Raw genomic sequence first — 115,343 nt, forward strand, 5'->3', positions numbered from 1 at the left:
GCGCTACCGACCTTTGTCGAAGCACGCAACCAGTTTGAGCTTAACTATCTGCGCAAACTGCTGCAGATGACCAAGGGTAATGTTACGCATGCGGCGCGTCTGGCTGGACGCAACCGTACCGAGTTTTATAAGCTGCTGTCGCGCCACGAACTGGACGCCAGCGAATTTAAAGAGTAGCTTGCTGCGGCAGCGTCAGGAACACTTATACTCATAGTTACCCGTCCATCATGGAGGGAGCGAAAAAAGGATCTGTGATGAAAAAGATCGATGCAATTATCAAACCATTCAAACTCGATGATGTGCGTGAAGCCTTAGCGGAAGTGGGCATCACCGGGATGACGGTCAGCGAAGTGAAAGGCTTCGGACGTCAGAAAGGCCACACCGAGCTGTATCGCGGTGCCGAATACATGGTCGATTTTCTGCCAAAAGTGAAAATCGAGATGGTGGTGGGCGATGATATCGTCGATACCTGCGTAGAAACCATCATGAAAACCGCGCAGACCGGTAAAATCGGCGACGGCAAAATCTTTGTCTTTGACGTGGCGCGCGTCGTGCGTATTCGTACCGGCGAGGAAGACGAAGAGGCCATCTGAGCCCTTCGCTCCTCACCAGACACAAAGCCTGCCGCGTGCAGGCTTTTTCATTTACAGCACTTTGTGCGGACCGAACACCTCGTAGTGAATGCGCTCGGCGCTGATGCCGGCGTCGGTCAGCTGGCGCGCAACAAACTGCATGAATGCCAGCGGGCCGCAAATCCAAAACTCACCCTCGGGCTGGGTCAGTGCGGTTGAGACGGTGGCTAAATCCATCAGACCCTGCGCGTCGTAACGTCCCGCGTCATCAGCTTGCGGCTGGCGATACCAGACGTGGCGGCTAAAGCGCGGCAGTTGCGCACCCAGCGCCGCGACCTCATCAGCAAACGCGTGCTGCGCGCCGTTTTCGGCAGCGTGCAGCCAGCATACCGCGGCCGGATGCTGCTGCTCCGCCAGGCTGGCCAGCATGGCTAACAGCGGCGTTTGCCCGACGCCGGCTGAGATCAGCGTCACCGGCGTCTGCGCTGCTGCCTGCAGGAAGAAATCCCCGGCCGGCGCGGCGCACTGCACGATATCGCCAACCTTCGCATGCTGATGCAGCCAGCCGGAGACGCTGCCCTGCGCTTCGTGCTTCACTGCAATGCGATAGGCTTTGCCATCCGGCAGATGCGTCAGCGAATACTGGCGGTGCTGACTGTAGTCGCTGTCCGCCGGGCGCAGACTGAGGGTCAGATACTGGCCGGGCAGGAAGTCCGCCACCGGCTCTCCATCATTCGGCACCAGCTCAATGCTTTTGATCACCGAGCTCTGCGCGGTAATCGCACGGATACGAAAATCGCGCGCGCCGCGCCAGCCGCCGACCTTTTCTTCCGACGCACGGTAAATCGCTGCTTCACGCTGGATAAACACCTCAGCCAGCACGCCATAGGCTTTGCCCCACGCCGCCAGTACTTCATCGCCTGGATTGAGCAGCTCTTTAATCGTCGCCAGCAGGTTTTCCCCGACAATCTCGTACTGCGCCGGCTGAATATTCAGGCTGGCATGCTTCTGCGCAATTTTCTCCACCGCCGGCAGCAGCACCGCAAGATTTTCCAGGTTGCTGCCGTACGCGCAGATCGCGTTAAACAGCGCTTCACGCTGATTGCCGCTGCGCTGGTTGTTCATATTAAACACGTTCTTCAGCTCGGGATGCTGCGTCAGCATCCGCTGATAAAAGTGACCGGTCAGCTGCGGGCCGAGTTGAGCAATCGCGGGCAGGGTAGATTTCACGGTGGCGATGGTTTGCGCGTCAAGCATGGGCTGATCCTCAGAGTAATTTTAAACATGTATTTTAAATGCATGTTATGCCTGTTGCCGCGCACTGTAAATCCCCCGTTTTGTCTGGGGTGACGAGTGACAATCTGCTGGCGGGCGCGCAAAGCTGAAAAATTTTCCCGCTGCTGATGAACAAATATCCGGTTTTCTTCCCCGGCTAAAAAGCGTAAAAATCCCGTGCCAGAGCCTTGCCAATCGTTTGCGTAAAAAGAGGGGATTGGCGCTACCGTCCCCTGGCAAAACCGTTTACACTGTTGGCCTTCGCCCCTTAGCCGGGGCTTAAACTGCCGTTAAAAAGTTGCTGAGTCAGGAGATGCGGATGTTAAAGCGTGATATGAACATTGCCGATTATGATGCCGAGTTGTGGCAGGCTATGGAGCAGGAGAAGGTGCGTCAGGAAGAGCACATTGAACTGATTGCTTCGGAAAACTACACCAGCCCACGCGTTATGCAGGCGCAAGGTTCACAGCTCACCAACAAATATGCCGAAGGCTATCCGGGCAAACGCTACTACGGCGGATGTGAATATGTGGATATCGTTGAGCAGCTGGCGATCGATCGCGCCAAAGCGCTGTTCGGCGCGGATTACGCTAACGTGCAGCCGCACTCCGGCTCCCAGGCTAACTTCGCGGTGTACACCGCGCTGCTGCAGCCGGGCGACACCATTCTGGGCATGAACCTGGCACACGGTGGTCACCTGACCCACGGTTCGCCGGTCAACCTGTCCGGTAAGCTGTACAACGTTATCCCTTACGGCATCGATGAAACCGGCAAAATCAATTACGAAGAGCTGGCCGAACTGGCGCAGACCCACAAGCCAAAAATGATCGTGGGCGGCTTCTCTGCTTACTCTGGTGTGTGCGACTGGGCAAAAATGCGTGAAATCGCCGACAGCATCGGCGCCTGGCTGTTTGTTGATATGGCCCACGTTGCCGGTCTGATCGCTGCTGATGTGTATCCGAACCCGGTACCGCACGCGCACATCGTGACCTCGACCACGCACAAAACGCTGGCCGGCCCGCGCGGTGGCCTGATCCTGGCGAAAAACGGCGACGAAGAGCTGTACAAGAAACTGAACTCCGCGGTGTTCCCGGGTGGTCAGGGCGGCCCGCTGATGCACGTTATCGCCGGTAAAGCCGTCGCGTTCAAAGAAGCCATGGAGCCTGAGTTCAAGGCTTATCAGCAGCAGGTCGCGAAGAACGCCAAAGCGATGGTGGAAGTGCTGCTGGAGCGCGGTTACAACATCGTCTCAGGCGGTACTTACAACCACCTGTTCCTGATCGATCTGGTGAGCAAAGGTCTGACCGGTAAAGAGGCGGATGCCGCTCTGGGCCGCGCTAACATCACCGTGAACAAAAACAGCGTACCTAACGATCCGAAGAGCCCATTTGTGACCTCCGGTGTGCGTATCGGTACGCCAGCAGTAACCCGTCGCGGCTTCAAAGAAGCGGAAGTGCGCGAACTGGCGGGCTGGATCGCTGACGTTCTCGACAACATCAACGACGAAGCCACTATCGAGCGCACCAAACAGAAAGTGCTGGATATCTGTGCCCGTCTGCCGGTTTATGCCTGATAAGCGCTAAACCCGCAGTGTGAAGAAGGATGGCGCAAGCCATCCTTTTTTTATTCCCTTTCGCAGGCGGCTTTGAGAAAGTAACGGCCATTCCGCGCACGGCGGAGCGTCAACAGGAGGAAACATGACCATCGGATCGGCCAGGTGGCTGGGACTGAGCTACTTCACCTACTTTTTCTGCTATGGCATCTATCTGCCGTTCTGGAGCGTGTGGCTGAAGGGCAACGGGCTGGATGCGGAAAAAATTGGCCTGCTGCTCGGCTGTGGCATGGTGGCGCGCTTTGCCGGCAGCCTGTTGATTGCTTCGCAGGTGAAAAATCCAGCGCAGCTGATTGTTGCGCTGCGCCTGCTGGCGCTGGCGACCTGTCTGTTCGCGCTCGGTTTCTGGCTGGGCGGTCAGTGGCTATGGCTGCTGCTGGTGATGATTGGTTTTAACCTGTTCTTCTCGCCGCTGGTGCCGCTGAGTGATGCGCTGGCGGCCACCTGGACGCAGCAAATCGGGCTGGCCTATGGTCCGGTACGGCTGTGGGGCTCGCTGGCGTTTGTTATCAGTTCGGCGCTTACCGGTATGCTGGTCAGCGCCTGGTCATCGCAGGTGATTCTGCTGCTGTTGAGCGTCGGTGCGCTGGCGATGCTGTCCGGCATGCTGCTGCCGCCACAAACCCGACCGCAGGGTGAGCTACGCCAGGGCGCGAGCGGTGGCTGGGCGGCGTGGCGTGACCTGCTGCGCGAGAACAGTGTCTGGCGTTTCATGCTGTGCGTAACGCTGATGCAGGGCGCGCACGCCGCGTATTACAGCTTCAGCGCCATCTGGTGGCAGGAAGCGGGGTATTCCGCGTCGGTCGTGGGCTACCTGTGGTCGCTGGGCGTGGTGGCCGAAATCGTGATTTTTGCCCTGAGTAACCGGCTGTTTCGCCGCTGGAGCGCGCGCGATCTGCTACTGCTGTCCGGCGTGTGCGCGCTGGTGCGCTGGACGCTGCTGGGTGCCAGCACAGCGCTACCGCTGTTGATTGTGGCGCAGATTCTGCACTGCGGCAGCTTTACCGTCTGCCATCTGGCGGCGATGCGCTTTATTGCCGCGCGCAAAGGCGCAGAGGTGATTCGTCTGCAGTCGCTCTATTCGGCGCTGGCAATGGGCGGCGGCATCGCGGTGATGACGATGGTGTGCGGCGTGCTGTTTACCCACCTGCACGGCCAGCTGTTCTGGGTCATGGCGCTGGTGGCGCTGCCGGCGCTGTTCCTGCGGCCACGCGCGGCTTAAGACTCCAGCAGCTGACGAATGCGCTGCTGCTGGTGATCGCTCAGCGGCAGCTCAGCGTGGATCAGCGGCGGCGAATAGAGCGGCAGGGCGGTGGCGTAGGGCGTCACCACCAGCGCCACATCGCGCGGTGCGCCTTCACGCTGAAAGTGCAGCATATCCTGATAGGTAATATTGATCGGCAACAGCATCATTTCCCGCAGCTGCTGCTCCAGCAGCTGTTCCAGCGCCGCGTCAGCGCCGGTCAGTAACAGCACCTGTTTCTCCTGTAGCGCGCTCTCCTGCATCAGCCAGCCACCAAACTGCACCGCCACCAGGCTCACTTCTTCTGCGCTAAACTGCGTGCCGAAATCGCTGCTGAAGTGCTGCAGCGCGCGCGCCGTGGTGCGCAGCAGGCGCGGATAGAGACGCGCCACGTCCAGCGCCACGCTGTTATCAATGCCGATGGCAAAGTGGCTACGATCCAGCGCCTGCGCCAGATGAGTATAGAGCTGCAGCTTAAGCTGCTGCTGATTTTTGATGCGCGTCTGCGCCAGTTGCTCAAAGCGGGCGATCAGCGCTTCCACCGCAGCCATCAGCTTGTGTGCCTGACTGCCCGCCAGCTGGTTGCCGTCTGGCGCGTGAATCAGGCTGAACAGCAGCGTCCAGAAATCGGTTTCGCTGACGTCCGGTGCCAGATGGCAACGTTTTTGCCAGTGATGGATCACGTCATCTGCTGCGCTACGTTCAATCTTTGCCGCCAGCCAGGCGCGCTGGCGCTCACTGAACAGCGCCGTCTGACGCTGACACAGCGCATATTTCATGAAGATTTGCAGAAACAGCCGGTCGCGCGGCGTGAAATCGCGCGCCAGCCGCAGGCTGCAGTGCTGGATCAGCGCCTGCAGATTGGTTTCATCCCACAGCGCTTTCTCGATTTTCAGCACCTTCAGCCGCTGGCGCAGTGCCGGCGCAAAATGCGTGCAGACGAAATCCTGCGACAGACGCAGCGCGCGGCGCAGCCAGTGCAGCAGGCACAAGCGCCGGTCCAGTTCCGTGCCATGAATGCGAAAGCTGCCATCCACCATCTGGTGTAATTCCAGCTGGTGAAAGCGCTGTATCTCATCTCCGACATCCGCGATATCCTGTCGGGCGACAACAGGGTCCACGCCATTCAACTGGCAGAGCTTTTCAAGCGTTAACGCGGGAGCAGGCAGAAACAGCAGCAACAGCAGATGGCAACGACGCTGGGCGCGGCTGAAGAGGGGAGCAGTAGAATGCGCTGAACTCATCAATCGTGTTATCCGCAGGTCATTTTTCAGCTAAGAATAGCCAACTCCACGCGCTGACCCTGGCCTTTGTCATGACTTTTGTTCAGAGCTTCAGGGCGGGTCACAGTTTTTTCTGGCCCGGTATCCTTCTGACTTTAAAATTTGTTACTTTATAACATATGAAAATTGCGTTCGTTAGCTTTACGCTGTTGTTCAGCGGCGCCGTGTGGGCGCATCCACACAGCTTTATTGATATGCAGACCGAACTGATCGGTAAAGACGATCATCTCAGCGCGATGAAGATGGTATGGACCATGGATGAAATCACCTCCGCCGATCTGCTGTACGATGCCGGCAACGCCAAACCCGGCGAGGTGGTGTGGAAAAAGCTGGCGGCACAGGTAATGGCCAATGTGCTGGGCCAGCACTATTTTACCGAAGTGTGGCAGGATAAAAATCGGGTGAAATTTCTCAACCTGCCGCAGGAGTATCAGCTGTCGCGCAAGGGCAATAAAGCGGTGCTGGAGTTCATTGTGCCGTTCGGCGAACCGCAGTCGTTAAGCGCCAGGCAATACCGCATCCAGACCTTCGATCCCAGTTACTTTGTTGATATGTATTATGACAATCCGCAAGCCATCACCATGGATGAGACCGTGAAAGCCCATTGCCAGTTTGACTTACACACGCCCAAACCGGATGACTCGCTAAAACAGTACGCGCTGTCGCTGGATAAAGCTGACGCACCGCCCGAAGATATGGATCTCGGCCAGCAGTTTGCCCAGACGGTAACCCTGACATGTCGTTAATTTCACTGCCTGGCGCTTCCCGTCGCTGGTGGCCGCTGTGGCTGCTGGCTGCGCTGCTGATTACCGCAGGCGCGTTGCTGTGGCTGCACTGGCCGCAGATTCTGCTGCAAAGCGTACTGTGGCAGAAGGTTCTGCACCGTGAGATGACGCAGCTCCTGCAGCAGGTGGCGCAGCAGCCGCAGCAGGCCGGTGTCACGCTGATGTTGTTCAGCCTTGCCTATGGCGTGCTGCATGCGCTGGGGCCGGGCCACGGCAAAGTGGTGATCAGCACCTTTCTCGCTACCCACCCGGCGCAGCTGAAAACCAGCATGAAGCTGACGCTGCTGGCGGCGCTGTTGCAGGGCGCGGTGGCGATTGCTCTGGTGACGCTGATGCTGGTGGTGCTGCAAACCTCGTCGCGCCAGCTGCATCTCACCAGTTACTGGCTGGAGAAAGGTAGCTATTTGCTGGTGATGGCGCTCGGCGTCTGGGTGGGCTGGCGCGCGCTGCAGGGGTTACGCCGCGCGTTCCGTCCGGCGACCGGGCTCCAGATTCGCGCGGTACGGCCACATCATCAGCATCATGCTGACTGCGGCTGCGGTCATGCCCACCTGCCGAGCGCGCAACAGCTGGCCGGTGCGGTGAGCGGCAGAACCCAGGCGCTGGTGGTGCTGTCGATGGGGCTGCGGCCCTGTTCCGGTGCCATCATGATGCTGTTGTTTGCCAAAGTGATTGGCGTATATGGCTGGGGCGTGGCCTCGGCGCTGACCATGGCGCTGGGCACCGCGCTCACCGTGTCGCTGCTGGGTTTGCTGGTGCAGCGCTCGCGCGTGCTGGCGGTGCGTCTCGGCAGGGTCAGCAGCAGAGGGGCTGCGCAATGGTTGTTGCCGGCCGTGATGCTGGCTGGCAGCCTGCTGTTGCTGCTGGCCGGCTTTATTTTATGGCACAGTGCTACGCCCGGCTTCGGTGGCGGTCTGCGTCCTTTTTAATTAATACGCTTTAAAAAATAAGCGCAGCATATTCCCTGAATATGCTGCGTTTTTTTTTGCCCGCGACGCAGAGTTTAATTTCTCTTGCCCGACGATCTGGTGAAAAGAGTTTTCTCTGTCTACGCTAGATAATATCAAAAAGGACAGGGTGTGCTCTTATATGCGTTACTCTTTATCGTCAATGTTTGTGAGGAAATAAATATGCCTGAAACCTGGACTAATAATGGCAGCACGGAAACGGTGGTGGAAACGCACGGCGGTTTACCGTTGAAACGCATTTCCTGGAGTGCCGTATTTGCAGGGGTGATTGCGGCATTAATCATTCATATTTTACTGGGGCTGCTGGGAACCGCGATCGGCGCCACGACCATCGATCCCCAGCAGGAACAAAATCCGCTGGAACATCTGGGGACCGGGGCGCTGATTTGGACCGGGGCCAGCATGCTGATTGCGCTAGCGGTCGGTAGCTACGTTGCCGGACGGCTGGCTCAGCGCGAAGGTGCGCTGCACGGTCTGCTGATGTTTGGTGTCAGTACCCTGATTACGCTGTGGCTGGCGATTTCACTTGCCAGCGGTATTATCGGCGGCGCCTTTAATATTTTAGGCTCCGGTTTTAATGCCCTGGGTAACGGTATTTCTGCGGTAGCGCCATCGGTGACCAATATGGCGAAAGAGAAGCTGCAGGAAAATAATATCAACCTGGATGATTTGCAAAATGAATTGCAAACCACGCTGCGTCAGACCGGCAAACCGGAACTGCAGCCGGAAAATTTACAGCAGGATGTAAATAGCGAAGCGAATAATGCGCAAAACCAGGCGAAACAGACGGCACAGAATCCACAGAATGCCGACAATGATATTGCCAATTGGATCCGTGGTGTACTGAGTCGTCATGCCGATACGCTGCAGGCGGCAGACCGCGATGCGCTGAAAAACATTATTAAAGCGCGGACCGGAAAAAGCGATCAGGAAGCGGAGCAGATCGTTAATCAGACTGAGCAGAGCTATCAACAGGCGATGCAGAAATATCAGCAGCTGAAGCAGGAAGCGGAGCAGAAAGCGCGTGAAGCCGCAGAGAAAGCCGCGGCGGCAACGGCGAAAGCCAGCTGGTTTGCCTTCTTCATGATGCTGATCGAGGCGGTGCTGGCGGCGGTCCTCGGTGGTGTCGGTCGGCGTACCCAGCCGCGCACCGTGTTAACCCACGAGCGTCGCTAACAAAGTCAGTAATAAAAAAGGCGGCTGATTTAGCCGCCTTTTTTGCTTAGCGCTTCAGCGCTTCGCTCAGTTCTTCGCGCATGCTGGCCAGCATCGCCTTCACCACTCGCGGGTTACCGGCCACCAGGTTGCCAGACAGCATATAGCCGTGGTTACCGGTGAAATCGGTCACCAGACCGCCCGCTTCACGCACCAGCAGTTCACCGGCAGCGAAATCCCATGGCTTCAGGCCAATCTCAAAGAAACCGTCAACGCGACCTGCGGCCACATAGGCCAAATCCAGCGCAGCAGAGCCAGTACGGCGGAAATCAGCGCACTGGGTAAACAGTTTTGCCACGATGTTGATGAACGGCGTAGCGTGCTGCTTCAGCTTGAACGGGAAGCCGGTAGCCAGAATGGTGCCGTCGAGGTCACGCGCCGTGCTGCCGCGCAGGCGATAGCCGTTAAGCTGCGCGCCCTGACCGCGTACCGCGGTGAACAGTTCGTTACGCATTGGATCGTAAACCACCGCCACTTCGGTGCGGCCTTTGATGCGCACGGCGATAGAAACAGCAAAGTGGGGCAGACGTTTGATGAAGTTGGTGGTGCCATCCAGTGGATCGATTACCCATTGAACATCCTGATCGTCGCCCGCCAGCTCACCGCTTTCTTCGGTGATGATGGTGTGTTGCGGGTAGGATTTGCGAATCACTTCGACAATCAGACGTTCTGCGTCGCGGTCAACATTGGTAACGAAGTCGTTGCTGCCTTTCTGGCTGGCTTCGACGGCGTCCGGGGTTTCATAATTCTTGGCAATTAAATTTCCGGCCTTGCGCGCTGCGCGCACGGCGATGTTGAGCATCGGATGCATCGGTATCTCTCACTGGATGTTAAAGAACGGGGTGAAAACGGCGCGGAGTATATCAGGGTGTTCAGCAAATGTCCTGCTTTTATGTTAGGATGCGCGCCATCATTTCCTTATCGCTATCTATTATGCTGCAAAATATCCGAATCGTACTGGTAGAAACCTCGCACACCGGCAACATGGGTTCCGTTGCCCGCGCCATGAAAACCATGGGCTTAAGCAACCTGTATCTGGTCAATCCGCTGGTGAAACCGGATTCGCAGGCCATATCACTGGCTGCCGGTGCCAGCGATGTGATCGGTGAGGCGAAGATCGTCGATACGCTGGATGAGGCGATTGCCGGCTGTAGCCTGGTGGTGGGGACCAGCGCACGCTCGCGCTCGCTGCCGTGGCCGATGCTTGACTCGCGTGAATGCGGCATCAAAAGCGTGGAAGAGGGCCAGCAGGCGCCGGTGGCGCTGGTGTTTGGTCGCGAGCGCGTGGGCCTGACCAACGAAGAGCTGCAGAAGTGCCACTATCATGTCGCCATTCAGGCCAACCCGGAGTACAGCTCGCTCAACCTGGCGATGGCGGTGCAGATTATCGCCTATGAAGTGCGCATGGCGTGGCTGGACGCGCAGGAGAAAGCCAGTCTGCAGCCGCAGTACGAAGCCTCACCGTATCCGCTGGTTGACGATCTGGAGCGCTTCTATCAGCACATCGAGCAGATGATGCTGAACAGCGGCTTTATCCGCCAGGGCACACCGAGCCAGGTGATGAGCAAACTGCGTCGCCTCTATACCCGTGCGCGTCCGGAGCGCGATGAACTCAACATTCTGCGCGGCATGCTGTCGTCGTTTGAAAAACCCAAAAACGACAAGGGTAATAGTTGAGTAAAACACTAGGTTAAATAGTTGAGCGAAATACTCGGTTAAATAGTTGACCAAAATACTCGGGAATGTCAGACTGGCCTCCATTCTTCAGATAACCCGCCGACTCGCTGGCGGACGCTTACGAGGTTGTATGCTATGAGACTGACATCCAAAGGACGTTATGCCGTAACCGCTATGCTGGACGTTGCCCTGCACTCGCACGAGGGCCCGGTACCGCTGGCCGATATTTCAGAGCGTCAGGGCATTTCGCTCTCCTATCTGGAGCAGTTATTCTCGCGTCTGCGTAAGCACGGTCTGGTGGCCAGCGTGCGGGGTCCGGGCGGCGGTTATCTGTTAGGCAAAGACGCCGGGGCGATTGCAGTTGGCGCGGTAATCACCGCGGTGGACGAATCCGTTGACGCCACCAAATGCCAGGGTAAAGAGGGTTGCCAGGGCGGCGAGCGCTGCCTGACCCACGTTCTGTGGCGCGACCTGAGCGAGCGCATCAGCGATTTCCTCAACAACATCACGCTGGCGGAACTGGTGAATAACCAGGAGATCCTCGACGTGGCCGATCGCCAGAACAGCGTTGATAACCGTCGCTTCCAGCAGCATCGCGTGCAGGAAACCATCAACGTCAATCTGCGCGCCTGATCCTCTCCCGTTCAGCCTCTGCTGTTAACCCAGGAGAGGCTGAATCGTGCTATAAAGACGTATGATTTTTTATACGGAGTTTTAGCGCAATGAAATTACCGATCTACCTGGATTACGCAGCGACAACGCCTGCGGATCCGCGTGTCGCCAGCAAAATGATGCAGTTCCTCACTTTGGATGGCACCTTCGGTAACCCCGCTTCCCGTTCCCACCGTTTTGGCTGGCAGGCTGAAGAGGCCGTTGACGTGGCACGCAACCAGGTTGCCGAACTGATCAACGCCGATCCACGCGAAATCGTGTTTACCTCCGGTGCCACCGAGGCCGATAACCTGGCGCTCAAAGGCGCGGCGCAGCAGCATCAGGCGCGTGGTAAACACATCATCACCAGTCAGACCGAACACAAAGCGGTGCTCGACAGCTGTGCTCAGCTGGCGCGCGAAGGCTTTGACGTCACCTTTCTGCAGCCCGGCGCGGACGGCATCGTCACGCCTGCGATGCTGGAGGCGGCACTGCGCGACGACACCGTGCTGGTGTCGCTGATGCACGTCAATAATGAAACCGGCGTGATTCAGGACATCGCCGCGCTGGGCGCGCTGTGTCACGCGCGCGACATCCTGTTCCACGTGGACGCCACGCAAAGCGTGGGCAAACTGCCGCTCGATGTCAGCGCGCTGCCGGTGGATTTGATGTCGTTCTCAGCGCATAAGCTGTACGGGCCGAAAGGCATCGGCGCGCTGTGGGTGCGGCGTAAACCAAAACTGCAGATCGACGCGCAGATGCATGGCGGCGGTCACGAGCGCGGCATGCGTTCGGGGACCTTGCCGGTGCACCAGATTGTCGGCATGGGCGAAGCCTATCGCATCGCGCGCGAAGAGATGGCGGACGAGAGCGCGCGCCTGGCTACGCTGCGCCATCGTCTGTGGCAGGGCATCAGCACGCTAAGCGACGTACAGCTCAACGGTTCACTCGAACAGGGCGCGCCGAATATCCTCAATATCAGTTTTGCCCACGTCGATGGCGAATCGCTGATCATGGCGCTGAAAGATCTGGCGCTGTCGTCGGGATCCGCCTGTACTTCTGCCAGCCTTGAACCTTCCTACGTTCTTCGCGCCATGGGCGTGGATCAGCAGCTGGCTTACAGCTCGCTGCGCTTTTCGCTGGGTCGCTTTACCACGCAGGAAGAGATCGATTATGCCATCGGGGTGGTACATAAGGCAGTAACGCGCTTACGGGCGCTGACGCCGGCCACTTCCCGCTAAATTTTCGCCCTGCGCCGGTCAGTGCGCAGGGATAACAAACGCAAACGGAGCCACGCGATGACAACACAACCCATGACGATTACGCTCAGCTCCCAGGCCGCCGACGCGCGCTGGGGCGAGAAAGCCTTGCTGAGCAGCAATGAAAGTGGCATGACCGTTCACCTGACCGGTGCCGATGCGCTGATGAGCATTCAACGTGCCGGACGCAAGCTGGACGGTCAGGGCATTCGCCACGTCGCGCTGAGCGGCGAAGGCTGGGATCTGGAGAAATGCTGGGCGTTCTGGCAGGGTTTCCGCAGCCCGAAAGGCGAGCGTCAGGTCGAATGGCCGACGCTGAGTGAGGCCGATCAGGCCGAATTCGATCGGCGCCTGAAGATCGTTGACTGGGTGCGCGACACCATCAACCTGCCTGCGGAAGATCTCAGTCCGGAGCAGCTGGCGCACAGCGCCATCGATATGATCAGCGAAGTAGGCGGTGACGCGGTGAGCTATCGCATCATCAAAGGTGAGGATCTGCGTGAGCAGGGCTATGCCGGGATTCATACCGTAGGCCGCGGCTCGACGCGTCCGCCGGTGCTGCTGACGCTGGACTTTAACCCTGGCGGCGACGACAGCACGCCGGTGTACGCCTGCCTGGTGGGCAAAGGCATCACCTTTGATACCGGCGGTTATAGCCTGAAGCAGAGCGCGTTCATGGATTCGATGAAATCCGATATGGGCGGCGCGGCAACGGTAACCGGTGCGCTGGCGCTGGCGATCGCGCGCGGCCTGGATAAGCGCGTAAAGCTGTTCCTGTGCTGCGCCGATAACATGGTCAGCGGCAACGCGTTCCGCCTCGGCGACATCATCCGCTATCGCAACGGGAAATCCGTTGAAGTGATGAACACCGACGCCGAAGGGCGTCTGGTGCTGGCCGACGGGCTGATTGACGCCAGCGAACAGCGCCCGCAGCTGCTGATTGACGCGGCCACGCTGACCGGTGCCGCCAAAACCGCGCTGGGCAACGATTATCATGCGCTGTTTACCTTTGACGACGTGCTGGCGGAGTCGCTGCTGGGCAGCGCCACCAGCGAAAACGAAGCCTTCTGGCGTCTGCCGCTGGCCGAGTTCCACCGCAACCACCTGCCGTCCAATTTTGCCGATCTGAATAACATCGCCAGCGCAGCCCACGCGGCGGGCGCCAGCAGCGCGGCAGCGTTTCTCTCGTGGTTCGTCAGCAACTATCAGCAGGGCTGGCTGCACATTGACTGCTCCGCGACCTATCGCAAAAGCGCGGTGGATCAGTGGTCCGCCGGTGCGACAGGCCTTGGCGTGCGGACCATTGCCAATCTGTTACTGAAATAATCCCGACAACGGCAGGCTGCAACCTGCCGTCTTTTTTGGAAGCCTATCCCTTATGAGTAACCGTCTTGAAGAGGTGCTGAAGCTGGCGGCCACCGAGCCTGCGCACCGTCCGGAATTTTTTCAGCTATTGCTGGAGGCCGATGTCTGGGTGCCGGGCGAAAGTCCCGCGGAGCAGTTTGATGCCACCTCGCCGGTAGAATTACAGCACTGGGAGAAAGAGGGCGGCGGCAGCGTGATCCCTTTCTTTACCTCAGAAGCAGCGATGAGCGAAGCCATCCAGGGTGAGCAGCCGTACCTGCGTTTACCGACGCGCACGCTGTTTGAAATGACGCTGGGCGAAACGCTGTTCCTCAATCCGAAACTGCCGGCCGGCAAAGAGTTTTCACCCGGCGAGATCGCGCATCTGCTGGGCGAAGAGGGCAGTGCGCTGAGCCAGCAAACGGTGCTGGAGGGCGGTCATGCATTGCTGCTGTCCGAAGTGGCCGAGCCGCCAGCGCAGATGATCGATTCGCTGACCCAGCTGTTTGCGAAATACAAACAGGTGCGTCGCGCCTACGTTGCCAGCATTCGTGAGCGTGCCGATGAACAGGCGAATCTGTTGATTGGGATTGAAGCCGACAGCGATATTGATGCGATTATTCAGGCGGCCGGCAGCGTGGCGACTGATACGCTGCCCGATGACGCGCCAATTGATATCTGTGAAGTGGTCAGTAATGAGCAGGGTGTCAGCCATTTCTTCACCGCGCACATTACGCCGTTTTATGAGCGCCGCTGGGGCAGTTTCCTGCGCGATTTCAAAGGCAGCCAGCGGATTATTTAGTGCCGGTGCGCATCAGTGCGCCGGTAAATCGCACCGATTTCACCCAGGTGCGCATAAATGCGTCATCAACATTGTACCGATTTCACCCAGGTGCGCATTAATGCGTCATCAACATTGCACCGATTCACCCAGGTGCGCATAAATGCGTCATCAAAATCGCACCGATTTCACCCAGGTGCGCATAAATGCGCACCCTACGTGTAGGGTCGCCGTTCACGGCGACCGGATACACTTATTTCTCAATCGGTAAATCGTCGCGGCTGCCCCATTCTCCCCACGAACCGTCGTACAGCGTCACGTCACGTACGCCCAGCGCGGTCAGCGCCAGAATCACCACCACCGCCGTCACGCCGGAGCCGCAGCTGGCGACAATCGGCTGATCCAGCTTAATCCCTGCCTTTGCAAACAGATCGCGCAGCTCGGCGGCCGGTTTCAGCTCACCGTTGGCCACCAGATTGTTCCACGGCATATTCAGACTGTGCGGGATATGGCCGCGCAGCAGGCCGGGACGCGGCTCATCCACTTCGGCATTGAAACGGTTGGCCGCGCGCGCATCGACAATCTGCGCGCCGCCCTCGTGGCTGATCAGCAGGACATCGGTCAGGCGCTTCACCTGGCTGCTGTCGTACTGCGCGTCGAACTCGCCCTCAGGCAAATCAACCGGACCGGTAGCCAGGCTGAAGCCAGCGGCTTTCCAGCCCTGCAGGCCGCCCGCCAGAATCGACACCTGCTCACAGCCAAAGGCGCGCAGCATCCACCAGGCGCGCGGCGCGGAAAACAGATTGCCTTCGTCGTACACCACCAGATGCTTATCCTGGCTGATGCCCAGCTCGCGCATCGCCACGGCAAAGGTCTCTGCGCGCGGCATCATATGCGGATACGGGCTGGTGTGATCGGACAGCGCTTCGATGTTGAAAAAAGGCGCATCCGGCAGATGCCCGGCCAGATACTCCGCCGTGATATCGCGCACCGCTTCCTGACCTGGCGGCAGCATGCGGGCATCCAGCACCTGCAAACGCTCTTCGTGGTAATGTTCATTCAACCAATCAGCGGACACAAACATGGCTGTCATAGCAACCTCTTCTCCATCAGCGGCAAAGGCCCAGTGTCCGGGAATGTGAAGGCTATCTCAAGGGTAACATTGCTAAAGTTGGCGGCTTGATGTGAAATTGCGCAGCACAACACGTTTAACCTTTTGGGGCTGGTGAGGGAATTACCATGGCAAGATGTGTAAAACGACTGCTGTTCAGCGTGCTGATCGGCGGCGCATTACTGGGCGGCGCGCAGCCGTCGCTGCAGGCGGCTGATACGCCTGCGCCGCAGGCCGCGACACGCGCTCTTGCGGTGATCGACCTGTCCGAGCTGCAGCTGGACGGCGCGGCGGCGCTGGTACTGACCTTTAACCGCGCGCTCGACGGTCAGCAGGATTTTAACCACTGGATCAGCCTCACCGATGACAGCAGCGGCAAGGTCGACGGAGGCTGGGAGCTGGCGCAGAACGGCAAAGTGCTGCGCTTCCGTCATCCGCAGCCGGCGCGCAAGCTCACCGTCACCGTCAATGCCGGCCTGAAGGCCGCGGATGGCAGTACCTTAGCCAGCCCATTCAGCCAGACACTCACCACGCGCGACATCCAGCCGATGGTCGGTTTCGCCAGTCGTGGCTCGCTGCTGCCGCTGCGCCTGGCGCAGGGACTGCCGGTGCTGGCGCTCAACGTTAACCAGATCGATGTTGATTTCTTCCGGGTGAAAAATGCCTCGCTGGCGGATTTTCTCGCCCAGTGGAATTACGGCAACAATTTGTCGTACTGGGAATCGCGCGATCTGCTGAAAAACGCCGATCTGGTTTACAGCGGCCGCTTCGATCTCAACCCGGCACGCAATACGCGGGAAAAAATGCAGCTGCCGCTCGGCGACGTCGCGGCGCTGAAACAGCCGGGTGTCTATCTGGCGGTGATGAAACAGGCCGGCACCTACAACTACACGCAACCGGCGACACTGTTCACCCTGAGCGACATTGGTCTGTCGCTGCACCGTTTTCCCACCCAGCTGGAACTGTTTACACAAAGCCTCGCCAGTGGCGATCCGCTGGCGGATGTCAGCGTGCAGCTACTGGATGAAAAAGGCCAACAGCTGGCGAGCGGCAGCAGCGACAGCGAGGGTCATCTGCGTTTAGCGGCTAACGCCAAAGGCAAGCTGCTGCTGGCGACCAGTAAAGGCCAGACTTCGCTCATCGACCTTAATCGCCCGGCGCTGGATCTGGCCGAATTCCCGATTGATGGCCCGCAAGGCTACGACAAACAGTTCTTCATTTTTGGCCCGCGCGATCTCTATCGCCCTGGCGAAACGGTCATCGTTAATGCGCTGCTGCGCGATGCCGATGGCAAACCACTGCCGCCGCAGCCGGTGAAAGCTGAAGTGGTGCAGCCGAATGGTGAAGTGGCACAAACCTTCGTCTGGCAGCCAGAGAACGGCGTTTATCAACAACGTTTTGCCTTACCGGCCTCGGCGATGACCGGTAAATGGACGCTGCGTATTAACAGCGGCGACAACCAGCCGCGCAGCTGGCCGTTCAATGTAGAAGATTTCCTGCCAGAACGGATGGCGCTGTCGCTTAAAAGCAACACTCAGCCCCTGTCGCCAGATGCCAACGTCACCTTTGATATCGAAGGTCGTTATTTGTATGGCGCGCCAGCGGCAGGCAACGAACTGCAAGGCCAGCTGTTCCTGCGCCCGGCGCGTGAAGCGGTCGCTGCGTTGCCAGGTTATCAGTTTGGCGACATCACGGAGGAACTGAAACGAAGCCTTGATGATGTGGATGAAAAGCTGGACGACAGCGGCAGGCTGCAGCTTAAGGTCGAAAGCAGCTGGGCGGAGAGCCACTCTCCGCTCAACCTGATTTTGCAGGCCAGCCTGCTGGAGACCGGCGGTCGTCCGGTAACGCGCCGCACCACGCAAGCGATCTGGCCTGCGGCCGCGCTGCCGGGCATTCGTCCGTTGTTTAACAGCGAATCGGTGTACGACTATCGCACCGATCGTTATAACGATGAGCCAACCGTGCCGGAAAATAGCCTCGCCGAATTTGACGTGGTGTACGCCAATGCGCAGGGCGAAAAGCTGGCGGCGCAGGATCTTGATGTGCGTTTGATCCACGAACGTCGCGACTACTTCTGGAGCTTCTCTGATAGCGAAGGCTGGCAGTCACGCTTTGACCAGAAAGATCTGCAGGAAGAGCAGCAGCGCATCAGCATTGCGGCGGGCGGCAGTCAGAAAGTCAGCTTCCCGGTGGAGTGGGGCACCTATCGTCTTGAAGTGCATGCCGGTGACAACATCGTCAGCAGCGTGCGTTTCCAGGCAGGTTACTGGTGGCAGGACAACACCAACGGCACCGGCGCGCTGCGTCCAGATCAGGTCAAACTGAAGATCGACAAAGCCGCCTATCAACCCGGCGACACCGCGCGTGTCACGGTGGAATCCCCGGCGGCCGGCAAAGGCTATCTGCTGGTGGAGTCGAGCAGCGGCACCTTGTGGTGGCAACCGCTGGATGTGCCGGCGGGCGGCGCAACCATTAATGTGCCAGTCAGTGCGGAGTGGAAACGCCACGATCTATATCTCAGCGCGATTGTGGTGCGCGACGGCGACAAAGCGAACGGCACCACGCCAAAACGCGCGGTCGGCTTGTTGCATCTGCCGATGGCAACCGCCGCGCGCCGCCTGACGCTGGCGCTTGAGGCACCGGACAGGATTCGGCCGGAACAAACCGTGCAAGTCAAGGTTAAAGCACGCCGCGAAGGCGGTGCGCTGCCGCAGCAGGTGCAGGTGTTGCTGTCGGCGGTGGACAGCGGCGTGCTGAGCATTACCGACTATGCCACCCCCGATCCGTGGAACGGCTTCTTTGGCCGCAAGCGCTACAACGCCGATCAGTATGACGTGTTCGGGCAATTGATTGAGGGCGGAGGCAAACTGGCGGCGCTGCGTTTTGGCGGTGACGGGGATGATGCCGATGCGCTGTCGCGCGGCGGTAAAAAGCCGGTCACCGAAGCGCAGATTGTGGCGCAGCAGCTGCAGCTGGTGACGCTGGATGCCAGCGGCGAGGGCACGCTGGAACTGCCGGTACCGGCCTTTAACGGCGAGCTGCGGCTGATGGCGCAGGTGTGGAGCGAAGACAGTTTCGGCGCGGCAGATCGTAAAATGGTGGTCGCCGCACCGCTGGTAAGCGAACTGGCGACGCCGCGCTTTCTTGCCAGCGGCGATCAATCAACACTGGCGCTGGATTTGACCAACCTTACCGATCAACCTCAAACGTTGAACGTCGCGGTTAACGCAAGTGGTTTGATTGCACTCAACGGCCAAATCCCGGCCAGGGTGCAGCTGGCGAAAGGGGCGCGCACCACGCTGGCGATTCCGGTTAAAGCGCAGGACGGTTTTGGTGAGGGCGACGTGCAGGTGACCGTTTCGGGGCTGAGCCTGCCGAACGAGACGCTGGCACCGAGCGTGCGCCACTGGAAGATTGGCGTGCGTCCGGCTTATCCGGCGCAAACCCTGAGTTTCGATAACGTAATGAACAGCGGGCAGCGCTGGCAGGTGATGGCAAGCGCGTTCAACGGCCTGCAGGCTGGCACGCTGAGCGGCCAGCTGTCGCTGAGTTCTCAGCCGCCGCTGAATATCGCCAGCTACATCAGCCAGCTTTACGCTTATCCCTATGGCTGTCTGGAGCAGACCGCCAGCGGTATCTGGCCTTCACTTTTCACCAATCACGCCCAGCTCAGCGCGATGGGCATCAAAACCAGCAGCGATGAGGCGCGCCGCGTGGCAATCGACACCGGCATTGCGCGCCTGGCCGGCATGCAGCGCGGTAACGGCAGCTTTGGCCTGTGGAGCAAAGAGAGCAGCGAGGAGTTCTGGCTCACCGCTTACGTCACTGACTTCCTGCTGCGCGCCAGCGAAGCGGGCTACAGCGTGCCGGAGGGCGTGATTAATCGCGCCGACCAGCGCCTGCTGCGTTATTTGCAGGATCCGGCACAAATCGAAACCAGCTGGAGCAGCGATGCCGATGCGCTGCGTTTTAGCGTGCAGGCCTACGCGGGGCTGGTGCTGGCGCGTCAGCAGCAGGCGCCGCTCGGCGCGCTGCGGGCGCTGTATGACCAACGCGCCCAGGCGAAGTCCGGACTGGCGCTGGTGCAGCTTGGCGTGGCGCTGCAGCAGATGGGCGATACGCAGCGCGCGCAGCTGGCGCTGATGCAGGGCATCGCGCTGCAACGCCAGCCTGACATGTGGCTGGGCGATTACGGCAGTCCGTTGCGTGACCGCGCGCTAACGCTGGCGCTGCTGACGGAAAATCAGCTGCTGCCGGAGCAGCAGGGGCCATTGCTGATTGAACTGGCGCAAACGCTGCACGGGCAGCGCTGGTTCTCTACGCAGGAGAACAATGCGCTGTTCCTTGCCGCGCGGACGCTGCAGCAGCATCCGGGTGAAGCCTGGCAGGCCACACTGCAGGACCAGTCGCTGCGCAGCGATCGACCGCTGAGTCTCGGGCTGAGCGCGCAGCAGTTGCAGCAGGGCCTGACGGTGACCAGCGACACACCGTCGCCGCTGTACGGTACGCTCAATGTGGTCGGCTATCCGCGCACCGCGCCGTCACCGGTCAGCAATGTGCTCAGCATCAGTCGCGAATACTTCACGCTGGACGGCAAACCGGCTGATCTCAATAACCTTAAGAGCGGTGAGCTGCTGGTGGTGCGGCTGAAGGTGGGTGCCAGTCAGCGCGTCAGCGATGCGCTGGTGGTGGATCTGCTGCCGGCCGGGCTGGAGCTGGAAAATCAAAACCTGAGCGACAGCAGCGCCAGCCTGGGCGACAGTGCCGATGCGCTGAAAGAGAGCATGATGGACATGCAGCAGGCAAACATTAAACATCTTGAGTTCCGCGACGACCGCTTTGTCGCCGCTCTTGCGCTGGATGGCTACACGCCCGGCACGCTGCTGTATCTGGCGCGCGCAGTGACGCCGGGCAGTTATCGTCTGCCGCCACCGCAGGTGGAGTCGATGTATGTGCCCGCGTGGCGCGCCATCGGCACCACGCCGGAAAAACTTCATGTGCGTTAAGCGCCCGTGACGCAGCGCCACCGACGCCTGTGCGGGCTGGCGCTGCTGCTACTGCTGCTGATGGGCGCAGTATGGCTGCTGGACCGGCTCGATCCGCTGCCGTTGCGCCAGTTACAGCCGGCGCGGGTGGTGGTAGCGGAAGATGGCACGCCGCTGTGGCGCTTTGCCGATCGACAGGGTGTGTGGCGCTATCCGGTGACGCTGGACGAGGTGTCACCGGCCTATATCGAGGCGCTGCTGGCCTACGAAGACCGCTGGTTCTGGCACCATCCCGGCATTAACCCGCTGGCGATAGTGCGCGCCGTCGGGCAAAACCTGCTGCAGCACGGCATTGTCTCCGGCGGCAGCACGCTGACCATGCAGGTGGCGCGGCTGATTGATCCGCAGCCGCGTACCCTGAGTGGCAAAGTGGTGCAGGCGTGGCGCGCGCTGCAGCTGGAGTGGCATCTGTCGAAGCGCGAGATCCTCACGCTGTATCTCAACCGCGCCCCGTTTGGCGGCACGGTTGAGGGCGTCGGTGCCGCCAGCTGGATGTGGCTGGGCAAACCGGCGTCGCAGCTTACCCGCGGCGAGGCGGCGCTGCTGGCGGTGCTGCCGCAGGCACCCAGCCGTTTGCGCCCGGACCGCTGGCCGCAGCGCGCTGAGGCTGCCCGCAATAAAGTGCTGGATCGCCTGGCGCAGTATCAGGTGTGGCCGGCGCAGACCGTCGCCGAAATCAAACAGGAGCCGGTATGGCTGCCGCCGCGTCAGCTGCCGCAGCTGGCACCGCTGCTGGCGCGCCGGCTGCTGTCGCTGTCGCCCGACAGCAAAATTACCTCCACGCTGGATGTGCCGCTGCAGCGCGAACTGGAGAACCTCGCTGCGTCGCTGCAAACCCGGCTGCCGCCGCGCACCTCGCTGGCACTGCTGGTTGTCGACCACAGCACCATGAAGGTGCGCGGCTACGTCGGCTCGGTGTCTTTCAATGACGACAGCCGCTTTGGCCATGTGGATATGATTGCCAGCGTGCGTTCGCCGGGATCGCTGCTCAAGCCGTTTGTCTACGGCATGGCGCTGGATGAAGGCCTGATTCATGGCGAATCGCTGCTGCAGGATGTGCCACGCCGCTTTGGTGACTATCGTCCCGGCAATTTCGACAGCGGCTTTCACGGCCCGGTCAGCGCCAGCGAAGCGCTGCAGCGTTCGCTCAATCTGCCGGCGGTGCAGCTGCTGGAGGCGCTTGGACCGAAAAACGTCGCCGCGCGGCTGCGCAACGTCGGCCTGAATCTGCGTTTTCCGGCGGGCGGTGAACCGAATCTGTCGCTGGTGCTGGGCGGCACCGGCGCGCGGCTGGACGACATTGTCGCCGCCTACAGCGCCTTTGCCCGTCACGGTAATGCTGCGCAGCTGCGCTGGCTGCCGCAGCAGCCGCTGCTGCAGCGCCCGTTACTGTCGCCCGGCGCGGCGTGGATTGTACGCCGCATCCTCGCCGGTGAGGCGCAGCCTGCCGCCAGCGGGGCGGTCGCCGATATCGTGCCGCTGGCGTGGAAAACCGGCACCAGCTACGGCTATCGCGACGCCTGGAGCGTTGGTATCACGCCACGCTATCTGATTGGCGTCTGGGTGGGCAGGCCGGATGCCACACCGGTTGCCGGCCAGTTCGGTTACGCGTCGGCGGTGCCGGTGATGCAGCAGGTTAATCACCTGCTGGCGGGACACCTGCCGGCGCGCGGCGTGCCCGGCGATCCTCGCCCGGCGACGGTCAGCGCCGTCAGTATCTGCTGGCCCGGCGGCCAGCCGTTGCCCGCCGGCGACGAGAACTGCCGGCAGCGGCGTTACAGCTGGGTGCTGAATCAGACCGTGCCGCCAACGCTGCTGGCGCCGGGGCAGGAGGGCGTCAATGGCTTACGCCAGCGCTTCTGGCAAAACAGCAAAGGGCTGCGCGTGGCGGCGGATTGTCCGGATGCGCAAAGCCGGGAACGCGTGATGTGGCCGCTGCCGCTCGAGCCATGGCTGCCACCGGGCGAACGGCGGGCGCAGCGCCTGCCACCAGTGGATGCGACCTGTCCGCCGCTGAATCAGGGGGACAGCGCGCCGCTGCTGGTGACCGGCGTGATCAATGGCCAGCGCGTGCAGCCGCTGCCCGGTAAGGTCGTATTGCTGCTGCCGGTGGCGGTGCAGGGCGGGCAGGGTACGCAGCGCTGGTGGTTTTTAAACGGGCAGCCGGTGGAACTGGCGGCGGGAAAAAACAGCGCCTCGCTGGTGCTGCGCGAGCCCGGTCGTTATCAGCTGGTGGTGATGGATGAGGCCGGGCAGCTGGCTTCGGTGTCCTTCACGCGTGGCTAAACGCAGCGCTATGGCATATTTTTTGCGTGTTTGCCCCGACAGAAATCAATTATTTTCAATAATTCCTCTCTTCACTCATAGGCAAGGCGCGCCGATCTCCCTATAATCGGCGCGTTTTCTTACCGGGAGCGGGTTCCCGGTTTCTTCAGGATGCTAATCAGAGGTAATCATGGCAATCGAACGCACTTTCTCCATCATCAAACCAAACGCCGTCGCTAAGAACGTGATTGGTGCTATCTACAACCGTTTCGAAAGCGCTGGCTTTAAAATCGTTGGTGCGAAAATGCTGCACCTGACCAAAGAGCAGGCTGAAGGCTTCTACGCGGAGCACAAAGGTCGTCCGTTCTTTGATGGTCTGGTTGAGTTCATGACTTCTGGCCCGGTTGTGGTATCTGTTCTGGAAGGCGAAAACGCTATCCAGCGTCACCGCGATCTGATGGGTGCAACTAACCCGGACAACGCGCTGGCCGGTACGCTGCGTGCTGACTACGCAGACAGCTTCACCGAAAACGCCACCCACGGTTCTGACTCTGCAGAATCTGCGGCACGCGAAATCGCTTACTTCTTCGCAGAAAACGAAGTCTGCCCACGTACCCGCTAAGTGCGCGGTAGCGGATGCGGACAGGCGTCTTTACACCTTGTAACCGGTGGCTAAGACGTTCCCCTGGCATCACGCAGCAGATGTAGTACAATTATGCGCCCTTGTTGAGCCTGGCTCAGCGAGGGCGCTGTTTTTTTCCTATTCTTAACCAGAGCCGTAACGTGTAACAACGAGGCCAGAGAACATTATGTCCGAACAGATTGTGACGCCGTCGTCCGCTTCCCCCGTGGTTGTTTCCCCGAAAAACGAAAAAATTAACCTGCTGGATCTTAACCGTCAGCAGATGCGCGAATTCTTTGTTGAGATGGGCGAAAAACCGTTCCGTGCCGATCAGGTCATGAAGTGGATGTACCACTACTGCTGCGATGATTTCGAGCAGATGACAGACATCAATAAAGTGCTGCGTGGCAAGCTGATGCAGCGCGCTGAAATTCGTGCGCCGGAAGTGGCGGAAGAGATGCGCTCCAGCGATGGCACCATCAAGTGGGCGATTCGCGTCGGCGATCAGCTGGTGGAAACCGTGTATATCCCGGAAGCCGACCGCGCCACGCTGTGCGTCTCCTCGCAGGTAGGCTGTGCGCTGGAGTGTAAATTCTGTTCGACCGCGCAGCAGGGCTTTAACCGTAACCTGCGCGTGTCTGAAATCATCGGTCAGGTATGGCGCGCGGCAAAAATTATCGGTGCCGCTAAAGTGACCGGCCAGCGTCCGATCACCAACGTGGTCATGATGGGCATGGGCGAGCCGCTGCTCAACCTTACCAACGTGGTACCGGCGATGGAGATCATGCTGGATGACTTCGGTTTCGGCCTCTCCAAACGTCGCGTGACGCTGTCGACCTCGGGCGTAGTGCCGGCGCTGGATAAGCTCGGCGATATGATCGACGTGGCGCTGGCGATTTCGCTGCACGCACCGAATGACACCATCCGCGATGACATCGTGCCAATCAACAAAAAGTACAACATCGAAGCCTTCCTGGCGGCGGTGAAGCGCTACATTGGCAAATCCAACGCCAATCAGGGCCGCGTGACGATTGAGTACGTGATGCTGGATCACGTCAACGACAGCACCGAACATGCGCATGAGCTGGCGGCGCTGCTAAAAGAGACGCCGTGCAAGATCAACCTGATTCCGTGGAACCCCTTCCCGGGCGCGCCGTATGGCCGCAGCTCGAACAGCCGTATCGACCGCTTCTCCAAAGTGCTGATGGAGTACGGTTTCACCACCATCGTGCGTAAAACGCGCGGCGACGACATTGATGCCGCCTGTGGTCAGCTGGCGGGCGATGTTATCGACCGCACCAAGCGTACGCTGCGTAAAAAAATGGCCGGTGAAGCCATCTCTGTGAAGGCGCTCTGAAAGATCGCGCCCGCTGCTACGCATCGGGCGTCAGGCATGGCAGTCTCTGCGCTGAACTGACAGGGAGAGACTGAGATGCGTAAAGGATTACCCGCCGCGCTGCTGGCCGGCTTTGTTGTAACCGGGTGTGTCGAAGCACCGGCGCGGCACGGCGCGGCCGATATCCGGCTGCAGCTGGGATTGCACTATCTGGCGGTGAAGGATTATGCCGCGGCGCAGCGCAATTTGCTGCGCGCGCAGCAGGCCGCGCCGCGCGATTACCGGGTGCCGCTGGCGCTTGCGCGCGTCGCGCAGGCACAGCAGAATAACGCCCGGACGCGCCATTACTACCAGCGCGCGCAGCAGTTAGCGCCGCTGAATGGTTATGTGGCTAACAATTACGGTGCGTTTCTCTGCGGTTTGAGGCAGTATGACGAAGCGCATCAACAGTTTAAGCTGGCAACTGAAGCGCAGCACAGCGATGCCGCTCAGGATGCCCTGCTGTTTTCGGGCTATTGTTACCTGCAGGCGGGAGAGGATCGCGCCGCGCGCCAGCAGTTCGATCTCGCGCTGGATGCCGCACCGGAGCAGGGCAGTATGCTGCTGACGGAAGTGGAACGACGGCTTGAACAGCAGCAGTGGGCTTCAGTGCCGCTGCTTTTAGAAGTTTACCATCAGCATTTGCCGGCAACGGCAGAGAGTCTGGGGTTACAGATACGTTTCGCCGCGCAACAGGGAAACGCTGCTGACGTTACACGTTATGGCGACCGGTTGGCGCGAAGTTTTCCACAATCGATACAGTACCAGCGTTATTTAGCTAATGAATACTGAAGCCACTCAAGAGAATTCTGCAGTACATTCCACAGGTGAACGCCTGCGTCTGGCCCGTGAGCAGATGGGGCTGACCCAGCAAAACGTCGCTGAGCGCCTGTGCCTGAAACTTTCTACCGTGCGTGATATTGAAGAGGATAAATCCCCGGCGGATTTGGCCTCGACCTTCCTGCGCGGCTACATTCGCTCTTATGCGCGTCTGGTGCATGTACCTGAAGATGACCTGCTGCCGATGATGGCGAAGCAGGCTCCGGTGCGTGCGGCGAAAATTGAGCCGATGCAGAGCTTCTCACTGGGTAAGCGTCGTAAAAAGCGTGACGGCTGGTTGATGATCTTCACCTGGCTGGTGATTTTCGTGGTGGTCGGCCTGACCGGCGCCTGGTGGTGGCAGAACCATAAAGCCTCGCAGGCGGATCTGGTGTCGATGGCTGACCAGAACGGCAGCAGCAGCGACAACAGCCAGTCGATTCCGCTGGGTGACAACAGCACGGACAGCACTACCGACAGCGACACTAACGCGGCCGGTACCCCGATTGACACCGGTGCCGGTGCGGTCAGCACGCCAGACAACGCTGGCAGTACCAGCAGTGCGCCAGCAGCGACCAGCAGCAACACGGCAACCAGCAGCGACAACGCGGTGGTGTCCCCGAGCCAGGCGCCGATTGATAACGCACCGCCAGCGGCCACCTCACCGGCACCGGCTAACAGCGTGCCGGCAGGCTCAATGCCAACCGGTACCGCTGCCGTCAGCCAGCCTGCGGGCGACCCTAACGCCGTGGTGATGAACTTCAAAGCTGACTGCTGGCTGGAAGTCACCGATGCGACCGGTAAGAAGCTGTTCAGCGGATTGCAACGTAGCGGCGGTAAACTCAGCCTGTCCGGCACCGCTCCGTATCGTCTGAAAATTGGCGCTCCGGGTGCGGTTGACGTGCAATATCAGAATCAGCCCGTTGATTTAAGTCGTTTTATCCGTAATAACCAGGTTGCCCGTCTGACGCTGGGTGCGCAATAACGCGCAGCGCGCTTTCCGGGTAATTGTGGAGAGAGAATATGCATAACGAAGCACCCATTATCCGTCGCAAATCTACACGTATTTACGTCGGCAAGGTGCCGGTTGGTGATGGCGCGCCTATCGCCGTTCAGTCAATGACCAACACCCGTACCACGGACGTCGAAGCCACGGTGAATCAGATCCGTCAGCTGGAGCGCGTCGGCGTGGATATCGTGCGTGTGTCCGTGCCCACCATGGATGCGGCGGAAGCCTTCAAACTGATTAAGCAGCAGGTCAACGTGCCGCTGGTAGCGGACATTCACTTTGACTACCGCATCGCTCTGAAAGTGGCCGAGTACGGCGTCGATTGCCTGCGCATTAACCCGGGCAACATCGGTAACAACGAGCGTATTCGCCAGGTAGTGGATTGCGCCCGTGACCACAATATTCCGATCCGTATCGGCGTTAACGCCGGTTCGCTGGAAAAAGATCTGCAGGAAAAATACGGTGAGCCAACGCCGCAGGCGCTGCTCGAATCCGCGATGCGTCATGTTGATCACCTCGATCGCCTCAACTTTGACCAGTTCAAAGTGAGCGTCAAAGCCTCCGATGTGTTCCTGGCGGTGGAATCTTACCGTCTGCTGGCAAAAGCCATCGATCAGCCGTTGCACCTTGGCATCACCGAAGCCGGTGGCGCGCGTGCGGGAGCGGTGAAATCAGCGATCGGCCTTGGTCTGCTGCTGGCGGAAGGGATTGGCGATACGCTGCGCATTTCGCTGGCCGCTGACCCGGTTGAAGAGGTTAAAGTCGGCTACGACATCCTGAAATCACTGCGCATCCGCTCACGCGGCATCAACTTCATCGCCTGCCCGACCTGTTCGCGCCAGGAGTTTGACGTCATTGGCACGGTGAACGCGCTGGAAGAGCGGCTGGAAGACATCATCACGCCGATGGACGTCTCGATCATTGGCTGCGTGGTGAACGGCCCCGGCGAAGCCACGGTCTCGACGCTCGGCGTCACCGGCGGCAACAAGAAGAGCGGCTTCTACGAAGATGGCGTGCGCCAGCGCGATCGCCTCGACAACAATGACATGATCGATCAGCTGGAAGCGCGCATCCGTGCGAAAGCCACCATGCTGGACAAGAGCCGCCGCATCAACGTGCAGCAGCTGGAAAAATAAAGGACGGTGTGCGCCCGGCGCACGCCAGTTGTGATTGAACCTGTGCGGTTTCATCCTCATAAGGTATGATGCCGGACAGGTTTTTTTGTATTAAGAGATTCTAACGTGGCGAAGAATATTCAAGCGATTCGCGGGATGAACGATTACCTGCCGGCAGATACCGCCATCTGGCAGCGTATTGAGGGCACTCTGAAGCAGGTGCTGGCCAGCTACGGCTACAGTGAAATCCGTCTGCCAATCGTCGAGCAAACCCCACTGTTCAGCCGCGCGATCGGTGAAGTCACCGACGTGGTTGAAAAAGAGATGTACACCTTTGAAGACCGCAACGGCGAGAGCCTGACGCTGCGTCCGGAAGGCACCGCAGGCTGCGTGCGCGCCGGTATCGAACATGGTCTGCTGTACAATCAGGAGCAGCGCCTGTGGTACATCGGTCCGATGTTCCGCTACGAGCGTCCGCAGAAGGGGCGCTATCGCCAGTTCCACCAGATGGGTGTGGAAGTGTTTGGCCTGCAGGGGCCGGACGTGGACGCCGAGCTGATCATGCTGACCCATCGCTGGTGGAAAGCGCTGGGTATTGCTGACCACGTTGAGCTGGAACTGAACTCCATCGGTTCACTGGAAGCACGCGCCAACTACCGCAGCGCGCTGGTGGCCTTCCTCGAACAGCATAAAGAGGTGCTGGACGAAGATTGCAAACGCCGCATGTATACCAATCCGCTGCGCGTGCTGGACAGCAAAAATCCGGATATTCAGACGCTGCTGAACGACGCGCCGACGCTGGGTGAATTCCTCGACGAGGAGTCACGTGAACACTTCAGCGGCCTGTGCGCGCTGCTCGACGATGCCGGCATCAAATATCGCATCAATCAGCGCCTGGTGCGCGGCCTCGACTACTACAACCGCACCGTGTTCGAATGGGTGACCAGCAGCCTCGGCTCGCAGGGCACCGTGTGCGGCGGCGGTCGCTATGATGGTCTGGTGGAGCAACTGGGCGGCCGCGCGACACCGGCGGTCGGTTTTGCCATGGGGCTCGAGCGTCTGGTGCTGCTGGTGCAGGCGGTGAATCCGGAATTTGAACCGACGCGCATTGTTGATGTCTATGTTATCGCTTCGGGGCAGGGCGTGCAGTCCGCCGCGATGCAACTGGCGGAAAAACTGCGTGATGCCGACCCGGCGCTGAAGCTGATGACCAACTTCGGCGGCGGTAACTTCAAGAAGCAGTTTGCCCGTGCAGACAAGTGGGGCGCACGCATTGCGCTGGTGCTGGGCGAAGACGAAGTGAAAGCGGGCCAGGTGGTGATTAAAGACCTGCGCACCGGCGATCAGCAGACGCTGGCGCAGAGCGACGCCGCCGCGACGCTGCACACGCTGCTGCAGTAAGCGCAGCACTGCAACAGGCATTTTAAGGAGAGGGATTGCGTGGAAGTTTACAGCAACGAAAACGAACAGGTTGATGCGCTGCGTCGCTTCTTTGCCAATAATGGCAAAGCGCTGGCGGTCGGGGTCATCGTCGGTATCGCTGCGCTGGGTGGCTGGCGTTTCTGGAGCAGCCATCAGGAAGGAGCGGACAAAGCCGCGTCGGCGCAGTATCAGCAGCTGACCAGTGCCATGCAGGCAGACAAGCCGCAGACGCTGGAAGCGGTTGCCAGCTTCGCCAGCGAGAACAACAACACCTACGGTGCGCTGGCCGCGCTGGATCTGGCTAAACAGTACGTTGCCGCCAACCAGTTAGACAAAGCCATCACGCTGTTACAGAGCGGGCTGAAAGACACCAAAGATGCCAATCTGCAGGCGGTGATCAACCTGCGTCTGGCACGCATTCAACTGCAGCAAAATCAGGCCGATGCCGCCCTTACTACCCTGAACAATGTGAAGGGTGATGGCTGGACAGCCATTGTGGCGGACATTCGTGGCGAAGCACTGCTGAGCAAAGGCGATAAGCAGGGCGCCCGCGATGCCTGGAGCAAAGGTGCGGAATCGCAGGCTTCTCCTGCGCTGAAGCAGATGCTGCAGATGAAGATGAATAACTTAAGTTAAGCCAGTCAAGAGAGCGCATATGGAATTACGTAAATACCTGCTGCCAGGGCTGATGTCAGTCACTCTGCTCAGCGGTTGCTCGCTGTTCAGCGGCGAAGAAGATGTAGTGAAAATGGCCCCGCTGCCGAAGGTTGAAAACCAGTTCACGCCGGAAACCGCGTGGAGCACCTCGGTCGGTGACGGCGTGGGTGATTTCTACTCCAATCTGCATCCCGCCTGGCAGGACGGCACCGTGTATGCCGCCGACCGCTTCGGTATCGTGAAAGCGCTCGACGCCAGCAACGGCAAAGAGAAGTGGAAAGTGAACCTCTCTGAGAAGACCGGCTTCTTCTCGAAAAATATTTCGGCACTGCTGTCTGGCGGTATCACGGCCAATGGCGATCGCCTCTACATCGGTAGCGAGCGGGGACAGGTATTTGCCCTGAACAGCAGCGACGGCAGCATTGCCTGGCAGACCAAAGTGGCTGGCGAAGCGCTGTCGCGTCCGGTGGTCAGCGATGGTCTGGTATTGATTCACACCAGCAACGGTATGCTGCAGGGGCTCGATCAGAGCAGCGGCGCGGTGAAATGGAGCGTGAACCTGGATATGCCAGCGCTGTCGCTGCGCGGTGAATCGGCGCCTGCGGTGGCGTTCGGTGGCGCGATTGTTGGCGGTGATAACGGTCGCGTCAGCGCGGTGATCATGAACCAGGGCCAGCTGATCTGGCAGCAGCGTATCTCCCAGCCAAGCGGTGCGACCGAGATCGATCGTCTTAACGATGTCGACACCACGCCGGTGATCGTCAATGGCGTGGTCTATGCGCTGGCCTACAACGGTAACCTGACGGCGCTGGATCTGCGTTCCGGTCAGATTCTGTGGAAGCGTGAAATCGGCGGCGTCAAAGATCTGATCGTCGATGCCGGTCGCATCTATCTGGTGGATCAGGATGACCGCGTGATTGCGCTCAACGCCGATGGCGGCGTGGCGATCTGGCGTCAGAGCGATCTGCTGCACCGTAACCTGACGTCTCCGGTGCTGTTCAACGGTTACCTGGTGGTCGCCGATAGCGAAGGCTACGTGCACTGGATCAACACCCTGGACGGCCGCTTCGTGGCGCAGCAGAAACTGGACAGCGACGGCTTCCAGACCGAGCCGGTCGTGGCCGGTGACAAGCTGCTGATCCAGGCGAAAGGCGGTGAGGTCTACGCCATCACCCGTTAAGGCGATGGCCCGACGGGCAGCGTTTCGCACGCATTGATACGGCTCCTGATTCGTCAGGGGCCGTTCTGTTTTTAGTCAGGCATGATATTCTTGGCGCCTGCGGCCTGAACCTGACGGCAAATGCCGTTATAATCACGCCATTCGGGCGATTTATTTTTAAAACTGAGGCAAGTGTTATGGTACCTGTGGTCGCGCTGGTTGGGCGTCCCAATGTGGGGAAATCCACGCTGTTTAACCGCTTAACGCGCACACGTGATGCGTTAGTGGCCGATTTCCCTGGACTGACTCGCGATCGCAAATATGGTCGCGCCGAAGTGGAAGGGCGCGAATTTATTGTTATCGATACCGGCGGTATTGATGGCACCGAGGAAGGCGTGGAAAACCGCATGGCGGAACAGTCGCTGCTGGCGATTGAAGAGGCCGATGTGGTGCTGTTTTTAGTTGATGCGCGTGCTGGCGTCATGCCGGCGGATCAGCAGATCGCCAATCATCTGCGTTCGCGCGATAAAGCGACGTTCCTCGTTGCCAACAAAACTGACGGTCTCGATCCGGATGCTGCGGTGCTGGACTTCTACGCGCTCGGCCTGGGTGAGATTCACCCGATTGCCGCGTCGCACGGTCGTGGCGTCACCAGCCTGCTGGAAACCGCGCTGCTGCCGTGGATGGATGACATCGCGCCGCGGGAAGTCAGCGAAGAGGACGAAAACGAAGCCTACTGGGCCGCGTTAGCCGCCGAAGAGAACGGTGAAGCGCTGGAGGAAGAAGAGGAAGAAGCCTTCGATCCGACCGGTCTGCCGATCAAACTGGCGATTGTCGGGCGTCCGAACGTAGGTAAGTCAACGCTCACCAACCGTATCCTCGGTGAAGACCGTGTGGTGGTGTACGACATGCCGGGCACCACGCGCGACAGCATCTACATTCCGATGGAGCGTGATGACCGCGAGTACATTCTGATTGATACCGCGGGCGTGCGTAAGCGCGGCAAAATCACTGATACGGTGGAAAAATTCTCCGTCATCAAAACGCTGCAGGCGATTGAAGATGCCAACGTGGTGATGCTCGTGATTGACGCGCGCGCGGGCATTTCCGATCAGGACCTGTCGCTGCTCGGCTTTATCCTGAATAGTGGGCGCTCACTGGTGATTGTGGTCAACAAGTGGGATGGCCTGTCGCAGGAGATTAAAGATGAAGTGAAAGAGACGCTGGACTTCCGTCTCGGCTTTATCGACTTCGCGCGCGTGCACTTTATCTCGGCACTGCACGGCAGCGGCGTGGGCAACCTGTTCGAATCCGTGACCGAAGCGTACGACTGCTCGACCAAACGCGTAAATACCTCCATGCTGACACGTATCATGAACATGGCTGCTGATGACCATCAGCCGCCGCTGGTGCGTGGCCGCCGCGTGAAACTCAAATATGCGCATGCCGGTGGTTATAACCCGCCGATTGTGGTGATTCACGGTAATCAGGTGAAGGATCTGCCGGATTCCTACAAGCGTTACCTGATGAACTACTTCCGCCGCTCGCTGAACGTGATGGGAACGCCGATTCGCATCCAGTTTAAAGAGGGTGATAACCCGTATGCGGGCAAACGCAACCTGCTGACGCCAACCCAGCAGCGTAAGCGTAAGCGTCTGATATCGCATCTGAAGAAAAACAAACGCTAAACATGATGAGGGCCCGGATGGGCCCTCTTTTTTTGGCGTAACATCCGGTTTATCACGATCCTCAGCCACGATTCCGGAGTCATCATGCTCACCCCGTGCCCTCACTGTCAGCAACTGCTCACTTACAGCGAACAACGCTTCGACTGCCCGCACTGCCAGCGTCATTTCACCGCGCTGGCCTGCTGTCCCGACTGCCAGCAGCCGCTGCAGGTGCTAAAAGCGTGCGGTGCCATAGATTATTTCTGTACCCACGGTCACGGCCTGATCTCCAGCAGGCGCGTGCATTATCGCCCGGAAGACGTCATGGAATGAGGGTTTGCGATAGCGCGAAGTGGTGCTGGCTGCTCGCTTCGCGCTGCGTTTGTAGCAAAAATGCTATTGCCCAGTAACTACCGCGTTATGGATGTTCACTTTTAATTGTACCGGATGGTACAATCCTGCCCGCCTTGTCGCGAATGCCAGCGGATGTTGATCCTGCGGCCTCGCTCACAAGCGCTGCATAACGGGCGTAGCTCCCGTACCAACAGATATAAAATAAAGCGTAACGGATAACTTCCTGTTCCTGCTCAGTCAGGAAGACATTGACCGGCTGCTCCCGCATTCCGGCCGCCACGCGTTATTTTTTCAGGAGAGTTTGTGTTATGGCAGAAAATTCCGCTCGTCCCGGTAAAGGGTTGAGTCTCTGGTCCGTGTTATTCGGACTGGTCCTGCTGGCGATCGGCCTGTTCTTCGCGATCGGTGGCGGTAAACTGGTGGCCCTGGGCGGCAGCTGGTACTTCCTCATTGCCGGTATCGTCATGTTACTGTCGGCGATTCAGTTCTTTCGCCGTAAATCCTCGGCGGTTACGCTGTTCATTCTGGTCTTCGCCGGTACGCTGATTTGGGCGCTGTACGATGCTGGCTGGCAGTTCTGGCCGCTGGTGTCGCGCCTGATGGTGCCGGCTGGCCTGATGGTGCTGGCGTTTATTACCTGGCCGGCGCTGCGTAAGCGTGAAGGCAAGGCCTCGCTGGCGAAGCTTTCGTATGCGCTGTCGGCGGTGATTGCCGTTGGTATGGTGGTCACCTTTGTCCAGATGTTCCAGCCGCATCCGACTGTGGCTTTCACCGGCAAGCAGCTGCCGCTGATCCCGGTAGATAAAAGCAAACCGCAGCAGGACTGGAGCAGCTACGGCCGTACGCCGCAGGGTGACCGTTTTGCCGCTATCGACCAGATTACCCGCGACAACGTGAAAGACTTGCAGGTTGCCTGGACGTTCCATACCGGCGACACGCCGATCAGCCCGACCGGTAACGGTGCAGAAGATCAGGAAACGCCACTGCAGGTGGGTAACACCCTGTATCTGTGTACGCCGCACAACAACGTAATTGCGGTGGAAGCCGATAGCGGTAAGCAGATCTGGAAGCGCGAAATCAATGCGCAGGCGCAGGTGTGGAACCGCTGCCGTGGTCTGGCGTACTTTGATGCCACCAAACCGGTACAGCAGCCAACGCAGCCGGGCTCCACGCCGGTGCCAGCGGTAACGCTGGCGGCGGGCGATAGCTGCCAGCGTCGCATCCTGATGAACACTATCGATGCGCGTCTGATTGCCATCAACGCCGATAACGGCGAGCTGTGTGAAAACTTCGGTAACCACGGTGTGGTCGATCTGAAGCAAGGTCTCGGCAGCGCGCCGGACCCGCAGTATCAGCTGACCTCGCCGCCGCAGGTAGCGGGCACCACGGTCGTGGTGGGCGGTCGCGTCGCGGATAACGTACAGACAGACATGCCTGGCGGCGTTCTGCGTGGCTTCGACGTCATCACCGGTCAGATGCGCTGGGCGTTTGACCCGGGCAATGAAGATCCAAATGCCGTACTGATGCCAGGTCAGGATTACACCCGCAGCACGCCAAACTCATGGGCGCCAATCTCTTACGATCCGGCGATGAACACCGTGTTCCTGCCGATGGGCAGTTCGTCGGTGGACCTGTGGGGTGCCAACCGTACCGCGCTGGATCACAAATATGGCGCGTCGGTGCTGGCGCTGGATGCCACCACCGGTAAAGAGAAGTGGGTGTATCAGACGGTCCACAATGACCTGTGGGACTTCGACCTGCCAATGCAGCCGAGCCTGGTGGACTTCCCGATGAAGGACGGCACCACCAAACCTGCGGTGGTGATCGGCGGGAAAACCGGCATGATCTGGGTGCTGGATCGCCTGACCGGCAAGCCTTTGACCAAAGTTGAAGAGCTGCCGATGCCGCAGGGCCATATCCCGAACGAGCAGTACACCAAAACTCAGCCGCACTCGGTAGAAATGCCAAACATTGGCAATCAGAAACTGACCGAGTCAGACATGTGGGGCGCCACGCCGTTTGACCAGCTGGCTTGCCGTATTGCTTTTAAAGGCATGCGTTATGACGGCCTGTTCACCGTGCCGGACACCGATGTTTCGCTCAGCTTCCCGGGCTCGCTCGGTGGCATGAACTGGGGCAGCATCTCGTTCGATCCGAACAACCAGTACATGTTCGTTAACGATATGCGTCTCGGCCTGTGGGTGCAGATGATTCCGCAGGACACCACCAAATCAGCTGCCAGCAACGGCGGTGAAGCCATCAACACCGGTATGGGTGCGGTACCGCTGAAAGGCACGCCGTATGCAGTAAACAAAAACCGCTTCATGTCGCCGCTGGGCATTCCATGCCAGGCACCGCCGTTCGGTACGCTGTCGGCCATCGACATGAAGACCCGTCAGATTGTGTGGCAGGTGCCGGTGGGTACGGTGCAGGATACCGGTCCGTTTGGTATTAAAATGCATGCGCAGATGCCGGTCGGTATGCCGACGCTGGGCGGTACGCTGGCAACGCAGGGCGGTCTGGTATTTATTGCCGGCACCCAGGATTACTACCTGCGCGCCTTTGATAGCTCAACCGGTAAAGAAGTGTGGAAAGCACGTCTGCCGGTGGGTAGCCAGGGCGGACCAATCAGCTATGTTTCGCCGAAAACCGGCAAACAGTACATCCTGATCTCCGCAGGCGGTGCGCGTCAGTCGCCGGATCGCGGTGATTACGTGATTGCTTACGCGCTGCCCGACAGCAAGTAAGCCGCAGTAAAAGAAAGGCCGACATCATGATGTCGGCCTTTTTTATTAACCGTCCGTGGCGTACTCCTTCCTGTAAGGATCCTTACTTACTTCTGCTTAGAGGGGCGACGGCTTTTTTGACCTCCTTTTCTTCCAGCTTCCCTGGCTCTCTCAGGATCGTTCCTGAAATTGCCCCCACTGACTTTGCCGCCCGCGCTACCGGCTTCCCTGGCGCGCTCCGGGTCCTCTGCAAAGTTCCCGGCACCGCCTCGTTGCTTGGTTTGTGTCATAGCAGAGACCTCATCTAAGGGTATTTTCTTTGATGTGGACTAGCTAGCCACGTTATCCAGTATAGTCAGTTAGTTACGGCGATGCTGTGGGAACTGTCTAAGTTATTCTTCGCCATCGCGCCACAGCGCCTGCAGTTCAGGAGGCGCAACGTTTTCCGGAATCAGAATCACAATCGTTCCGGCTTCGCGGTGAGTTGCGTAGCTAATCTGGATGCGGAAATAGCGCTGGTCGCCGCGCCCGATGCTGGCGGCCTGTTCCTCCGGCTCGCCGAGTGGCAGCGCCTGCTCCAGCACGTTGCACACGCGCTGTTTTTGCGGTTCCGGCAACTGCGCCAGCGCAAATCGCCGCTCGCTGCGCAGGCCGGGGATAAATGCAATGCCGCCTTCACGCGCCAGCTCAATGATGGCGTCATCGGTCAGCTGAATATTCACCTTACACCTACCTCGTGCCACGCGGACTGGATCGCCTGTGCCACCGTATTATCAAAACGTTTTGCGGCATGCTGTACGGTAAAGCGCGCAAAGGTGCTGAAGTCGGCATCCTGCGGTAGTTCCTTGTCGCACAGCGTGTCGTACCATGCCTGACCGGCCCGTTCCCAGGCAAAGCCGCCCAGCGCGGTCGCCGCCAGATAGAAGGCGCGATTGGGAATGCCGGAGTTAAGATGCACGCCGCCGTTGTCTTCGCGCGTGTCGATATAGTGATCCATATCGGCAGGCTGCGGATCTTTGCCGAGCAGCGGATCGTCATAGGCGGTACCGGGCGCGGACATCGAGCGCAGGCCGCTGCCCTTAATACCCGCCGCCAGCAGCCCTTCGCCGATGATCCAGTCGGCCTGGTCGGCGCTTTGCTTAAGGTGATACTGCTTCACCAGCGAGCCGAACACATCGGACATCGATTCGTTGAGCGCACCTGCCTGCTGGAAGTAAATCAGCCCGGCTTCGGTTTCGGTCACGCCGTGCGTCAGCTCGTGCGCGACCACATCGATGGCAATGGTAAAGCGATTGAAGATCTCACCGTCGCCGTCGCCAAATACCATCTGCTGGCCATTCCAGAAGGCGTTCTGGTACTCCTTGCCGTAATGCACGGTGCCATCCAGTTTCAGGCCTTTGTTGTCCAGCGAGTTGCGCTGGTAGATCTGCCAGTAGAAATCATAGGTGATGCCGAGATAGTTCCACGCTTCGTCGGCGGCGACGTCACCGTTACCGGGCTGGCCTTCTTCACGGATCAAGGTGCCGGGCAGATTTTGCGTATTACCCGCGTCGTAGATAGCACGCAAAACACTGCCGGGCTGCGCGGTGCTGGCTGCGCTGGCGGTGTGAGGATGTTCCGCCATCAGCTGTTGCACGTGGGTGAGGGTGCGCCGCGCGTAATCCTGCTGTGCGCCGGAACAGTTATCGATGATGTTTCGCAGAATATACGGAGGAATAACGCTGTAAGGCATGTCGGACTCCCTGACGGATGGGTATGTCAGAAAGTATAGACCCGCTTATCAATCGCGCGCCGCTGCGTCTGCAGCACGCGCGATTTACGGGGGGTTATCAACCATTTATGCGGCTGAAAAGATTATCACGCCTTACGGCTGCGCGTCTTCTGTGGTTGTAACGCCGTCACCTGACTCTCCACCCAGCCATCATCCAGCCGGGTACGCAGCAGATCGCCGGTATGCAGCTGACGGGTCTTTTTCACCACCTGGCCCTGAGCATCGGTGGTGACGCTAAAGCCGCGCGCCAGCGTCGCCAGCGGACTCACGCCTTCCAGCTGTGCTGCCAGCGTACCAAAACGCTGCCGGCTGTGATTGAGCTGTTTTTCCATGCCCTGCTGCAGCCGGTAGTGCCACTGCTGTAACTGCTGCTGAGCGCGCAGAATACGTCCCTGCGGCTGCTGGGATTGCAGGCGCTGCAGCAGGCGATCCTGCTGGCGATGCGCCAGGCGCAGCCGCTGATCGGCCGCTTCCTGCAGACGACGCTGCAGCTGGATCAGCGTGGTTTGCTGGCGTGCCAGGCGCAGCTGCGGATGCTGCTGTTGCAGACGATGCTGCAGCCGGGTGAAGCGGCGCTGCTGCTGCGCCACGTAATAGTCCATCGCCATCTCCATGCGCTGCTGCTGAGACTGCAAACGGCGCAGCAGCTCGATCTGGTTGCGGCTCACCAGTTCGGCAGCGGCAGAAGGCGTCGGCGCGCGCAGATCGGCAACAAAGTCGGCGATGGTGACATCGGTTTCATGCCCAACGGCGCTGACGATTGGCAGGCGGCTGGCAAAGATGGCCCGCGCCACGCGCTCGTCGTTGAAGCTCCACAGATCTTCCAGTGAACCGCCGCCGCGACCGACGATCAGCACGTCGCACTCGTCACGCTGGTTGGCCAGCTCGATGGCGCGCACGATGGCGGCGGGCGCATCAACGCCTTGCACTGCGGTTGGATAGATCACCACCGGCAGCGAGGGATCACGGCGATGCAGCACGCGCAGCACGTCGTGTAATGCCGCGCCGGTGGCGGAGGTGATCACGCCCACCTGGCGCGCCGGCTCCGGCAGCGGTTGTTTAAACTGCTGGTCGAACAGCCCCTCCGCCGCCAGCCGGGCTTTCAGCTGCTCAAACTGTTGCTGCAGCAGCCCTTCACCGGCCGGATGCATGCTTTCGATAATCAGCTGATAGTCGCCGCGCGGCTCATACAGCGTGATGCTGGCACGCACCAGCACCTGCTGACCGTGCTGCGGGCGAAAGCTGACGCGTCGATTACTGTTGCGGAACATGGCACAGCGCACCTGCGCGCCATCGTCCTTCAGGGTGAAGTACCAGTGACCGGAAGCGGGCTGAGTGAAATTGGAAATTTCAGCGCTGAGCCACACCAGGCCCATCTCATTTTCCAGCAGTTGACGCACCGTGGTGTTCAGGCGGCTGACAGTAAAAATATTGGCGGTTGGCGGTAGCGACATGTGATGAGGATCAAATTTCAAATCAGAGGGTTAATTAACCGATACTACATGCCTGCCCCGGAGGATCAAGACTTTTTCCGAAAAAACACTGGAGGCAACCGATTTCGGCCTGTATAATGCCGCGGCAATATTTTATCTGTTTTAAACGCCCCAGGTGGAGATATTGCAATGTTAAGAATCGCGAAAGAAGCCCTCACATTTGACGACGTCCTGCTCGTTCCCGCTCACTCCACTGTTTTACCCAACACGGCCGATCTCAGCACCCAACTGACCAAAAACATCCGTCTCAACATTCCTATGCTGTCTGCAGCGATGGACACCGTGACCGAAGCCGGTCTGGCGATTGCGCTGGCGCAGGAAGGCGGTCTGGGCTTTATCCACAAAAACATGTCGATTGAGCGCCAGGCGGATGAAGTTCGCAAGGTGAAAAAACACGAAAGCGGCGTCGTAACGGAGCCACAGACCGTGCTGCCAACCACCACGCTGGCCGAGGTGAAAGAGCTGACCGAACGTAACGGCTTCGCCGGTTACCCGGTGGTTAACGCCGACAACGAGCTGGTGGGCATCATTACCGGTCGTGACGTGCGCTTCGTGACCGATATGACGCTGCCGGTGACCGCGGTCATGACGCCGAAAGAGCGCCTGGTGACGGTGAAAGAGGGTGAAGCGCGTGAAGTCGTGCTGCAGAAAATGCACGAAAAACGCGTCGAGAAAGCGCTGGTTGTTGACGACAGCTTCCACCTGCTGGGCATGATTACCGTTAAAGATTTCCAGAAAGCCGAGCGTAAACCTAACGCCTGTAAAGATGCGCAGGGTCGTCTGCGCGTCGGTGCCGCGGTGGGTGCCGGTGCCGGCAACGAAGAGCGCGTTGATGCGCTGGTCGCTGCGGGCGTTGACGTACTGCTGATCGACTCCTCGCACGGCCATTCCGAAGGCGTGCTGCAGCGTATCCGTGAAACCCGCGCAAAATATCCGGACCTCGAAATCATCGGCGGCAACGTGGCGACCGGTGCAGGCGCACTGGCGCTGGCTAACGCGGGCGTGAGCGCGGTGAAAGTGGGCATTGGCCCGGGCTCCATCTGTACTACCCGTATCGTTACCGGCGTTGGCGTACCGCAGATCACGGCGGTATCCGACGCGGTTGAAGCGCTGGAAGGTACCGGTATTCCGGTCATCGCTGACGGCGGTATCCGCTTCTCTGGCGACATCGCCAAAGCCATCGCCGCGGGTGCGTCGGCGGTAATGGTTGGCTCCATGCTGGCCGGTACCGAAGAATCGCCGGGCGAAATCGAGCTCTACCAGGGCCGTGCGTTCAAATCCTACCGCGGGATGGGTTCACTGGGCGCGATGTCCAAAGGCTCGTCTGACCGTTACTTCCAGAGCGATAACGCCGCCGACAAACTGGTGCCGGAAGGTATCGAAGGGCGCGTTGCCTATAAAGGCCGCCTGAAAGAGATCGTGCACCAGCAGATGGGCGGCCTGCGCTCCTGCATGGGCCTGACCGGTTGCCCGACCATCGACGATCTGCGTACCAAAGCCGAGTTCGTGCGCATCAGCGGCGCCGGCATTAACGAAAGCCACGTACACGATGTGACCATCACCAAAGAGTCACCGAACTACCGCATGGGTTCATAATCCCGTAAGATTTCCCGCCCGGTTCCAGCCGGGCGCTTTTATTATTAAGTCCATCCCAATGGAAACGCCTCAATGACGACTGAAAATATTCATAAACATCGTATTTTGATCCTCGATTTTGGTTCTCAGTATACGCAGCTGGTCGCGCGCCGCGTGCGTGAGCTGGGCGTCTACTGCGAACTCTGGGCGTGGGATGTCACCGAAGAGCAAATCCGCCAGTTCAACCCGAACGGCATCATCCTGTCCGGTGGTCCGGAAAGCACCACCGAGCACAACAGCCCGCGCGCGCCAGAATATGTGTTCAACGCCGGTGTGCCGGTGCTGGGCGTGTGCTACGGCATGCAGACCATGGCGATGCAGCTGGGCGGTAAGGTTGAAGGCTCGAACGAGCGTGAATTTGGTTATGCGCAGGTTGAAGTGACAACCCCGAGCGCGCTGGTGCGTGATATCGAAGATGCCATCAGCGCGGCGGGCAAACCGCTGCTCGACGTGTGGATGAGCCACGGTGACAAAGTCACGGCGATCCCGGCAGACTTCGTGACGGTTGCCAGCACCGAAAGCTGCCCGTTTGCCATCATGGCCAACGAAGAGAAGCGTTTCTACGGCGTGCAGTTCCATCCGGAAGTGACGCACACGCGTCAGGGCCTGCGCATGCTGGAGCGTTTTGTGCGCGACATCTGCGGCTGTGAAGCGCTGTGGACGCCAGCCAAAATCATCGAAGATGCGGTAGAGCGCATCCGTGAGCAGGTGGGTGAAGACCGTGTGATTCTCGGCCTGTCCGGCGGCGTGGACTCATCCGTGACCGCGATGCTGCTGCACCGCGCGATTGGCGAGCGCCTGACCTGTGTGTTCGTCGATAACGGACTGCTGCGTCTGAATGAAGCTGAGCAGGTGATGGACATGTTCGGCGACCACTTTGGTCTGAACATCGTGCACGTTGCGGCAGAAGGGCGCTTCCTCGACGCGCTGGCGGGCGAGAACGATCCGGAAGCCAAACGTAAGATCATCGGCCGCGTGTTCGTGGAAGTGTTCGACGAAGAAGCGCTGAAGCTGACCGACGTGAAGTGGCTGGCGCAGGGCACCATCTATCCGGACGTGATTGAGTCGGCGGCTTCAGCTACCGGTAAAGCGCACGTGATCAAATCGCACCACAACGTGGGCGGTCTGCCGAAAGAGATGAAGATGGGCCTGGTTGAGCCGCTGAAAGAGCTGTTCAAAGATGAAGTGCGTAAAATCGGTCTGGAACTCGGCCTGCCTTACGACATGCTGTACCGCCATCCCTTCCCGGGCCCGGGTCTGGGCGTGCGCGTACTGGGTGAAGTGAAGAAAGAGTACTGCGACCTGCTGCGCCGTGCTGATGCCATCTTTATCGAAGAGCTGCGCAAAGCCGATCTGTACAACAAAGTCAGCCAGGCCTTTACCGTGTTCCTGCCGGTGCGCTCCGTCGGCGTGATGGGCGATGGCCGTAAATACGACTGGGTAGTTTCCCTGCGTGCTGTCGAAACCATCGACTTCATGACGGCCCACTGGGCGCACCTGCCGTACGACTTCCTCGGCCGCGTCTCCAACCGCATCATCAACGAAGTGAACGGCATTTCACGCGTGGTTTATGATATTTCAGGTAAACCGCCTGCGACGATTGAGTGGGAGTAACGCCCGCACTGGCAACCGCCAGCACCTGAAGCCTCAAAGCCCGCGTAACTGCGGGCTTTTTTATCCTGCCATCTTTCGCATCGCCCGATCCGCGCAGAATTCAGATACAGCGCCTACAGCCGTGCCGCCTGTTGTTCAATAAATTCTCTGAACCACTGCTGGGCGGGATGCGCGTCGCTGCGCCGGTGCCAGATCAGGTTGAACACCATTTCGGGCAACGACAGCGGGGGAGGGAACAGTACCAGCTGGCGACTGGCCTGCGCATGCAGCGCCACGCGCTTCATCACGGTCGCCGTCATGTGGGTTTGCGCCACGATAGACGGCACCGTAAACATCTGCTGGACCGTCAGCCCCAGCCGGCGCTTTTTACCCTGCTGCGCCAGCACCTGATCAACCAGGCCGTACAGTTCACCTTCCGGCGAGACCAGAATATGCGGCAGCGCCAGGTAGCTCTCCATATTCATGCCGCGTCTGGCCGCCGGATGGTTGCTGGCGACGATGGTGACGAATTCGTCGCGCAATACCGGCCGGGAGATGATGCGGCTATCGCTGTGGGTAGGCATGACGCCGATGGCGACATCAATCGCGCCGGCATCTAACAAATCGACCGCGTGATCGCGGTTGGTAAACGCCTGCACATTCAATGACACGCCGGGGGCGACGTCCTGTAGCGCCTGCATTAACGAAGGCAGCAACACGAAAGCCGGATACTCCGACACGCCCAGTTTGAAGTTTATTTGCGCTTTTTCCGCTGCAAATGCGGGCTTTGCCACCAGCGTCGCTTCGAGCTGGCGCAACGCCCCGGCGATGGGGCCGGACAGATCGCGCGCACGCGCTGTTGGCAGTAAACCCTCCGCGCTGCGCATGAACAGCGGGTCACCGAACAGGGTGCGTAACCGTGACAAAGCGGCACTCATCGCCGGCTGGCTGACGCCCACCTGGGTTGCCGCCCGCGTGACGTTGCGCTCGTTCATCAGCGCGTCAAAAGCCACTAACAGATTGAGATCGATGCCATGAAAATCCATACAGCAAATAATCACTCATATTGAATATTTGTTGGACGAATTTTAGGGCGCTGCGCAAAATTCCACAACCAACCCCCACCTGAAAGTGAATAACGATGAATCCAGCAGCAGAATCAGAATACGTACAACGGCTCAAAATTGAACGACAGGCGGTAGAGACGCTCTATCAGGCCTTCAGCGACAACAACCCCGATCTGGTCGATAGCGTGCTGGCTCCGTCATGGGAAGACATTCCGCTGGCGCCAGGACAAGTTGCCGGACCGGAAGGCATCAAGCCGATCATTCGCATGCTGGCGCAGGCTTTTCCGGACGTGCAGATCGTGGTGCATGACATGATTCAGGAACCTGGCCGCATCGCGGCGCGGGCGGAAATCAGCGGCACCCATCTCGGCGAAATTTTCGGTATCGCGCCGACCGGCAAGAAAGTGAGCTTCCGTCTGCATGAGTTCCATGCGCTGGAGGACGGCCGTCTGATCACCACCTGGCACATGGAAGATTGGTTTGGCCTGTTCCTCCAGCTTGGCCAGTTTCCGCCACAAGCCTGAATCAGACCGGAGAGTTGATAATGAAAGCAGCATTGATTGATACGTTTGGCACCGCCGATGTGCTGACGATTGGCGAACGTCAATTACGCGCCGCCAGTCCGGATGAGGTGACGGTGCAGGTTGAAGCGGCGAGCGTTAACCCGCTGGATGTGAAAATCATCTCAGGGCACATGCAGCAGGTTTTCCCGGTGGATCTGCCTTACGTGCCGGGCATGGATTTCTGCGGCGTGATTACGGCAGCTGGCGAGCGCGTGAGCCATTTAAAACCGGGCGATCGCGTGTTCGGGCGCACGCCACCGGGTGCAGGCGGGGCTTTTGCACAAAGCCTGGTAATCGCCGCCGATGACGTATGCCTTGTCCCGGCAGCGATGAGCGCCGAACAGGCCGCGGCGCTGCCTACCGCGTTTGGCTCCGCGCAGCAGGCATTGTTCGATGTGGGCCAGCTGCAGCGCGGCGAGCGCGTGCTGATTCACGCCGCAGCGGGTGGCGTCGGCAGCATGGCCGTCCAGCTGGCGCATCAGGCGGGCGCTTATGTCATCGCCACGGCATCGGCGAAAAACCACGCGCTGGTGACCAGTCTGGGCGCCGATGAAGTAATTGACTACCGCACGCAGGACTTTGCAGCGACGCGCGATATCGACCTGGTGATAGACAGCGTCGGCGGCGAAACGCTGAGCCGCTCCTGGTCCGTGCTGCGCGCCGGCGGGCGCATTGCCACGCTGGTGGAGTTTGGCATCACGCCCGTCGGCAGCCAGCACGGCGAGTTTGTCTTCTTCGCCAGCGCGACGCCGTATCTTGCCCGGGCGAGCAGCCTGTTCCAGGCCGGGCAGTTACAGATCATCACCGACGCTATCTTTTCGCTGGATGATGCACGCTCCGCACTGGAGAAGGTGGCGACCGGCCATGCGCGCGGCAAAGTGATTATCCGCGCCAACCCTTAACGCCCGGCGTCATGTCGCAGTAAAAACGCGCCCGCTACCCCGCGGGCGTTTGTTTACCGGTCTGTCGCAGGGGATAAGGATGTGTTAATAATCTGGCGTTAACGGCAGAGGCTTCAGGAGGAAACGTGCTGTTTAATCTCAGAGCCGCGGGCAAGCGCGCACCACCTGGCAAACGCTCGCTGACATCCATCATCATTCTCTATCTTGCGATGCTGTGCGGTACGGCTTTTCTCGCGTTTCTGCCGCTGATCTGCGCGATGGGCGCCGGATATGTCGCCAGTCTGGCGGGCTGCCAGCTGGACGAAGGCAACGTGCATCCCTGTTACATCCTGGGAGAAGATCGCGGCCAGTTGCTGTATGAATTAGGCGTCATGGGCTGGTTCCTGCTCGGCACCATTCCCCTGGGTGGGATACTGTTTTTACTCGCGACGCTCACCTTCATCGTTCAGCTGGTGGGCTATTACCGGCAAACACGCGCTGAGGATAATCGGTAATTTGCGTCAGCTCTGTTCCGCACAAATCTCCAGGCAAAACCCGAGAAATGCCTCCACCGCCGCCGGGGCCAGACGGCGCGAAGGCCGGGTGATAAACAGCGGATAGGTTTCGTCAGGCCAGTCGGGGAAAAGTTCGACCAGTTCACCGCTGGCGATCAGATGTTGCACGCTCAGCGCCAGCACCTGGGCTACGCCGGCACCGCCGACGCACGCCTGTACCATTAAATCCGGATCGGTGGTGGTCAGATGGCCGTGGGTGGCGACCGTCAGCCGCTGCGTGCCACGATGAAACTCCCAGCTAAAGGGCTTATTGCTGCGCGGATCGATGTATTGCAGACAATTGTGCTCAGTCAGCTGCTGCGGCTGCGTCGGGCGGCCACAGCGCGCCAGATAGTCCGGGGCGGCCACCGTCAGGACGCGCGTTTGTAACAGCAGGCGTGAGGTCATGGTGGACGGCGGCTGCGGCCCGAAACGCACCGCAACATCAATACCTTCTGCTACCAAATCGCCCACATCGGGCTGCTGCAAAATCGTCAGTTCCAGATGCGGATAACGGGCACGCAGCAGCGGCAGCTTTGCCGCCAGCACATAGCGGGAAAACAGCGGATTGAGGCTCACGCGCAGCGTACCGCGCACCGTCACGGCGGCGCCGGAAACGTAGTTTGCTGCTTCTTCAATCCCTTCCAGATGCGGCGCCGCCCGCTCATACAGGCTGGCACCTTCGCTGGTGAGATGCAGGGTGCGGGTGGTGCGATCCAGCAGGCGCACGCCGAGACGCTGTTCCAGTCGTGAAATCGCCCGGCTGACGCCCGAGGCGGACAACCCTAGCACCTCACCGGCGCGGCTGAAGCTGCCGGCTTCAACCACGGCTGCCAGCACGCTCATGCCGGATAATAGTCGGCCATCAAAACTCATCCTGTTCTCCATCTTTGATTTTTAGCAAAGATCATTTGCCTGAGCCTACCTTTATCAAAAATGCGCTGCAACTTATTGTGTGCTCCGAAACGCGACCGGCACTGACCGCCGGATTCCTGATCCCTTTTGAGGAGAATGTTATGACTGTACGGCGCACCCTTTTTAAAGGCGGCACTATCCTGACGCTGGACGCCAGCGTGCCCGACCTCGTCTGTGGCGATGTGCTGATTGAGGACGAGCGTATTGCCGCCGTGGGGGAAAACCTTTCCGCCGATGATGCGCAGGTGATTGATGCCCGCGGCCATATCGTGATGCCTGGCCTGGTAGATGCGCATCACCATATGTGGCTCGGTGCGATGCGCCGCCTGATGCCCAACGTTGACGACCTGTTTGTCTATATCGATGTGGTGGCAGAAACGCTCGGCGCGCATTACCGTCCGCTGGATATGTACCTCAGCACCCGGCTGACGGCGCTGGCATGCCTGGATGCCGGCATCACCACGGTGATTGATGCCTGCCACAGTTCACGCAGTCCGGCGCATACCGATGCGGCGCTCGATGCGCTGCAGGAGAGCGGGATTCGTGCGCTGCACATGGTTGGCGCAGCAATGGATAAGCAGGCTTCCAGCGATCATCTGCCGGGCGATCTGGCCCGTCTCGCCAGCCGCTGGAATCACGCCGGCAGTCGCGTGCAGGTTGGCCTGTTTGGTCAGCTCAATCTGGCGTGGTGGCGCGTGGCGCGCGAGCTGGATATGCGCATTCTCACTGAGTTTATTGGTGACCTGGCGCAGCTGCCGGCGGAGTTTGCCGAAGCCGGCTTGCTGGGTCCGCACAACATTTTCAACCACTGTACGCGCGTACCGGCGCACACCTGGCAGCAGCTGGCGGACGCGGGCGTCAACATTACCGTGAATCCGCGTTCGGATGCGCTGTTTGGTTTCGACGACGACAGCTTTGCCTGGCAGCAGGCGGTCGATCGCGGAATGACGCCGGCGCTTGGTATCGATCTCGATACCGCCTTCGGCAGCGATCTGTTCGGTGAAATGCAGGCGCTGTTTAACCAGCAGCGCTCAGCGATGCGCTATCGCCGCTTCCGGGGCGAAAGCGACGCACCGGCACCGATTAGCGTGGAAGCCGTACTGCAGTCGGCAACGATTAACGGCGCGCGTGCGGCCGGGCTGGAGCAGCAAACGGGCACGCTCACGCCAGGTAAACAGGCCGACGTTATTATGCTGCGCACCGATGGTATCGGCGTTTTCCCGCTGACCAGCGTGACGGCAACGGTGGTGCAGGCGGTGCAACGCGCCGATGTTGATACCGTGATGGTGGCGGGTGAACTGCGTAAACGTCATGGTCAGTTGCTCAACGTCGATGTGGCACAGCTGAACGCGGAAATCACCGCTTCGCGCGACTATCTGCTGAATGCCAGCGGCTATCACCATCCTTTGTTTGCCTGATTTTCCGCAGCGCGGCGGCCTGCCGCGCTGTCTGTTCATTTATGGAGGCTGTTATGTCTGCATTAAGCGCGCAGGCTGAAGCTGCGCATTTGTCGCGACCGGCGACCGGCGTGATTGCCGCGCTGTTTTGCGGTTATCTGGCGGTCGGCTTGCCGCTGCCGGTAATCCCGCTGTTTATCCATCAGCATCTCGGTTTCAGCAACCTGTGGGTCGGGCTGGTGATCGGGATACAGTTTGTTGCCACCGTGCTGACGCGCGGTTACGCCGGTCAACTGACCGATCGTGTTGGCGGTAAGCGCTCGGCGCTGCAGGGCGCGGCGGTGTGCGCGCTGGCTGGCGTGCTTTACTGGCTGGCCGCACTGCCGAGCTTTTCACCGGCGGTCAGTCTGGCGCTGGTGATTGCCGGACGGCTGGCGGCGGGCATGGGCGAAAGCCAGTTCGTCACCGGCTGCGTGGCCTGGTCAATCGCCTCGGTCGGGCCACAGCGTGCCGGTCTGTCGATGTCCTGGACCGGTATCGCCATGTTTGCCGCGCTGTCGCTCGGTGCCCCTGCCGGTATGATGCTGTATCAGCACGTCGGCTTAGCGGCGGCAATGCTGGCCTGCATCGCGGCTCCGCTGCTGGCGGCGCTCATCGCCACGGCTGCCAGCGGTTATCGCGTGGTCGGGGGAACACGTTTGCCGTTCTATCGGGTGATTGGCCGCATCTGGCGTGAAGGCTGTGGCCTGATGCTGCAGGGCGTCGGACTGGCCGGCCTGACGGCCTTCGCCTCGCTCTACTTCGCCGCGCGCCACTGGCAGCTGGCCGGCTGGGTGATGACCGCGTTTGGCATTGGTTTTATCGCCGTGCGCCTGGTGCTGGGACATCTGCCGGATCGCATTGGTGGCTACCGCGTGGCGGCTTATTCACTGCTGGTGGAGGCGCTGGGGCAGATGCTGCTGTGGTTTGCGCCTGACGAAACGCTGGCGCTCACTGGCGCGCTGATTACCGGTCTTGGCTGTGCGCTGATCTTTCCCGCCCTCGGCGTGGAGGCGCTGAAGCGCGTGCCGCCGGCCAGTCGCGGCAGCGCCATGGGCGCCTTCGTTGCTTTTCTCGACATCGCTTATGGTATTTCCGGACCGATTGCCGGTGCCATCGCCAGCCACTTCAGCTATGCCGCCGTCTATCTGTTTGGTGCGGCCTGTGCGCTGCTCGGTGCGCTGCTGGCGCTGACATCGCGCGCCGCTTCACTTCACGCTTAAGGAGTTTTCCATGTCACGTATTTTTATTTCCGGTTCATCCACCGGCCTCGGGCTGATGGCGGCTGAACTGCTGGTTGAGCAGGGCCATCAGGTGGTGCTGCACGGACGCAACGCCGCGCGTGCCCGCGCCGCGCAGGAGGCGCTACCGCAGGCTGAAGCCGTGGTCAGCGGCGACGTGATAACCATCGCCGGCGCCCGCAGTGTGGCGCAGCAGGTTAATGCGCTCGGCAGATTTGATGCGGTGATCCACAACGTGGCGGTTGGCTATCGCGAGCCTTATCAGTTAACCGCAGATGGCCTGCCGCATCTGTTCGCCATCAACACGCTGGCACCCTATATTCTTACGGCGTTGATTGAACGGCCGCAGCGGCTGATTTACCTCAGCTCCGGCATGCATCATCATGCCGAAGCTAACCTGTATGATATTTTGTGGCGGCGGCGGCGCTGGCACGCTTCGCAGGCTTATGCTGAGAGTAAACTGCATGATGCCATACTGGCGTTTGCCATCGCCCGGCGCTGGCCGCAGGTATACAGCAACGCGCTGGAGCCAGGCTGGGTGCCGACCAAAATGGGCGGTGCCGGGGCACCCGACGATCTTGATCAGGCGCATCGTACCCAGGTGTGGTTAGCCACCGCCGATGAGGCGCGGGTCAGCGGAGAGTATTTTTATCACCGTCAGGCGCTGGCGGCTAATCCGCAGGCGCGCAATCCACGGCTGCAGCAGCAGTTGCTGGCGATATGCGCCGATATCAGTGGTATCGCCCTGCCTGACTAAGGAAAAATCAGCTGACCGAGCACCGCAACGCATTTTTTGTCCACCGCATAGTTGGTGAATACAGACGCTACCGTTTCGGCGCATCATGGCGGGAGCGTTTTTTCACCACCGGGATGCCCATGCATGTTGCCTGTTAAAGCTGTTTTACTCTCTTTTCTCTGTGTGGTGTTACTGTCGCTGGCGGCCAGCCTGGCGCAGGCGACGCGCAGCGGTGAGTTCACCACCGAACGCGGTGGCTGGGCGACGGCGCGGCGTGATTCGGCCGGGCTGGCACCGGATCCGCAGCGCTTCGCCAGTGAGGCGATTGTGCAGGTGTATGCTGCGCCGACCTACGGCTGGAAAGGCGCGGTGGCCGTGCATCCGTGGATTATCTTTAAGCGCGCCGGAGAAACCCGCTACAACCGTTATGAGGTGATCAGCTGGGGCAGCGGCGATAAAGTGCGGCGCAACAGTAATCTGCCGGACGGCTACTGGTACGGTGCGCGTCCGCGTTTGCTGGTGTCACATCGTGGTGCGGCTGCGCAGGCGATGATCCCGCAGATTGAAGCGGCGATTCAATCCTATCCGTGGCCCAACACCTATCATGCGTGGCCGGGCCCCAACAGCAACACCTTCCTCGCTCACATTGGCCGTGAAGTGCCGGCGCTGAAGCTCGATTTGCCCGCCAATGCCATCGGTAAGGATTTCCGTTCGCTGCTGCATCCGCTTGGCCTGCCGCCATCCGGGCGCGGCGTGCAGCTGTCGCTGCTCGGCGTGCTGGGCGTCACGCTGGGAGCGGAAGAGGGCGTGGAGGTGAATCTGCTGGGACTGAATCTGGGGCTAGATTTCACCCCGCTGCGCCTGCGGCTGCCGTTTATCGGCGGGGTGGGGCAGGATAATTTACAGAAGGATAAGCCCTGAGACAGCGCCGCGCCGCGACAGTATCGGTTCGCGGGCGGCGCGGGCTCGCAGCCGTTAACAGACGCCGAAATCCCCGTCTTCATGATAGAGATTGACGCTGTCGGCCTTCACCTCGATCTCTTTTTTGATCGGATCGTCAACGCGGGCGCACCACAGCGTATCGCCCGCAACGCGCAGCACCTGCATTTTTGGCCCACCAGTTTTCGCCTGCACAAAATCATCCACGTTAAACATCACTGCTCTCCAGCTGATTAGGGATCAACGCTGATTGTAGCTGCGCTTTAGTGGCCGTGCAGCAGAAACAGCGTGGCCAGACCGAGGAAGATAAAGAAGCCGCCGGTATCGGTGATGGCGGTGATCAGCACGCTGGAGCCGACCGCCGGGTCGCGTTTGAGTTTGGTCATAATCAGCGGAATCAGCACGCCCATCAGCGCCGCCAGCAGCAGATTCAGCACCATCGCCAGCATCATCACGCCGCCCAGTTGCAGGTTGTCGTACATCAGCCAGGTCACGCCGCCCATGATGCCGCCCCAGAACAGGCCGTTAAGCAGCGCCACGCCGAGTTCGCGCGCAATCAGAAACGAAAAGTTGCCGGGTTCAACCTGATGCAGCGCCAGCGCGCGCACGATCATGGTGATGGTCTGATTGCCGGTGTTACCGCCAATGCCGGCGACAATCGGCATCAGCGTGGCCAGCGCCACCAGCTGCGAAATGGTGTCCTCAAACAGACCAATGACGCGCGAGGCGATAAACGCCGTACACAGGTTGACGGCCAGCCAGGTCCAGCGCTTTCTTACCGCTTTGCGCACCGGTGCAAACACGTCTTCACCCTGGCTGATGCCGCCCATCTTACGGATGTTGCTTTCGTTCTCTTCGTTCACCAGGTCAATGACATCTTCCACGGTGATACGGCCAATCAGCTTGCCTTTAGCATCGGTTACCGCAGCAGAGATCAGGTTATAGCGTTCAAAGGCGCTGGCGGCCTCTTCCGCTTTGTCATCCAGCTGGAAAGTGGTGGGGCGCGCGTTCATCACCTCAGCCACCAGCGTTTTAGGCTTGTTGAGCAGGATATCGGTCAGCGCCAGTTCACCCAGCAGCTGATTGTGTTCGTCGGTGATGAAGATTTTATCGGTGCCGTCCGGCATGCTTTTGCGCTTGCGCAGAAAGCGTTGCACCGTCGCCAGCGTCACGTCTGAGCGCACGGTCAGGATATTGAAGTCCATCACCTGGCCGACGCGATCGCGATCCAGCTCAATCACGTCCAGCAGCCGGGCGCGCAGGCTGGGATCGAGCGTGGTGAGCAGGCGGCCGGTGAGATCGCGCGGCAGATAACGCGCCAGATAGACCTGATCGTCAATATCCAGCGGCTCGATGGCGCGCAGGATTTCGCGGTCGGTCATCTCTTCCGTCAGGCTGGCCCATACGGTTTCGGAGGCCTCCACCAGCACGCGACCGCGCTGCTCGTAAGGCACCAGCCGCCACAGCGCCAGACGCTCCTCTTCCGGCAGCGCTTCGAGAATGTCCGCGAGGTCGGCGGCGTGCAGCTGCGGCAGTTCATGCTCCAGCTGCTGACGCCAGCCGGTGATTTTGCGCAGTTCGGCGGCATTGAGGTCGACGGATTTATCCAGCAGCACATCGACTAAATCGTGCTCGCTGAGCAGAAGGTGCAGAATTCGCTGGCGGGTTTCTGATAGTTGTTGTGCGTGCGAAGCAGACATAACGCGTCCTTTGTGTCTGTAAAGTCAGGTCAAAGTGTAGCGCGTTGCGGGTAAAGTGGGCGTAACAAGCAGCATTGCCGCGGCGGACAATGTGATGGCAGAGCGACGATGACCCGCAAATTCCTTAGCGCGTCTCGCTGGTGCTCAGTGTGACCGGTTCAGGTGCGGCTTTCTTTTGCTGATGATGCTCGATGGCACCGGGAATAATGAAAATCAGACGGCCAACCAAAATAAAGAAACTGATCAGCAAAACAATGCGGGTCATGGTACCGGTTTTGGGACGTCTTCGTGCAGAGATGGCGCTATTCACGCGGGGTGGTTCCTGTCAAAGCCCGGCTGGGCGGTGGCAACATTTAGTCACAACCCGACCGGGAGGTCAACCGCTGCGTGAAAAATGAGCAGAAAAGGTTAAGATTGCCTTGATCGATATCAGCCGGCGGGCGAAGCGTGCGTCATCGACTCTGCAGGGGCGTCATTGATGACGACCGAAAGCCGCATGATGTGACTCATGCCAGTTAGCCTTTGAATTGGTTCAAAAACGAGGCGCTTTTCGTCGCGGCGCAATTTATTGCGCGATGAATCGCGCCGCTACGATAGGGTGCGGCTTGCGTTTTCGTCACCGAACGGCATCACGCCATTGATGGCGACCGAAAGCCGCATACTTTCACCAACCGCACTAATCCGTTGTAGGGTCGCCATTGATGGCGACCGGACCATCTTGTTGCCAGACATCAGTAGCTGGCTTTCTGCGCCAGCAGGGTAGCGAAGCGATACTTAATGCGCTGACCGTGTTCATCGCGGCGATGCAGTTCACCGACCTCTTCGTTGTACTTCACGATGTGCCAGTTACGGTAATAATGGCTCAGCTCGCCCGATTTAAAGGTAAACGGGAAGTTTTGCGTGTTGGGATAATCGTCGGTGCTCATCGCCGCCACAATCAGGTTGTAACCGTACTTGCGCGTGCTGGCCTGCATATCGGCGATCAGCTGCGGAATGGTCGCCGGCTGCAGGAACATCATCACCACGGTGGAAAACACAAACTGATAATCACCGTTGAAACGCACCTGATTCAGGTCGCACTGTTCGGTATGTATCTGCTGTAGCTGCTCTTCCGCGATGATGCTGTTAAGGCGCTCCAGACTCTGCGGATTGTTGTCCCAGGCGGTCACCGTAAAACCGTGCTGATTAAGCAGCAGGCTGTTGCGGCCCTGGCCACAACCGAGGTCCAGCGCGTTACCCACTGCCAGTTTTGGCAGCGCGGCCAGCACTTCGGAGTGGGGCGGCGTCAGACCGTATTTCTCCGCAAAATAGTTATCGGGGCGTGTTGTCATAGTGCGATTGCGGGCCTGAAGCCCGCTTTACTCCTCTTCCAGCATCAGTTTCCAGCCGGTGACGTCATTCCAGTAAGCCTGCTCCCGCTCCAGATCCAGCTGAACCAGCGTGTTCTGGCTGAGGAAACCGGCCGGGAAGGTCAGCGTCCAGTGACCATCGTCGGTGCTCAGCTTCAGCGTGTCGGGGCGCGTGGTGGCCTGACGCTGATTGTTCAGCAGGGTGCCGAGCCGCAGCAGGAAGATCATCGGCAGGAACTGTTTCTTTTTAAATAAGGTGAAACGCGGCATCTCATCCTGCTTCACCGCTTTACGGTGGAAGCGTACCAGCGTGGCCAGCAGCATCTGTTGATCCTGATTAAAGCCCGGCATATTGGAGTTTTGCAGGATGTAGGCCGAATGACGCTGCATACCGCTGTGGTTGATGGTCAGCCCGACTTCATGCAGCAGCGCTGCCCACTTCATCAGCGCCGTCAGCTGGGGGTTGGCCAGCTTCGGGTTCTGCTCCAGCCACTGGCTGTACAGTTGTTCGGTGGTTTCCAGCACGCGGCGTGCCTGGTCGCTGTCGATGGCGTAATGATTTGCCAGGCTCTGCGCGGTACGGCTGCGGATATCCTGATGACGGAAGCGGCCCTCCATCTCATACAGCACGCCTTCACGCAGCGCGCCATCCGACAGGCGCAGCTCGCGAATGGCCAGCGCGTCAAACACGCCACACAGAATCGCCAGCCCCGGTACAAACACTGCCTTGCGCTCGTCCGACAGCCCGGGCAGGCTCAGGGCAGCAAAGGATTTGTGCTTCAGCACTTCGCTCACCAGCATGTCGAGGTTTTCCGGCGTCACGCGCTTCTCTTTCTCACCCATCGCCAGCAGCACTTCACAGGCCGCTTTGATACTGCCGGACGCGCCCAGCGCATACTGCCAGCCTTGCAGACGGTACTGCCACGCCAGCGTTTCCAGCTTTTGCGCGGCGGCCAGCCTGGCGCGGCGGAAATTCTCCTGACTAATCTCGCCTTTCGGGAAGTAGAGGTTGGCGAAGCTGACGCAGCCCATGCGGCGACTCTCCACCAGCTGCGGCTCAAAATCTTCGCCGATCACCAGCTCGGTTGAACCGCCGCCGATATCAATCACCAGCTTGCGGCCTTTCTCCGGCTGCGTGTGCTCAACGCCCATAAAGATCAGGCGCGCCTCTTCATTGCCGGAAATCACCTCAATCGGATACGGGATGACCTCCGCGGCGCGCTGCAGAAACTCTTCCGCGTTGGATGCGATGCGCAGCGTGTGCGTACCGACGATGGTGACGTTGGCGGCGCTGAACCCCTGCAGGCGCTCGGCAAACAGCGCCAGGCAGCTCAGCCCGCGCTCCATCGCCTCTTCGCTCAGGCGATTTTGCGCATCCAGCCCGTCGGCGAGGTGCACGCGCTGTTTCAGGCGTCCCAGCACCTGCATGGCGCCATCCACCACGCGGGCAATCACCATGTGGAAGCTGTTCGAGCCGAGATCGATGGCGGCGAATTCCTGCGGTTTCGGCGTACTTTTATGGGAGATTGGCATAGGCGTTATTCGGGTTGTTCCAGTTTCTTGATGTAATCGTAAATCGCCAGCTGCGAGCGCACCTTCTTGCGATTGCCGCGCGGAACATAACGGTTACTCAATTCTTTGTCTACGATGCGGGCTTTTACCGTATCACTTAACAGAATGGCAATGATATCCAGTATGCGCTGTTTCAGGCGCGGATCGAGCACCGACACCGCCACTTCGATACGATAATCGATGTTGCGCGTCATCCAGTCCGCCGACGACAGGAATACTTTTTTATCGCCGCCGCTTTCAAAAATATAGACGCGGTCGTGCTCAAGGTAGCGGTCAACGATACTGGTGATGCGAATATTTTCACTGATGCCCGGCAAATCGGGGATCAGCGAGCACATGCCGCGCACCAGCAGGTTAATCTTCACGCCGGCCGATGAGGCGGCATACAGCCGATCCACCAGACCATTGTCGACCAGGTTGTTGATTTTCAGCGTAATGCCGGAAGGATTGCCCTGCTGCGCGTTGGCAATCTCGTTATCAATCAGCTGATACAGCATGGCGCGCGAGTTTTGCGGCGACACCATCAGGTGTTCGAACGTTACCGGGCGATACGGGTTTTCGATAAAGTTAAATACGCGCCGGACTTCATTGGTAATGCGCGCATCGGCGGTCAGCAGCGAATAGTCGGTGTAAATACGCGCGGTTTTTTCGTTGAAGTTGCCGGTACCGATGTGGGCGTAACGCACCACTTCTTCGCCCTCGCGGCGGGAGATCAGGAACAGCTTGGCGTGAATTTTCAGGCCGGGCGCCGAGAAGATCACGTGCACGCCCGCTTCGGTCAGCCGCTTCGCCCAGCGAATGTTGGCTTCTTCATCGAAGCGCGCCTGCAGCTCGACCACCACCGTGACCTTTTTACCGTTGTAGGCGGCGTGGATCATCGCATCCATAATGCGCGAATTCTTGGCCACGCGGTAAATGTTGATCTTGATGGCCAGTACGTTCGGGTCGAACGACGCCTGACGCAGCAGCTCCAGCACGTGCTCAAAGGTGTGGTACGGATAGTAAAGCAGCACATCGCGGTTGCGAATGGCATCAAAGCCGTTGCGGAAGCCATCAAAACCGATATGACGAATCTGCGGCAGCGGACGATTTTCCAGATTGGCTTTGCCCACGTTCGGGAAGCCGATAAAATCTTTGAAGTTATGATAACGGCCGCCCGGCACAATCGAGTCGTAGCTGGAGATCGACAGCTTATGGCGCAGCATTTCCACCATCGCATCGGGCATATCGCGCTGATAGACAAAGCGCACCGGCTCAGCGGTCAGGCGCTGTTTCAGGCTGGAGGACATCAGTTCCAGCAGGCTGGATTCCATCTCCGTGACCAGGTCGTACTCGGCGTCGCGCGTCATTTTCATTGAGTAGGCGTTCAGCGCGTCGTAATCAAAGAAGCCTTTGAAAATCTCATCAAGGCAGTAGCGCAGAATGTTATCCAGCAGAATCATTGGCTTGCGACGGCGCGGCGATTCTGCCGGCAGATTCACAAAGCGCGGCACTTTATCGGACGGGATCTCCAGCAGGGCGTAACGGATTTCTTCGCCGCGGATAATCTCCACCGCCAGATAGGTGTAGTCGTCTTTCAGGAACTCAATCAGGTCGGTGTCGTGGTTGATCAGAATTGGCGTGACGTGCTGGCGCAGCTGATGCTTGAAGTAGTAGCGCAGCCACTCCTGCTGATTGGGTGACAGCTGCCGCTCGTTGATCAGGAAAATCTGGTTGCGCGCCATCTCCAGCAGCAGGTCGTTATACAGCGCATCGAACTCCTGATCCGATTTCTGTACCCGCAGCTGAATCTTTTTCAGCAAATGGCGCAGGGTGGTGGGCGTCCCCTGTTCTTCGCCAATCAGAATGCGGCGCTTGAGATCGGCAAAGCGCACTTTATAAAACTCTTCCAGGTTGTTGGAATAGATGCCGAGAAAACGCATGCGCTCAATGAGCGGGTTGCTTTTATCAGCGGCTTCCTGCAGCACGCGTTCGTTAAAGGTTAACCAGCTTAGTTCTTTTTCTATATACAGCTTTTCCTGACCCATTCTGACTCCGTGATGCTGTTGCTGGACGGAATGTCCGGCGGAATAAACGCAAAATTGCGGTTCCGCTCAGTGTCCTCCACCATTATGGCGAGAGTATGGCAGCCTTGTCCAACCTCAACAGTTGTCTTATCAATCAGCTACGGGCAACATAGCGGCATAACTTCAAGGGTAACTCTGGCCTGCATGAGCATAAATCGTATTCCTGTCCACTTTAGTGACCGTCGTCGACGCGCCATCGATCAGTTCGTGCGCCGCATCGTCACGGCCTGCGGTGTGGGAATTTTACTGCTGATGCTGCTGCTGTTCTTCTGGCTAATCTGGGTGGTGATGCCGCTGTTCAGCGCGCCGGGCATGCAGCCGACGCTCAGTCAGCAGCTGTGGGACAAAGCCCCGGCGCTGGCGCTGGGCAGCGAAGGCCAGCTCGGCTGGCGCATCAGCCGCAACGAAGCGCGCTTTATTCCGCTCGACGGTCAGCCAGCGGGCGACGCGCTGGCGCTGAACGGTCAGCCGCAGGCGGCGGTGACCAGCAGCGACGGCGGCAGCGTATTGCTCAATATGCAGGGCGATCTGTTGCTGATGCAACCGCTCATCCACGGCCAGCACGGTGAATGGTATTTCCCGCTGGGCGATCGGCCGCTGCATCTGCCGCAGGGCGCGGTCAGCCAGATGGCGCTGGCGGTGCCGGGCGATCACCAGTGGCGCATCGCCGCACAGACGCCGGCCGGTATCAGCCTGCTGACCTTTGCCGGCCAGAAACGCGTCGACCAGATTGTATTGCCCGGTGAGCAGGCCGACCTGATGCGGTTGTCGCCGGACGGCACGCTGCTGTACACCAGTGCCGGACGGCTGTTGCGGGTGTGGCAGATTACGCCGCAGGGCGCGCAGCTGCGGGAAACCCAGACGCTGACTCAGCAACCGCGCAGCCTGCAACTGCTGGCGGGCGGGCGCAGCTTACTGATTCAGGATGCGCGTGGCATTCAGCAGTGGTTTGCCATTACCGGCGACCACGGGCCACGGCTGCAGCAGATTCACACCTTCACGCACAGCGCGGGTGTGCTCGGCATCGTGCCTGAGGCGCAGCGGCGCGTTTTTGCCAGCTTTGACGCGCAGGGCGTGGTGCGCCTGTTCGCCAGCAAGCAGGCGGGCCCGATTGTCACGCGCCAGCTGGCCGCGGGCATCAGCGCACTGGCGTTGTCTCCGCGCGGCGATAGCCTGATCGTCGAACGTGCCGGACAGTGGCAGCAGTTCGCGCTGGATAATCCGTGGCCCGATTTCAGCTGGCGCAATCTGTGGCAGAAAATCTGGTATGAAAACTATCCGCAGCCGGACTGGGTATGGCAGTCCACCGCCGCTGGCGACAGCTATCAGGCCAAATTCAGCCTGATGCCGCTGGTGATCGGCACGCTGAAAGCGGCGTCGCTGGCGCTGCTGTTTGCCACGCCGCTGGCGCTGGCGGCGGCAATGTATACCGCATGGTTTATGTCGCCGGGCCTGCGCCGCTGGGTCAAGCCGGGCATTGAAATGATGGGCGCGCTGCCGAGCGTGGTAATTGGCCTGATCGCTGGCGTGTGGCTGGCGCCGCACATCAGCCGCGCGCTGCCCGGCGTGATGCTGCTGCCGCTGGTGCTGGCCGCCACGCTGCTGGTCTGCGGCGTGCTCAGTCCGCGTTTGCCGGCGCGCTGGCGGCGGCCCGGTTTTGAAGTGCTGCTGCTGATGCCGCTGCTGTTACTGGTGACGTTACTGACGCTGTGGCTGCCGACACTGTGGTGGCCGCAGATGGGCGAACAGCTGGCGCACTATGAGCAGCGTAACTTGCTGGTAGCGGCGCTGGCGATGGGCTTTGCGCTGGTGCCGCTAATCTTCACCCTGGCGGAAGATGCGCTGTTTAGCGTGCCGGTGGCGCTGGGGCAGGGCTCGCTGGCGCTGGGTGCGACACCGTGGCAAACCCTGACGCGCGTGGTGCTGCCGGGCGCGTCGGCAGGCATTTTTGCCGCGCTGATGATCGGCTTTGGTCGTGCAGTAGGCGAAACCATGATTGTGCTGATGGCCACCGGTAACACGCCGGTGAGCGAAGGCGGACTGTTTGCCGGGCTGCGCGCGCTGTCGGCCAATATCGCCATTGAAATGCCGGAAGCCGCAGCGGGCAGCGCCCATTATCGCATCCTGTTTCTCAGTGCGTTGCTGCTGCTGATATTCACGCTGGCGATCAACACCGTGGCGGAACTGATTCGTCAGCGGCTGCGCCAGCGCTACAGTCAGCACGAGGGGCAGGCATGAGCGCGCTGCGTCAAAACGATCGCTGGCGCTGGCTGACTGCCGGTGCGGTCGCCGTCTGCCTGCTGGCATTTACCTTATTAATCGGCCTGCTGGGCTGGCAGGGCGTCAGGGCGTTCTGGCCGCAGCCGGTCGATCAGTATCAGTTCCAGCCACCGCAGGGGGCACCGCTGATGGTGCTGGGTGAAACGCTGGATCGCCAGCAGCAGGGCGATCGCTGGCGCTACGTAGTGAAAACCGGCAACCGCGATTTTGCCGCGCCGGATTTCCGCGTCATCGTCAGTCAGGGCGAAGCGCAAACCCGACGCCCGGCAGAAGTGCTGGTGCTACAGCGACGCAGTGGCGGCAATGCCTACGGCTGGCTGGTGGAGCTGCGTGAAGACAACGAGGTGCTGACCGCGCGCGACCGCGATGCACTGCTGCAGCAGCGGCTGAAGCAGGTGCATGAGCAGCTGCGCCAGGCGAGCAACATCCGGCGTATTGAAATGGCGCGCCTTAACGCCCAGCTGGAGAGTCTGCAACAGCAGGCCGATGAGCAGCGGCGCGGTGGTCACTTCAGCCTGCAGGATCAGTCAGAACTGGATGCCAACAGCGCGGCGCTGCATAAACGCTTCGGCGCGCTGGCGCAGCAGCTGGCGCATCTGCAGCATGAAAGCCAGCGCGATACGCTGGTGCTGCGCGACGTGCAGGGCGACGATCATCTGATTCCGCTGGCGCAGGTGGTGGCCGCCTGGTATCCAAACAGCCTGAGCCTCGGGCAGAAAACCGGGCATTTCCTCAGTCAGATCTGGCAGTTTGTCAGTGACTCGCCCACCTCGGGTGGCAGTGAAAATGGCGCGCTGCCGGCGATTTTCGGCACTGTGCTGATGGTGCTGCTGATGTCGGTGATTGTCATGCCGCTGGGCGTGGTGGCCGCCGTCTGGCTGCACGAATACGCCGGGCGCAACGCGCTCACCCGGCTGGTGCGCATTGCGGTGGTGAATCTGGCTGGCGTGCCGTCGATTGTGTATGGCGTGTTTGGCCTCGGCTTTTTTGTCTGGCTGATTGGCGGCACCCTCGATCAGCTGTTCTTCTCCCGCTCGCTGCCCAATCCTACCTTCGGCACGCCTGGCCTGCTGTGGGCGGCGCTGACGCTGGCGCTGCTGACGCTGCCGGTGGTGATCGTCGCCACTGAAGAGGGGCTGTCGCGTATTCCGGACAATCTGCGTCAGGGCTCGCTGGCGCTGGGCGCGACTCAGGCAGAAACCCTGTGGCGCGTGGTGCTGCCGCTGGCGGTACCGGCAATGCTCACCGGCCTGATTCTGGCGGTGGCGCGCGCCGCCGGCGAAACTGCACCGCTGATGCTGGTGGGCGTGGTCAAAATGGTGCCTGAGCTGCCGGTCGATGCGGTGTTTCCTTACCTGCATCTTGACCGTAAATTTATGCATCTCGGTTTTCAGATTTACGATCTGGCTTTCCAGAGCCCGAACATCGACGCCGACCGACCGCTGGTGTATGCCACGGCACTGCTGCTGGTGGCGATCATTCTGTCGCTCAATCTGCTGGCGATGGTGCTGCGCCATCGCCTGCGCGAGCGCTACCGGTTAATGACGCACTAAAAAGGTTTACACATGACGCCCGATTACGCTATTGCGCTCACCGTTAACCAACTGTCGCTGTGGTACGGCGAACGCCAGGCGCTGAATAACATTGATTTGCAGATCCCAAAGCATCGCATCACGGCGCTGATTGGGCCTTCCGGCTGCGGTAAATCGACGCTGCTGCGCTGCTTCAATCGCATGAACGACGTCATTGATGGCTGCCGCATCGAAGGTGAGATTCTGCTCGATAGCCACGCGGTGATGCAGGCGAACCAGGATCTGCCGGCGCTGCGGCGGCGCATCGGCATGGTGTTCCAGCGCCCGAATCCGTTCCCCAAGTCGATCTATGAGAATGTGGTTTACGGTCTGCGTTTGCAGGGCGTGCGCGATCGTCGCGTGCTGAATGAGGCCTGCGAGCGCGCGCTGCGGGCGGCGGCGCTGTGGGGCGAAGTGAAAGATCAGCTGGGGCAGAATGCGCTGACGCTGTCGAGCGGTCAGCAGCAGCGTCTGGTGATTGCGCGCGCCATCGCCATCGAGCCGGAAGTGCTGCTGCTGGATGAACCCACCTCGGCGCTGGATCCGATTTCGACGCTGGTGATTGAAGAGTTGATGACCACGCTGAAGCAGCATTTCACGCTGGTGCTGGTGACGCACAACATGCAGCAGGCAGCGCGCGTATCCGATTACACCGCGTTTATGCATAACGGGCAGCTGGTGGAGTTTGATGAAACCGACCGGATTTTCACCGCACCGCAGGCGCGGCGTACAGAGGATTATATTACCGGCCGGTTTGGATAAGTATTGTTAGGTTAGCGCGAAGAATCGCGCCGCTACGAAATGTGCAAAGAAATCATGCAGTAATAAAACCCGGCACAGCCCCGTAGCGGCGCAATTTATTGCGCAATTCCTGCAAGCGCACGGCGTAAAGGTCAATCAATCGTGCGCATAACCTTCCGGCGGCAGCGGTTCGCCATCCAACCACGCTTTGCCCGCGCGCATCTGCAAGCGACCTTCGACAAACCAGCTGATCACCAGCGGGTAAATCGCGTGCTCCTGATGCTGCACGCGGGCGCTGATCTCAGCTTCGTCATCGTCAGCAAATACCGGCACGCGCGCCTGCAGAATGATCGGTCCACCGTCCAGCTCGTCAGTCACAAAATGCACCGACGTACCGTGTTCCGCGTCCCCGTTCGCCAGCGCCTGGCGATGCGTATGCAAACCGGGATATTTCGGCAGCAGCGATGGATGAATATTCAGCAGACGATCGTGATAGTGCGCGACAAACGCCGGGCTCAGAATGCGCATATAACCGGCCAGCACCACCAGATCCGGCGCATAAGCGTCGATCTGCTGCATCAGCTGGCGGTCAAAGGCGTCGCGATCGGTGAAATCCTGCGCGGACAGCGCGTGAGCAGGCACGCTGGCCTGCTGTGCACGCGTCAGACCATAGGCCGAGGCTTTATTACTGAAAACGGCAGCCACGCTGCCGTTGATACGCCCGCTCTCGCAGGCGTCGAGGATGGACTGAAGATTGCTGCCGTTGCCGGAGATCAGTACAACCAGTTTCTTCATGGGTTAATAACCACACGCTCTTCGGCATCAGACGCGTTAATTACGCCAATTTTCCACGCCTGCTCGCCAGCCGCGGTCATTAGCTGTACCGCTTTGTCGGCGTCGGCCGGGCTCAGCGCAATCACCATGCCCACGCCGCAGTTAAAGGTGCGGTACATCTCGTGACGGCTGACGTTACCGGCCTGCTGCAGCCAGCTGAATACCGCCGGCCACTGCCAGCTTTTCTCGTCAATCACCGCCTGGGTGTTATCCGGCAGTACGCGCGGAATGTTTTCCCAGAAGCCGCCGCCGGTCAGGTGGGCAATGGCGTGCACGTCCACCTGCTCAATCAGGCTGAGGATATTTTTCACGTAGATGCGGGTCGGTGCCAGCAGGTGATCGGCCAGCGGTTTGCCTTCCAGCTGTTTAGTGGTGGGATCGGTCTGACTGACTTCAAGAATTTTACGCACCAGCGAGTAGCCGTTAGAGTGCGGACCGCTGGAGCCCAGCGCGATCAGCACGTCGCCATCCTGCACTTTGCTGCCGTCGATGATCTCGGACTTTTCCACCACGCCGACGCAGAAACCGGCCACGTCGTAATCTTCGCCGTGATACATGCCCGGCATCTCAGCGGTTTCACCGCCGACCAGCGCACAGCCCGACTGCAGACAGCCTTCGGCGATACCGGTGATCACCGCGGAGGCGGTATCCACATCCAGCTTGCCGGTGGCGTAATAGTCGAGGAAGAACAGCGGCTCAGCGCCCTGTACCACCAGATCGTTCACGCACATCGCGACCAGATCGATGCCGATGCTGTCGTGGCGTTTGAGATCCATCGCCAGACGCAGCTTGGTGCCGACGCCATCAGTTCCGGAGACCAGCACCGGCTCGCGGTATTTCTGCGGCAGCGCACACAGCGCGCCAAAGCCACCCAGTCCACCCATCACTTCCGGGCGGCGGGTTTTCTTTACTACGCCTTTAATACGGTCAACCAGATCGTTACCAGCATCAATATCAACACCGGCGTCTTTGTAGCTGAGAGAGGTTTTGTCGGTCACTGCGGAATCCCCACGCGATTGCGGTTGGTGGCAAAAATTAAGCGCGGCAATTCTACCAGCGCAGGCAAACGTTTGCGAGTCCCATCTCAGGGCACCTTTGCAGCGTGCTGATTTTTCGCTAATCCTTATTCTCAGGCGATTTGTGCACGTTACCTGACCAATCACCGGTGGCGCGGCGGTAAAAAGGCGGTATAATCCGGCGATTTTTTTTTAGCTCAACTCAATTCCGGGAGAATAATCATGAAGATCGTGGAAGTCAGACACCCGCTGGTCAAACATAAACTGGGCCTGATGCGTGAGCATGATATCAGCACCAAGCGCTTCCGCGAGCTGGCCTCGGAAGTGGGCAGCTTACTGACCTATGAAGCCACCGCCGATCTCGAAACCGAGCGCGTGACCATTGAAGGCTGGAACGGTCCGGTCGACGTCGATCAAATCAAAGGCAAAAAAATTACCGTCGTCCCGATTCTGCGTGCTGGTCTTGGCATGATGGAAGGTGTGCTGGAACACGTACCGAGCGCGCGCATCAGCGTGGTGGGCGTTTACCGTGACGAAGAGACGCTGGAGCCGGTGCCTTACTTCCAGAAGCTGGTGTCAAACATCGAAGAGCGTATGGCGCTGGTGGTTGACCCGATGCTGGCGACCGGCGGCTCGATGATCGCCACCATCGATCTGCTGAAGAAAGCCGGCTGCAACAGCATTAAAGTGCTGGTGCTGGTGGCCGCGCCGGAAGGCATTGCCGCGCTGGAGAAAGCGCATCCGGACGTTGAGCTGTACACCGCGTCAATCGATCAGGGCCTGAACGAGAAGGGATACATTATCCCGGGCCTCGGCGACGCCGGCGACAAGATTTTCGGAACCAAATAAATAAACCAGCCGGCCAGAGAGTCGGCTTTTTTTTGGCAAAAATACCGTTCAGTCAGACACCGTATCGACAGGATGCACATTTTGTAGCGGCGCGATTTATCGCGCTGATGCCGGGCAAGCTATGGTGCCCATCCGGACAAGGCGCAATCAATTGCGCCACTACGATAAGGTGCGGCGTTGACGAACGAGCATAAAAATAAACGTATAGGGGATAAATGATGACTCGCAGAGCCATTGGCGTTAGTGAACGCCCGCCACTGTTGCAAACCATTCCGCTCAGCCTGCAGCACCTGTTCGCCATGTTCGGTGCCACCGTGCTGGTGCCGATTCTGTTCCACATCAACCCGGCGACCGTGCTGCTGTTCAACGGCGTCGGCACGCTGCTGTATCTGTTTATCTGTAAAGGCAAAATCCCGGCCTATCTTGGCTCCAGCTTTGCCTTTATCTCGCCGGTGCTGCTGCTGCTGCCGCTCGGTTATGAAGTGGCGCTCGGCGGCTTTATCCTGTGCGGCGCGCTGTTTTGCATCGTGGCGCTGATTGTGAAGAAGGCCGGCACCGGCTGGCTCGATGTCATGTTTCCACCGGCGGCGATGGGGGCCATCGTGGCGGTTATCGGTCTCGAACTGGCTGGCGTGGCGGCGAATATGGCCGGGCTGCTGCCCGCTGACGGCACCACAGCGGACAGTAAAACCATCATTATTTCGCTGGTGACGCTGGCGGTGACGGTGTTTGGCTCGGTGCTGTTCCGTGGCTTCTTCGCCATTATCCCGATCCTGATTGGCGTGCTGGTTGGTTACGCGCTGTCGTCGGCCATGGGTATCGTTGACTGGAGCGCGGTGGAAAACGCGCCGTGGTTTGCGCTGCCGACCTTCTATACGCCGCGCTTTGAGTGGGCCGCGATGCTGACCATCCTGCCCGCAGCGCTGGTGGTGATTGCCGAGCACGTGGGCCATTTGGTGGTCACCGCCAACATCGTGAAGAAGGATCTGATTCGCGATCCCGGCCTGCATCGCTCGATGTTCGCCAACGGCCTGTCGACCATGATCTCCGGCTTCTTTGGTTCCACGCCGAATACCACCTATGGTGAAAACATTGGCGTCATGGCGATCACCCGCGTTTATAGCACCTGGGTGATCGGCGGTGCGGCGATCTTCGCCATTCTGCTCTCCTGCGTCGGTAAACTGGCGGCTGCGATTCAGGCGATCCCGGTACCGGTGATGGGCGGGGTGTCGCTGCTGCTGTATGGCGTGATCGGCGCTTCCGGTATTCGCGTGCTGATTGAATCCAAAGTCGACTACAACAAAGCGCAGAACCTGATCCTTACCTCGGTGATCCTGATCATTGGCGTCAGTGGCGCGAAGGTGCACGTGGGCGCCGCCGAGCTGAAGGGCATGGCGCTGGCCACCATCGTCGGCGTTGGCCTGGCGCTGATTTTCCGCGTAATCAGTCTGTTACGTCCGGAAGAGGTGGTGCTGGACGCGGAAGAAAAACGCGAGCTTTAAAGGATCCTACGGGCAGGGAAGCCCGGTTCATCTCTGCGGAGGATCGTGATAAACTTGCCCGGTTTTCTGCCCGCTCATCCGTTGAGGTACTTCTGAACACGCCGGCACAGCTTTCACTGCCACTCTATCTACCCGATGATGAAACCTTTGCCAGTTTCTGGCCGGGGGAAAATCCGTCACTGCTGGCGGCGCTGCAGGGCGCGCTGGCGCAACAGCACGGCAGCTATCTCTACTTCTGGTCGCGCGAAGGCGGCGGCCGCAGCCATTTGCTGCACGCAGCCTGCGCCGAAATGTCCGCGCGCGGCGAAGCGGTGGGTTATGTGCCGCTCGATAAGCGCACCTGGTTCGTGCCGGAAGTGCTGGAAGGCATGGAGAATCTGGCGCTGGTGTGCATTGATAATATTGAGTGCATCGCCGGCGAAGCCGAGTGGGAGATGGCGATCTTCGATCTCTATAACCGCATTCTGGAAACCGGCAAAACCCGCCTGCTGATCACCGGCGATCGCCCCCCGCGTCAGCTCAATCTGGGCCTGCCGGATCTGGCGTCACGTCTCGACTGGGGACAAATTTACCGCTTACAGCCGCTGTCCGACGAGGACAAACTGCAGGCGATGCAGCTGCGTGCCGGCCTGCGCGGCTTTGAGTTGCCGGAAGACGTTGGGCGTTTCCTGCTGAAACGCCTCGACCGCGAAATGCGCACGCTGTTTGACACGCTTGATCGTCTTGATCGCGCCTCGATCAGCGCACAGCGCAAGCTGACCATTCCCTTCGTGAAAGAGGCGCTGGGGCTTTAGAGTATCTCCAGCACCGCTTCCGGCGGACGACCAATGCGGGCGCGGTCGCCCTGAATCACAATCGGCCGCTCGATCAGTTTTGGATGCTCCACCATCGCCTGTAACAGCTGTTGTTCGCTGAGCTCGTTACTGGCCAACCCCAGCGTTTTATAGATTTCCTCGCCACGGCGCATCAGCTCGCGTGCGCTGCGCATGCCCAGCTGTTGCAGCAGCGTTTTCAGCGTGTCGATGTCCGGCGGCGTGTCGAGATACAGCACCACCTGCGGTTCAATGCCCTGTTGCTGCAGTAGCGCGAGGGTTTCGCGACTCTTGCTGCAGCGCGGATTGTGATAAATACGGACCATGTTTTTTTATCCTGCGTAATCCATTGTTGCCAGGTGCGCATGAATGCGCACCGAAATCCTGCCGGCCATCCACCCGCGTAACCGGCTATTTACCCTTTTGCATACTGCTTAAAACGCCGCTGTAACTCGCGGAACTGGTCGATGCGCGCATCGTAACGCGCCTGCTTCAGGCTGCCGAGCGGCACCTGGGCGCTGGCGCTGCTCAGGGTGGTGATGGCCTGATCGAGCTGGCCGTTCAGCGCCAGACTCTCAGCCCGTGCCGAAAGCTCCTCATCGCGCAGCCCCTGCGCGGCTGAAGCCTGCGCCAGTAAATCCCATGCGTTGAGATCGTCAGGGTGCGCAAAGGTGTAGCGGTTAAGGATGCGGCTGGCGTTGGCCGGCTGCTTCGCCTCGACGTAGGCGTTCGCCAGGTTAAGCTGCAGCACCGGACTGGTCTGGCTGCCGCGGGCGGCGTTCAGCATACTGATGGCCTGCTGCGGCTGGTTCAGACCGATGTCGATATCGGTCATGATATCAAGGAACCACAGGTTATCCGGCTGCTTCGCCAGCAGCGGCGCGATGATCTTTTTCGCGTTGGCAAAATCTTTCGCCTGCAGGAACTGCACCGCTTTGCCGTACTGCGCCGCCTGCTGTTCCCGCGTGTTGCCTTTGGCGTACTCATTCAGCAAATCGTCAGTCAGCTGATTGCGGCCGGTGGCGTACATACCCAGCGCGCGCACCTTCGCCATATAGAAATCCTGCGACGACTGCACCACCACCGGGCGCATCTGGTTGGCGCGGTTACGCGCGTCGGCCAGGCGGCTGTCGGGCAGCGGGTGCGTCAGCAGAATTTCCGGTGGTTTTGACGAGAAACGGCTTTGATCGGCCAGCTTTTGCAGAAATGCGGGCATCGCCTGCGGATCGAAACCGGCACGCTGCAGCACCTGAATGCCGATGCGATCTGCTTCCTGTTCGTTGCCTTGGGTGAAACTGATGATGCCCTGTTGTGTACCGGCCAGCGTACCGGTCAGTGCCGCCATCCCGGCCTGCGGGCTGGCCAGCGCCAGCAGGATCGAACCCAGCGCGCCGACCCAGGTGAGCGGGGCGCTGCGCTTCTGCTCTTCCATGGCGCGCGCCAGATGGCGCTGCGTCACGTGCGAAATTTCGTGCGCCATCACCGACGCCAGCTGGCTTTCGTTATCGGTATAGCGGAACAGCGACGAGTGCAGCACCACATTGCCGCCAAAGAAGGCGAAGGCGTTGAGCTCGTCATTCTGAATCAGGAAAAAGTGAAACGGCGTGCGCACCGAATGGGCGTGTGCCACCAGCCGCTGGCCGAGTTCATTGATGTACTGATTAAGCAGCGGATCGTTGATCAGTGGCGCGCTGGCGCGCAGCTGGCGCACGTAGAAGTCGCCAATCTGCAGTTCCTGATTAATGGAGAGCGTGGAGCCTGCCGTGGTGCCCATGTCGGGCAAATTGTCGCTCAGATCGGCGCGGACACCGACCGCAGGCGTGAGCAGCAGCGCAGGAATAAGGGCCGCCAGCACTGATTTTTTCAACCGGTTAAACATGCCTTGATCCTGTAAAAGTCTCCTGCCATTGGACAGGAAAGTCATGCCAATGTTCTGTGGCGGCGTTTCCTTTTCTGCCGCGGCTCTATCTTAACCACAGTGAGGATACAAGCAAATGCCGCCGTCACATTGACGTGATGGCAAAGAATGGCTGACTGACGCGAAATTTGTAGCAAAAAATTGAATAGCGAAAAGGCAAAAGAAAACGGCGCAGCGCCCTGATGAAATTAAAGTTACGTAAAGTTGCTCAAAATAATTGAATCTGGCATGGTTTTTTCCAGGTTTACTCTGAAAAACACGCCCGAAAACCCCCGGTTGGCCCGCTTTATCCATCAGTGATTTTTATCGTGCTGCTCTGGCCGTGCATCACCAGCCCAGAAATGAATGGTCAGGTTTTGCTCACTGGTCAACTGGCGGCGCGCGATGACAGTATTAACCCGCACGATGAGGCGCTGTCATCTGCTGTGCATCCCTCTGCCTGGTGACTGCCGGTATTTCCGGCCAGCTATTTTTCAACTCGCCCGCACCGCTCAATCAACAGCCTTATTCAATCAGCTGGCGCGATGATTTCTGCTGGCAGCCAAACGCCGGACAGCCCGCCAGTACAGGCGTTTTGCGCGCCGCGCGCTGTGGTATAGATAAAGCACTTTTTCAAACGGACTGTGAATTAACGCGCAGTGCATGCCGGAGAGTTTCTATGCGTTCTGTTGTTTCCTATGCCCTGATTGCCATCGTGGGTGGGATGGTCGGTGCCGCCGTAATCAAAAGCGATGACCTGTATCAGCGTATCGCGGGCCATTTTTCCGCTGAACCTGCCGATCCGGACGGGTTCTGGAGCACGCCGGCGGTCGCGGGCTACGGCAAAATTCATTATGAAGCCGACGCCGCGTTTAAACCGGCGGTGGGGCTGAGCAACAAAGTGGTGTTCCAGCTGACCCGCAATGAAGGCGATATCAAACGGCCTAACCTCGGGCTGGAGCGCGTGGCGCGCGTGGTCAATCTGTACATCGCCGCTGGCGTACCGGCCGAACAGCTGCAGTTTGTGGTGTCGATGACCGGCGATGCCACGCCCGCCACGCTGGATAACGCGCATTTTAAGCAGTTTTACGGCGTCGATAACCCCAACCTCGCGCTGATTGGCGCGCTGAACAAGCTGGGCGTCAAAGTCTCGGTGTGCGATCAGTCGGTGGCGTTCCATCACTATCCGCGCAACTGGATCGACCGGTCGGTGATTCATGCATTGTCCAGCCCGACCACGGTGTCGACGCTGGAAAATCAGGGCTATGCCTTTTTACAGATGTAATCGCGTCTTTGGTTAAGGAGAAGTGTCATGCGTCCAGCATCCTATATTGTTATCGCCGCGCTGGCGGGCTTTGTCGGCGGAAATGTGCTGCAGCTGCCGGAACTGGTGGATAAAGTCAGCGGCAAATTCGCTGACCAGAAAACCGAACCGGCGGATTTCTGGAGCACGCCGGCGATTGCCGGTTACGGTAAAATTCACTTTGTTAACACGCCGGATTACAACCCGGCCAACACGCCCGGGCTGAGCAATAAGATTGTGTTTCAGATCAACCGCAGTGAAGGGGATATCCATCAGCCAAACCTCGGCCTTGAGCGCGTGGCACGCGTCACCAACCTCTATTACGCGGCTGGCGTGCCGCTGAATCAGCTCAACTTTGTGGTGTCGATTAACAGCGATGCGGTGCCGGCCGCGCTCAATAACGATCAGTTCCGTAAAGCGTACGGCAGCGATAACCCTAACCTGAAGCTGATTGATGAGCTGAAGAAAGCCGGGGTGAAAGTGACCATTTGCGACCAGTCGGTGGCCTTCCATCAGCTGGAGCGCGACTGGATCGACACCCGTGTCACGCATACACTCTCCAGCGGCACCACCGTCGCGTCGCTGCAAAATGAAGGGTATGCCTTCCTGATGCTGTAATCCTGCCGACAGCAGTGCAGGCTGCTGTCATCTTTTCGTCATCCCTTCGCGATGTCACTGTCACAGTTCGCCGTTAGTTTAGGCGCCAATGAGATCGATCTCATCGGCACTTTACGAGGCGAACATGTCCGACTTACTCACGGTGGCAAAGCTGGCAGGCGTTTCACGCGCCACGGCCGCGCGCGCCTTTTCCGATCCCCATCTGCTGCGGCGCGACACGCTGGAGAGAGTGCTGGCGGCGTCGGAGCAGCTCGGCTTTCGTCCTAACCACATCGCGCGCCAGCTGCGCACGCAGCACTCCACCACCTTCGGCGTGCTGCTGCCCTCGCTGCTTAACCCGATCTTCTCCTGCCAGCTGCAGGCGATGGAGCGCCAGGCGCGCGACGCCGGCTATGGCCTGCTGGTGGCCACCAGCGATTACCAGCCCGAGCGCGAAGCCGCCATCGTTGAACATATGCTGCGCCAGCGCGTGGCGGGCCTGGTCCTGACGGTGGCCGACGCGGATAACAGCGCGGTGCTCAGCACGCTGCAGGCGGCTGGCCTGCCGTTTGTGCTGGCGCATAACGTGCCGCAGCACAGCCACTGGCCGGCGGTGTGCGTGGATAACCGCCAGGCGATGCGCGAAGCCACCGCACAACTGCTGGCGCTTGGTCATCGCCGCATTGCCATTGTCGCCGGACCGATGCTGCAGTCAGACCGTGCACGCCTGCGCTATCAGGGCTATTGCGACGCCATGCAGCACGCGGGCCTGACGGCGCTGCCGGTGATTGAGATGGCCAGCCACACCCAATCCGACTTTACGCTGCTGGCCCCGATGCTCAGCGGTGCCACCCCGCTCAGCGCCGTGATCTGCACCAACGACCTGCTGGCCATCAGCCTGATTGGCGCGGCGGCGCGCGCGGGCGTACCTGTGCCACAGCAGCTGGCGGTGATGGGCTTTGACGGGATTGCGATGGGGGCACAAATGGCCCCGTCGCTGGCCAGCGTAGCGCAGCCCGCCGAACGGCTCGGCGCCTGCGCCATCGATATGTTGTTGCATAACGTCAGCCGCGGCACCCGCGTGCTGCCACATCAGTTGCGGAGCGGTGAGAGTGTCGCTGCCCCCGCGTTTATTGCCACCACCAGGGAACCTCATGATGCTGCATAAAAAAGTAAAAATTTACGCCGGTGCCATCGCGCTCAGCGCCAGCGCGTTGTTTACCAGCCTGACGCAGGCGGCGGAAACCGCCATCTGTTACAACTGTCCGCCCGAGTGGGCCGACTGGGGCACTCAGCTCAAAGCGATTGCCAGAGACACCGGCATTCAGGTGCCGCAGGACAACAAAAACTCCGGCCAGGCGCTGGCGCAGCTGGTGGCGGAGCAGGGCAATCCGGTGGCCGACGTGGTCTATTACGGCGTCAGCTTCGGCATTCAGGCGGACAGCGCCGGCGTGGTCGCCAGTTACAAACCGGCGCACTGGGATGACATCCCTGCCGGCATGAAAGACAGCAACGGTAAATGGGTGGCGCTGCACTCGGGCACCATGGGCTTTATGGTCAACGTCGATGCGCTGGGCGGCGCGCCGGTGCCGCAATCCTGGGACGACCTGCTGAAGCCGGAATACAAAGGCATGATTGGTTATCTCGATCCGGCCAGCGCCTTTGTCGGTTACGTGGCGGCGGTGGCGGTCAACCAGGCGAAGGGCGGCAACATGCAGGACTTCACGCCGGCGCTGAACTGGTTCAAAAAGCTGCAGGCGAATCAGCCCATCGTGCCTAAGCAGACCGCGTATGCGCGGCTTATTTCCGGCGAGATCCCGATTCTGCTCGACTATGACTTCAATGCTTACCGCGCCCGCTACAAAGATCACGCTAACGTCGCCTTTGTTATTCCCAAAGAGGGCACGGTAACGGTGCCGTACGTCATTAGCCTGGTGAAGAATGCACCGCACGCGGCGAACGGCAAAAAAGTGATCGACTATGTGCTGTCTGACAAGGGGCAGGCTATCTGGGCCAGCGCGTTCCTGCGCCCGGTGCGCACCGGCGCCATGAGCGCAGAAGCGAAGAAATATTTCCTGCCGGACAGCGACTATGCGCGTGCGCACACCGTTGACTATCAGCAGATGGCGGCAGCGCAGAAAGCCTTCTCGGCACGCTATCTGAGTGAGATTCGCTGATGGCGATGACCGATATCCTGGCGGCTTCGTGCCGCCGGACACCGCGCCTGGCCGGCAGCCGCTGGCTATGGCTGACGCTGCCGGCACTGCTGTTCTTCTGCGCCTTCTGGCTGCTGCCGTTTGTCCGGCTGCTGCAGATGGCGATGCAGGACGACCGCAGCACCCGGCACAGCGGCTACTGGACGGTACTGACGCAGCCGCATTACCTGCTCAGCCTGCTGAATACCGTGCTGCTGTCGCTCGCCGTCACGCTGGTGACGCTGGCCATCGCCGCGACAGTCGGCTGCTTTCTGGCGCGCCAGCGCTTCAGCGGACGCAGCACGCTGCTGGCGCTGCTGACGTTTCCGCTGGCCTTTCCGGGCGTGGTGGTGGGATTTCTGGTGGTGATGCTGGCGGGCCGTCAGGGACTGCTGGCGCAAATCAGCCTGGCGCTGTTCCACGAGCGCTGGATGCTGGCCTATTCGTTTACCGGCCTGTTTATTGGCTATCTCTATTTTTCACTGCCGCGCGCCATCATCACGCTGGTGGCGGCGAGTGAAAAACTCGACCGTTCTCTCGAAGAGGCGGCGCGTTCGCTGGGCGCCAGTCAGTGGCGCATCACCTGGGATGTGATTGTGCCGGGGCTGCAGCCGGCGCTGCTCTCCACCGGCGCGCTCTGTTTTGCCACCAGCATGGGTGCCTTCGGTACCGCGTTCACCCTGGGCACCGATCTGGCGGTGCTGCCGCTGACCATTTACGGCGAATTCACCAACTACGCCAATTTCGCCACCGCCGCCGCACTGTCGGTGGTGATGGGCGGCGTCGCCTGGCTGGCACTGATGCTGGCGCGCCGACTGGCTCGCCAGGAGGTGACATGAGACGTCGCGGACTGTTCAGCCTGCAACTGCTGGTCACCCTACTCACCGCGCTGTTCATGATCGTGCCGGTGGTGCTGTCGATGCTGGCCGGCGTGACCAACAACTACTTTAACGGCCTGCGCAGCGGCCTGACGCTGAAGTGGGTGACCCAGGTGTGGCAGCTTTACGCCGACACCTTCTGGCTGTCGCTGCTGATTGCGCTGGCCTGCCTGCTGATCACGCTGCTGATCGGCGTGCCGGCAGCGTGGGGATTGCTAAAAGCGCCGCGGCGCTGGGCGGCGCGCATCGAAGAGTGCCTGATGCTGCCGGTCGCGCTGCCGGGCCTCGCCACCGCGCTGGGCATCATCCTGCTGTACGGGCAGTTCTCCGGCCTGCGCGATAGCTGGCTGTTCATTCTCATCGGTCACGTGCTGTTTACCTTGCCGTTTATGCTGCGCCCGGTGCTGGCGGTGATGCAGGCGGTGGAGATGCCGCGGCTGGAAGAGGCGGCGGCCAGTCTCGGTGCCAGCCTGTGGCAGCGCTTTTTTACCGTGGTGGTGCCCAACTGTCGCAACGGCATTCTCGCCGGAGCGTTTATGGTGATCACCCTGTCGGTGGGTGAGTTCAACATCACCTGGATGCTGCATACGCCGCTGACAAAAACGCTGCCGGTGGGGCTGGCAGACAGCTATGCCTCAATGCGACTGGAAGTGGGATCGGCCTACACGCTGATCTTTATTCTGCTGATTCTGCCGCTGCTGCTGATGCTCAACGCGGTCAATCACTGGCTCAACCGTACGCTCACGCGTGCTAACAAGGAGGCGGCATGAACCCTGCGGCCGTAACCGTTACGCTGCGCCACTGTGCGCGGCACTTTAATCACCAGCTGGCGCTGCAGCCGCTCGATCTGACGGTGCAGCCTGGCGAAACCCTGGTGCTGCTCGGTCCGTCCGGCTGTGGCAAAACCACCACGCTGCGCATCATCAGTGGCCTGGAGCGCTGTGACGACGGCGGCGAAGTGTGGTTTGACGATCGTAACGTGACAGCGCTGCCGATCGAGAAACGCAACGTGGGCATGGTGTTCCAGAACTACGCGCTGTTTCCCCATCTCAACGTGGCGCAGAACGTCGCTTACGGCCTGAAAGTGCAGGGCGTGGCGCGCGCCGAACGCGACGCGCGCGTGCAGGAGATGCTGGCCCTGGTGGATCTCAGCGCGCTGGCGCAGCGCAGCATCGACAAGCTGTCGGGCGGTCAAAAGCAGCGCGTAGCGCTGGCGCGTGCGCTGGCGGCGCGTCCGAAGGTGCTGCTGTTTGATGAGCCGCTGGCGGCGCTCGATGCGCGCCTGCGCGACCGGCTGCGGCTGGAGATTGGCGCGCTGCTGAAACAGCTGGCGATCACCGCCGTCTACGTCACGCACGATCAGCAGGAAGCGATGGCGCTGGGCGATCGCATTGCGGTGATGGAGCAGGGGCGTCTGGTGCAGATCGATACGCCGCAAAATATTTACCAGCGCCCGGCGTCACAGTTTGTCGCGGATTTTGTCGGCGCGATTAACTGTGTCGGGGTCGATGCGCGTGGCAATCCGCAGCATTTCTGCCGCCCTGAGGATGTGCTGCTGGCGGCGGACCAGCGCTACGCACGCCCCGGTTTCATCCTCGGCACCACCTTTCTCGGCGCTGCGCAGCGGCTGAGTATTGATATCGGGCTGGCGGCGCCGATCCAGGTTGATCGCCACGCGCGCGAAGCCTGGCACGCCGGCCAGCCGGTAAGCTGGACGCTGGCGCAGGATGCCGCGCTGCACTTTTCTGCCTGATAAGGAGCTGTTGTGACTGACGCAATGACGCTGATTGCGCAAATCAGCGATTTACACATCAAGGCCCATGGCCGTCTCTCCTATAAAAAAGTGGATACGCACGCTGCGCTGCTGCGGGTGATTGACACGCTGAATCAGCTGGTGCCGCGACCGGATACGGTGGTGATTACCGGCGACCTGGTGGATTTTGGCACTGCGGAAGAGTACCAGACGCTGCGCGAGGCGCTGCGCCATCTGCAGCTGCCGTTCCTGCTGATGCCGGGCAATCACGACGATCGCCAGCAGCTGCGCGCCGCGTTTCCGGAGCATCACTACCTGCAGCACGGCGAAACGCTCAACTGGCAGATGCGTGTGAATCATCTGCAGCTGCTGGCGCTCGACTCCAGCGTACCGCATCAGCCGTGGGGCTACGTCGATGACGCACAGCTGCAATGGCTGGCAGAGCAGCTGGCGCGTGAACCGGATTTGCCGACGCTGGTGCTATTGCATCATCCGCCGTTCCTGAGCGGCATTGGCCATATGGATCGGCAGCCGCTGCGCAATCCGGCGGCGCTGGCTGCCATCGTTGGTCAGCATCCCCAGGTGGAACGGGTGTTGAGCGGTCACCTGCACCGCTCGGTGCAGGCGCGTTTTGCCGGCACGCTGGCCTGCGTGGCGCCCGGTGTGTCGCATCAGGTGGCACTGGATTTGCGTGACCACGGTCCGGCGAACTTTGTGCTGGAACCGCCCGGTTTTCTGCTGCATCGCTGGCAGCCGCAGCAGGGGATGACTACGCATCTGTGCGCGATCGGCGATTATCCAGGACCGTGGCCGTTTTACGATGCGCAGGGTTTAATTGATTAGCACCAGTAATAGCACAATAAAAAAGCGTTCCTGAGGGTCTGCGTCGTAGTCAATTTGGCTCAGAGGTGTACAATTGTCTGTTACCTCACCAGGGTAAACACCTCCAATTATAACAAGATAGTCAGGCACGCTAACTTATGAAGCTACTCACCAGGGCGGTTGCGCCATGTTAACGCGCATCCGGCCAAAAACTGATCTGCGCACGCTGATTGCGCTGCTGGCGATCACCAGCATCGTCATCACACTGGCTAATACGCTGTACGCCACCTGGCGCGTACAGCGCATGGTGCTGATCGAAAGCACCCTCGAAGCCAATCGCGCTTACGCCACCAAGCTGGCGGCCACCACCGAAGTGTTTTTCCAGCTGGCGCAGTCGCAGCTGCACTACAGCGCCAATCAACTGGGTAAAGATTTCGACAATCCCGAACTGCAGCAGCAGGAAGTGAACCGACTGCGCGAGCAGACCAGCAGCTTTAACTCGGTGGCGATTGTCGACAGCAACGGCGTGATTAAAGCCATTTCGCCGGAATCGCTGATGCTGAAAGGCATGCAGCTCACCAGCCAGTCTTCGCGCGAAGCGCTGGCGCAGCGCCAGCCGATGGTCAGCCGGCCCACCATTTCTGCCACCAATAACCTGCTGGTGTTTGTTTCCTGGCCGGTATGGAGCACCGATGGGCGCTATCTTGGCTACGTCGGTGGCACTATTTATCTGAAGAAAAAGAGCATTCTCAACGTGCTGCTCGGCGAGCAGTACTATCGTGACGGCACCCATGTTTATGTGCTGGATCGCGAAAACCGCGTGCTGTATCACCAGAACAATCAGCTGATTGGCAAAAATGTGCCGGGCATCGTCAGCGATCGTCAGCGCCAGGAGCACAGCAATGGCGAAGTTCAGCTGACGGAAGAGGGCACGGCGAAGCTGGCGGGCTACGCTGTGGTGCCCACCACCGGCTGGATGGTGGTGGCGCTCAAGCCGACAAACGTTACGCTGGCGCCGCTCTCCGGGCTGCTGCTTCAGGTGCTGAAGAATTCGGTGCCGTTTGCGCTGCTGACGCTGCTGGTGGCGGTGATTCTGGCCCGGCTGATTGCCTTGCCACTGTGGCAGCTGGCGCGCAAAGCCAGCCAGATGGATACCCAGGGCGTTTCCGGGGAAATTGGCGTGATCCGCGCCTGGTATTTTGAAGCGGCGCAGGTGAAGCGCGCGCTGCTCACCGGTATTGGTCTGGTGCAGGATAAAATTGGCCGGCTCAAGTCAGAGGTGCAGAGCGATCCCATGACCAGCCTGCTCAATCGCCGCGGCCTGAGCGCGGTGCTCGACTATTTCGATACCATGCAGCAGCCGTTTGCCGTGCTGGCGCTGGATATTGACCACTTCAAACGGGTGAATGATAACTTCGGGCATGATGTTGGCGACGAGGTGATCAAACAGGTGGCGCGCACGTTGCGCCAGAGCGCGCGTCAGACCGACGTGGTGTGCCGGAACGGCGGCGAAGAGTTTCTGATGCTGCTTCCCGCCACCGCCCCTGATGAAGCGCGGGTGATTGCGGAGCGCGTGCGCACCAGCATTGCCGGCGGCTGGATTGATCCGGTCGGGCAGATCACGATTTCGATTGGTATCGCCAGCTGGCAGCCGACGCACGGCAGTCAGGAACAGATTCTGAAGCAGGCCGATGATGCGCTGTATCAGGCGAAAAACGCCGGACGTAACTGCGTGGTGATCGCCGGGCAGGAAGCGCTGGCCAGCACGGTTTCGCGCTATTAATCGCGCAGCGTCACAGCAGGATAAAAAAACGGGTGCCTGGCTGGCACCCGCGGGTAATCAGGCTGATTTCAGGTAATCGAGCACGATATCGTGGTGGTTCGAGGTTTTAAAATCGTCGAACACCTTCTCCACTTTGCCATCGCCGCCAATCAGGAAGCTGATGCGGTGAATGCCGTCGTAGGTTTTCCCCATAAAGGTTTTCTCACCCCAGACGCCAAACTGCTCGCAAACCTGATGATCTTCATCCGACAGCAGGGTGAAGTTGAGTAGTTCTTTCTCGACAAAGCGAGACAGTTTTTCCGGCTTGTCGGTGCTGATGCCCAGCACTTCCACGCCCGCCTTCTTTAAATCATCCATGTTATCGCGCAGACCGCAGGCCTGCGTGGTGCAGCCCGGCGTCATGGCTTTCGGGTAGAAATAGACCAGAACGCGCTGTCCCTGGAAGTCGGCCAAATTTACTTGTTCGCCATCCTGATCGGGCAAGCTAAATTTCGGTGCGGTGTCACCGGCTTTCAGTGGATTCATCACAACTCTCCATTTTTTTCTTCATGCTGTGGGTAATACACCATCAGCGGCAAAAGCGCCAGGTGGAGTTTACCTCAGGGTTATTTCACTACACGGTATGCCAGCGCGGCAGAGTGTGTGGCGGAATAACCCGGAGCCTGACTCAGACGGCGCTGTGCGCGTCGTCGGTGACACTATAGAGGCGAATTGAACCTTGTGCATGCAGTTCTTCGCATAGCCTATGGAAAGCCTGCTCAAACGGTGCGCTGGCATGATTCGCCGGGCTGTGCGCGGTCATCTGAATATAGAGCACCGGCGGCGCGTCGTCCTGGGCGGGCGTAATGCGCGACACCAGCTCGGCGATGTTCATCTGATGTTTATCGAACAGATCGGTAAAGCGTTCGATGATATGCGGTGAGTCCGGCACTTCCACCTGTACCCAGACGGTGGCGGGCATCGGCGGCGTCACGCGCGCGTTAGTTCGCTTCATCACGATCAGCAGCTCCAGCTCGGCACCCTTCATCGGCAGGGTCGATTCAATCAGGGTAATGGCGTTCCAGCTGCCGGAGAGCAGCATAATAAAGGTGAACTCGTCGCCCAGCATCGCCAGGCGGCTGTCTTCAATATTGCAACCGCAGCTGCTGACGTGGCGGGTAATGGTATTGACGATACCCGGACGATCAACGCCCAGAGCGGTGATCACCAGATGGTGCGGCTGTGACTGCGGCAAAATGGCGTTTCCTGTACGTTCGCTAATAACCATAAGGTAAACATAAAAAAAACTGCTGACAAGCGCGGTAATGGCGTGGCTCGCTTGCTTTTCTTTCGGCGGAAAACGTAACATGAGGCACTTGTTTGTCGAGGGGATAGCCCATGTTCACCGGAAGTATTGTTGCGCTCATTACGCCTTTGAATGAAAAAGGTGATGTCTGCCGCGCAAGTCTGAAAAAACTGATTGATTATCATGTCGCCAGCGGTACGGCGGCGATTGTTTCTGTTGGCACCACCGGCGAATCCGCGACCCTCAGCCATGAAGAGCATGGCGATGTGGTGATGCAAACCCTGGAGCTGGCCGATGGCCGCATTCCCGTGATTGCCGGGACCGGCGCGAATGCCACCGCCGAAGGGATCTCTCTGACAAAACGCTTTACCGGCACCGGCGTAGTCGGCTGCCTCACCGTGACCCCGTACTACAACCGTCCGACGCAGGAAGGTCTGTACCAGCACTTCAAAGCGATCGCCGAAAGCACCGATCTGCCACAGATGCTGTATAACGTCCCGTCACGTACCGGCTGTGACATGCTGCCGGAAACCGTTGCCCGCCTGGCTGAAATCAAAAATATTATCGGAATCAAAGAGGCCACCGGGAACTTATCGCGTATTTCGCAGATCCAACAGCTGGTTGGAGATGAGTTCATTATTGTCAGCGGTGATGACGCGACAGCGCTGGACTCCATGCAACTGGGCGGCAAAGGCGTTATTTCGGTCACGGCTAACATTGCAGCACGTGAAATGGTTGAACTCTGTGCGCTGGCACAAGAGGGCAAATTTGCCGAAGCGCGTCGCCTGAATCAGCGTCTGATGCACCTGCACCAGACGCTTTTCTGTGAACCGAATCCTATCCCGGTGAAATGGGCCGCGAAACAGCTAGGATTAATCGCCGATGACACGCTGCGCTTGCCGATGACGCCGCTGACCGAAGCCGGTCAGGCGAAAACCGCGCAGGCGCTGATCCAGGCGGGTCTGCGATAATTTAGGGAGAATCAATGAGTTATTCAGTTAAGCGCTCGACGCTGGCAACCGTGGTGGGCCTCTCCACCCTGATGCTGCTAACAGCTTGTTCCAGCGATCAGCGTTATAAGCGCCAGGTCAGCGGTGATGAATCTTACCTGCAGGCGCCTGAACTGCATGATTTAAAAGCCCCGGCGGGCATGATTCTGCCGCTGCAGAATGGTGATTACGATGTGCCGCACAGCGTGGCGAAAGGCGCGCTGGGTAAAGAGCTCGACATCCGTCCGCCGGCGCAGCCGCTGGCGCTGATGAACGGCACCCGCGCGCAGTTCACCGGTAATACCGGCGTGCTGGCGGTTGACAGCAGCCGTGGCTCCATCTGGTCGCAGGTGGTGAACGTGGTGCAGTCATACAAATTCCCGGTTGCCCAGCGTGATGATGCGGCGCAGCAGCTCACCACCGACTGGGTGCAGTGGAACCGTGCTGACGAAGATAACCAGTATCGCGGCCGTTACCAGATCAGCGTGCAGAACCAGGGCTATCAGCAGGTGCTGACCGTACGTCTGCTGGAACTGCAGCAGCAGGGCCAGACGGTCACTACGCCGGTCCAGGTTCAGCGCTATACCGGTCAGATGCTGAATGACATCAGCACCGGTCTGGATAAGATCGATACCGCCAGCCAGGATGCGGCTGCCGGACGTGCCAGCGGACAGATTGATGTCCAGAGCGGCGCGGACGACACCGGCCTGCCACTGCTGGTGCTGCGCTCACCGTTTAACGTCACCTGGCAGCGTCTGCCGGCGGCGCTGAAGCGTATGGGCATGGAAGTTACCGATGACAACCGCTCGCAGGGCAGTCTGAAAGTGACCTACAAGCAGCCGGGCAGCAGCGCGTTTGACGCCATCGGCGCGAAAGATCCGGAACTGCCAAACGGCGACTACAAGTTGCAGGTGGGCGATCTCGATAACCGCAGCAGCCTGCAGTTCATCGATCCGAAAGGACACGTACTCACCCAGGCGCAGAATGATGCGCTGGTGGCGGTCCTGCAGGGCGCGCTGAACAAATAAATGCAATAAAGGCCGGAGATTCTCCGGCCTTTTTGTTTTGGTTTTGGCATAATAGCGCCCGGCGAGGTAAACGATTGCGTCAGGCAGTCATCGCGCGGTGAAACACCGCTGAACACGGGTTCTTTCATGTTTGGAGTTAACAAGATGCAAAAGCGAGCTGAGTTGTATCGCGGTAAAGCGAAAACCGTATACAGCACCGACAATCCGGATCTGCTGGTACTTGAATTCCGCAACGATACGTCAGCAGGAGACGGTGCACGAATCGAGCAGTTTGATCGTAAAGGCATGGTGAACAACAAGTTCAACCATTTCATCATGACCAAACTGCAGGAAGCGGGCATTCCGACCCAGATGGAAGCGCTGCTTTCTGATAACGAAGCGCTGGTGAAAAAGCTGGAGATGGTGCCGGTAGAGTGCGTGGTGCGCAACCGGGCGGCCGGATCGCTGGTGAAACGTCTGGGCGTGGAAGAGGGCATGCTGCTCAATCCACCGCTGTTTGATCTCTTCCTGAAAGATGACGCCAAACACGACCCGATGGTCAACGAATCGTACTGCGAAACCTTTGGCTGGGTGAGCAAGGCCAACCTGGCGCGTATGCAGGAGCTGACCTTCAAAGCCAACGAAGTGCTGAGCAAACTGTTTGATGATGCCGGTCTGATTCTGGTGGACTTCAAGCTGGAGTTTGGTCTGTTCAAAGGTGAAGTGACGCTGGGCGACGAATTCTCGCCAGACGGCGCGCGTCTGTGGGACAAAGAGACCATGGACAAGATGGACAAAGACCGTTTCCGTCAGAGCCTCGGCGGCCTGATCGAAGCGTACGAAGAAGTGGCACACCGTCTGGGTGTCAAACTGGACTAAGCTTCTGCCGGTGTGCGTCACGGTATAACAGACGCAAACCTTTCAGCGCATGAAGGTCGCCCTGGCTGGCGGCCTTTTTTATTGTCTGTTTACGGCCTTCACGCTGCGCCCTGCGCGCAATCTCGCTCCGCTGGCATCGCATTGCTGGTACTAACCTCTGCCGCCAACTAAAATCATGCAAAAGTCATTGATAACAGGAGCAGGCCATGCGCTGGCAAGGGCGTCGTGAAAGCGACAATGTGGAAGATCGTCGCGGCGATTCGCCGGGTTTTAGTTCTGGCGGACGCCAGATTCGTCTGCCGCGCGGCAAGGGCGGCATTATTCTGCTGATTGTGGTCGCGGTCGCTGGCTATTACGGCTACGACCTCACCGCGCTGCTGGAAGGCGGCGCGCCGGTGTCGCAACAGCAGCAGCGTCAGGTTAATTCGGCGCAGGATAACGAGGCGGCCAAATTCACCTCGGTGATCCTCGCTACCACCGAAGATACCTGGGGCAAACTGTTCCAGCAGATGGGCAAACAATACGCGCCGCCAAAGCTGGTGATGTATCGCGGTGCGACGCGCACTAACTGCGGCACCGGCCAGTCGGCAATGGGGCCGTTCTACTGCCCGGCCGATCAGACGGTATATATCGATCTCTCCTTCTATGACGACATGAAAACCAAACTCGGAGCCGGGGGGGATTTTGCCCAGGGTTACGTCATCGCCCACGAAGTAGGGCATCACGTGCAGAAACTGCTGGGTATCGAACCGAAAGTGCGCCAGATGCAGCAGGGCGCCACGCAGGCGCAGGTGAACCAGCTGTCGGTGAAGATGGAGCTGCAGGCGGACTGCTTTGCTGGCGTCTGGGGTCACTATATGCAGCAGGAGAACATTCTTGAGGTGGGCGATTTGCAGGAAGCGCTGAACGCCGCCGAGGCGATTGGCGACGATCGTTTGCAGCAGCAAAGTCAGGGGCGCGTAGTGCCGGACAGCTTCACTCACGGCACCTCACAGCAGCGCTACACCTGGTTCAAACGCGGTTTTGACAGCGGCAATCCGGGCCAGTGCAACACCTTCGCCAGTAACTGATGTTGCATGCTGAACTGACGGCGGCGATGCAGCAAGCCGGTATCCGCCGTCTGTGCGTGATAGCCGGTGAAGCTGGCTGGGTGCGCCAGGAGGCGGCCACATGGCAGGCCGCACTGCCCGGTGACTGGTTAACGGTCAGCGACAGCGATGACTTCCCGCAGCGCGTCGCGCCTGCAGCGCTGCGTACCCTGCTGGGCCGGGAATTCCGGCATGCCATTTTCGATGCGCGCCACGGCTTTCACGCGGAAGCGTTCGCTGCGCTGGCCGGGACGCTGCGGGCCGGCAGCTGGCTGCTGTTACTGACGCCAGACTGGAACGCCTGGCCGGCGCAGCCCGATCGCGACAGCCTGCGCTGGGCTGATGTCGACCAGCCCATCGCCACGCCGCATTTCATCCACCATCTGCAACAGCATATCCTGCAGGATGCGCAGGTGATGCTGCTGCGTCAGCACCATACGCCGCGCCTGCCGGTGCCGCAGCTCTTCGCGCCGTGGCAGTGTCGCGCCCCCGAGCAGCAGGCGCAGATTGTCCGCCAGCTGTGCGCCATGCCGTCCGGTGTCGCGGTGATCATCGCCCCGCGCGGTCGCGGCAAATCGGCGCTGGCGGGGATGCTGGCGCGCCAGACGCAAAGCGCGCTGGTGACGGCACCAGCGAAGGCCTCGACGGAGGTGCTGGCGCAGTTCGCCGCTGAGCAGTTTAACTTTATGGCCCCGGATACGATTCTCGCTCAGCCACAGGAGGCTCAGCCGCTGGCGGAATGGCTGATTGTGGATGAGGCCGCGGCCATCCCCGCGCCGCTGTTACAGCAGCTGGTGCAGCGTTTTCCGCGCGTTTTGCTGACCACCACGGTGCAGGGCTACGAAGGTACCGGGCGCGGTTTCATGCTGCGCTTCTGCGCCGCGCTGCCGCAGGTGCGCTACTTCCAGCTGGATGAGCCGCTGCGCTGGTCGGCGCAGGATCCGCTGGAGCAGTGGCTGAGCGCGGCGCTGCTGTTTGCTGAGGCCGAAGCCTGCGACGCACCCGCGCAGACAGCAATTTTTGCCGCTACGCCCGCGCAGCACGCCGACGCCTTACAGGCCGGCTATCGTCTGCTGGCGAGCGCACACTATCGCACCTCGCCGCTCGACCTGCGACGTATGCTGGATGCGCCCGGCATGCATTTCTGGCTGGCCGGGCAGCCGCAGCAGGTCACCGGCGCGCTGTGGCTGGTGGAAGAGGGCGGACTGGATGCTGCGCTGGCGCAGGCGGTATGGGCCGGCTTACGTCGTCCGCGCGGCAATCTGGTGGCGCAGTCATTAGCGGCACATGCCGGTTTTACTGAAGCGGCGACGTTACGTTCGCTGCGCATCAGCCGCATTGCCGTGCAGGCCGCACAGCGCCAGCGCGGTATTGGTGGTGCGCTGGTGGCGACGGCGCGGCAGCAGGCGCAGGGCGCGGACTATCTGTCGGTGAGCTTTGGCTACACCGCAGCGCTGTGGCAGTTCTGGCGCGCCTGCGGCTTTACGCTGGTGCGTATCGGTTCACAGCGCGAAGCCAGCAGCGGTTGCTATGCGGCGATGGCGATTTGTGCGCTGACGCCAGCCGGTGAAGCCCTGCAGCAGCGTGCCGCGCAGCGTCTGGCGCGCGACTGGCCGTGGCTGCAAAAGCTGATCGCGGTGCCGCTGACCCTGTCGTCCGCCGACCATCAATCCCTCAGCGCCGACGACTGGCCGCTGCTGGCCGCGTTTGCCTGGGCGCAGCGGCCCTATGAAGCCAGCTATCCGGTGCTGCAGCGGCTGGCTGGTGTCGCATCGCCACCGTTGCTGTGTGCCATACTGCAACAAAAACAAACGCTGAGTGAAGCGGCACGGCTGGCCGGCGTGAGCGGGCGTAAAGCGCTGATGCTCAGGCTGCGCGCGGAGGCGGCTGACGCACTCATCATGCTGGATGCCGCTGCCGCGCAGCACTGGCAGCAGCGCCTCGGCACATTGCAATAAATCCATTATCTCGTTCAAATTTTCCCAATATCACTTTGCCGTCAGCGGCGTATAGTGATTTGAGGAGGACGTTATGGCACTACGATATGTAATTGTTCAGCAACCGGATAACGCCGCGCAGCTGTTTCTGCTGTATCACGGCGTGAACGACAACCCCGATTCGATGGCGCAGATTGGCAGCTGGTTCGCGCAGGCGTTTCCGCAGGCGCAGGTGGTGTCGGTGGGCGCACCTTATCCGGCCAGCGCGCCGCAGGGCCGCCAGTGGTATGCCGAGATACCGGAACACGACCGCTCGCAGCAGCAGGGCGTGGATGCGGTGATGCCGTCCTTTGTCGAGTCGGTGCGTCACTGGCAGCAGCAGAGCGGCGTGCGGCCGGAAGCCACCGCGCTGGTCGGTTTTTCGCAGGGCGGCACCATGGTGCTGGAAGGCGTAAAAGCCCAGCCGGATCTGGCGGGACGCGTGGTGGCCTTTAGCGGCCGCTACGTCACGCTGCCGGAGCAGGCCAGCACGCGCAACACTATCCACCTGATTCACGGCGATTATGACGAGCAGGTGCCGATGCAGCATGCGGAAGCGGCGATGCAGCGCTTAACTGCGCTGGGCGGCGATGTGACGCTGGATATCGTTGACGATCTGCCGCACGCAATTGATGAACGCAGCATGCAGCTGGCGCTGAATCACCTGCGCTATACCGTGCCGCGCCGCTATTTTGATGAGGCGCTGAGCGGAGCGAAGCCGGGCGACGACGATGTGGTGATGATGGTGTGAGACCGGCGCGCCATAAAACAAAGGTCGCCGTGCAGGGCGACCTTGTACGCTAAACGATCGGCGGCGACTACTTCTTCTTCGGCCAGTCGTCGTCATCGTCCCACTTATCGTTGAAATCGCGATGCGGTGGCAGATCCGGTTTGTTATCCATATATTTTTTATGATCGATGCGCTTCAGGTCTTTATAGACGTTCATCAGCACGCCCACCATCAGCAGAATCACAATCACCCACCAGTACTCTTTTAACCATTCCATGAGGTTTCTCCTTCAAGGTGCCATCAGGCGATCAGCTGTTCCATAATGCGCTGATACATCCGGCTCAGCAGCTGCAAATCCGAGGCTTTCACGCACTCATTGATCTTATGAATAGTGGCATTCACCGGGCCGAGTTCCACCACCTGTGCGCCCATGCGGGCAATAAAGCGCCCGTCAGAGGTGCCGCCGGTGGTTAACAGCTGCGGCTTGATCTCATTATAGTGCGCCACAGCGTTGACGACCGCATCCACCAGCTTGCCGCGTGAAGTCAGGAATGGCTGACCGGACACATTCCACTCCAGCGTATAGCGCAGCTGGTGGCGATCGAGTAGCGCCGCCACGCGATCTTTGATCATCTGATCGGTCAGTTCGGTGCTGAAGCGGAAGTTAAACTGCACGAAAAACTCGCCGGGAATCACATTGTTACTGCCGGTTCCCGCCTGCACGTTGGCGATCTGCATGCTGGTCGGCGGGAAGAACTCGTTGCCCTGATCCCACTCGGTCGCCACCAGCTCGTTGAGCGCCGGCATCGCGCGATGCACAGGATTATCGGCCAGATGCGGATACGCCACGTGGCCCTGCACGCCGTGAATGGTCAGATTGGCGGTCATCGAGCCGCGACGGCCATTCTTCACCACGTCGCCAACCACTTCGGTGCTCGACGGTTCACCGACGAGGCAGTAATCCATGCGTTCGTTGCGCGCCATCAGGCGCTCAACCACTTTTACCGTCCCGTTGACGGCGCTGGCTTCTTCATCGGAAGTGATGAGAAACGCCAGCCGGCCAGCATGATTGGGATGAGCAGCAATGAAGCGCTCGGCCGCCACCACCATCGCTGCCAGCGAGCCTTTCATGTCAGCGGCGCCACGGCCAAACAGCATGCCGTCGCGAATCGACGGTTCAAACGGCGGGCTGATCCAGCGGTTGGCATCGCCCGGTGGCACCACATCAGTGTGCCCGGCAAAAGCCAGCGTTTCGCCCTGGCCGCGCGTGGCCCAGAAGTTAAGCGTATCGCCAATATGCATCGGCTCGACGTGGAAACCAATCGCCTCCAGGCGCGCAATTAACATGGCCTGGCAACCGGCGTCATCCGGACTAAGCGAGGGGCGACGAATAAGCTGCTGAGCCAGCTCAATAACCGGACAGAACATGTTATGACTTCTCCTGGATAAAGGCGTGATAAACGGGTTCTTTGAAACCCACCAGCAATGTACCGTCTGGCGCCGCCAGCACCGGACGTTTGATCAGCGCCGGGTGCGCCAGCATCAGCGCTTTGGCGCTGGCCGCATCGCGGATGGCATCGCGTTCCGCTTCCGGCAACTGACGCCAGGTGGTGCCGCGCATGTTCAGCAGCACGTCATACCCCAGCTGGTCGATAAAGGATTGCAGCAGCGCCGCATCCAGCCCGTCAGCGCGATAATCATGAAAATGAAAGTCGATGCCGGAAGTGCTCAAATAGTTGCGTGCTTTTTTTATGGTGTCGCAATTCTTAATTCCGTACATCACCCACTGCGCTGTCATCGCGTATTCCCGTCCTGTGTTAAATAAAGCGCGAGTTTACCATAGCGCGCCATGGGCTGTGAGGTCAGACGCGTGGCAGCGCTGTTTTTCATCTCGCCGCGACGCCAATAAACGCCGCTAATCAGGGCCAGTAAACGCTTTCACTTACCTGCGAAATTGTCGCCTGCGGCATCATTAGCGATCTAAGAATTATCTTAGGCGGCAAAAACGGGCCTGGCGGATTAAGTCCGCGCTTTTATGAGTCGCATTAACAGGTTGCTGAAATGTGCGTCAGTCCGCAGTTTCGGCAAATTCAAGCTTTCTGCGGTAGTTGCCGATAGTGATGAGAGGTGGAAACGTATTCACCTGTAGAAAAAAACGGCGTAAAATCGCCACTACAAGAAGAGAGGGTTTTATGGTTGAACACGAACTGGGGAACTGGAAAGAATTTATCGAAGCGATGTTACGTAAGTAATTCGTGAAGAGAAAAGCAGGGCGCTTCCCAACTTGCTGTTATTCTTACCGCACACATCAATAAAGCCGCCATTCATCATGGCGGCTTTTTATTTGCCCGGAGTTAGCCTCAGTCGTGCGGCTTTGCCCGCAGCGGGAAGCGGCGGCGCACCAGCACAAAGAACAGCGGCACAAAGAAGATCGCCAGTACCGTGGCGGAGATCATGCCGCCCATCACGCCAGTACCGACCGCATGCTGGCTGCCGGAACCGGCACCGCTGCTGATCGCCATCGGCAGCACGCCGAAAATAAAGGCCAGCGAGGTCATCAGAATCGGCCGCAGGCGCTGCCGCGATGCCTCCAGCGTCGACTCCAGCAGTTCACGCCCTTTGCTGTTGATCTCATTGGCGAACTCGACGATCAGGATCGCATTCTTGGCCGACAGACCAATCACCGTCAGCAGCCCGACCTGAAAGTAGACGTCATTCTCCAGTCCGCGCAGCCAGGTGGCGACCAGCGCGCCCACCACGCCCAGCGGCACCACCAGCATCACCGAGAACGGAATCGACCAGCTCTCGTACAGCGCCGCGAGGCACAGGAACACTACCAGCAGCGAAATTGCATACAGCGCCGGTGCCTGCGAGCCGGAGAGACGCTCCTGATAGGAGGCACCGGTCCACTGGAAGCCAACGCCGAGCGGCAGCTGCGCCACCAGTTTCTCCATCTCATCCATCGCCGTGCCGCTGCTGACGCCGTTAGCCGCCTCGCCGACAATCTCCAGCGACGAATAGCCGTTATAGCGTTCAAGACGCGGTGAACCGGTCTCCCAGTGGCTGGTGGCGAAAGCGGAGAACGGCACCATGCCGCCACTGTTGTTGCGCACATACCATTTGTTAATGTCGCCTGGCAGCATGCGGAATTCCGGTGCGGCCTGGACGTAGACCTTCTTCACGCGGCCGCGATCGAGAAAATCATTCACGTAGGTTGAGCCCCAGGCGGTGGTCAGGGTGTCGTTGATGGTATCCAGCGAGACGCCGAGCGCCTGCGCTTTGCGCTGGTCGACATCAATCTGCAGCTGCGGGCTGTCGTCAAGCCCGTTGTGGCGCACGCGCGACAGCGCCGGATTGTTGTCGGCCAGCGCCAGCAGCCGATCGCGCATCGCCATCAGCTCGGTGTGCCCGATGCCGCCGTGATCCTGCAATTCCATATCAAAGCCGGAGGAGCTGCCCATGCCGGTGATCGCCGGTGGACTGCTGGCGATGACGCGTGCCTCTTTGATCTTTTTGAAGGCTGCGGTGGCGCGATCGATGATGGCAAACGAGGTGCGATCGCGACCTGGCCGCTGCTCCCAGTCCTTCAGGCGCACAAACAGGCGCGCCACGTTTTGTCCGTTACCGCCCGGACCGGCACCGATGGTGGAGAACACCGACAGCACATTGTCCTTTTCGGCAGTCAGGTAATAATCCTCAACCTTTGCCACCACCTGCGAGGTTTGCTGCAGCGTCGAGCCCGGCGGCAGTTGTACCTGAGTAAGAAATACGCCGCGATCTTCCAGCGGCAGGAAGGAGGTAGGCAGACGAATAAACAGGAATGCCATCACGCCGATAATCGCCAGGTAGAGCAGCAGCCAGCGGCCGCTCTTCAGCAGAATGCGCGCCACGCCGCGCTCGTAGCGTTCGGCGCTGGCATTGAAGTGACGGTTAAACCAGCCGAAAAATCCGCGCCGGCCATGGTGCTGGCCCTGCGCCAGCGGTTTGAGCAGCGTGGAGCACAGCGCGGGCGTCAGAATCATCGCCACCAGCACCGACAGCACCATCGCCGAGACAATGGTGATGGAGAACTGGCGATAGATAGCGCCCACGGTGCCGCCAAAGAATGCCATCGGCACAAACACCGCGGACAGCACCAGCGCGATGCCCACCAGCGCGCCCTGAATCTGCCCCATCGATTTACGCGTGGCGGCACGCGGCGATAATCCCTCTTCGCTCATGATGCGCTCGACGTTTTCCACCACCACGATGGCATCATCCACCAGCAGCCCGATGGCCAGCACCATGGCGAACATGGTCAGGGTGTTAATACTGAAGCCGCAGGCGTACAGCACCGCAAAGGTGCCGAGCAGCACCACCGGCACAGCAATGGTGGGAATGAGCGTGGCGCGGAAGTTTTGCAGGAACAGGTACATCACCAGAAACACCAGCAGAATCGCTTCCAGCAGGGTTTTCACCACGTCCTTAATGGAGGCTTTGACGAACGGCGTGGTTTCAAACGCCACTTTGGCTTCCAGCCCGTGCGGGAAGTATTGCGCCAGTTCAGCAACACGGGCGCGCACCAGCTTGTCGGTGTTCATCTCGTTAGCGCCGGAGGCCAGCTTGATGCCGAGACCGGATGCTGGCTGGCCGTTATAGCGGCTCAGGAAGTCATACTTTTCGGCACCCATGGCGATGGTGGCCACGTCGCCGAGCGTTACCACTGAACCGTCAGTGTTGGTTTTCAGCGTAATGGCGCGAAACTGCGCGGGCGTCTGTAGCATTGACTGGGCGTTAACCGTGGCGTTCAGCGCCTGTTTGTCCACCGACGGCAACCCGCCGACCTGACCGACCGCCACCTGGGTGTTCTGCGATTCGATGGCGCTGACCACATCGTCGGTGGTCAGCGCGTAGTTAATCAGCTTGTTGGGATCGAGCCAGATGCGCATGGCGTATTGCGAGCCGTAGGCATCGACCTGGCCGACGCCGTCGATGCGGCTGAGTGGATCCTGAATGTTACTGGCAACGTAATCGGCAATATCCTGTTTATCCATGCTGCCGTCGGTGGAGACAAAGGCGATCATCAGAATGTTGCTGTCGCCGGTTTTGTTTACCGTGACGCCCTGCGACTGCACCGCCGCCGGCAGCTTGCGCAGCGCGCTCTGCAGCTGATTCTGTACCTGTTGCCGCGCTTCATCCGGGTTAGTGCCGGCGGTAAAGGTGAGGGTGATCTGCGCCTGGCCGGTATTGCTGCTGTTCGAGGACATGTACATCAGGTTATCGATCCCCGTCATATTCTGCTCGATAACCTGGGTTACGGTGTTTTCCAGCGTCTGCGCGGATGCGCCGGGATAGTTGGCGGTGATGCGCACGTTAGGCGGCGCGAGATCCGGATACTGTTCCACCGGCAGCGAGATAATGGCCAGCGTGCCACACAGGCACAGCAAAATAGCCAGCACCCAGGCAAAAATGGGGCGGTCGATAAAAAAGTTCGACATGAAACCGACACTCCTCAGCTGCGTACTTTGTACTTGTTATTAGTAAAAGCGTGTCGCACGCTGCGCTTCACGCTGGCGGAGTGCAAGGGCGATCCTGAAAACTCCGGTTGCTGCTTACTGTACGCGGGGCAAATTAGGGAATCGTGGATAAATTATGGAGAAAGTGTAAAAGTCGCAGCAGCTTTATGTGCGCAATCACACATTGCGGCTCTCCAGCCACAGCACCGTTGCCGCAACGCGGGAACGGACGTCGAGCTTACGCAGCAGGTTGCGGATGTGCACCTTTACCGTTTCTTCGGAAATGTGCAGCGTGGCGGCAATCTCTTTGTTGGATAAGCCGCGTGCCACTTCCTGCAACACATCCAGCTCGCGCTCGGTCAGCTGTCTGAACGGATTGACGCTGGGCTGGCGGGTCGCCAGATATTCTGCCACCACCTCGCTGAACACGTTCTCGCCCTGTGCGCCGCGCATTACCTGCGCCAGCAGCAGTTCCGGTTCGCTGTCTTTAAGCAGATAGCCATCGGCACCGGCATCCACCATGGCGTAAATATCGCTGCGCGCGTCGGACACCGTCAGCACCAGAATGCGTGCCGCGACGCCCTCGTGGCGCAGCGCTTTCAGCGTATCCAGCCCGGACATGCCCTTCATATTCAGGTCGAGCAGAATCACATCCGGTGCCAGACGGCGCGCTTCGGCCAGTGCTTCGGTACCGTTATTCGCCTCAGCCACCACTTCCAGACGCGGTTCCAGCGCCAGCAACTGGCGGATACCGCGACGCATCAGCGGATGATCGTCAACGATCATAATAGACAGGGAAGGGTGAGCCATAGGTTCTCCAGAGTTTCAATCCATTTGCTAAGTGTAATGCGTTAAGCCAGCCGGTGCGCGGGGCGGGCGGGAAAACGCAGCGTGACGCAGGTGCCCTGCGCCTGCGGGGTAATCAGTAAGCTGCCGGCGAGACGCGCCGCGCGCTCGGCCATGATGGTCAGCCCGTAGTGGCCCGGCGGCTCTTCTACGCTATTGATACCGCAGCCGTCATCTTCGATGGTCAGCAGGTGCTCATCATCAGCGACACGCTGATAGCGAATCTGAATCTGCTGCGCCTGCGCGTGACGAATTGCATTGAGCAGCGCCTCGCGCGCAATCTGCAGCACGTGCACCTGCTGCTGGGCATCCAGCGTTTGCAGGCCAGGCTGATAGTCAAAGGTAATCGCCGCCTGCGACTGCTCCTGCAGCGGGGCGATCATCGCCTGCATCGCCTGCACTAAATCGGCCTGTTCAATGCTCAGGCGGAAGGTGGTGAGCAGCTCGCGCAGCTGCTGATACGCCTCGGCCAGCGCGCGATCAAAATCGGCGATGATCGCCTGTGCCTGCGGCTGGCTGCTATCGACATTACGCCGCAGCAGCGTCAGCTGGATACGCAGAAAAGAGAGCGACTGCGCCAGCGAATCGTGCAGCTCGCGCGCAATGGTGGCGCGCTCTTCAATCAGCAGCATTTGCTGATACTGCTTCTGCGTCTGCCAGATCCACAGTGCACGCGCCAGCATGTTGGCCAGGCTGTGCATCAGCTCATCGGCCGGCGGCGCGCGGCGGGTTTGCCAGCACAGTTCGCCGAGGCGCTGCTCTTCCTGCTGCAGCGGCAGCCGCTGCCAGCTGAGATCGTCGGCGGGCACGCCGGCCTGGAAAGCGATATCTTCGCTGGCGATTTGCAGCACCTCCAGCGCTTCCCGCCGCTGCACCAGCCGCAGCAGGCCCTGAAACAGCTCGGGATTGAGCGGGCTGCCGGTGAGAATCTGCGAGCTTTCATACAGCAGCGACAGCGTGCGGTTGGCCTGGGTTAAATCTTCGGTTTTATTGCGTACCGCGCACTCCAGCAGGCGATAGTGTGAATGCAGTCGCTCCGCCATGGTGGTAAACGCCTGCGCCAGCACGCCCAGCTCGTTGGGCTGATGCACGGAAAGCGGCGGAAAACTGAAGTTGGCCTGTTCGACGTATTGACTGGCGGTGACCAGCGAATCGAGCGGACGCACCACGTTGCGGCGAATAAAGCCAATGCTCCACAGCGCCAGTGCAACAATCGCCAGAAAGCCGAACAGGCTGCTGGCGGCCACCAGATGCATTTTCAGCTCGGCATAGTGCTGCACCGCCAGCACGAAGCGGTCAATCTCACTGACGTAGCCCGCCACGCGCTGCTGGTACACCTGCGCCCGCGCCGGCTGCAGCGTCTCCTGCAGTACCGGCCAGCTGTCGCGCAGATAGCGGTAGCGGCTGCTGACTTCAATCGGCACCCACGGACGCTCCAGATGTTGCAGCGCCGGTGACTCCAGCGTCTGCTGATATTGCTGCATATGGTGCGCCAGCTGCTGCGGATCGCGTGTGCTGTCCCACGCCAGCCGGTAGATTTGCATGCGCAGCGAGCCGGCGACATTCACCGCTTCGGCATCGCGCAAACTGCTGGAGAGCGTCATCAGCGCCAGGCCGGTGGTTAACAGCGACAGCAGCACAATCGCGCTGAGCGCGCGGGCAATGGTGCGGGTAACGGGACGTTTCACTATCACAATAATAACCCTTACAAGAGCGGGGGATTATAAGTCAGCCGCAGCGCGGGTGCGAGCGCGAAATTGACACATCTGGTTACTTTTACCAGAGAAACTCACTGCGGTTTACGTTTCCCTGGATTACCGGCGTTTGGCTGGCGAAATATTGAACGCTTTTACCGCTCGCGCAGCCTGGTTTGCACTGGCTCGCCGATACTTTGACGCGTAACCCTTTTCCCGCACGACAACAGGAGCACCTCATGAAGACACGTTATGCCGTAATGACTGCTGCACTGCTTGCCAGCGCATCGTTTACTACCTTTGCCGCCTCGCCGTTAAGCGAGGCACAAACCCAGGACCTGCAAAGCAGCGGCACCGTTTCGGTGAGCGGCGTGCGCGGTTCGCTGGATGACGCCACCCGTCAGCTGTCGCAAAAAGCGGAAGAGATGGGCGCCAGCCACTATCGCGTCATTGGCATGCAGAATCCAGGCGATTCCAGCATGTGGAGCGGCAGCGCCGAGATTTACCGTTAATGCCCTTCATTATTCCCCTCTGGTAGTTTTTTCCTGTAGCCACCGATTACCGGCCACCCCACTGGCCGGTTTTTTTGTGCGTCGCGACGGATTATTACAAATCAACCCGTGCAGTCAGCCAGTATATTTTGCTTCGTTCATGCAGAACGGGTAGGATTCATCGCCGTAATTTCCCGGCTCGCCGCGCGGCATCGTTCCGCCGCTCAGGGGCCGGTTTTACCCCATTTCGCACTGCCCGGCGCAATCGATTGGTTACGCGGTGATTGATGGACAGGACAAACAGGAAAGCTATGAAATCTACTAAAAAAACGCCAGCCGAACAGCGTGCTGCGAGAAGGCGCTGGCTTAACTCTCACGACACGGGTTACCACAAAGCAATGGGTAACCGTCAGGTACAAATGATCGCCATTGGCGGCGCTATCGGTACCGGTCTGTTCCTCGGTGCCGGCGCGCGTCTGCAGATGGCCGGTCCGGCACTGGCACTGGTGTATCTGGTGTGCGGTATCTTCTCCTTCTTTATTCTCCGTGCGTTGGGCGAGCTGGTGTTGCATCGCCCTTCCAGCGGCAGCTTTGTTTCGTACGCGCGTGAATTCCTCGGGGAAAAAGCGTCCTACGTTGCGGGCTGGATGTATTTCGTTAACTGGGCGATGACCGGTATCGTCGATATCACCGCGGTGGCGCTTTACATGCATTACTGGGGCGCGTTTGGTGATGTGCCGCAGTGGGTATTTGCGCTGGGGGCGCTGGCGATTGTCGGCACCATGAACATGATCGGCGTGAAATGGTTCGCCGAGATGGAGTTCTGGTTCGCGCTGGTGAAAGTGCTGGCCATCGTGGTGTTCCTGATTGTCGGCGTGGTGTTCCTCGGCAGCGGTAAACCGCTGGACGGCAACACCACCGGCTTCCACCTGATCACCGACAACGGCGGGCTGTTCCCGCACGGTCTGCTGCCGGCGCTGGTGCTGGTACAGGGCGTGGTGTTTGCCTTCGCCTCGATTGAGCTGGTGGGCACGGCGGCGGGCGAGTGTAAAGACCCGAAAACCATGCTGCCGAAAGCCATCAACAGCGTGATCTGGCGTATCGGCCTGTTCTATGTGGGTTCCGTGGTGCTGCTGGTACTGCTGCTGCCGTGGAACGCCTATCAGGCCGGACAAAGCCCGTTCGTCACCTTCTTCTCCAAACTGGGCGTGCCTTACATTGGCAGCGTGATGAATATCGTGGTGCTGAGCGCGGCGCTGTCGAGCCTGAACTCGGGCCTGTACTCTACCGGACGTATTCTGCGTTCAATGTCGATGGGCGGCTCGGCGCCGCAGTTCATGTCGAAGATGAGTAAGCAGCAGGTGCCGTACGCCGGTATCCTGGTGACCATCGGCGTGTACGTGATCGGCGTAGTGCTCAACTACTACGTTCCGTCGCAGGTGTTTGAGATCGTCCTGAACGTGGCGTCGCTGGGGATTATCTCCTCGTGGGCGTTCATCGTGGTGTGCCAGATGCGTCTGCGCAAAGCCATCAAAGAGGGCAAAGCGGAAGATGTCAGCTTCAAGCTGCCGTGGGCGCCGGTTACCTCGTGGCTGACGCTGCTGTTCCTGGTGAGCGTGCTGGTGCTGATGGCGTTTGACTACCCGAACGGCACTTACACCATTGCTTCAATTCCGCTGATTGCCGTGCTGCTGGTGCTCGGCTGGTTTGGCGTGCGTAAGCGCGTGCAGGCGGAAGCGATGAAAGAGCACGAGCATCATCATGATGATCAGGATGATGCGGCGCCTAAACTGGCGGAAGACAACGCGCGTTAATCACAGCGATGCTCACCTGCGGGGGCCAGTCGGCCCCCGTTTTTATTGCAATTCTCCTTCTCTTGATCCCGCATCGGGAATTACACCTTTCGGGTGATATAGCCCTTCATAACCTCAGGTTATTTTACGCACCATCTCTACATCCCCGCATTGAGGTGAGCCGATGGCGCTGTCGCGACGTGAACTCTTTACCGGGCAGCGCGTCATGCCTGCCGGCGGTATCGCGTTGCCGTGGTGGCGGGGAGAGAGCGGCTGTGACGGCTGTGGACGCTGCGTAGAAGCCTGCGAGAGCGGCATTATCCGCATCGCCGCTGGCGAAGCGCCGCAGCTCGACTTTCTGCAGGGGGAATGCACCTTTTGCGCTGCCTGTGCCGACGTCTGCCCGCAGCCGCTGTTTCAGCCGCGCGACACTGAACCTTTTAGCCGGCGCATCCGCATCGACAGCCGCTGTATCGCTTTTCTCGGCGTTAACTGTCGCAGCTGCCAGGAGAGTTGTGAGCAGCAGGCGATCCGTTTTCGCCTGATGCCCAACGGCATCGGCCAGCCGGAAATCCTTCCGCAACACTGCACCGGCTGTGGCGCCTGTATCGCGCCGTGTCCGGTCTCAGCCACAGGACTGCATCATGACGAATAACGACAGCTGGCACGTATGTGGCCTGGTGATTCAGGCACGTCCGACCGCGATCGCGGCGGTGCGGCAGGCGCTACTGAACTTTGCCGATAGCGACATTGCGGCGGAAGATGCCGCACGCGGCACGCTGGCGCTAACGCTGGGCGCGGCCGACGGCGCCACGCTGCTGAGCAACATTGAAGCCACCCGCAACATCCCGGATGTGCTGGCGGTATCGCTGGTTTATCACCAGCAAGACGAAATTGAAGAACCCTGTAAGGAAGCATCATGAACCTGAGTCGTCGTGATTTTATGAAGGCCAATGCGGCGGCTGCTGCTGCAACGGCTGCTGGTCTCACCATTCCGAACGTGACCAAAGCGGCCACCAGCCTGGCTGAGCCGATTCGCTGGGAAAAAGCGCCGTGCCGGTTTTGCGGCACCGGCTGTGGCGTGCTGGTCGGCACGCAGAATGGCCGCGTGGTCGCCTCGCAGGGCGATCCGCAGGCAGAGGTTAATCGCGGTCTGAACTGCATAAAAGGCTACTTCCTGCCGAAGATCATGTACGGCAAAGATCGTCTGACCCAGCCGCTGCTGCGCATGACCGACGGCAAATTTGATAAGAACGGCGAGTTTACCCCGGTAAGCTGGGATCAGGCGTTCGACATCATGGAAGCGAAGTTTAAGGCGGCGCTGAAAGCCAACGGCCCGGAATCGGTCGGCATGTTTGGCTCCGGCCAGTGGACCGTATGGGAAGGTTACGCTGCATCAAAGCTGATGAAAGCCGGCTTCCGCACCAACAACCTCGATCCGAACGCGCGCCACTGCATGGCGTCTGCGGTGGTGGGCTTTATGCGCACCTTCGGCATGGACGAACCAATGGGCTGCTACGATGATATCGAGCAGGCCGATGCGTTTGTGCTGTGGGGATCGAACATGGCCGAGATGCACCCGATTCTCTGGTCACGCCTGACCGCGCGTCGTCTCAGCAATGACAACGTCAAAGTGGCGGTGCTGTCGACCTATCGCCACCGCAGCTTCGAGCTGGCCGATAATGCCATCGTCTTCACGCCGCAGAGCGATCTGGCGATCCTCAACTTCATCGCTAACTACATCATTCAGAACAACAAAGTCGATAAAACCTTCCTGCAGAATCACGTCACGCTGCGTAAAGGCGTGACGGATATCGGCTACGGTTTGCGCCCGACCAATCCGCTGCAGGCGGCGGCGAAAAATCCGGACAATGGCGAGTCGACGCCGATCAGCTTCGATGAATATGCGAAATTTGTCGCGGAATACACGGTGGAAAAAGCCAGCGCCATGAGCGGCGTAGAGCAGGATCAGCTGATCGCGCTGGCGGAGCTGTACGCCAATCCGAACGTGAAGGTGGTCTCTTACTGGACCATGGGCTTCAACCAGCATACGCGCGGCGTGTGGGCGAACAACCTGTGCTACAACATCCACCTGCTGACCGGCAAAATTTCCCGTCCGGGCACCGGACCGTTCTCGCTAACCGGCCAGCCATCGGCCTGTGGCACCGCGCGTGAAGTGGGCACGTTTGCGCACCGTCTGCCAGCCGACATGGTGGTGAACAATGACAAACACCGCGCTTTAGCTGAAAAACTGTGGAAGCTGCCACAGGGCACGGTGCCAGCCAAAGTCGGTCTTCACGCCGTGGCGCAGGATCGCGCGCTGAAAGACGGCAAGCTGAATGCCTACTGGGTGATGTGTAACAACAACATGCAGGCCGGGCCGAACCTGACGCAGGAACGCATGCCGGGCTGGCGCGATGCGCGCAACTTTGTGGTGGTATCCGACCCGTATCCGACCGTCAGCGCCCTGTCTGCCGACCTGATTCTGCCGACGGCGATGTGGGTAGAGAAAGAGGGCGCCTACGGCAACGCCGAGCGCCGTACCCAGTTCTGGCATCAGCAGGTGAAAGCGCCGGGCGAGGCGAAATCGGATCTGTGGCAGCTGGTGACCTTTGCCAAACGCTTCCGCGTTGAGGACGTGTGGCCAGAGGCGCTGATTGCTCAGCAGCCTGAGCTGAAAGGCAAAACTCTCTACGACGTGCTGTATGCCAACGGCCAGGTGAATCAGTTTCCGTTGAGCGAAGTGGCCGACGACCGCCTTAACGATGAAGCGCGTGAGTTCGGCTTCTATATTCAGAAAGGCCTGTTCGAGGAGTATGCCAGCTTTGGCCGCGGCCACGGTCACGATCTCGCACCGTTCGATACCTATCACGAGGCGCGCGGTCTGCGCTGGCCGGTAGTGGACGGCAAAGAGACGCGCTGGCGCTATCGTGAAGGTTTCGACAGCTACGTGAAAGCCGGTGAGGGGGTACGTTTTTACGGTAAGCCGGACGGCAAAGCCACCATTTTTGCCCTGCCGTACGAGCCGCCAGCGGAAGCGCCGGATGCCGAATATGACCTGTGGTTCTGCACCGGTCGCGTGCTGGAGCACTGGCACACCGGCACCATGACGCGCCGCGTGCCGGAACTGCACCGCGCGGTGCCGCAGGCGCTGCTGTATATCCATCCGCTGGACGCCAAAGATCGCGGTTTCCGTCGCGGTGAGAAGGTGCGCGTGGTATCGCGTCGTGGCGAAACCCTCGCCACCGTGGAAACGCGCGGGCGTAATCAGCCGCCGCAGGGGCTGGTATTTATGCCGTTCTTTGATGCCGGCGTGCTGGCCAACAACATCACGCTGGACGCCACCGATCCGCTGTCGAAGCAGACCGATTACAAAAAATGCGCCGTTAAGCTGGTGAAAATCTGAGGCAGGATGCAATGAAACCTTTTATCACTCTTGTAACCGTTGCCGCCCTGATGCTGGGCGGCGTGGTGTACGCTAATAACGGCGTCGATCTCAATCAGTCACCGGAAGTGACGGCAACGCAGCAGGGCACCATTCATCAGCCCAAAGAGCAGAGCCGCAAGCCGCTGAACTATGTTAATCAGCCGCCGGTGATCCCGCACAGCGTGGAGGGCTACCAGGTGACGAAGAACGTGAACCGCTGCCTGCAGTGTCACGGCACCCAGAGCTATCTGACCACCGGCGCGCCGCGCGTCAGTCCGACGCACTTTACTGACCGCGACGGCGTGGTGAGCAGCACGGTATCGCCGCGTCGCTACTTCTGCCTGCAGTGTCACGTGCCGCAGACCGATGCCAAACCGGTGGTGGAAAACACCTTTAAGCCGGCTGACGGCTTTGGGCAGTGAGGTGGCGATGAAACAGAAACTTATACGTATCTGGCGCTGGTGGCGACGCCCCAGCCGTCTGGCGCTCGGCACGCTGCTGATTCTTGGCTTTGCTGGCGGCATCATTTTCTGGGGCGGTTTTAACACCGCGATGGAGATGACCAACCGCGAGCAGTTCTGTATTGGCTGTCACGAAATGCGCAACAACGTCTATCAGGAATATATGCAGACGGTGCATTACAACAACCGCAGCGGCGTGCGCGCCACCTGCCCGGATTGTCACGTGCCGCACGAGTGGGGGCCGAAGATGATTCGTAAGATCCAGGCGAGTAAAGAGGTGTACGCCAAGATCTTTGGCCTGATTGATACGCCGCAGAAGTTTGAAGAGACGCGTATCGAGCTGGCGCAGAACGAGTGGCGCCGGATGAAGAACAACAATTCGCAGGAGTGTCGTAACTGCCACAACTTCGATTATATGGACTTCACCGCGCAGAAAACGGTCGCCGCCAAAATGCACAGCAAAGCGGTGCAGGACGGACAGACCTGTATCGACTGCCACAAAGGCATTGCCCACCATCTACCGGATATGAAAGACCAGCCAAACGGTTTTTGATCGCGACCCTGGCCGCGCCTGCCGGTGCGGTATCAGGGTTTTCGTGCCGACCGGTTGAGGCAGCCGCAAACCACACAACATCGTAGCGGCGCGATTTATCGCGCTAAGTTAATCACTGCACAGCTGTCCGGATGCGCAATGAATAGCGCCGCTACGATTCGTGCGGCATTTTATTTCTTCACCATCATCCTGCGCACACTGTAGCGGCGCGATTTATCGCGCTAAGTTAACCACTGCACAGCTGCCCTGATGCGCAATAAATTGCGCCGCTACGATTCGTGCGGCATTTTATTTCTGCACCATCATCCTGCACACATTGTAGCGGCGCGATTTATCGCGCTAAGTTAATCACTGCACAGCTGCCCGGATGCGCAATAAATTGCGCCGCTACGATTCGTGCGGCTTTTTATTTCTGCACCATCATCCTGCACACATCGTAGCGGCATTTTATTTCTGCACCCTCATCCTGCACACATTGTAGCGGCGCGATTTATCGCGCTAAGTTAATCACTGCACAGCTGCCCGGATGCGCGATAAATTGCGCCGCTACGACACGTGCCATGAGCGTTGAAAAGGCGTAATGCTTAACTGACAGCCTCACGCCATCGCGGGCAATCTGCTCCACAATTCAGATAGTTTTCCCTGCGGCTTCGGCCTATTATCTCAGGCTCCCTCAGCTACGCAGTGGAGCGGCTATGTCGTTAAAGATCAACATCATCAAAGATAAGTTGCTGTCTGATAATTATTTCATTCTGCGCAACTACACCTACGAACTCACCCGCAGCAACGGCGACGTGGTACGTCACAAACGTGAAGTCTACGATCGCGGCAACGGCGCCACCATCCTGCTCTACAACCGTGAAAAAAACAGCGTGGTGCTGATTCGTCAGTTCCGCATCGCGACCTATGTTAATGACAACGCCAGCGGTGAGCTGATTGAAACCTGCGCCGGACTGCTGGATAACGACACGCCGGAAGATTGCATCCGTAAAGAAGCGGTGGAAGAGACCGGCTATCAGGTTGGTAAGGTCGAAAAGCTGTTTGAGGCCTATATGTCACCAGGCGGCGTGACCGAATTGCTGCACTTTTTCGCCGCTGAATACAGCGACGCGCAGCGCGCTAACGACGGCGGTGGCGTGGAAGATGAAGAGATCACCGTACTCGAGCTGCCGTTTCCTCAGGCGCTGGCGATGGTGAAAGAGGGGCGCATTCGCGACGGCAAAACCATTATGTTACTGCACTATGCGCAGCTGATGGGCTGGTTGCAGGCATAACCGCGGCGGTGATTCGCAGGGCCGGCATGAATGCCGGCCCTGCCGATGCCGGGGCGCAATGCATTGCGCCACTATGCCATGTGCGTTGTTTCCGGGGCATTTAACGGCGTCACTTCACACTCCGGATGGGCCTGGATGCGCGCCAGCGCTTCGGCGTAGGAGGGCATGGAATTGGCCGCGCCGGAACGCTCGACGCACAGCGAGGCAAACGCCGCTGCAAACAGCGCCGCCTGCGGTAACGCATCGCCGGACGCCAGGCGCGCCGCCAGCGCACCGTTGAAGGCATCGCCGGCACCGGTGGTGTCGAGCGGCTGGGCAGGAAACAGCGGAATACGCAGCTGCTGCTCCGCGCTGGAAAGCAGGGCGCCCGCGGTGCCAAGCGTAATAATCACCTGACGCGCGCCCTTACGGTGCAGCACTTCGGCGGCGCGCTGCGCGCTGGCAAAATCGGTCACTTTTATCCCGCTCAACTGCATCGCTTCGGTGCTGTTGGGCGTTAACAGATCCACCTTAGCCAGCAGCGCATCGCTGACTTTCTGCCACGGTGCCGGATTCAGAATGACAAACGTGCCGCCGGCACGCGCGTTGTCGATCATGCGCTGAATGGCGCTGAGGTTGTTCTCCAGCTGCACCAGCAGAATATCGGCGGCAGCCACGGTGGGCTGACAGCGCGCCACTTCGGCCGCGGTCACGGTGGTATTTGCGCCGGGATAGACCGATATCATGTTCTCGGCATCATCGCCCGCCACGTAAATCAGCGCGTTGCCGGTGGGTTTCTCTTTACAGGTGAACAGCGTAATGGCATCGAAACCGGTCTTCTCCAGATGGCGGCGGGCAAAGGTGCCAAAATCGTCATTACCTACCTTACCGATATAGTGCACGCGCGCCCCGGCGCGCAGCGCGGCGGTGGCCTGGTTGGCCCCTTTGCCGCCGGGCCCCATCATGCTGTTGTGCGCCGTGAGCGATTCGCCCGGCAGGGGGAAACGGTTCATCACCGCGACCACGTCGAGGTTGAACGAGCCAAACACACACACTTTTCCTTTCATTGCGCGCTCCTGAACAGCCGTTCTGCGGCGAGGCAGGCGCCGCGACAGCCGGTGTGATCGGTGGATTGACTGAAGATGATTTTCAAACCATCCCGCGTGGCCGGCGGCCGTAAATGCTGCTGGATCTGACTGCGCAGCTGCGCCAGCGGGAAATCTGCCATCGCCAGCACGCCGCCGCCCAGAATCAGGTACTCCGGATCGAGAATGTTCATCTCGGTGGCGATCAGCTGTGCCAGCCGCTGCACAAACGCCTGCAGCGCCGGGTCAGAACCGTGATGGGTAAACAGCGCCGACATCGGCGTTTGCGCCGCATTGGCCTGCGCCCAGTGGCTCAACCAGTGGCCGGAGGTCACGGTTTCCGCGCAGCCGTGGTTGCCGCACGGGCAGGGCAGCGCGTTACCGGCCACCGGCACGTGGCCGAGTTCACCAGCTCCGCCATGCTGACCATGGTAGAAGCGGCCGTTGATCCACAGGCTGTTGCCCATGCCGGTGCCAGGATACAGACCTACCGCATTTTCCGGCAGCTGCTCCAGCTGCATTAAATCCCACAGCATCAGATGGTTAACGTCTTTATCCATCGCCACCGGCACGCCCAGTCGTTCACTCAGCAGCGCCGCTACCGGCTGATGATCGAGCGCCTGAATGAACGGCAGGGAAATCACCTGCTGGCGATCGCGGCTGAGAATGCCCGGCAGGCCGAGCATTACACCGCTGACTGGCTGCTGCTCCAGCGTTTCCGCAATCAGCTGCCCGAGTGCGGCCAGCGCATCGGGCTGTTGCGCCCAGCTGGCGGTGGGCACTTTACGAAAGCTGCTCCAGATGCGGCCTGACTCCATCAACTGCAGACGAGTGCCGGTGCCGCCAATGTCGATACCGAGCCAGCGTGTTGTCATGCCGACACCTGCGCCAGGCCCTGCGCTTCATCAATGCTCTCACGCATCATGTTCCACGCGGTGGCGAGGTCTTCGTGAATGTTAAACAGGCCGGAGGTGCCTACAATCAGCACTTCGGCACCGGCACCGACCAGCGTGTTGTAGGTGCGCGTATTACAGGAACCGTCAATCTCAATCAGGTAGCGGTGGCCGTGCGCCTGCTTCAGCGCCTTCAGCTCCTGCACCTTCTGCACCATCTCCGGAATAAACGGCTGACCGGCATAGCCCGGGTCCACCGTCATCACGGTGATTTTATCCAGCAGATGAATGTAATGATGGATAAAGGAGACCGGCGTGGCCGGGTTGAGCACCACGCCCACTTTTTTGCCGTAGCTGCGAATCAGGTTAATCACGCGGAACGCATCACGGTTGATGGTTTCAGCGTGCGGGCAGATGTAATCGGCGCCGGCGTTGGCCACCGCTTCAATAAAGTCGGTCGGCTCTTCCACCATCAGATGCACATCGATCGCCACCTGGGTATGCGGGCGGATCTGCTCAATAAAGAACGGCGACAGGGTGATGTTTTTAACGTAGTGACCGTCCATGATGTCGATGTGCAGGAAGTCAGCGCGGGAGTCCAGCACGGCCAGCTGGTGCTTGATCTCCATCAGATTCATACACATCAACGACGGGGAGACTTGAATACGCATCATACTTCCTTTTTTTCGGTCAGAGGATTAAGCGCCGCGGCCAGCTTGCTGAGCCTGACGGCACGGTGATCGTTAAAGCGTGCTTTGAGTTGTTTGAAGGCCAGCACCACCACCAGCACGGCACCCCACATCGCCAGGCTGACGTGCTGGCTGATGTTCATCAGGTTGAAGCCGGTGGAGAGCACCTGCAGCGCAATCAGCGCCAGCACTACGCCGGTCACGCGGCCAAAACCGCCGTTGGGATCAGTGCCGCCGAGAATGATGGCCAGCACGGTCAGCAGCAGGTAGGCATCGCCGTAACCCATGCGCGCCGAGTTAAAGCGCGCCATCATGATCAGGCCGGCCAGCACGCACAGCAGGCTGGAGATGACGTACACCAGCATCACCATACGGTGGGTATTGATGCCGCTGAACCAGGTGGCGTTGATGTTGCTGCCGCCCATGTAGATGCATTTGCCGGCGCGGGTTTTGCCGAGGAATAGCGCCAGCAGCGCGGCGGCAACCAGGAATACCCACAGCGGCAGCGGCATGCCCAGCAGCGTGTCTGAGCCGAGCGACTGCACCACCGGCGGCATACCGCTCACCGCCGCACCTTTGGTCAGCCAGATGCCGATGCCGTTGAGCGTCATCATGGTGGCCAGCGTCACCAGAATCGGGTGTGCGCCGATGCGCGTTACCATCACGCCGGTGATTACGCCAATCACGGCGGCAATCACCATCGCGCCGGCGATAGCGATAAACAGCCACAGCAGCTGCTGACCGGTACCGGCATCAGCGGGCAGGGCGCTCATCAGGGTCCAGGCGATGAACAGCGCCGTCAGGTTAGCGGTGGCGATGATGGCGAGGTTCAGGCCGCCGCTGAGGATGGCGATAAACATCGCCAGCGTTAACAGGCCGAGCTCCGGCAGCTGAAACGCCATACTCATAAAGGTCGAGTCGGTGAGAAAGCGGCCTGGCAGCATGACGCTGAAGGTGGCCAGCGCCAGCGCAATCAACAGCATCAGGCCGATGTTGGTGCCGTCCGGCCGCAGCGCAGAGAGAGATTTCATGGTGATGGCTCCTCCCGTCAGACGAAACTGACGTCGGTTTCTTTACGTTTTTTGTAGTGGGTGACGGCAATCGCCACCATAATCGTGCCGCCGACCACAATGTTCATGAAGTAGTTGGAGACGCCGATCAGATTGAGGCCGTTTTTCAGGATGGCGATCAGGAATACGCCCATCAGCGTGCCGCTGACCGTGCCTTTGCCGCCCATCAGGCTGGCACCGCCCAGCACCGTCGCAGCCAGCACATCCAGCTCACCGCCGACCAGCGCGTTCGGCACTACTTCACCCATGCGGTACACCTGCACCAGCCCGCCAATCGCCGCCATCGCTCCGAGCCAGCCGTAGGCAAACACGTAAATCAATCCCACACGGATGCCAATACGCCGCGCCGATTCCGCATCGCCGCCCACCGCATACAGCTGACGGCCCAGATTGGTTTTGTTGAGCAGCAGCGCGGTGAGGGCGGCAATCACCAGCATGATCGCCAGCGGTAAGCCAATCTGAAAACTGTTGCCCTGTACGCTAAACGGCAGCACGCTGCGCAGGGTGATCCACCAGTCCGGCAGCGAGTAGAGGCTTTTGCCGCCGGTAACCCACATCAGCAGACCAAACAGCAGCGACTGCATACTGATGGTGATGATGATCGACACCACGCGCAGCGAGGTGATCAGCAGGGCGTTGATCACGCCAAACAGCGTGCCGCAGACGATAGCCAGCAGAATGCTGAGCAGCGCGTTATCAAACTGGAACTGCACAAACAGCGAGGCGATCAGGTATTGCACCACCGACGCCACGGCGGCGAAGGAGATATCGATACCGCCGGTCACCAGCACTACAAACAGGCCGAGGGCGAAAATGCCGGTAACGGCATAGCTTTCCGCCAGATCCAGCAGGTTCTGCACCGTCAGAAACTGATCGCTGGCCAGCGAGAAGAACACCATGAAAGCCAGCAGCACCCAGGCGAGCCAGCCCTGGCTGGAGTGCGGACGTAAACGAGAGAAATCAGGCATTAATCACCTCCGCCAGCTGTTCCTGCGCCACGGTATCGGGTTGGTATTCGGCATGGATGGTGCCGTCGCGGAAGTGCAGAATGCGGTCGCAGTTGTACCAGACCTCCGGCACTTCGTCGGAAATCAGGATGATCGACAGTCCCTCTTTCGCCAGCTCGTGGATCAGCTGATAGATGCTGGCCTTGGCGCCGACATCCACGCCGACGGTCGGCGAGTCGAGGATCAGAATGCGCGGCTGGGTCAGCACCCATTTCGCCAGCACGATTTTTTGCTGGTTGCCGCCGGACAGGGTGGAGATCGCCAGGTTAGGATCGGCCACGCGCACGCCGAGCTGCTGAATCCACTGCAGGATCAGCTTGTTCTTGCGGTATTCGTCGATCAGATGGAAACGGTTTTGCAGCTTATCGAGGATCGGCAGCACCATGTTGTCGGCCACCGACTGCTGCTGCACCAGGCCGAGCGTCAGGCGATCTTCCGAAACGTAGCCGATGCCGGCTTTGATGGCGTCTTCGTGCCCGCGAAAACGCACCGGCTTGCTGTCGAGCCAGATTTTGCCGCTGTCCGGTTTGGTCATGCCAAACAGCGACAGCGCCAGTTCGGTGCGGCCGGAGCCGAGCAGGCCGCACAGGCCCAGCACTTCACCGGCGTAGAGTTTGAAATTGACGTCATGATACTGACCGGCGCGCGTCAGCTTCTCCACCTCGAGAATCGCCCGATCGGCGTTGCGCGTTGGCGCTTTTAACTGGTAGTCGAGCTTCAGGCCGGTCATCAGTTCGGTCAGGTGATGCGGCGTCATCTCTCTGGCTGGCCAGCAGCCCATCTTGCGGCCGTCGCGGATCACCGTCACGCGATCCGAAATCTCCAGCACTTCATCCAGCCGGTGACTGACAAACACCACGCAGATGTTTTTGTCTTTCAGATAGCGCACGGTGCGCAGCAGCTGATTGACCTCGGTACGCGTCAGCGACGCGGTGGGTTCGTCCATGATCACCAGTCGTGCATCGGCCACCAGCGCGCGGCAAATCGCCACCTGCTGGCGCTGGGCAATCGACAGCGCGGCGACTTTCTCGTTCAGATCAAGGTCAAACTTCAGCTCATCAATAATGCCGCGCGCGGTGTCGCGCAGCCGGGCCTGACGGTGCCAGCCGAGCAACCCGTTGAGGTTATGCTCAAAGGCGATGTTCTCCGCCACGCTCAAATTGGGGAACAGCGACAGATCCTGGTAAATCACCTGGATACCGAAGTCGCGCGCCTGACGGGTGGTCAGACGCGGGAAACTCTGGCCGTCGCCGAGGGTAATGCGGCTGCCACTGTCCGGGGCGTGCACCCCGGAAATGACTTTAATTAAGGTGCTCTTGCCACAGCCGTTGGTGCCAGCGAGACAGTGCACTTCGCCGGCCAGCAGGGTCAGCGAGATATCGCTCAGTGCGCGGTTGCCACCAAATGTTTTCGACAGGTTGTCGAGCGCAATCAGCGTCTGTGGAGTGACCTCTTGCATGTTACAGCCCCATTTTCACCAGTTTTGGCAGGTTCTCTTTATCGAGACTTTCGGTGTTGTTACCGAGAATGGTGTGCGTCGCCTCGTCCACCTTCACTTTGCCCAGCCCTTCAATGGTCATGCCGTCGGTGATCGGCTCTTTTTTCTCCATCATGTCGGCGATACGCACAAATACTTCACCGGCGGTCTGCGGATTCCAGATATAGCCGCCCTTGATAGCACCGCGCTGTACCAGCGACGCACCCTGGCCCGGGCTGAAGGCACCGATGACGCACACCTGATCGATCTTGTTGCGGTTCATGACCGCGCGGCCGGCGCCAATCGCTCCCTGAGAACCAAAGGCCATAATGCCTTTCAGATCCGGGTATTTAGACATCAGCTCGTTGGTGGTGCGGATGGAGTCATCCAGCGATTCGCCGACGCCGAACTTGTCGGTCACCAGCTGCATCTTCGGATAGTGCTGTTTCTGGTAGTTGAGCGCGGCGTCGGTCCACTCCTGATGCAGTGGCACCGTCAGGCTGCCGACATACATGGCGTATTTGCCTTCTTCATGCATGCATTTCGCCAGTGCTTTCATATGGTTGATGCCGTGGGTCGGCGCATCGACCAGCTCGAAATCCCAGTTGGCGTCTTTCTGGCCGGGCGATTCGTGAGTAATCACCATGATCCCGGCTTCACGCGCGCGCTTCAGCACTGGCTCAAGCACTTTCGGGTCGTTTGGCACGACGCCGATGATATCGACCTTCTGCGCAATCAAATCTTCAATCGCGCGCACCTGCAGCGCCGGGTCAGCGGCGGTTGGCCCGACCATCCACGCGTCGATGCCGCGTTTTGCCGCTTCACTTTTGATGCCCGCTTCCATGGCGTTGAACCACGGAATACCGCCAATTTTTACCACGATGCCCATGCGGATTTTGTCAGCGGCCTGCGCGCCAGCGGCGGCAAACAGGGCAAGCAGAGAACAGGCGATAAGATGTTTTTTCATAAAGACTCCGGATTAATTTTTTATTAGCTGCATCGAATGGCTGCGTTGCGAGCAATCAATAATATTGACGCCGTTCCACGCCAGTTCTTGTTCCAGCTCTTTGTCTTTTAATTGGTCAGTGATGAGAAAATCCACATCGCGGTAATGACAAATACGCGCGAATGAGGGGCGCAGAAATTTACTGCCGTCCAGCAGCAGATGTTTTCTTTCTGCCGCTAACAACATTTGCTGTTTTAAATGTGCGTTGTTTTCGTTACCTTCGCGTAAATAACCGTCATTGCCCAAACTGCTGCAGGAAAAAAAGATCTTATTGATCTGAAATTCCCGTAGCGGCTGCTCTGCGACGACGCCGTGGAAATCTTCATAACGGTCAGAATATTCTCCACCCAGGCAGATGGTGCGGATACTGCCGCGCGCTGCAAGGGTCTGGACGATTCTGATAGAATTGGTTAACACCGTTAATTCAATATCCGGTAGCTGTCGTGCCAGATACCAGCAGGTGGTACTACTGTCGAGTAATAAACAATCACCGGGGCTGATAAAATCGAGTGCCCGTTTGGCTATCGCCATCTTGGCTTCGACGTTTTCATTCATGCGCTGGCGAAAAGATAATTCATACTCGTTAATACCGCGTGTATTTCCCTGAATGTTGGCGGCCTGTCGTTTGGCTGGTACTGCACCACCGTGACTGCGCTGTAATACGCCACGTTTCTCCAGCTGCGTTAAATCACGGCGAATGGTTTCCTGCGAAACCTGACACAGCGTGACTAATTCAGCGACAATGACCCGACCATTTAAATTAAGCTCGTCAATAATTCGCTGCTGTCTTTCAATCGGCAACATGACTTCCCTCCGATGGCTATAAATTAATGGATGCCGGAATGTGAAAATGTGGGCTGGGCACGAGTCCGCAGCGACCAACTGGCCCGGCGACATTAAGGTGATTTTCATTGAGTTTTTTATGTAAATGAGATCTCTTTATTTCAAATTTGAGTGATCGCATTCACATAAATGCGCGTTATTACGCGAGGGAATGAGAGAGGCCGTGCACAGCGTTAACGCTCTGCCAGCACCATAGCATGACCGCTTATGACCGTTTGTGTGTATTTGACCGTTTTGTGAAGGGGGTAAAAATTGTCCGACGAATCCGATTGAGCAGAAATCAGCCGCACCGGATGATGGAGCTGTTGCGCTATTCCACACAGATCGCCTATAAGGCGACGGCTTTTTCAGCAGTTAACTTCGCTTTTCAGGCCACTTCACAGTTTCGGCCTGATGACCGCGCATGCATTGCGCTATCATTTTCTTTCCAGGAATCGGGGATCGTTTTTTTTCATGTCGTATTGGATGAAGTCGCTGCTTTTATTGCCCTTTCTGCTGATTGCCAGCGTACAGGCCGAGCCGCTGCAAAAGTCGTTTTCCGACTGGCAGATCACCTGCAACAATGCGGCGTTCTGCGTGGCACGCAGTTTTCCTGGCGATAATGGCCTGGTGATGACGATTTCGCGTCACGCCGGGGTCAACGATCGGCCGCTGCTGCGCATTGATTACGGCAGCGCCTACAGCGGTGCATTGCCGGGCGCGGCGCTAAAAGACAACCTGCTGCTCGACCAGCGCCGCCTCAATCCGGACCTCAAACACTGGACGGTGGAGCCGCATCATCTGGCCACCAGCAACGCCATCGCCATCGACGAATTTCTCGCCCAGACGCTGGATGCCAGCAATTTACAGCTCACCTATAAAGCCAGCGCCAGTATTCCGCTGCGCGGTATGAAAGCGGCGCTGCTGCTGATGGATGACGTACAGGGGCGGGTTAACGGGGCCAGCGCCTGGGTAAAGCGCGGTGATCGCGTGCAGTGGGATGTGCCACCGCCGCCCTCAATTCCACAGCTGCCGGCACCAATGCCCGCACCCGCGCCGCTGACGCAGCAGGAAACCACCGGCCTGATCGATTACGGAACCTGGCGCGTCAATACCGATAACTGCTCGCTCGATCCGCTGCGGCGGGAAGTCAGCGTTGCGCCACTCACCGACAGCAAAGCGCTGCTGCTGATAAGCTGCGAAACCGGTGCCTACAACGTGATCGATCTGGCGTTTGAAGTCACGCGCAGCCAGCCGTATGTATCGCGCGGCATCACGCTCAACCTGCCGTTTACCCCGCCGTCGCGCACTGATAATCAGCTGGAGCTGGTGAACGCCGAGTTCGATGCCAGTAATGGCCAGCTGTATACCTTCAGCAAAGGGCGCGGTTTAGGCGACTGCGGTGTGGCCACACGCTGGCAGTTTGATGGTAATGCTTTCGTGCTGGCGGAGTATGCGGAGGAGAAGACCTGCGACGCCTGGCATAGTAGTGATGACTGGCCCACCCTCTGGGTCACTCAGTAATCCCCGTCATCCTTCGCACTGCAGGGGCGTTGGCTGCGGCTGTTCACCCCGGTCACTTACCTGAGTAAGCTCCCGGGGATGCCCATCCTTGCCGCCTTCCTGCAGCACGAATGATTTAGGGGAGGGTTCGCAGTAACTGCTCGCTATATCTCACTCTCTTACTGCAATTAATTAAAATTAATTATCAAAGATTTAGCGAATATTACCGATCATCATCGGTGAGCCCGTCTGGTTGCCCACCAGCTCAGCCAGCATGTTGTTGACGCCATCGCTCATCGGGGTGAAGCGGGTCAGCGGCGAGCGCGTTACGACCACAAATACGCCGACGTTGTGCTGTGGCACCATCGCCATGTAGGTGATGAAGCCGCCGCCGCCGCCGGTTTTCTGAATGATGCCCGGATGGCCCGCCTTCGGTGCCATGTAAACCCAGCCCATGCCCAGCGCGTCGGCGCGTCCTGGCACGTCCATGCCTTCCACTTTAGTCAGCTGGTCGCGGCGATAAATCAGCGTTTGCAGCCGATCGATTTGTGGCGTGCGGTGATTCACCGCCGAGTTGAGGAACTGCTGCATCCAGCGTCCCATATCGTCCGGCGTGGAGTACACGCCGCCGCTGCCGATGGCTGCCAGCGTGTTATTGCACGGGCTGGCCCCTTTTTCGGCGATCATCAGGCGCTGACACTGGTCCGGTGATGGCGTGAAGGTGGTGTCCTTCATGCCGAGCGGACGCGTTACCAGCTGCTGCAGCAGGGCCGGATAAGGCATACCGGCGGCTTTAGCCAGCGCGTCGCCCAGCAGATCGAAGGCGAGGTTGGAGTAAGCCGCCTGCGTGCCCGGTGCGGCTTTTAGCTGCGCACCGCGCAGCCACTGCCAGCGATCCGCTTTGGTTGGCCAGACAAACACCGGACGATTCGGTTTGCCGCCCGGCTGCTCGCGCGGCAGGCTGCTGGTGTGGGTGGCGAGATTGATCAGCCGAATCGGCTGGCCGTTGTAAGTCGGTACCCGGGCGCCCGGCGGCGCGTATTTGCTCAGCGGATCGTCAAGGCGAATCTGGCCGCGCTCGGCCATCTTCACCATCACTTCGCTGGTCATCAGTTTGCTCAGCGAGGCGATACGGATCAGTGAGTCCTGCTGTGGGCGCACATTATTGCCGGGACGGGTTTCGCCAAAGCTGGCGAACACGCGCTGGTTACCGTCAATTGCCACCAGCGCCATGCCGGTCGCACCGCTGCCATAAAAGATGTGTTCTGCATAGCGATCGACAATCTGCGAGGCCAGCAGCGGATCGGGCGATACCTGCGCCGCGCTGGTAAAGGGCAGCACGGCAACCATTAAGGCCAGTAAAAAAGGAGTACGTTTTTTCAACGGGAAAGCGTCCGCTATAGGAATCGGAGGAAAACCTATAGTAATCAGTTTGCGCAAAGCGGGAAGGGGGCGGGGCGGATTTTTTTCTGTATCAGGCTGTGAAATAAAACGGCCCTCTCCCGGTAGCGGGAAAGGGCCAGACACTCAGGCAGGCTTAAGCAGCGATTCGGCGTGGCTCACCACGTTCTCGACGGTAAAGCCAAAGGCCGGGAACAGCTTGCCGGCTGGCGCCGATTCGCCGAAGGTGGTCATGCCGACAATTTTGCCGTCGATGCCGACGTATTTGTACCAGTAGTCGGCGATACCGGCTTCAACCGCCACGCGCGCACGCACGGTGGAAGGCAGCACCGATTCACGATAGGCCACGTCCTGTTTATCAAACACGTCAGTGCTCGGCAGCGAAACCACTCGCACCTTGTGGCCGTCGGCGCTGAGTTTCGCTTCGGCGCCCAGCGTGATCTCCACTTCAGAACCGGTGGCAATCAGGATGACGTCCGGCGTGCCGTCACAATCCTTGAGGATGTAGCCACCGCGCGCGATGTTCTCAACCTGTTGCGCGCTGCGCTCCGGCTGCAGCAGGTTCTGACGCGACAGAATCAGCGCGGTCGGACCGTGATGGCGCTCAATCGCCGCTTTCCACGCCACGGCGGTCTCGACCTGATCGCACGGTCGCCAGGTGCTGAAGTTTGGCGTCACGCGCAGGCTGGCCAGCTGTTCAACTGGCTGGTGCGTCGGGCCATCTTCGCCCAGACCAATTGAGTCGTGGGTGTAGACCATAATCTGGCGCGCTTTCATCAGGGCGGCCATGCGCGCTGCGTTACGCGCGTATTCGACGAACATCAGGAAGGTGGCGGTATAAGGCACAAAACCACCGTGATGCGCGATACCGTTGGCAATGGCCGTCATGCCAAATTCGCGTACGCCGTAATGAATGTAGTTACCGGCGTGATCCTCTTTGATCGGCTTCGAGCCGGACCAGATAGTGAGGTTGCTGGGCGCGAGGTCGGCGGAACCGCCGAGGAACTCCGGCAGCAGTTTACCGAAGGCTTCCAGCGTGTTCTGTGAAGCTTTGCGGCTGGCGATTTTCTGCGGGTTAGCCTGCAGATCGCGAATGAACTGGCTGGTTTTGTTTTCCCAGTCAGCCGGCATTTCGCCCTTCAGGCGGCGGCTGAATTCGTCTGCCAGCTGCGGATGCGCTTGCTGATAAGCCGTGAACTTCTCTTCCCAGGATTTCTCCTGCGCGGCCCCGGCTTCTCTGGCATCCCACTGCTGATAAATATCCTGCGGGATCTCAAACGGACCGTAATTCCAGCCGAGCTGTTTACGCGTCAGCGCCACTTCCTCTTCGCCCAGCGCGGCCCCGTGCGACTCCTCTTTGCCGGCTTTGTTTGGCGAGCCAAAGCCGATTACCGTGCGGCAGATGATCAGCGAAGGCTTGTCGGTGACGCTTTGCGCTTCTTTGATGGCCGCCGCGATGGCGTCCGGATCGTGGCCGTCGATGCCTTCGGCGCTGCCCACCACGTGCCAGTTATAAGCTTCAAAACGCTTGTGGGTGTCGTCGGTAAACCATCCTTCGGTTTCGCCGTCGATGGAGATACCGTTGTGATCGTAGAAGCCAATCAGTTTGCCGAGGCCCAGCGTGCCGGCCAGCGAACAGACTTCGTGTGAGATGCCTTCCATCAGACAGCCGTCGCCCATAAACACATAGGTAAAGTGATCGACGATATCATGGCCAGGCTGGTTGAACTGGGCCGCCAGCGTGCGCTCGGCAATTGCCAGGCCAACGGCGTTGGCCAGCCCCTGGCCGAGCGGGCCGGTGGTGGTTTCAACGCCCGGCGTGTAGCCAATTTCCGGGTGGCCCGGCGTTTTTGAGTGCAGCTGGCGGAAGTTTTTCAGCTCTTCCAGCGGCAGATCATAGCCGGTGAGATGCAGCAGGCTATACAGCAGCATCGAGCCGTGCCCGTTAGACAGAATGAAGCGATCGCGATCCGCCCAGGCCGGGTTGGTCGGGTTGTGCTTCAGGAAGTCGCGCCACAGCACTTCGGCGATATCGGCCATGCCCATCGGCATACCTGGGTGGCCG

At 59.5% G+C, this 115,343-nt stretch carries 104 protein-coding genes (2 of these 104 cut by a window edge); 66 read left to right on the forward strand and 38 right to left on the reverse strand.

The features are described from left to right. Both glrR and glnB read left to right on the forward strand, forming a co-directional pair. Positions 1-177 carry the final stretch of a two-component system response regulator GlrR gene (glrR, locus tag K7H94_RS04970; RefSeq protein ID WP_058758284.1) on the forward strand. It extends 1,155 nt beyond the left edge of the window, so the window shows 177 of its 1,332 coding nt (coding positions 1,156-1,332); its start codon lies beyond the left edge, outside the window; it ends in the stop codon at positions 175-177. A 77-nt stretch (positions 178-254) separates the two neighbouring features. Continuing rightward, positions 255-593: a nitrogen regulatory protein P-II gene (gene glnB / locus K7H94_RS04975; RefSeq protein ID WP_007886217.1), complete on the forward strand. Its 339-nt coding sequence runs from the start codon at positions 255-257 to the stop codon at positions 591-593. Positions 594-644: 51 nt separating this feature from the next. Here the strand turns inward: glnB and hmpA are convergent, their stop codons facing one another. After that, positions 645-1,829: an NO-inducible flavohemoprotein gene (gene hmpA / locus K7H94_RS04980; protein ID WP_222951739.1), complete on the reverse strand. Its 1,185-nt coding sequence runs from the start codon at positions 1,827-1,829 to the stop codon at positions 645-647. Positions 1,830-2,166: 337 nt separating this feature from the next. On the opposite strand from hmpA, the gene glyA reads away from it, so the two are divergent. Continuing rightward, a complete protein-coding gene (gene glyA, locus K7H94_RS04985; protein WP_021506540.1) occupies positions 2,167-3,420 on the forward strand; it encodes a serine hydroxymethyltransferase in 1,254 nt (417 codons plus the stop codon). Positions 3,421-3,544: 124 nt separating this feature from the next. Then, positions 3,545-4,681, forward strand: a complete 1,137-nt coding sequence (locus K7H94_RS04990) for a 3-phenylpropionate MFS transporter (protein ID WP_127834447.1) — start codon at positions 3,545-3,547, stop codon at positions 4,679-4,681. On the opposite strand, the gene csiE is transcribed toward K7H94_RS04990, so the two are convergent. Next, complete coding sequence (gene csiE / locus K7H94_RS04995; RefSeq protein WP_150058773.1) at positions 4,678-5,946, reverse strand: stationary phase inducible protein CsiE; 1,269 nt, start codon at positions 5,944-5,946, stop codon at positions 4,678-4,680. The two genes, K7H94_RS04990 and csiE, sit on opposite strands and share 4 nt — an antisense overlap. A gap of 158 nt (positions 5,947-6,104) precedes the next feature. Here csiE and K7H94_RS05000 point away from each other — a divergent pair, with 158 nt between their 5' ends. The 3 genes from K7H94_RS05000 to K7H94_RS05010 all read left to right on the forward strand — a co-directional run bounded on the left by K7H94_RS05000 (position 6,105) and on the right by K7H94_RS05010 (position 8,914). Further along, positions 6,105-6,731, forward strand: a complete 627-nt coding sequence (locus K7H94_RS05000) for a DUF1007 family protein (RefSeq protein WP_132464708.1) — start codon at positions 6,105-6,107, stop codon at positions 6,729-6,731. Beyond that, positions 6,722-7,699: a nickel/cobalt transporter gene (locus K7H94_RS05005; RefSeq protein WP_141496579.1), complete on the forward strand. Its 978-nt coding sequence runs from the start codon at positions 6,722-6,724 to the stop codon at positions 7,697-7,699. Before K7H94_RS05000 ends, K7H94_RS05005 begins: the two co-directional genes overlap by 10 nt. A 201-nt stretch (positions 7,700-7,900) precedes the next feature. Continuing rightward, positions 7,901-8,914: a hypothetical protein gene (locus tag K7H94_RS05010; RefSeq protein ID WP_058758290.1), complete on the forward strand. Its 1,014-nt coding sequence runs from the start codon at positions 7,901-7,903 to the stop codon at positions 8,912-8,914. Between the two features lie 46 nt (positions 8,915-8,960). Here K7H94_RS05010 and suhB read toward each other — a convergent pair whose 3' ends face one another. Continuing rightward, positions 8,961-9,764: an inositol-1-monophosphatase gene (gene suhB, locus K7H94_RS05015; protein WP_058758291.1), complete on the reverse strand. Its 804-nt coding sequence runs from the start codon at positions 9,762-9,764 to the stop codon at positions 8,961-8,963. Between the two features lie 122 nt (positions 9,765-9,886). On the opposite strand from suhB, the gene trmJ reads away from it, so the two are divergent. The 5 genes from trmJ (at position 9,887) to sseB (ending at position 14,686) form a co-directional block, all read left to right on the forward strand. Then, positions 9,887-10,630, forward strand: coding sequence for a tRNA (cytosine(32)/uridine(32)-2'-O)-methyltransferase TrmJ (gene trmJ / locus K7H94_RS05020; RefSeq protein WP_222951740.1), 744 nt, complete (start codon positions 9,887-9,889; stop codon positions 10,628-10,630). Positions 10,631-10,765: 135 nt separating this feature from the next. Next, a complete protein-coding gene (iscR, locus tag K7H94_RS05025; protein ID WP_031279392.1) occupies positions 10,766-11,263 on the forward strand; it encodes a Fe-S cluster assembly transcriptional regulator IscR in 498 nt (165 codons plus the stop codon). 89 nt (positions 11,264-11,352) lie between these two features. Beyond that, positions 11,353-12,522: an IscS subfamily cysteine desulfurase gene (locus K7H94_RS05030; protein WP_136545942.1), complete on the forward strand. Its 1,170-nt coding sequence runs from the start codon at positions 11,353-11,355 to the stop codon at positions 12,520-12,522. Between the two features lie 57 nt (positions 12,523-12,579). Continuing rightward, entirely contained in the window at positions 12,580-13,866 is a 1,287-nt protein-coding gene (pepB, locus tag K7H94_RS05035) for an aminopeptidase PepB (RefSeq protein ID WP_222951741.1), read from the forward strand. Positions 13,867-13,918: 52 nt separating this feature from the next. Next, entirely contained in the window at positions 13,919-14,686 is a 768-nt protein-coding gene (gene sseB, locus K7H94_RS05040; protein ID WP_058758294.1) for an enhanced serine sensitivity protein SseB, read from the forward strand. Positions 14,687-14,918: 232 nt separating this feature from the next. Here the strand turns inward: sseB and sseA are convergent, their stop codons facing one another. Continuing rightward, on the reverse strand, positions 14,919-15,758 hold the full coding sequence (sseA, locus tag K7H94_RS05045) for a 3-mercaptopyruvate sulfurtransferase (RefSeq protein ID WP_215800748.1): 840 nt from the start codon (positions 15,756-15,758) through the stop codon (positions 14,919-14,921). A 146-nt stretch (positions 15,759-15,904) separates the two neighbouring features. Here sseA and K7H94_RS05050 point away from each other — a divergent pair, with 146 nt between their 5' ends. The 13 genes from K7H94_RS05050 (at position 15,905) to K7H94_RS05110 (ending at position 36,035) form a co-directional block, all read left to right on the forward strand. Beyond that, a complete protein-coding gene (locus K7H94_RS05050; RefSeq protein ID WP_222951742.1) occupies positions 15,905-20,785 on the forward strand; it encodes an alpha-2-macroglobulin family protein in 4,881 nt (1,626 codons plus the stop codon). 6 nt (positions 20,786-20,791) lie between these two features. Next, on the forward strand, positions 20,792-23,110 hold the full coding sequence (pbpC, locus tag K7H94_RS05055; protein ID WP_338047705.1) for a peptidoglycan glycosyltransferase PbpC: 2,319 nt from the start codon (positions 20,792-20,794) through the stop codon (positions 23,108-23,110). 169 nt (positions 23,111-23,279) lie between these two features. After that, positions 23,280-23,711 (forward strand): nucleoside-diphosphate kinase, encoded by a 432-nt coding sequence (ndk, locus tag K7H94_RS05060; protein WP_021506555.1) that lies wholly within the window; start codon positions 23,280-23,282, stop codon positions 23,709-23,711. A gap of 187 nt (positions 23,712-23,898) precedes the next feature. After that, positions 23,899-25,068 (forward strand): dual-specificity RNA methyltransferase RlmN, encoded by a 1,170-nt coding sequence (gene rlmN / locus K7H94_RS05065; RefSeq protein ID WP_021506556.1) that lies wholly within the window; start codon positions 23,899-23,901, stop codon positions 25,066-25,068. Between the two features lie 75 nt (positions 25,069-25,143). Next, positions 25,144-25,878 (forward strand): type IV pilus biogenesis/stability protein PilW, encoded by a 735-nt coding sequence (gene pilW, locus K7H94_RS05070; protein ID WP_058770850.1) that lies wholly within the window; start codon positions 25,144-25,146, stop codon positions 25,876-25,878. Further along, positions 25,868-26,890, forward strand: coding sequence for a cytoskeleton protein RodZ (gene rodZ, locus K7H94_RS05075; RefSeq protein ID WP_150058768.1), 1,023 nt, complete (start codon positions 25,868-25,870; stop codon positions 26,888-26,890). The genes pilW and rodZ overlap by 11 nt, the downstream gene beginning before the upstream one ends. A gap of 38 nt (positions 26,891-26,928) precedes the next feature. Beyond that, on the forward strand, positions 26,929-28,050 hold the full coding sequence (gene ispG, locus K7H94_RS05080) for a flavodoxin-dependent (E)-4-hydroxy-3-methylbut-2-enyl-diphosphate synthase (protein ID WP_222951743.1): 1,122 nt from the start codon (positions 26,929-26,931) through the stop codon (positions 28,048-28,050). Positions 28,051-28,155: 105 nt separating this feature from the next. Further along, complete coding sequence (gene hisS / locus K7H94_RS05085; RefSeq protein ID WP_058770848.1) at positions 28,156-29,430, forward strand: histidine--tRNA ligase; 1,275 nt, start codon at positions 28,156-28,158, stop codon at positions 29,428-29,430. A 39-nt stretch (positions 29,431-29,469) separates the two neighbouring features. Beyond that, complete coding sequence (locus K7H94_RS05090; RefSeq protein WP_021506561.1) at positions 29,470-30,087, forward strand: YfgM family protein; 618 nt, start codon at positions 29,470-29,472, stop codon at positions 30,085-30,087. A 19-nt stretch (positions 30,088-30,106) separates the two neighbouring features. Beyond that, on the forward strand, positions 30,107-31,288 hold the full coding sequence (gene bamB, locus K7H94_RS05095; protein ID WP_058758300.1) for an outer membrane protein assembly factor BamB: 1,182 nt from the start codon (positions 30,107-30,109) through the stop codon (positions 31,286-31,288). A gap of 176 nt (positions 31,289-31,464) precedes the next feature. Then, entirely contained in the window at positions 31,465-32,955 is a 1,491-nt protein-coding gene (gene der / locus K7H94_RS05100) for a ribosome biogenesis GTPase Der (RefSeq protein WP_021506563.1), read from the forward strand. An 84-nt stretch (positions 32,956-33,039) separates the two neighbouring features. After that, positions 33,040-33,267 (forward strand): zinc ribbon domain-containing protein, encoded by a 228-nt coding sequence (locus K7H94_RS05105; protein WP_088518031.1) that lies wholly within the window; start codon positions 33,040-33,042, stop codon positions 33,265-33,267. A 329-nt stretch (positions 33,268-33,596) separates the two neighbouring features. Then, entirely contained in the window at positions 33,597-36,035 is a 2,439-nt protein-coding gene (locus K7H94_RS05110) for a glucose/quinate/shikimate family membrane-bound PQQ-dependent dehydrogenase (protein WP_021506565.1), read from the forward strand. Between the two features lie 86 nt (positions 36,036-36,121). On the opposite strand, the gene K7H94_RS05115 is transcribed toward K7H94_RS05110, so the two are convergent. The 4 genes from K7H94_RS05115 to xseA form a co-directional block, all read right to left on the reverse strand. Then, a complete protein-coding gene (locus K7H94_RS05115; RefSeq protein ID WP_071813581.1) occupies positions 36,122-36,304 on the reverse strand; it encodes a con-10 family general stress protein in 183 nt (60 codons plus the stop codon). Positions 36,305-36,406: 102 nt separating this feature from the next. After that, positions 36,407-36,736, reverse strand: a complete 330-nt coding sequence (locus K7H94_RS05120; protein WP_021314501.1) for a protealysin inhibitor emfourin — start codon at positions 36,734-36,736, stop codon at positions 36,407-36,409. After that, positions 36,733-37,746, reverse strand: coding sequence for a M4 family metallopeptidase (locus K7H94_RS05125; RefSeq protein WP_021506566.1), 1,014 nt, complete (start codon positions 37,744-37,746; stop codon positions 36,733-36,735). The genes K7H94_RS05120 and K7H94_RS05125 overlap by 4 nt, the downstream gene beginning before the upstream one ends. 125 nt (positions 37,747-37,871) lie before the next feature. Next, the gene (xseA, locus tag K7H94_RS05130) at positions 37,872-39,239 is read right to left on the reverse strand and encodes an exodeoxyribonuclease VII large subunit (protein ID WP_058770878.1); all 1,368 of its coding nucleotides are present in this window, start codon (positions 39,237-39,239) and stop codon (positions 37,872-37,874) included. 168 nt (positions 39,240-39,407) lie between these two features. Between xseA and guaB the strand changes: the two genes are divergently transcribed. Together guaB and guaA are read left to right on the forward strand one after the other, a co-directional pair. Next, positions 39,408-40,874 carry an IMP dehydrogenase gene (gene guaB, locus K7H94_RS05135; RefSeq protein WP_021506568.1) on the forward strand — a complete coding sequence of 489 codons (1,467 nt, stop codon included), beginning with the start codon at positions 39,408-39,410 and terminating at the stop codon, positions 40,872-40,874. Between the two features lie 72 nt (positions 40,875-40,946). Continuing rightward, positions 40,947-42,527 (forward strand): glutamine-hydrolyzing GMP synthase, encoded by a 1,581-nt coding sequence (gene guaA / locus K7H94_RS05140; RefSeq protein WP_021506569.1) that lies wholly within the window; start codon positions 40,947-40,949, stop codon positions 42,525-42,527. A gap of 113 nt (positions 42,528-42,640) precedes the next feature. On the opposite strand, the gene K7H94_RS05145 is transcribed toward guaA, so the two are convergent. Further along, complete coding sequence (locus K7H94_RS05145; RefSeq protein WP_222951744.1) at positions 42,641-43,552, reverse strand: LysR family transcriptional regulator; 912 nt, start codon at positions 43,550-43,552, stop codon at positions 42,641-42,643. Positions 43,553-43,647: 95 nt separating this feature from the next. Between K7H94_RS05145 and K7H94_RS05150 the strand changes: the two genes are divergently transcribed. From K7H94_RS05150 to K7H94_RS05160, 3 genes are all read left to right on the forward strand, one after another. Then, positions 43,648-44,097, forward strand: a complete 450-nt coding sequence (locus K7H94_RS05150; RefSeq protein ID WP_222951745.1) for an ester cyclase — start codon at positions 43,648-43,650, stop codon at positions 44,095-44,097. Positions 44,098-44,117: 20 nt separating this feature from the next. Continuing rightward, positions 44,118-45,038, forward strand: a complete 921-nt coding sequence (locus K7H94_RS05155) for an NADP-dependent oxidoreductase (RefSeq protein ID WP_215800755.1) — start codon at positions 44,118-44,120, stop codon at positions 45,036-45,038. 125 nt (positions 45,039-45,163) lie between these two features. Then, positions 45,164-45,532: a hypothetical protein gene (locus K7H94_RS05160; protein ID WP_222951746.1), complete on the forward strand. Its 369-nt coding sequence runs from the start codon at positions 45,164-45,166 to the stop codon at positions 45,530-45,532. Between the two features lie 6 nt (positions 45,533-45,538). Here the strand turns inward: K7H94_RS05160 and K7H94_RS05165 are convergent, their stop codons facing one another. Beyond that, the gene (locus tag K7H94_RS05165) at positions 45,539-46,447 is read right to left on the reverse strand and encodes a LysR family transcriptional regulator (RefSeq protein ID WP_136546898.1); all 909 of its coding nucleotides are present in this window, start codon (positions 46,445-46,447) and stop codon (positions 45,539-45,541) included. Positions 46,448-46,587: 140 nt separating this feature from the next. Between K7H94_RS05165 and K7H94_RS05170 the strand changes: the two genes are divergently transcribed. The 4 genes from K7H94_RS05170 to K7H94_RS05185 all read left to right on the forward strand — a co-directional run bounded on the left by K7H94_RS05170 (position 46,588) and on the right by K7H94_RS05185 (position 50,820). Continuing rightward, positions 46,588-47,904 carry an amidohydrolase family protein gene (locus tag K7H94_RS05170; protein WP_222951747.1) on the forward strand — a complete coding sequence of 439 codons (1,317 nt, stop codon included), beginning with the start codon at positions 46,588-46,590 and terminating at the stop codon, positions 47,902-47,904. Between the two features lie 53 nt (positions 47,905-47,957). Continuing rightward, entirely contained in the window at positions 47,958-49,145 is a 1,188-nt protein-coding gene (locus K7H94_RS22965) for an arabinose transporter (RefSeq protein WP_245001400.1), read from the forward strand. Positions 49,146-49,155: 10 nt separating this feature from the next. After that, complete coding sequence (locus K7H94_RS05180; RefSeq protein WP_222951748.1) at positions 49,156-49,920, forward strand: SDR family oxidoreductase; 765 nt, start codon at positions 49,156-49,158, stop codon at positions 49,918-49,920. Positions 49,921-50,043: 123 nt separating this feature from the next. Further along, positions 50,044-50,820 carry a DUF3750 domain-containing protein gene (locus K7H94_RS05185; protein WP_021506578.1) on the forward strand — a complete coding sequence of 259 codons (777 nt, stop codon included), beginning with the start codon at positions 50,044-50,046 and terminating at the stop codon, positions 50,818-50,820. 54 nt (positions 50,821-50,874) lie between these two features. On the opposite strand, the gene K7H94_RS05190 is transcribed toward K7H94_RS05185, so the two are convergent. From K7H94_RS05190 to ppk1, 6 genes are all read right to left on the reverse strand, one after another. Further along, a complete protein-coding gene (locus K7H94_RS05190) occupies positions 50,875-51,054 on the reverse strand; it encodes a hypothetical protein (protein WP_010617609.1) in 180 nt (59 codons plus the stop codon). Positions 51,055-51,101: 47 nt separating this feature from the next. Continuing rightward, a complete protein-coding gene (gene mgtE / locus K7H94_RS05195; RefSeq protein ID WP_021506579.1) occupies positions 51,102-52,538 on the reverse strand; it encodes a magnesium transporter in 1,437 nt (478 codons plus the stop codon). 124 nt (positions 52,539-52,662) lie between these two features. Then, entirely contained in the window at positions 52,663-52,848 is a 186-nt protein-coding gene (locus K7H94_RS05200) for a YfgG family protein (RefSeq protein ID WP_022548292.1), read from the reverse strand. Positions 52,849-53,269: 421 nt separating this feature from the next. Further along, the gene (tehB, locus tag K7H94_RS05205) at positions 53,270-53,869 is read right to left on the reverse strand and encodes a tellurite resistance methyltransferase TehB (RefSeq protein ID WP_021506581.1); all 600 of its coding nucleotides are present in this window, start codon (positions 53,867-53,869) and stop codon (positions 53,270-53,272) included. Between the two features lie 27 nt (positions 53,870-53,896). Further along, complete coding sequence (gene ppx, locus K7H94_RS05210) at positions 53,897-55,420, reverse strand: exopolyphosphatase (RefSeq protein WP_021506582.1); 1,524 nt, start codon at positions 55,418-55,420, stop codon at positions 53,897-53,899. A gap of 5 nt (positions 55,421-55,425) precedes the next feature. After that, positions 55,426-57,486: a polyphosphate kinase 1 gene (gene ppk1, locus K7H94_RS05215; RefSeq protein WP_021506583.1), complete on the reverse strand. Its 2,061-nt coding sequence runs from the start codon at positions 57,484-57,486 to the stop codon at positions 55,426-55,428. Between the two features lie 183 nt (positions 57,487-57,669). On the opposite strand from ppk1, the gene K7H94_RS05220 reads away from it, so the two are divergent. Genes K7H94_RS05220 through pstB form a run of 3 tightly spaced genes read left to right on the forward strand, consistent with a single transcriptional unit; the run spans position 57,670 to position 62,138 of the window. Further along, the gene (locus K7H94_RS05220) at positions 57,670-59,763 is read left to right on the forward strand and encodes an ABC transporter permease subunit (RefSeq protein ID WP_222951749.1); all 2,094 of its coding nucleotides are present in this window, start codon (positions 57,670-57,672) and stop codon (positions 59,761-59,763) included. Further along, positions 59,760-61,358: a phosphate ABC transporter permease PstA gene (gene pstA / locus K7H94_RS05225; protein ID WP_104094090.1), complete on the forward strand. Its 1,599-nt coding sequence runs from the start codon at positions 59,760-59,762 to the stop codon at positions 61,356-61,358. Before K7H94_RS05220 ends, pstA begins: the two co-directional genes overlap by 4 nt. Before the next feature lie 12 nt (positions 61,359-61,370). Next, positions 61,371-62,138: a phosphate ABC transporter ATP-binding protein PstB gene (gene pstB / locus K7H94_RS05230; protein WP_021506586.1), complete on the forward strand. Its 768-nt coding sequence runs from the start codon at positions 61,371-61,373 to the stop codon at positions 62,136-62,138. Positions 62,139-62,273: 135 nt separating this feature from the next. On the opposite strand, the gene purN is transcribed toward pstB, so the two are convergent. Together purN and purM are read right to left on the reverse strand one after the other, a co-directional pair. Next, positions 62,274-62,912: a phosphoribosylglycinamide formyltransferase gene (gene purN / locus K7H94_RS05235; RefSeq protein WP_058758319.1), complete on the reverse strand. Its 639-nt coding sequence runs from the start codon at positions 62,910-62,912 to the stop codon at positions 62,274-62,276. After that, on the reverse strand, positions 62,909-63,949 hold the full coding sequence (purM, locus tag K7H94_RS05240; protein ID WP_021506588.1) for a phosphoribosylformylglycinamidine cyclo-ligase: 1,041 nt from the start codon (positions 63,947-63,949) through the stop codon (positions 62,909-62,911). Before purM ends, purN begins: the two co-directional genes overlap by 4 nt. Positions 63,950-64,189: 240 nt before the next feature. On the opposite strand from purM, the gene upp reads away from it, so the two are divergent. The 3 genes from upp (at position 64,190) to hda (ending at position 67,112) form a co-directional block, all read left to right on the forward strand. Beyond that, positions 64,190-64,816 (forward strand): uracil phosphoribosyltransferase, encoded by a 627-nt coding sequence (gene upp, locus K7H94_RS05245; RefSeq protein ID WP_010617600.1) that lies wholly within the window; start codon positions 64,190-64,192, stop codon positions 64,814-64,816. Between the two features lie 218 nt (positions 64,817-65,034). Then, a complete protein-coding gene (gene uraA / locus K7H94_RS05250; RefSeq protein ID WP_031279414.1) occupies positions 65,035-66,318 on the forward strand; it encodes a uracil permease in 1,284 nt (427 codons plus the stop codon). 92 nt (positions 66,319-66,410) lie between these two features. Further along, positions 66,411-67,112: a DnaA inactivator Hda gene (gene hda / locus K7H94_RS05255; protein WP_031279417.1), complete on the forward strand. Its 702-nt coding sequence runs from the start codon at positions 66,411-66,413 to the stop codon at positions 67,110-67,112. On the opposite strand, the gene arsC is transcribed toward hda, so the two are convergent. Together arsC and bepA are read right to left on the reverse strand one after the other, a co-directional pair. Beyond that, positions 67,109-67,456, reverse strand: a complete 348-nt coding sequence (gene arsC, locus K7H94_RS05260; RefSeq protein ID WP_222951750.1) for an arsenate reductase (glutaredoxin) — start codon at positions 67,454-67,456, stop codon at positions 67,109-67,111. The two genes, hda and arsC, sit on opposite strands and share 4 nt — an antisense overlap. 89 nt (positions 67,457-67,545) lie before the next feature. Continuing rightward, positions 67,546-69,009, reverse strand: a complete 1,464-nt coding sequence (bepA, locus tag K7H94_RS05265) for a beta-barrel assembly-enhancing protease (RefSeq protein WP_021506592.1) — start codon at positions 69,007-69,009, stop codon at positions 67,546-67,548. Between the two features lie 697 nt (positions 69,010-69,706). Here bepA and K7H94_RS05270 point away from each other — a divergent pair. The 9 genes from K7H94_RS05270 (at position 69,707) to K7H94_RS05310 (ending at position 78,358) form a co-directional block, all read left to right on the forward strand. Further along, positions 69,707-70,312 carry a DsrE family protein gene (locus K7H94_RS05270; protein ID WP_088517122.1) on the forward strand — a complete coding sequence of 202 codons (606 nt, stop codon included), beginning with the start codon at positions 69,707-69,709 and terminating at the stop codon, positions 70,310-70,312. Between the two features lie 27 nt (positions 70,313-70,339). Continuing rightward, on the forward strand, positions 70,340-70,948 hold the full coding sequence (locus K7H94_RS05275) for a DsrE family protein (RefSeq protein WP_021506594.1): 609 nt from the start codon (positions 70,340-70,342) through the stop codon (positions 70,946-70,948). A 124-nt stretch (positions 70,949-71,072) separates the two neighbouring features. Then, positions 71,073-72,095 carry a substrate-binding domain-containing protein gene (locus K7H94_RS05280; protein ID WP_222951751.1) on the forward strand — a complete coding sequence of 341 codons (1,023 nt, stop codon included), beginning with the start codon at positions 71,073-71,075 and terminating at the stop codon, positions 72,093-72,095. Next, complete coding sequence (locus tag K7H94_RS05285; RefSeq protein WP_058758325.1) at positions 72,082-73,104, forward strand: ABC transporter substrate-binding protein; 1,023 nt, start codon at positions 72,082-72,084, stop codon at positions 73,102-73,104. The genes K7H94_RS05280 and K7H94_RS05285 overlap by 14 nt, the downstream gene beginning before the upstream one ends. Next, on the forward strand, positions 73,104-73,961 hold the full coding sequence (locus K7H94_RS05290; protein WP_222951752.1) for an ABC transporter permease: 858 nt from the start codon (positions 73,104-73,106) through the stop codon (positions 73,959-73,961). The genes K7H94_RS05285 and K7H94_RS05290 overlap by 1 nt, the downstream gene beginning before the upstream one ends. Continuing rightward, a complete protein-coding gene (locus K7H94_RS05295; RefSeq protein ID WP_222951753.1) occupies positions 73,958-74,770 on the forward strand; it encodes an ABC transporter permease in 813 nt (270 codons plus the stop codon). The genes K7H94_RS05290 and K7H94_RS05295 overlap by 4 nt, the downstream gene beginning before the upstream one ends. Continuing rightward, positions 74,767-75,753: an ABC transporter ATP-binding protein gene (locus K7H94_RS05300; protein WP_058770829.1), complete on the forward strand. Its 987-nt coding sequence runs from the start codon at positions 74,767-74,769 to the stop codon at positions 75,751-75,753. Before K7H94_RS05295 ends, K7H94_RS05300 begins: the two co-directional genes overlap by 4 nt. A 24-nt stretch (positions 75,754-75,777) precedes the next feature. Continuing rightward, on the forward strand, positions 75,778-76,596 hold the full coding sequence (locus K7H94_RS05305) for a phosphodiesterase (RefSeq protein WP_021506600.1): 819 nt from the start codon (positions 75,778-75,780) through the stop codon (positions 76,594-76,596). A 166-nt stretch (positions 76,597-76,762) separates the two neighbouring features. Continuing rightward, positions 76,763-78,358, forward strand: coding sequence for a sensor domain-containing diguanylate cyclase (locus tag K7H94_RS05310; RefSeq protein WP_150058742.1), 1,596 nt, complete (start codon positions 76,763-76,765; stop codon positions 78,356-78,358). A gap of 57 nt (positions 78,359-78,415) precedes the next feature. Here K7H94_RS05310 and bcp read toward each other — a convergent pair whose 3' ends face one another. Further along, a complete protein-coding gene (gene bcp / locus K7H94_RS05315; RefSeq protein WP_021506602.1) occupies positions 78,416-78,883 on the reverse strand; it encodes a thioredoxin-dependent thiol peroxidase in 468 nt (155 codons plus the stop codon). Between the two features lie 142 nt (positions 78,884-79,025). Continuing rightward, on the reverse strand, positions 79,026-79,592 hold the full coding sequence (locus tag K7H94_RS05320; RefSeq protein WP_059011708.1) for a glycine cleavage system transcriptional repressor: 567 nt from the start codon (positions 79,590-79,592) through the stop codon (positions 79,026-79,028). Between the two features lie 143 nt (positions 79,593-79,735). Here K7H94_RS05320 and dapA point away from each other — a divergent pair, with 143 nt between their 5' ends. From dapA to ypfH, 6 genes are all read left to right on the forward strand, one after another. Continuing rightward, positions 79,736-80,614: a 4-hydroxy-tetrahydrodipicolinate synthase gene (gene dapA / locus K7H94_RS05325; RefSeq protein ID WP_021506604.1), complete on the forward strand. Its 879-nt coding sequence runs from the start codon at positions 79,736-79,738 to the stop codon at positions 80,612-80,614. 14 nt (positions 80,615-80,628) lie between these two features. After that, positions 80,629-81,660, forward strand: coding sequence for an outer membrane protein assembly factor BamC (gene bamC / locus K7H94_RS05330; protein ID WP_021506605.1), 1,032 nt, complete (start codon positions 80,629-80,631; stop codon positions 81,658-81,660). A gap of 144 nt (positions 81,661-81,804) precedes the next feature. Further along, positions 81,805-82,518, forward strand: a complete 714-nt coding sequence (gene purC / locus K7H94_RS05335) for a phosphoribosylaminoimidazolesuccinocarboxamide synthase (protein ID WP_031279423.1) — start codon at positions 81,805-81,807, stop codon at positions 82,516-82,518. Between the two features lie 206 nt (positions 82,519-82,724). Beyond that, positions 82,725-83,588, forward strand: coding sequence for a KPN_02809 family neutral zinc metallopeptidase (ypfJ, locus tag K7H94_RS05340; protein ID WP_021506607.1), 864 nt, complete (start codon positions 82,725-82,727; stop codon positions 83,586-83,588). Beyond that, positions 83,588-85,564, forward strand: a complete 1,977-nt coding sequence (locus tag K7H94_RS05345; protein ID WP_222951754.1) for a tRNA(Met) cytidine acetyltransferase TmcA — start codon at positions 83,588-83,590, stop codon at positions 85,562-85,564. Before ypfJ ends, K7H94_RS05345 begins: the two co-directional genes overlap by 1 nt. 73 nt (positions 85,565-85,637) lie before the next feature. Further along, the gene (ypfH, locus tag K7H94_RS05350) at positions 85,638-86,333 is read left to right on the forward strand and encodes an esterase (RefSeq protein WP_021508041.1); all 696 of its coding nucleotides are present in this window, start codon (positions 85,638-85,640) and stop codon (positions 86,331-86,333) included. Between the two features lie 67 nt (positions 86,334-86,400). Here the strand turns inward: ypfH and K7H94_RS05355 are convergent, their stop codons facing one another. The 3 genes from K7H94_RS05355 to K7H94_RS05365 are packed head-to-tail and all read right to left on the reverse strand — an operon-like array spanning position 86,401 to position 88,110. After that, positions 86,401-86,589 (reverse strand): YpfN family protein, encoded by a 189-nt coding sequence (locus K7H94_RS05355; RefSeq protein ID WP_021508042.1) that lies wholly within the window; start codon positions 86,587-86,589, stop codon positions 86,401-86,403. A gap of 23 nt (positions 86,590-86,612) precedes the next feature. Then, entirely contained in the window at positions 86,613-87,740 is a 1,128-nt protein-coding gene (gene dapE, locus K7H94_RS05360; RefSeq protein ID WP_058758329.1) for a succinyl-diaminopimelate desuccinylase, read from the reverse strand. A gap of 1 nt (position 87,741) precedes the next feature. Further along, positions 87,742-88,110: an ArsC family reductase gene (locus tag K7H94_RS05365; RefSeq protein ID WP_222951755.1), complete on the reverse strand. Its 369-nt coding sequence runs from the start codon at positions 88,108-88,110 to the stop codon at positions 87,742-87,744. A gap of 394 nt (positions 88,111-88,504) precedes the next feature. Here K7H94_RS05365 and ypfM point away from each other — a divergent pair, with 394 nt between their 5' ends. Next, complete coding sequence (ypfM, locus tag K7H94_RS23290; protein WP_104085366.1) at positions 88,505-88,564, forward strand: protein YpfM; 60 nt, start codon at positions 88,505-88,507, stop codon at positions 88,562-88,564. 108 nt (positions 88,565-88,672) lie between these two features. Here ypfM and acrD read toward each other — a convergent pair whose 3' ends face one another. The 3 genes from acrD to narQ all read right to left on the reverse strand — a co-directional run bounded on the left by acrD (position 88,673) and on the right by narQ (position 94,347). Continuing rightward, positions 88,673-91,789 carry a multidrug efflux RND transporter permease AcrD gene (acrD, locus tag K7H94_RS05375; RefSeq protein WP_021508044.1) on the reverse strand — a complete coding sequence of 1,039 codons (3,117 nt, stop codon included), beginning with the start codon at positions 91,787-91,789 and terminating at the stop codon, positions 88,673-88,675. 195 nt (positions 91,790-91,984) lie between these two features. Beyond that, on the reverse strand, positions 91,985-92,617 hold the full coding sequence (locus tag K7H94_RS05380; RefSeq protein WP_031279800.1) for a response regulator: 633 nt from the start codon (positions 92,615-92,617) through the stop codon (positions 91,985-91,987). Between the two features lie 41 nt (positions 92,618-92,658). After that, positions 92,659-94,347 (reverse strand): nitrate/nitrite two-component system sensor histidine kinase NarQ, encoded by a 1,689-nt coding sequence (gene narQ, locus K7H94_RS05385; protein WP_058758332.1) that lies wholly within the window; start codon positions 94,345-94,347, stop codon positions 92,659-92,661. Positions 94,348-94,586: 239 nt separating this feature from the next. Here narQ and K7H94_RS05390 point away from each other — a divergent pair, with 239 nt between their 5' ends. From K7H94_RS05390 to nudK, 8 genes are all read left to right on the forward strand, one after another. Next, positions 94,587-94,859: a YdgH/BhsA/McbA family protein gene (locus K7H94_RS05390; protein ID WP_058770823.1), complete on the forward strand. Its 273-nt coding sequence runs from the start codon at positions 94,587-94,589 to the stop codon at positions 94,857-94,859. 290 nt (positions 94,860-95,149) lie between these two features. Continuing rightward, positions 95,150-96,652: an L-asparagine permease gene (ansP, locus tag K7H94_RS05395; RefSeq protein ID WP_031279802.1), complete on the forward strand. Its 1,503-nt coding sequence runs from the start codon at positions 95,150-95,152 to the stop codon at positions 96,650-96,652. A gap of 163 nt (positions 96,653-96,815) precedes the next feature. Further along, positions 96,816-97,286 (forward strand): ferredoxin-type protein NapF, encoded by a 471-nt coding sequence (napF, locus tag K7H94_RS05400; RefSeq protein WP_058775675.1) that lies wholly within the window; start codon positions 96,816-96,818, stop codon positions 97,284-97,286. After that, positions 97,276-97,554 (forward strand): chaperone NapD, encoded by a 279-nt coding sequence (locus K7H94_RS05405; protein ID WP_222951756.1) that lies wholly within the window; start codon positions 97,276-97,278, stop codon positions 97,552-97,554. The genes napF and K7H94_RS05405 overlap by 11 nt, the downstream gene beginning before the upstream one ends. Then, positions 97,551-100,037, forward strand: coding sequence for a nitrate reductase catalytic subunit NapA (gene napA, locus K7H94_RS05410; protein ID WP_222951757.1), 2,487 nt, complete (start codon positions 97,551-97,553; stop codon positions 100,035-100,037). The genes K7H94_RS05405 and napA overlap by 4 nt, the downstream gene beginning before the upstream one ends. An 11-nt stretch (positions 100,038-100,048) precedes the next feature. Beyond that, the gene (napB, locus tag K7H94_RS05415; protein ID WP_058758336.1) at positions 100,049-100,480 is read left to right on the forward strand and encodes a nitrate reductase cytochrome c-type subunit; all 432 of its coding nucleotides are present in this window, start codon (positions 100,049-100,051) and stop codon (positions 100,478-100,480) included. A 7-nt stretch (positions 100,481-100,487) separates the two neighbouring features. Further along, complete coding sequence (napC, locus tag K7H94_RS05420) at positions 100,488-101,072, forward strand: cytochrome c-type protein NapC (protein ID WP_031279803.1); 585 nt, start codon at positions 100,488-100,490, stop codon at positions 101,070-101,072. Positions 101,073-101,767: 695 nt separating this feature from the next. Next, positions 101,768-102,346 carry a GDP-mannose pyrophosphatase NudK gene (nudK, locus tag K7H94_RS05425; RefSeq protein WP_021508055.1) on the forward strand — a complete coding sequence of 193 codons (579 nt, stop codon included), beginning with the start codon at positions 101,768-101,770 and terminating at the stop codon, positions 102,344-102,346. A 71-nt stretch (positions 102,347-102,417) separates the two neighbouring features. Here the strand turns inward: nudK and rbsK are convergent, their stop codons facing one another. The 8 genes from rbsK to K7H94_RS05465 are packed head-to-tail and all read right to left on the reverse strand — an operon-like array spanning position 102,418 to position 110,356. Continuing rightward, a complete protein-coding gene (gene rbsK, locus K7H94_RS05430) occupies positions 102,418-103,392 on the reverse strand; it encodes a ribokinase (protein ID WP_222951758.1) in 975 nt (324 codons plus the stop codon). Beyond that, the gene (gene alsK, locus K7H94_RS05435) at positions 103,389-104,285 is read right to left on the reverse strand and encodes an allose kinase (protein ID WP_132464807.1); all 897 of its coding nucleotides are present in this window, start codon (positions 104,283-104,285) and stop codon (positions 103,389-103,391) included. Before alsK ends, rbsK begins: the two co-directional genes overlap by 4 nt. Next, positions 104,282-104,974, reverse strand: coding sequence for a D-allulose 6-phosphate 3-epimerase (gene alsE / locus K7H94_RS05440; RefSeq protein ID WP_031279804.1), 693 nt, complete (start codon positions 104,972-104,974; stop codon positions 104,282-104,284). The genes alsK and alsE overlap by 4 nt, the downstream gene beginning before the upstream one ends. After that, positions 104,974-106,023 (reverse strand): ABC transporter permease, encoded by a 1,050-nt coding sequence (locus K7H94_RS05445; RefSeq protein WP_058758341.1) that lies wholly within the window; start codon positions 106,021-106,023, stop codon positions 104,974-104,976. Before K7H94_RS05445 ends, alsE begins: the two co-directional genes overlap by 1 nt. Positions 106,024-106,040: 17 nt before the next feature. After that, positions 106,041-107,030 carry an ABC transporter permease gene (locus K7H94_RS05450; protein WP_222951759.1) on the reverse strand — a complete coding sequence of 330 codons (990 nt, stop codon included), beginning with the start codon at positions 107,028-107,030 and terminating at the stop codon, positions 106,041-106,043. Further along, complete coding sequence (locus K7H94_RS05455; protein WP_021508061.1) at positions 107,023-108,528, reverse strand: sugar ABC transporter ATP-binding protein; 1,506 nt, start codon at positions 108,526-108,528, stop codon at positions 107,023-107,025. Before K7H94_RS05455 ends, K7H94_RS05450 begins: the two co-directional genes overlap by 8 nt. 1 nt (position 108,529) lies before the next feature. Then, entirely contained in the window at positions 108,530-109,513 is a 984-nt protein-coding gene (locus tag K7H94_RS05460) for a substrate-binding domain-containing protein (protein ID WP_222951760.1), read from the reverse strand. A gap of 12 nt (positions 109,514-109,525) precedes the next feature. Next, positions 109,526-110,356, reverse strand: coding sequence for a DeoR/GlpR family DNA-binding transcription regulator (locus K7H94_RS05465; protein WP_021508063.1), 831 nt, complete (start codon positions 110,354-110,356; stop codon positions 109,526-109,528). A gap of 236 nt (positions 110,357-110,592) precedes the next feature. Here K7H94_RS05465 and K7H94_RS22970 point away from each other — a divergent pair, with 236 nt between their 5' ends. Both K7H94_RS22970 and K7H94_RS05470 read left to right on the forward strand, forming a co-directional pair. Continuing rightward, positions 110,593-110,997, forward strand: coding sequence for a hypothetical protein (locus K7H94_RS22970; RefSeq protein WP_245001401.1), 405 nt, complete (start codon positions 110,593-110,595; stop codon positions 110,995-110,997). After that, positions 110,972-111,898, forward strand: a complete 927-nt coding sequence (locus tag K7H94_RS05470; protein WP_230857100.1) for a DUF1176 domain-containing protein — start codon at positions 110,972-110,974, stop codon at positions 111,896-111,898. The genes K7H94_RS22970 and K7H94_RS05470 overlap by 26 nt, the downstream gene beginning before the upstream one ends. Before the next feature lie 192 nt (positions 111,899-112,090). On the opposite strand, the gene ampH is transcribed toward K7H94_RS05470, so the two are convergent. Together ampH and tkt are read right to left on the reverse strand one after the other, a co-directional pair. Then, a complete protein-coding gene (ampH, locus tag K7H94_RS05475; RefSeq protein ID WP_222951761.1) occupies positions 112,091-113,260 on the reverse strand; it encodes a D-alanyl-D-alanine-carboxypeptidase/endopeptidase AmpH in 1,170 nt (389 codons plus the stop codon). 144 nt (positions 113,261-113,404) lie between these two features. Further along, positions 113,405-115,343 carry the 3' portion of a transketolase gene (tkt, locus tag K7H94_RS05480; RefSeq protein WP_031279807.1) on the reverse strand. 71 nt of this gene lie beyond the right edge of the window, so only the last 1,939 of its 2,010 coding nucleotides appear in the window; the start codon falls outside the window, past its right edge; its stop codon occupies positions 113,405-113,407.

Source organism: Pantoea dispersa, from assembly GCF_019890955.1.
GTDB classification, from domain to species: Bacteria; Pseudomonadota; Gammaproteobacteria; order Enterobacterales; family Enterobacteriaceae; genus Pantoea; species Pantoea dispersa.

Excerpts from the sequence above, each read along its gene's own strand:
- tehB (WP_021506581.1), bottom strand. The coding sequence starts at position 53,869 with ATGACAACACGCCCCGATAACTATTTTGCGGAGAAATACGGTCTGACG.
- K7H94_RS05445 (WP_058758341.1), bottom strand. The coding sequence starts at position 106,023 with ATGAAATCTCTCTCTGCGCTGCGGCCGGACGGCACCAACATCGGCCTG.
- ppk1 (WP_021506583.1), bottom strand. The coding sequence starts at position 57,486 with ATGGGTCAGGAAAAGCTGTATATAGAAAAAGAACTAAGCTGGTTAACC.
- K7H94_RS22970 (WP_245001401.1), top strand. The coding sequence starts at position 110,593 with ATGACCGCTTATGACCGTTTGTGTGTATTTGACCGTTTTGTGAAGGGG.
- acrD (WP_021508044.1), bottom strand. The coding sequence starts at position 91,789 with ATGTCGAACTTTTTTATCGACCGCCCCATTTTTGCCTGGGTGCTGGCT.
- mgtE (WP_021506579.1), bottom strand. The coding sequence starts at position 52,538 with ATGTCTGCTTCGCACGCACAACAACTATCAGAAACCCGCCAGCGAATT.
- K7H94_RS05165 (WP_136546898.1), bottom strand. The coding sequence starts at position 46,447 with ATGAGTTTTGATGGCCGACTATTATCCGGCATGAGCGTGCTGGCAGCC.
- K7H94_RS05115 (WP_071813581.1), bottom strand. The coding sequence starts at position 36,304 with ATGACACAAACCAAGCAACGAGGCGGTGCCGGGAACTTTGCAGAGGAC.
- ypfH (WP_021508041.1), top strand. The coding sequence starts at position 85,638 with ATGGCACTACGATATGTAATTGTTCAGCAACCGGATAACGCCGCGCAG.
- K7H94_RS05455 (WP_021508061.1), bottom strand. The coding sequence starts at position 108,528 with ATGCAAGAGGTCACTCCACAGACGCTGATTGCGCTCGACAACCTGTCG.
- K7H94_RS05285 (WP_058758325.1), top strand. The coding sequence starts at position 72,082 with ATGATGCTGCATAAAAAAGTAAAAATTTACGCCGGTGCCATCGCGCTC.
- napB (WP_058758336.1), top strand. The coding sequence starts at position 100,049 with ATGAAACCTTTTATCACTCTTGTAACCGTTGCCGCCCTGATGCTGGGC.
- arsC (WP_222951750.1), bottom strand. The coding sequence starts at position 67,456 with ATGGTCCGTATTTATCACAATCCGCGCTGCAGCAAGAGTCGCGAAACC.
- ansP (WP_031279802.1), top strand. The coding sequence starts at position 95,150 with ATGAAATCTACTAAAAAAACGCCAGCCGAACAGCGTGCTGCGAGAAGG.
- K7H94_RS05155 (WP_215800755.1), top strand. The coding sequence starts at position 44,118 with ATGAAAGCAGCATTGATTGATACGTTTGGCACCGCCGATGTGCTGACG.
- K7H94_RS05270 (WP_088517122.1), top strand. The coding sequence starts at position 69,707 with ATGCGTTCTGTTGTTTCCTATGCCCTGATTGCCATCGTGGGTGGGATG.
- ndk (WP_021506555.1), top strand. The coding sequence starts at position 23,280 with ATGGCAATCGAACGCACTTTCTCCATCATCAAACCAAACGCCGTCGCT.
- K7H94_RS05355 (WP_021508042.1), bottom strand. The coding sequence starts at position 86,589 with ATGGAATGGTTAAAAGAGTACTGGTGGGTGATTGTGATTCTGCTGATG.
- dapE (WP_058758329.1), bottom strand. The coding sequence starts at position 87,740 with ATGTTCTGTCCGGTTATTGAGCTGGCTCAGCAGCTTATTCGTCGCCCC.
- K7H94_RS05180 (WP_222951748.1), top strand. The coding sequence starts at position 49,156 with ATGTCACGTATTTTTATTTCCGGTTCATCCACCGGCCTCGGGCTGATG.
- suhB (WP_058758291.1), bottom strand. The coding sequence starts at position 9,764 with ATGCATCCGATGCTCAACATCGCCGTGCGCGCAGCGCGCAAGGCCGGA.
- K7H94_RS05110 (WP_021506565.1), top strand. The coding sequence starts at position 33,597 with ATGGCAGAAAATTCCGCTCGTCCCGGTAAAGGGTTGAGTCTCTGGTCC.
- hmpA (WP_222951739.1), bottom strand. The coding sequence starts at position 1,829 with ATGCTTGACGCGCAAACCATCGCCACCGTGAAATCTACCCTGCCCGCG.
- sseA (WP_215800748.1), bottom strand. The coding sequence starts at position 15,758 with ATGACAGCCATGTTTGTGTCCGCTGATTGGTTGAATGAACATTACCAC.
- K7H94_RS05460 (WP_222951760.1), bottom strand. The coding sequence starts at position 109,513 with ATGAAAAAACATCTTATCGCCTGTTCTCTGCTTGCCCTGTTTGCCGCC.
- bamB (WP_058758300.1), top strand. The coding sequence starts at position 30,107 with ATGGAATTACGTAAATACCTGCTGCCAGGGCTGATGTCAGTCACTCTG.
- nudK (WP_021508055.1), top strand. The coding sequence starts at position 101,768 with ATGTCGTTAAAGATCAACATCATCAAAGATAAGTTGCTGTCTGATAAT.
- K7H94_RS05390 (WP_058770823.1), top strand. The coding sequence starts at position 94,587 with ATGAAGACACGTTATGCCGTAATGACTGCTGCACTGCTTGCCAGCGCA.
- sseB (WP_058758294.1), top strand. The coding sequence starts at position 13,919 with ATGAGTAACCGTCTTGAAGAGGTGCTGAAGCTGGCGGCCACCGAGCCT.
- upp (WP_010617600.1), top strand. The coding sequence starts at position 64,190 with ATGAAGATCGTGGAAGTCAGACACCCGCTGGTCAAACATAAACTGGGC.
- rbsK (WP_222951758.1), bottom strand. The coding sequence starts at position 103,392 with ATGAAAGGAAAAGTGTGTGTGTTTGGCTCGTTCAACCTCGACGTGGTC.
- K7H94_RS05190 (WP_010617609.1), bottom strand. The coding sequence starts at position 51,054 with ATGTTTAACGTGGATGATTTTGTGCAGGCGAAAACTGGTGGGCCAAAA.
- K7H94_RS05145 (WP_222951744.1), bottom strand. The coding sequence starts at position 43,552 with ATGGATTTTCATGGCATCGATCTCAATCTGTTAGTGGCTTTTGACGCG.
- csiE (WP_150058773.1), bottom strand. The coding sequence starts at position 5,946 with ATGAGTTCAGCGCATTCTACTGCTCCCCTCTTCAGCCGCGCCCAGCGT.
- K7H94_RS05280 (WP_222951751.1), top strand. The coding sequence starts at position 71,073 with ATGTCCGACTTACTCACGGTGGCAAAGCTGGCAGGCGTTTCACGCGCC.
- K7H94_RS05050 (WP_222951742.1), top strand. The coding sequence starts at position 15,905 with ATGGCAAGATGTGTAAAACGACTGCTGTTCAGCGTGCTGATCGGCGGC.
- K7H94_RS22965 (WP_245001400.1), top strand. The coding sequence starts at position 47,958 with ATGTCTGCATTAAGCGCGCAGGCTGAAGCTGCGCATTTGTCGCGACCG.
- purN (WP_058758319.1), bottom strand. The coding sequence starts at position 62,912 with ATGAAGAAACTGGTTGTACTGATCTCCGGCAACGGCAGCAATCTTCAG.
- bepA (WP_021506592.1), bottom strand. The coding sequence starts at position 69,009 with ATGTTTAACCGGTTGAAAAAATCAGTGCTGGCGGCCCTTATTCCTGCG.
- rlmN (WP_021506556.1), top strand. The coding sequence starts at position 23,899 with ATGTCCGAACAGATTGTGACGCCGTCGTCCGCTTCCCCCGTGGTTGTT.
- K7H94_RS05380 (WP_031279800.1), bottom strand. The coding sequence starts at position 92,617 with ATGGCTCACCCTTCCCTGTCTATTATGATCGTTGACGATCATCCGCTG.
- dapA (WP_021506604.1), top strand. The coding sequence starts at position 79,736 with ATGTTCACCGGAAGTATTGTTGCGCTCATTACGCCTTTGAATGAAAAA.
- K7H94_RS05010 (WP_058758290.1), top strand. The coding sequence starts at position 7,901 with ATGCCTGAAACCTGGACTAATAATGGCAGCACGGAAACGGTGGTGGAA.
- glyA (WP_021506540.1), top strand. The coding sequence starts at position 2,167 with ATGTTAAAGCGTGATATGAACATTGCCGATTATGATGCCGAGTTGTGG.
- K7H94_RS05405 (WP_222951756.1), top strand. The coding sequence starts at position 97,276 with ATGACGAATAACGACAGCTGGCACGTATGTGGCCTGGTGATTCAGGCA.
- guaB (WP_021506568.1), top strand. The coding sequence starts at position 39,408 with ATGTTAAGAATCGCGAAAGAAGCCCTCACATTTGACGACGTCCTGCTC.
- K7H94_RS05310 (WP_150058742.1), top strand. The coding sequence starts at position 76,763 with ATGTTAACGCGCATCCGGCCAAAAACTGATCTGCGCACGCTGATTGCG.
- rodZ (WP_150058768.1), top strand. The coding sequence starts at position 25,868 with ATGAATACTGAAGCCACTCAAGAGAATTCTGCAGTACATTCCACAGGT.
- bamC (WP_021506605.1), top strand. The coding sequence starts at position 80,629 with ATGAGTTATTCAGTTAAGCGCTCGACGCTGGCAACCGTGGTGGGCCTC.
- ispG (WP_222951743.1), top strand. The coding sequence starts at position 26,929 with ATGCATAACGAAGCACCCATTATCCGTCGCAAATCTACACGTATTTAC.
- napF (WP_058775675.1), top strand. The coding sequence starts at position 96,816 with ATGGCGCTGTCGCGACGTGAACTCTTTACCGGGCAGCGCGTCATGCCT.
- K7H94_RS05125 (WP_021506566.1), bottom strand. The coding sequence starts at position 37,746 with ATGCCTTACAGCGTTATTCCTCCGTATATTCTGCGAAACATCATCGAT.
- K7H94_RS05450 (WP_222951759.1), bottom strand. The coding sequence starts at position 107,030 with ATGCCTGATTTCTCTCGTTTACGTCCGCACTCCAGCCAGGGCTGGCTC.
- K7H94_RS05275 (WP_021506594.1), top strand. The coding sequence starts at position 70,340 with ATGCGTCCAGCATCCTATATTGTTATCGCCGCGCTGGCGGGCTTTGTC.
- guaA (WP_021506569.1), top strand. The coding sequence starts at position 40,947 with ATGACGACTGAAAATATTCATAAACATCGTATTTTGATCCTCGATTTT.
- napA (WP_222951757.1), top strand. The coding sequence starts at position 97,551 with ATGAACCTGAGTCGTCGTGATTTTATGAAGGCCAATGCGGCGGCTGCT.
- ppx (WP_021506582.1), bottom strand. The coding sequence starts at position 55,420 with ATGCCAATCTCCCATAAAAGTACGCCGAAACCGCAGGAATTCGCCGCC.
- alsK (WP_132464807.1), bottom strand. The coding sequence starts at position 104,285 with ATGACAACACGCTGGCTCGGTATCGACATTGGCGGCACCGGCACTCGT.
- glnB (WP_007886217.1), top strand. The coding sequence starts at position 255 with ATGAAAAAGATCGATGCAATTATCAAACCATTCAAACTCGATGATGTG.
- K7H94_RS05365 (WP_222951755.1), bottom strand. The coding sequence starts at position 88,110 with ATGACAGCGCAGTGGGTGATGTACGGAATTAAGAATTGCGACACCATA.
- K7H94_RS05220 (WP_222951749.1), top strand. The coding sequence starts at position 57,670 with ATGAGCATAAATCGTATTCCTGTCCACTTTAGTGACCGTCGTCGACGC.
- pepB (WP_222951741.1), top strand. The coding sequence starts at position 12,580 with ATGACAACACAACCCATGACGATTACGCTCAGCTCCCAGGCCGCCGAC.
- K7H94_RS05185 (WP_021506578.1), top strand. The coding sequence starts at position 50,044 with ATGTTGCCTGTTAAAGCTGTTTTACTCTCTTTTCTCTGTGTGGTGTTA.
- xseA (WP_058770878.1), bottom strand. The coding sequence starts at position 39,239 with ATGTCGCTACCGCCAACCGCCAATATTTTTACTGTCAGCCGCCTGAAC.
- iscR (WP_031279392.1), top strand. The coding sequence starts at position 10,766 with ATGAGACTGACATCCAAAGGACGTTATGCCGTAACCGCTATGCTGGAC.
- K7H94_RS05000 (WP_132464708.1), top strand. The coding sequence starts at position 6,105 with ATGAAAATTGCGTTCGTTAGCTTTACGCTGTTGTTCAGCGGCGCCGTG.
- purC (WP_031279423.1), top strand. The coding sequence starts at position 81,805 with ATGCAAAAGCGAGCTGAGTTGTATCGCGGTAAAGCGAAAACCGTATAC.
- K7H94_RS05005 (WP_141496579.1), top strand. The coding sequence starts at position 6,722 with ATGTCGTTAATTTCACTGCCTGGCGCTTCCCGTCGCTGGTGGCCGCTG.
- K7H94_RS05300 (WP_058770829.1), top strand. The coding sequence starts at position 74,767 with ATGAACCCTGCGGCCGTAACCGTTACGCTGCGCCACTGTGCGCGGCAC.
- alsE (WP_031279804.1), bottom strand. The coding sequence starts at position 104,974 with ATGCGTATTCAAGTCTCCCCGTCGTTGATGTGTATGAATCTGATGGAG.
- trmJ (WP_222951740.1), top strand. The coding sequence starts at position 9,887 with ATGCTGCAAAATATCCGAATCGTACTGGTAGAAACCTCGCACACCGGC.
- bcp (WP_021506602.1), bottom strand. The coding sequence starts at position 78,883 with ATGAATCCACTGAAAGCCGGTGACACCGCACCGAAATTTAGCTTGCCC.
- ypfJ (WP_021506607.1), top strand. The coding sequence starts at position 82,725 with ATGCGCTGGCAAGGGCGTCGTGAAAGCGACAATGTGGAAGATCGTCGC.
- K7H94_RS05105 (WP_088518031.1), top strand. The coding sequence starts at position 33,040 with ATGCTCACCCCGTGCCCTCACTGTCAGCAACTGCTCACTTACAGCGAA.
- K7H94_RS05465 (WP_021508063.1), bottom strand. The coding sequence starts at position 110,356 with ATGTTGCCGATTGAAAGACAGCAGCGAATTATTGACGAGCTTAATTTA.
- pilW (WP_058770850.1), top strand. The coding sequence starts at position 25,144 with ATGCGTAAAGGATTACCCGCCGCGCTGCTGGCCGGCTTTGTTGTAACC.
- K7H94_RS05305 (WP_021506600.1), top strand. The coding sequence starts at position 75,778 with ATGACGCTGATTGCGCAAATCAGCGATTTACACATCAAGGCCCATGGC.
- pstB (WP_021506586.1), top strand. The coding sequence starts at position 61,371 with ATGACGCCCGATTACGCTATTGCGCTCACCGTTAACCAACTGTCGCTG.
- K7H94_RS05290 (WP_222951752.1), top strand. The coding sequence starts at position 73,104 with ATGGCGATGACCGATATCCTGGCGGCTTCGTGCCGCCGGACACCGCGC.
- K7H94_RS05030 (WP_136545942.1), top strand. The coding sequence starts at position 11,353 with ATGAAATTACCGATCTACCTGGATTACGCAGCGACAACGCCTGCGGAT.
- K7H94_RS05295 (WP_222951753.1), top strand. The coding sequence starts at position 73,958 with ATGAGACGTCGCGGACTGTTCAGCCTGCAACTGCTGGTCACCCTACTC.
- K7H94_RS04990 (WP_127834447.1), top strand. The coding sequence starts at position 3,545 with ATGACCATCGGATCGGCCAGGTGGCTGGGACTGAGCTACTTCACCTAC.
- uraA (WP_031279414.1), top strand. The coding sequence starts at position 65,035 with ATGACTCGCAGAGCCATTGGCGTTAGTGAACGCCCGCCACTGTTGCAA.
- K7H94_RS05150 (WP_222951745.1), top strand. The coding sequence starts at position 43,648 with ATGAATCCAGCAGCAGAATCAGAATACGTACAACGGCTCAAAATTGAA.
- pstA (WP_104094090.1), top strand. The coding sequence starts at position 59,760 with ATGAGCGCGCTGCGTCAAAACGATCGCTGGCGCTGGCTGACTGCCGGT.
- K7H94_RS05170 (WP_222951747.1), top strand. The coding sequence starts at position 46,588 with ATGACTGTACGGCGCACCCTTTTTAAAGGCGGCACTATCCTGACGCTG.
- K7H94_RS05345 (WP_222951754.1), top strand. The coding sequence starts at position 83,588 with ATGTTGCATGCTGAACTGACGGCGGCGATGCAGCAAGCCGGTATCCGC.
- napC (WP_031279803.1), top strand. The coding sequence starts at position 100,488 with ATGAAACAGAAACTTATACGTATCTGGCGCTGGTGGCGACGCCCCAGC.
- der (WP_021506563.1), top strand. The coding sequence starts at position 31,465 with ATGGTACCTGTGGTCGCGCTGGTTGGGCGTCCCAATGTGGGGAAATCC.